Annotated in this window: 122 protein-coding genes, 1 other RNA gene and 1 riboswitch (1 of these 124 running past the window's edge); of the genes, 79 read left to right on the forward strand and 44 right to left on the reverse strand. The window is 37.8% G+C overall.

Features of this window, described 5'->3' with window-relative positions; translation table 11 throughout:
• Window positions 1-271: 271 nt before the first annotated feature.
• The 4 genes from EO112_RS00005 to EO112_RS00020 all read right to left on the reverse strand — a co-directional run bounded on the left by EO112_RS00005 (window position 272) and on the right by EO112_RS00020 (window position 2,544).
• Window positions 272-1,318 carry a hypothetical protein gene (locus EO112_RS00005; RefSeq protein WP_127162289.1) on the reverse strand — a complete coding sequence of 349 codons (1,047 nt, stop codon included), beginning with the start codon at window positions 1,316-1,318 and terminating at the stop codon, window positions 272-274.
• 96 nt (window positions 1,319-1,414) lie between these two features.
• Window positions 1,415-1,837 (reverse strand): helix-turn-helix domain-containing protein, encoded by a 423-nt coding sequence (locus EO112_RS00010; protein ID WP_127162291.1) that lies wholly within the window; start codon window positions 1,835-1,837, stop codon window positions 1,415-1,417.
• A gap of 15 nt (window positions 1,838-1,852) precedes the next feature.
• On the reverse strand, window positions 1,853-2,125 hold the full coding sequence (locus tag EO112_RS00015; RefSeq protein WP_127148173.1) for an ImmA/IrrE family metallo-endopeptidase: 273 nt from the start codon (window positions 2,123-2,125) through the stop codon (window positions 1,853-1,855).
• A 29-nt stretch (window positions 2,126-2,154) separates the two neighbouring features.
• Window positions 2,155-2,544, reverse strand: a complete 390-nt coding sequence (locus tag EO112_RS00020; RefSeq protein ID WP_127148174.1) for a helix-turn-helix transcriptional regulator — start codon at window positions 2,542-2,544, stop codon at window positions 2,155-2,157.
• A 171-nt stretch (window positions 2,545-2,715) separates the two neighbouring features.
• Between EO112_RS00020 and EO112_RS00025 the strand changes: the two genes are divergently transcribed.
• The 49 genes from EO112_RS00025 (at window position 2,716) to EO112_RS00260 (ending at window position 47,060) form a co-directional block, all read left to right on the forward strand.
• Window positions 2,716-2,913: a helix-turn-helix transcriptional regulator gene (locus EO112_RS00025; RefSeq protein ID WP_127148175.1), complete on the forward strand. Its 198-nt coding sequence runs from the start codon at window positions 2,716-2,718 to the stop codon at window positions 2,911-2,913.
• 78 nt (window positions 2,914-2,991) lie between these two features.
• Entirely contained in the window at window positions 2,992-3,198 is a 207-nt protein-coding gene (locus EO112_RS00030) for a hypothetical protein (RefSeq protein WP_127162293.1), read from the forward strand.
• A 442-nt stretch (window positions 3,199-3,640) separates the two neighbouring features.
• A complete protein-coding gene (locus tag EO112_RS08415; protein WP_127060969.1) occupies window positions 3,641-3,823 on the forward strand; it encodes a helix-turn-helix transcriptional regulator in 183 nt (60 codons plus the stop codon).
• Between the two features lie 303 nt (window positions 3,824-4,126).
• Entirely contained in the window at window positions 4,127-4,459 is a 333-nt protein-coding gene (locus EO112_RS00040; protein WP_127162295.1) for a hypothetical protein, read from the forward strand.
• A 155-nt stretch (window positions 4,460-4,614) separates the two neighbouring features.
• A complete protein-coding gene (locus tag EO112_RS00045; protein ID WP_127162297.1) occupies window positions 4,615-4,851 on the forward strand; it encodes a hypothetical protein in 237 nt (78 codons plus the stop codon).
• A gap of 50 nt (window positions 4,852-4,901) precedes the next feature.
• Window positions 4,902-5,279, forward strand: a complete 378-nt coding sequence (locus EO112_RS00050) for a hypothetical protein (RefSeq protein WP_127162299.1) — start codon at window positions 4,902-4,904, stop codon at window positions 5,277-5,279.
• A gap of 107 nt (window positions 5,280-5,386) precedes the next feature.
• Entirely contained in the window at window positions 5,387-5,713 is a 327-nt protein-coding gene (locus tag EO112_RS00055) for a hypothetical protein (RefSeq protein ID WP_127162301.1), read from the forward strand.
• Window positions 5,706-6,068, forward strand: a complete 363-nt coding sequence (locus EO112_RS00060) for an HNH endonuclease (RefSeq protein ID WP_127162303.1) — start codon at window positions 5,706-5,708, stop codon at window positions 6,066-6,068. The genes EO112_RS00055 and EO112_RS00060 overlap by 8 nt, the downstream gene beginning before the upstream one ends.
• Before the next feature lie 210 nt (window positions 6,069-6,278).
• A complete protein-coding gene (locus tag EO112_RS00065) occupies window positions 6,279-7,070 on the forward strand; it encodes a hypothetical protein (protein ID WP_127162305.1) in 792 nt (263 codons plus the stop codon).
• A gap of 11 nt (window positions 7,071-7,081) precedes the next feature.
• Window positions 7,082-7,450, forward strand: a complete 369-nt coding sequence (locus EO112_RS00070; protein WP_164723922.1) for a single-stranded DNA-binding protein — start codon at window positions 7,082-7,084, stop codon at window positions 7,448-7,450.
• A gap of 12 nt (window positions 7,451-7,462) precedes the next feature.
• On the forward strand, window positions 7,463-7,651 hold the full coding sequence (locus tag EO112_RS00075) for a hypothetical protein (protein ID WP_127010655.1): 189 nt from the start codon (window positions 7,463-7,465) through the stop codon (window positions 7,649-7,651).
• 85 nt (window positions 7,652-7,736) lie between these two features.
• Window positions 7,737-8,120 (forward strand): DUF5651 domain-containing protein, encoded by a 384-nt coding sequence (locus EO112_RS00080; protein ID WP_127162310.1) that lies wholly within the window; start codon window positions 7,737-7,739, stop codon window positions 8,118-8,120.
• A gap of 80 nt (window positions 8,121-8,200) precedes the next feature.
• On the forward strand, window positions 8,201-8,851 hold the full coding sequence (gene dut, locus EO112_RS00085) for a dUTP diphosphatase (protein WP_206168558.1): 651 nt from the start codon (window positions 8,201-8,203) through the stop codon (window positions 8,849-8,851).
• Window positions 8,852-8,924: 73 nt separating this feature from the next.
• The gene (locus tag EO112_RS00090; protein WP_127162312.1) at window positions 8,925-9,374 is read left to right on the forward strand and encodes a hypothetical protein; all 450 of its coding nucleotides are present in this window, start codon (window positions 8,925-8,927) and stop codon (window positions 9,372-9,374) included.
• A 29-nt stretch (window positions 9,375-9,403) separates the two neighbouring features.
• Window positions 9,404-9,697 carry a hypothetical protein gene (locus EO112_RS00095; protein ID WP_127010650.1) on the forward strand — a complete coding sequence of 98 codons (294 nt, stop codon included), beginning with the start codon at window positions 9,404-9,406 and terminating at the stop codon, window positions 9,695-9,697.
• Window positions 9,675-9,869, forward strand: coding sequence for a Lar family restriction alleviation protein (locus tag EO112_RS00100; RefSeq protein ID WP_127148189.1), 195 nt, complete (start codon window positions 9,675-9,677; stop codon window positions 9,867-9,869). The genes EO112_RS00095 and EO112_RS00100 overlap by 23 nt, the downstream gene beginning before the upstream one ends.
• A gap of 18 nt (window positions 9,870-9,887) precedes the next feature.
• Window positions 9,888-10,322 (forward strand): hypothetical protein, encoded by a 435-nt coding sequence (locus EO112_RS00105; protein ID WP_127162315.1) that lies wholly within the window; start codon window positions 9,888-9,890, stop codon window positions 10,320-10,322.
• Between the two features lie 174 nt (window positions 10,323-10,496).
• Window positions 10,497-10,901 carry a terminase small subunit gene (locus tag EO112_RS00110; RefSeq protein WP_127162317.1) on the forward strand — a complete coding sequence of 135 codons (405 nt, stop codon included), beginning with the start codon at window positions 10,497-10,499 and terminating at the stop codon, window positions 10,899-10,901.
• Complete coding sequence (locus tag EO112_RS00115) at window positions 10,888-12,231, forward strand: hypothetical protein (protein WP_127162319.1); 1,344 nt, start codon at window positions 10,888-10,890, stop codon at window positions 12,229-12,231. The genes EO112_RS00110 and EO112_RS00115 overlap by 14 nt, the downstream gene beginning before the upstream one ends.
• A gap of 23 nt (window positions 12,232-12,254) precedes the next feature.
• Window positions 12,255-12,464, forward strand: coding sequence for a hypothetical protein (locus EO112_RS00120; RefSeq protein WP_127162321.1), 210 nt, complete (start codon window positions 12,255-12,257; stop codon window positions 12,462-12,464).
• A gap of 9 nt (window positions 12,465-12,473) precedes the next feature.
• Window positions 12,474-14,201: a portal protein gene (locus EO112_RS00125; RefSeq protein WP_127162323.1), complete on the forward strand. Its 1,728-nt coding sequence runs from the start codon at window positions 12,474-12,476 to the stop codon at window positions 14,199-14,201.
• On the forward strand, window positions 14,198-14,554 hold the full coding sequence (locus EO112_RS00130; protein WP_127162325.1) for a hypothetical protein: 357 nt from the start codon (window positions 14,198-14,200) through the stop codon (window positions 14,552-14,554). The genes EO112_RS00125 and EO112_RS00130 overlap by 4 nt, the downstream gene beginning before the upstream one ends.
• The gene (locus EO112_RS00135; RefSeq protein ID WP_127162327.1) at window positions 14,547-15,170 is read left to right on the forward strand and encodes a hypothetical protein; all 624 of its coding nucleotides are present in this window, start codon (window positions 14,547-14,549) and stop codon (window positions 15,168-15,170) included. The genes EO112_RS00130 and EO112_RS00135 overlap by 8 nt, the downstream gene beginning before the upstream one ends.
• A gap of 14 nt (window positions 15,171-15,184) precedes the next feature.
• Window positions 15,185-16,207, forward strand: coding sequence for a major capsid protein (locus EO112_RS00140; protein ID WP_127010632.1), 1,023 nt, complete (start codon window positions 15,185-15,187; stop codon window positions 16,205-16,207).
• A 17-nt stretch (window positions 16,208-16,224) separates the two neighbouring features.
• Complete coding sequence (locus EO112_RS00145) at window positions 16,225-16,647, forward strand: hypothetical protein (RefSeq protein WP_127162329.1); 423 nt, start codon at window positions 16,225-16,227, stop codon at window positions 16,645-16,647.
• Between the two features lie 57 nt (window positions 16,648-16,704).
• Window positions 16,705-17,328 (forward strand): hypothetical protein, encoded by a 624-nt coding sequence (locus EO112_RS00150; RefSeq protein WP_127010628.1) that lies wholly within the window; start codon window positions 16,705-16,707, stop codon window positions 17,326-17,328.
• Window positions 17,325-19,679, forward strand: coding sequence for a hypothetical protein (locus EO112_RS00155; protein ID WP_127162331.1), 2,355 nt, complete (start codon window positions 17,325-17,327; stop codon window positions 19,677-19,679). The genes EO112_RS00150 and EO112_RS00155 overlap by 4 nt, the downstream gene beginning before the upstream one ends.
• Window positions 19,648-20,151, forward strand: coding sequence for a phage protein Gp13 family protein (locus EO112_RS00160; RefSeq protein ID WP_164723923.1), 504 nt, complete (start codon window positions 19,648-19,650; stop codon window positions 20,149-20,151). The genes EO112_RS00155 and EO112_RS00160 overlap by 32 nt, the downstream gene beginning before the upstream one ends.
• A 1-nt stretch (window position 20,152) precedes the next feature.
• Window positions 20,153-20,872: a hypothetical protein gene (locus EO112_RS00165; RefSeq protein ID WP_127162335.1), complete on the forward strand. Its 720-nt coding sequence runs from the start codon at window positions 20,153-20,155 to the stop codon at window positions 20,870-20,872.
• A 2-nt stretch (window positions 20,873-20,874) separates the two neighbouring features.
• Window positions 20,875-23,037, forward strand: a complete 2,163-nt coding sequence (locus EO112_RS00170) for a lytic transglycosylase domain-containing protein (RefSeq protein WP_127162337.1) — start codon at window positions 20,875-20,877, stop codon at window positions 23,035-23,037.
• Window positions 23,037-30,977: a hypothetical protein gene (locus tag EO112_RS00175; RefSeq protein ID WP_127162339.1), complete on the forward strand. Its 7,941-nt coding sequence runs from the start codon at window positions 23,037-23,039 to the stop codon at window positions 30,975-30,977. Before EO112_RS00170 ends, EO112_RS00175 begins: the two co-directional genes overlap by 1 nt.
• Before the next feature lie 67 nt (window positions 30,978-31,044).
• Entirely contained in the window at window positions 31,045-33,324 is a 2,280-nt protein-coding gene (locus EO112_RS00180; protein ID WP_127162341.1) for a pyocin knob domain-containing protein, read from the forward strand.
• A gap of 11 nt (window positions 33,325-33,335) precedes the next feature.
• Window positions 33,336-33,737: a hypothetical protein gene (locus EO112_RS00185; RefSeq protein ID WP_127162343.1), complete on the forward strand. Its 402-nt coding sequence runs from the start codon at window positions 33,336-33,338 to the stop codon at window positions 33,735-33,737.
• A complete protein-coding gene (locus EO112_RS08250) occupies window positions 33,738-33,884 on the forward strand; it encodes a hypothetical protein (RefSeq protein ID WP_164723729.1) in 147 nt (48 codons plus the stop codon). It abuts the gene before it with no gap.
• Between the two features lie 96 nt (window positions 33,885-33,980).
• Window positions 33,981-34,517, forward strand: a complete 537-nt coding sequence (locus EO112_RS00190; protein ID WP_240629043.1) for a hypothetical protein — start codon at window positions 33,981-33,983, stop codon at window positions 34,515-34,517.
• A 10-nt stretch (window positions 34,518-34,527) separates the two neighbouring features.
• A complete protein-coding gene (locus tag EO112_RS00195; RefSeq protein ID WP_127010610.1) occupies window positions 34,528-34,911 on the forward strand; it encodes a D-Ala-D-Ala carboxypeptidase family metallohydrolase in 384 nt (127 codons plus the stop codon).
• A 9-nt stretch (window positions 34,912-34,920) separates the two neighbouring features.
• Complete coding sequence (locus tag EO112_RS00200; RefSeq protein WP_127010608.1) at window positions 34,921-35,340, forward strand: hypothetical protein; 420 nt, start codon at window positions 34,921-34,923, stop codon at window positions 35,338-35,340.
• Window positions 35,341-35,616: 276 nt separating this feature from the next.
• Window positions 35,617-35,725: riboswitch (TPP riboswitch) on the forward strand.
• A gap of 76 nt (window positions 35,726-35,801) precedes the next feature.
• Complete coding sequence (gene thiC, locus EO112_RS00205) at window positions 35,802-37,106, forward strand: phosphomethylpyrimidine synthase ThiC (protein ID WP_127162345.1); 1,305 nt, start codon at window positions 35,802-35,804, stop codon at window positions 37,104-37,106.
• Between the two features lie 182 nt (window positions 37,107-37,288).
• Complete coding sequence (gene rpsB, locus EO112_RS00210) at window positions 37,289-38,014, forward strand: 30S ribosomal protein S2 (protein ID WP_127162347.1); 726 nt, start codon at window positions 37,289-37,291, stop codon at window positions 38,012-38,014.
• A gap of 121 nt (window positions 38,015-38,135) precedes the next feature.
• A complete protein-coding gene (gene tsf, locus EO112_RS00215; RefSeq protein WP_009352758.1) occupies window positions 38,136-38,819 on the forward strand; it encodes a translation elongation factor Ts in 684 nt (227 codons plus the stop codon).
• A gap of 76 nt (window positions 38,820-38,895) precedes the next feature.
• Entirely contained in the window at window positions 38,896-39,615 is a 720-nt protein-coding gene (gene pyrH / locus EO112_RS00220; RefSeq protein ID WP_127010600.1) for a UMP kinase, read from the forward strand.
• 12 nt (window positions 39,616-39,627) lie between these two features.
• Window positions 39,628-40,188 carry a ribosome recycling factor gene (frr, locus tag EO112_RS00225; protein WP_009352764.1) on the forward strand — a complete coding sequence of 187 codons (561 nt, stop codon included), beginning with the start codon at window positions 39,628-39,630 and terminating at the stop codon, window positions 40,186-40,188.
• Complete coding sequence (locus EO112_RS00230; protein ID WP_009352768.1) at window positions 40,188-40,445, forward strand: hypothetical protein; 258 nt, start codon at window positions 40,188-40,190, stop codon at window positions 40,443-40,445. Before frr ends, EO112_RS00230 begins: the two co-directional genes overlap by 1 nt.
• Window positions 40,417-41,184: an isoprenyl transferase gene (locus EO112_RS00235; protein WP_127162349.1), complete on the forward strand. Its 768-nt coding sequence runs from the start codon at window positions 40,417-40,419 to the stop codon at window positions 41,182-41,184. Before EO112_RS00230 ends, EO112_RS00235 begins: the two co-directional genes overlap by 29 nt.
• A 1-nt stretch (window position 41,185) precedes the next feature.
• A complete protein-coding gene (locus EO112_RS00240; protein WP_127162351.1) occupies window positions 41,186-42,004 on the forward strand; it encodes a phosphatidate cytidylyltransferase in 819 nt (272 codons plus the stop codon).
• 24 nt (window positions 42,005-42,028) lie between these two features.
• A complete protein-coding gene (locus EO112_RS00245) occupies window positions 42,029-43,189 on the forward strand; it encodes a 1-deoxy-D-xylulose-5-phosphate reductoisomerase (protein ID WP_127162353.1) in 1,161 nt (386 codons plus the stop codon).
• Complete coding sequence (gene rseP, locus EO112_RS00250; protein WP_127010593.1) at window positions 43,183-44,202, forward strand: RIP metalloprotease RseP; 1,020 nt, start codon at window positions 43,183-43,185, stop codon at window positions 44,200-44,202. The genes EO112_RS00245 and rseP overlap by 7 nt, the downstream gene beginning before the upstream one ends.
• A gap of 9 nt (window positions 44,203-44,211) precedes the next feature.
• On the forward strand, window positions 44,212-45,288 hold the full coding sequence (gene ispG / locus EO112_RS00255; RefSeq protein WP_127162355.1) for a flavodoxin-dependent (E)-4-hydroxy-3-methylbut-2-enyl-diphosphate synthase: 1,077 nt from the start codon (window positions 44,212-44,214) through the stop codon (window positions 45,286-45,288).
• 35 nt (window positions 45,289-45,323) lie between these two features.
• Complete coding sequence (locus EO112_RS00260) at window positions 45,324-47,060, forward strand: proline--tRNA ligase (RefSeq protein ID WP_127162357.1); 1,737 nt, start codon at window positions 45,324-45,326, stop codon at window positions 47,058-47,060.
• Between the two features lie 147 nt (window positions 47,061-47,207).
• On the opposite strand, the gene ssrA is transcribed toward EO112_RS00260, so the two are convergent.
• Window positions 47,208-47,549: a transfer-messenger RNA gene (ssrA, locus tag EO112_RS00265) on the reverse strand.
• A gap of 128 nt (window positions 47,550-47,677) precedes the next feature.
• On the opposite strand from ssrA, the gene sigH reads away from it, so the two are divergent.
• The 16 genes from sigH (at window position 47,678) to EO112_RS00345 (ending at window position 67,114) form a co-directional block, all read left to right on the forward strand.
• On the forward strand, window positions 47,678-48,322 hold the full coding sequence (sigH, locus tag EO112_RS00270) for an RNA polymerase sporulation sigma factor SigH (protein ID WP_127162359.1): 645 nt from the start codon (window positions 47,678-47,680) through the stop codon (window positions 48,320-48,322).
• Window positions 48,323-48,341: 19 nt separating this feature from the next.
• On the forward strand, window positions 48,342-48,578 hold the full coding sequence (gene secG, locus EO112_RS00275; protein ID WP_038144301.1) for a preprotein translocase subunit SecG: 237 nt from the start codon (window positions 48,342-48,344) through the stop codon (window positions 48,576-48,578).
• Between the two features lie 55 nt (window positions 48,579-48,633).
• Window positions 48,634-51,006 carry a ribonuclease R gene (gene rnr / locus EO112_RS00280; RefSeq protein WP_127162361.1) on the forward strand — a complete coding sequence of 791 codons (2,373 nt, stop codon included), beginning with the start codon at window positions 48,634-48,636 and terminating at the stop codon, window positions 51,004-51,006.
• On the forward strand, window positions 51,006-51,470 hold the full coding sequence (gene smpB, locus EO112_RS00285; RefSeq protein WP_009352740.1) for an SsrA-binding protein SmpB: 465 nt from the start codon (window positions 51,006-51,008) through the stop codon (window positions 51,468-51,470). Before rnr ends, smpB begins: the two co-directional genes overlap by 1 nt.
• 13 nt (window positions 51,471-51,483) lie before the next feature.
• Window positions 51,484-52,311 (forward strand): PHP domain-containing protein, encoded by an 828-nt coding sequence (locus EO112_RS00290; protein WP_127162363.1) that lies wholly within the window; start codon window positions 51,484-51,486, stop codon window positions 52,309-52,311.
• Window positions 52,312-52,320: 9 nt separating this feature from the next.
• Window positions 52,321-53,178 carry a hypothetical protein gene (locus EO112_RS00295; RefSeq protein ID WP_009352777.1) on the forward strand — a complete coding sequence of 286 codons (858 nt, stop codon included), beginning with the start codon at window positions 52,321-52,323 and terminating at the stop codon, window positions 53,176-53,178.
• Between the two features lies 1 nt (window position 53,179).
• Window positions 53,180-54,490, forward strand: a complete 1,311-nt coding sequence (miaB, locus tag EO112_RS00300) for a tRNA (N6-isopentenyl adenosine(37)-C2)-methylthiotransferase MiaB (protein WP_127162365.1) — start codon at window positions 53,180-53,182, stop codon at window positions 54,488-54,490.
• Between the two features lie 15 nt (window positions 54,491-54,505).
• Window positions 54,506-57,106 carry a DNA mismatch repair protein MutS gene (gene mutS, locus EO112_RS00305; protein WP_127162368.1) on the forward strand — a complete coding sequence of 867 codons (2,601 nt, stop codon included), beginning with the start codon at window positions 54,506-54,508 and terminating at the stop codon, window positions 57,104-57,106.
• Entirely contained in the window at window positions 57,106-59,124 is a 2,019-nt protein-coding gene (mutL, locus tag EO112_RS00310; RefSeq protein ID WP_127162370.1) for a DNA mismatch repair endonuclease MutL, read from the forward strand. The genes mutS and mutL overlap by 1 nt, the downstream gene beginning before the upstream one ends.
• 1 nt (window position 59,125) lies before the next feature.
• A complete protein-coding gene (locus tag EO112_RS00315) occupies window positions 59,126-59,905 on the forward strand; it encodes a class I SAM-dependent methyltransferase (protein WP_127162372.1) in 780 nt (259 codons plus the stop codon).
• 1 nt (window position 59,906) lies between these two features.
• Window positions 59,907-60,854, forward strand: coding sequence for a tRNA (adenosine(37)-N6)-dimethylallyltransferase MiaA (gene miaA / locus EO112_RS00320; RefSeq protein ID WP_127162374.1), 948 nt, complete (start codon window positions 59,907-59,909; stop codon window positions 60,852-60,854).
• A gap of 1 nt (window position 60,855) precedes the next feature.
• Window positions 60,856-62,097 (forward strand): methionine gamma-lyase family protein, encoded by a 1,242-nt coding sequence (locus EO112_RS00325; RefSeq protein WP_127162376.1) that lies wholly within the window; start codon window positions 60,856-60,858, stop codon window positions 62,095-62,097.
• Window positions 62,098-62,450: 353 nt separating this feature from the next.
• On the forward strand, window positions 62,451-63,512 hold the full coding sequence (mnmA, locus tag EO112_RS00330) for a tRNA 2-thiouridine(34) synthase MnmA (protein WP_062402723.1): 1,062 nt from the start codon (window positions 62,451-62,453) through the stop codon (window positions 63,510-63,512).
• 11 nt (window positions 63,513-63,523) lie between these two features.
• A complete protein-coding gene (gene lepA, locus EO112_RS00335) occupies window positions 63,524-65,323 on the forward strand; it encodes a translation elongation factor 4 (protein WP_062403449.1) in 1,800 nt (599 codons plus the stop codon).
• A complete protein-coding gene (gene hemW, locus EO112_RS00340; protein ID WP_164723924.1) occupies window positions 65,323-66,483 on the forward strand; it encodes a radical SAM family heme chaperone HemW in 1,161 nt (386 codons plus the stop codon). The genes lepA and hemW overlap by 1 nt, the downstream gene beginning before the upstream one ends.
• Before the next feature lie 40 nt (window positions 66,484-66,523).
• Window positions 66,524-67,114: a nitrite reductase gene (locus EO112_RS00345; protein WP_127162378.1), complete on the forward strand. Its 591-nt coding sequence runs from the start codon at window positions 66,524-66,526 to the stop codon at window positions 67,112-67,114.
• 481 nt (window positions 67,115-67,595) lie between these two features.
• On the opposite strand, the gene EO112_RS00350 is transcribed toward EO112_RS00345, so the two are convergent.
• Both EO112_RS00350 and EO112_RS00355 read right to left on the reverse strand, forming a co-directional pair.
• On the reverse strand, window positions 67,596-68,549 hold the full coding sequence (locus EO112_RS00350; RefSeq protein ID WP_127162380.1) for an Abi family protein: 954 nt from the start codon (window positions 68,547-68,549) through the stop codon (window positions 67,596-67,598).
• A 194-nt stretch (window positions 68,550-68,743) separates the two neighbouring features.
• On the reverse strand, window positions 68,744-69,103 hold the full coding sequence (locus tag EO112_RS00355) for a hypothetical protein (protein ID WP_127060842.1): 360 nt from the start codon (window positions 69,101-69,103) through the stop codon (window positions 68,744-68,746).
• A 468-nt stretch (window positions 69,104-69,571) separates the two neighbouring features.
• On the opposite strand from EO112_RS00355, the gene hrcA reads away from it, so the two are divergent.
• The 10 genes from hrcA (at window position 69,572) to EO112_RS00405 (ending at window position 80,325) form a co-directional block, all read left to right on the forward strand.
• On the forward strand, window positions 69,572-70,585 hold the full coding sequence (gene hrcA / locus EO112_RS00360; protein WP_127162382.1) for a heat-inducible transcriptional repressor HrcA: 1,014 nt from the start codon (window positions 69,572-69,574) through the stop codon (window positions 70,583-70,585).
• A gap of 11 nt (window positions 70,586-70,596) precedes the next feature.
• The gene (grpE, locus tag EO112_RS00365; RefSeq protein WP_062402738.1) at window positions 70,597-71,100 is read left to right on the forward strand and encodes a nucleotide exchange factor GrpE; all 504 of its coding nucleotides are present in this window, start codon (window positions 70,597-70,599) and stop codon (window positions 71,098-71,100) included.
• A gap of 50 nt (window positions 71,101-71,150) precedes the next feature.
• Complete coding sequence (gene dnaK / locus EO112_RS00370; RefSeq protein WP_127162384.1) at window positions 71,151-72,977, forward strand: molecular chaperone DnaK; 1,827 nt, start codon at window positions 71,151-71,153, stop codon at window positions 72,975-72,977.
• A gap of 18 nt (window positions 72,978-72,995) precedes the next feature.
• A complete protein-coding gene (dnaJ, locus tag EO112_RS00375) occupies window positions 72,996-74,183 on the forward strand; it encodes a molecular chaperone DnaJ (protein WP_127060833.1) in 1,188 nt (395 codons plus the stop codon).
• 24 nt (window positions 74,184-74,207) lie between these two features.
• Window positions 74,208-75,089 carry a 50S ribosomal protein L11 methyltransferase gene (locus EO112_RS00380; protein ID WP_127162386.1) on the forward strand — a complete coding sequence of 294 codons (882 nt, stop codon included), beginning with the start codon at window positions 74,208-74,210 and terminating at the stop codon, window positions 75,087-75,089.
• A gap of 12 nt (window positions 75,090-75,101) precedes the next feature.
• Complete coding sequence (locus EO112_RS00385; protein ID WP_127162388.1) at window positions 75,102-75,842, forward strand: 16S rRNA (uracil(1498)-N(3))-methyltransferase; 741 nt, start codon at window positions 75,102-75,104, stop codon at window positions 75,840-75,842.
• A 7-nt stretch (window positions 75,843-75,849) separates the two neighbouring features.
• Window positions 75,850-77,151, forward strand: a complete 1,302-nt coding sequence (mtaB, locus tag EO112_RS00390; protein ID WP_127162390.1) for a tRNA (N(6)-L-threonylcarbamoyladenosine(37)-C(2))-methylthiotransferase MtaB — start codon at window positions 75,850-75,852, stop codon at window positions 77,149-77,151.
• Window positions 77,152-77,319: 168 nt separating this feature from the next.
• Complete coding sequence (locus EO112_RS00395) at window positions 77,320-77,670, forward strand: histidine triad nucleotide-binding protein (RefSeq protein ID WP_009352788.1); 351 nt, start codon at window positions 77,320-77,322, stop codon at window positions 77,668-77,670.
• Between the two features lie 14 nt (window positions 77,671-77,684).
• The gene (gene pepD, locus EO112_RS00400) at window positions 77,685-79,196 is read left to right on the forward strand and encodes a beta-Ala-His dipeptidase (protein WP_127162392.1); all 1,512 of its coding nucleotides are present in this window, start codon (window positions 77,685-77,687) and stop codon (window positions 79,194-79,196) included.
• Between the two features lie 133 nt (window positions 79,197-79,329).
• A complete protein-coding gene (locus EO112_RS00405) occupies window positions 79,330-80,325 on the forward strand; it encodes a site-specific integrase (RefSeq protein WP_127162394.1) in 996 nt (331 codons plus the stop codon).
• Between the two features lie 237 nt (window positions 80,326-80,562).
• On the opposite strand, the gene EO112_RS00410 is transcribed toward EO112_RS00405, so the two are convergent.
• Window positions 80,563-80,880: a LysM peptidoglycan-binding domain-containing protein gene (locus tag EO112_RS00410; protein WP_127162396.1), complete on the reverse strand. Its 318-nt coding sequence runs from the start codon at window positions 80,878-80,880 to the stop codon at window positions 80,563-80,565.
• Between the two features lie 197 nt (window positions 80,881-81,077).
• Between EO112_RS00410 and lexA the strand changes: the two genes are divergently transcribed.
• Window positions 81,078-81,758, forward strand: a complete 681-nt coding sequence (lexA, locus tag EO112_RS00415; RefSeq protein WP_062402761.1) for a transcriptional repressor LexA — start codon at window positions 81,078-81,080, stop codon at window positions 81,756-81,758.
• Between the two features lie 65 nt (window positions 81,759-81,823).
• On the opposite strand, the gene dapA is transcribed toward lexA, so the two are convergent.
• The 25 genes from dapA to cobU form a co-directional block, all read right to left on the reverse strand.
• On the reverse strand, window positions 81,824-82,708 hold the full coding sequence (dapA, locus tag EO112_RS00420) for a 4-hydroxy-tetrahydrodipicolinate synthase (RefSeq protein WP_127162398.1): 885 nt from the start codon (window positions 82,706-82,708) through the stop codon (window positions 81,824-81,826).
• A 24-nt stretch (window positions 82,709-82,732) separates the two neighbouring features.
• Entirely contained in the window at window positions 82,733-83,764 is a 1,032-nt protein-coding gene (locus tag EO112_RS00425; protein WP_126940306.1) for an aspartate-semialdehyde dehydrogenase, read from the reverse strand.
• A gap of 91 nt (window positions 83,765-83,855) precedes the next feature.
• Entirely contained in the window at window positions 83,856-84,650 is a 795-nt protein-coding gene (gene dapB, locus EO112_RS00430; protein ID WP_126940305.1) for a 4-hydroxy-tetrahydrodipicolinate reductase, read from the reverse strand.
• An 8-nt stretch (window positions 84,651-84,658) separates the two neighbouring features.
• Window positions 84,659-86,335: a DNA repair protein RecN gene (recN, locus tag EO112_RS00435; RefSeq protein WP_127162400.1), complete on the reverse strand. Its 1,677-nt coding sequence runs from the start codon at window positions 86,333-86,335 to the stop codon at window positions 84,659-84,661.
• A gap of 1 nt (window position 86,336) precedes the next feature.
• Window positions 86,337-86,792 carry an arginine repressor gene (gene argR / locus EO112_RS00440; RefSeq protein WP_009353250.1) on the reverse strand — a complete coding sequence of 152 codons (456 nt, stop codon included), beginning with the start codon at window positions 86,790-86,792 and terminating at the stop codon, window positions 86,337-86,339.
• Window positions 86,792-87,367, reverse strand: coding sequence for a class I SAM-dependent methyltransferase (locus EO112_RS00445; RefSeq protein WP_127135328.1), 576 nt, complete (start codon window positions 87,365-87,367; stop codon window positions 86,792-86,794). Before EO112_RS00445 ends, argR begins: the two co-directional genes overlap by 1 nt.
• On the reverse strand, window positions 87,364-88,242 hold the full coding sequence (locus EO112_RS00450) for an NAD(+)/NADH kinase (RefSeq protein WP_126940302.1): 879 nt from the start codon (window positions 88,240-88,242) through the stop codon (window positions 87,364-87,366). Before EO112_RS00450 ends, EO112_RS00445 begins: the two co-directional genes overlap by 4 nt.
• Window positions 88,243-88,250: 8 nt before the next feature.
• Window positions 88,251-89,054: a TlyA family RNA methyltransferase gene (locus tag EO112_RS00455; RefSeq protein WP_126940301.1), complete on the reverse strand. Its 804-nt coding sequence runs from the start codon at window positions 89,052-89,054 to the stop codon at window positions 88,251-88,253.
• Window positions 89,055-89,063: 9 nt separating this feature from the next.
• Entirely contained in the window at window positions 89,064-89,942 is an 879-nt protein-coding gene (locus EO112_RS00460) for a polyprenyl synthetase family protein (protein ID WP_127060802.1), read from the reverse strand.
• A gap of 82 nt (window positions 89,943-90,024) precedes the next feature.
• A complete protein-coding gene (gene xseB, locus EO112_RS00465) occupies window positions 90,025-90,234 on the reverse strand; it encodes an exodeoxyribonuclease VII small subunit (RefSeq protein WP_126940299.1) in 210 nt (69 codons plus the stop codon).
• Window positions 90,227-91,432: an exodeoxyribonuclease VII large subunit gene (gene xseA / locus EO112_RS00470; protein WP_127010438.1), complete on the reverse strand. Its 1,206-nt coding sequence runs from the start codon at window positions 91,430-91,432 to the stop codon at window positions 90,227-90,229. Before xseA ends, xseB begins: the two co-directional genes overlap by 8 nt.
• 1 nt (window position 91,433) lies before the next feature.
• Window positions 91,434-92,426: a metallohydrolase gene (locus tag EO112_RS00475; protein ID WP_126940297.1), complete on the reverse strand. Its 993-nt coding sequence runs from the start codon at window positions 92,424-92,426 to the stop codon at window positions 91,434-91,436.
• Window position 92,427: 1 nt separating this feature from the next.
• Complete coding sequence (gene nusB / locus EO112_RS00480; protein ID WP_126940296.1) at window positions 92,428-92,826, reverse strand: transcription antitermination factor NusB; 399 nt, start codon at window positions 92,824-92,826, stop codon at window positions 92,428-92,430.
• Window positions 92,813-93,193: an Asp23/Gls24 family envelope stress response protein gene (locus EO112_RS00485; RefSeq protein ID WP_126940295.1), complete on the reverse strand. Its 381-nt coding sequence runs from the start codon at window positions 93,191-93,193 to the stop codon at window positions 92,813-92,815. Before EO112_RS00485 ends, nusB begins: the two co-directional genes overlap by 14 nt.
• A 9-nt stretch (window positions 93,194-93,202) precedes the next feature.
• A complete protein-coding gene (locus tag EO112_RS00490) occupies window positions 93,203-93,565 on the reverse strand; it encodes an Asp23/Gls24 family envelope stress response protein (RefSeq protein WP_126940294.1) in 363 nt (120 codons plus the stop codon).
• Window positions 93,566-93,660: 95 nt separating this feature from the next.
• On the reverse strand, window positions 93,661-94,218 hold the full coding sequence (gene efp / locus EO112_RS00495; RefSeq protein WP_126940293.1) for an elongation factor P: 558 nt from the start codon (window positions 94,216-94,218) through the stop codon (window positions 93,661-93,663).
• Between the two features lie 14 nt (window positions 94,219-94,232).
• Window positions 94,233-95,303, reverse strand: coding sequence for a Xaa-Pro peptidase family protein (locus EO112_RS00500; protein WP_126940312.1), 1,071 nt, complete (start codon window positions 95,301-95,303; stop codon window positions 94,233-94,235).
• Window positions 95,304-95,377: 74 nt separating this feature from the next.
• The gene (locus tag EO112_RS00505) at window positions 95,378-96,103 is read right to left on the reverse strand and encodes a pseudouridine synthase (protein WP_127162402.1); all 726 of its coding nucleotides are present in this window, start codon (window positions 96,101-96,103) and stop codon (window positions 95,378-95,380) included.
• The gene (locus EO112_RS00510) at window positions 96,093-96,737 is read right to left on the reverse strand and encodes a histidine phosphatase family protein (protein WP_127162404.1); all 645 of its coding nucleotides are present in this window, start codon (window positions 96,735-96,737) and stop codon (window positions 96,093-96,095) included. The genes EO112_RS00505 and EO112_RS00510 overlap by 11 nt, the downstream gene beginning before the upstream one ends.
• 11 nt (window positions 96,738-96,748) lie before the next feature.
• Window positions 96,749-97,843: a threonine-phosphate decarboxylase CobD gene (cobD, locus tag EO112_RS00515; protein WP_127162406.1), complete on the reverse strand. Its 1,095-nt coding sequence runs from the start codon at window positions 97,841-97,843 to the stop codon at window positions 96,749-96,751.
• 11 nt (window positions 97,844-97,854) lie between these two features.
• Window positions 97,855-98,733 (reverse strand): GHMP kinase, encoded by an 879-nt coding sequence (locus EO112_RS00520; protein WP_127162408.1) that lies wholly within the window; start codon window positions 98,731-98,733, stop codon window positions 97,855-97,857.
• Window positions 98,734-98,752: 19 nt separating this feature from the next.
• On the reverse strand, window positions 98,753-99,490 hold the full coding sequence (gene cobS / locus EO112_RS00525; protein ID WP_127162410.1) for an adenosylcobinamide-GDP ribazoletransferase: 738 nt from the start codon (window positions 99,488-99,490) through the stop codon (window positions 98,753-98,755).
• A gap of 7 nt (window positions 99,491-99,497) precedes the next feature.
• Window positions 99,498-100,475: an adenosylcobinamide-phosphate synthase CbiB gene (gene cbiB, locus EO112_RS00530; RefSeq protein WP_240629321.1), complete on the reverse strand. Its 978-nt coding sequence runs from the start codon at window positions 100,473-100,475 to the stop codon at window positions 99,498-99,500.
• Entirely contained in the window at window positions 100,475-101,995 is a 1,521-nt protein-coding gene (locus EO112_RS00535) for a cobyric acid synthase (RefSeq protein WP_127162414.1), read from the reverse strand. Before EO112_RS00535 ends, cbiB begins: the two co-directional genes overlap by 1 nt.
• Window positions 101,988-102,575, reverse strand: coding sequence for a bifunctional adenosylcobinamide kinase/adenosylcobinamide-phosphate guanylyltransferase (gene cobU, locus EO112_RS00540; RefSeq protein ID WP_127162416.1), 588 nt, complete (start codon window positions 102,573-102,575; stop codon window positions 101,988-101,990). Before cobU ends, EO112_RS00535 begins: the two co-directional genes overlap by 8 nt.
• A 72-nt stretch (window positions 102,576-102,647) precedes the next feature.
• On the opposite strand from cobU, the gene EO112_RS00545 reads away from it, so the two are divergent.
• Window positions 102,648-102,998, forward strand: a complete 351-nt coding sequence (locus tag EO112_RS00545) for a hypothetical protein (protein ID WP_127162418.1) — start codon at window positions 102,648-102,650, stop codon at window positions 102,996-102,998.
• Between the two features lie 114 nt (window positions 102,999-103,112).
• Here EO112_RS00545 and EO112_RS00550 read toward each other — a convergent pair whose 3' ends face one another.
• The 10 genes from EO112_RS00550 to EO112_RS00595 all read right to left on the reverse strand — a co-directional run bounded on the left by EO112_RS00550 (window position 103,113) and on the right by EO112_RS00595 (window position 113,530).
• Entirely contained in the window at window positions 103,113-103,616 is a 504-nt protein-coding gene (locus EO112_RS00550) for a cob(I)yrinic acid a,c-diamide adenosyltransferase (protein ID WP_127162421.1), read from the reverse strand.
• 64 nt (window positions 103,617-103,680) lie between these two features.
• The gene (gene htpX / locus EO112_RS00555) at window positions 103,681-104,544 is read right to left on the reverse strand and encodes a zinc metalloprotease HtpX (RefSeq protein WP_127162423.1); all 864 of its coding nucleotides are present in this window, start codon (window positions 104,542-104,544) and stop codon (window positions 103,681-103,683) included.
• 80 nt (window positions 104,545-104,624) lie between these two features.
• A complete protein-coding gene (gene thrB, locus EO112_RS00560) occupies window positions 104,625-105,554 on the reverse strand; it encodes a homoserine kinase (protein ID WP_127162425.1) in 930 nt (309 codons plus the stop codon).
• 10 nt (window positions 105,555-105,564) lie between these two features.
• The gene (locus EO112_RS00565) at window positions 105,565-106,857 is read right to left on the reverse strand and encodes a homoserine dehydrogenase (RefSeq protein ID WP_127162427.1); all 1,293 of its coding nucleotides are present in this window, start codon (window positions 106,855-106,857) and stop codon (window positions 105,565-105,567) included.
• A gap of 18 nt (window positions 106,858-106,875) precedes the next feature.
• Window positions 106,876-107,328, reverse strand: a complete 453-nt coding sequence (locus EO112_RS00570; protein ID WP_062402832.1) for an ACT domain-containing protein — start codon at window positions 107,326-107,328, stop codon at window positions 106,876-106,878.
• A gap of 2 nt (window positions 107,329-107,330) precedes the next feature.
• Window positions 107,331-108,329 carry a lysylphosphatidylglycerol synthase transmembrane domain-containing protein gene (locus EO112_RS00575; RefSeq protein ID WP_127162429.1) on the reverse strand — a complete coding sequence of 333 codons (999 nt, stop codon included), beginning with the start codon at window positions 108,327-108,329 and terminating at the stop codon, window positions 107,331-107,333.
• Window positions 108,326-109,192 carry a ChbG/HpnK family deacetylase gene (locus EO112_RS00580; RefSeq protein WP_127162431.1) on the reverse strand — a complete coding sequence of 289 codons (867 nt, stop codon included), beginning with the start codon at window positions 109,190-109,192 and terminating at the stop codon, window positions 108,326-108,328. Before EO112_RS00580 ends, EO112_RS00575 begins: the two co-directional genes overlap by 4 nt.
• A gap of 59 nt (window positions 109,193-109,251) precedes the next feature.
• The gene (locus EO112_RS00585; RefSeq protein ID WP_062402838.1) at window positions 109,252-110,058 is read right to left on the reverse strand and encodes an RNA methyltransferase; all 807 of its coding nucleotides are present in this window, start codon (window positions 110,056-110,058) and stop codon (window positions 109,252-109,254) included.
• Between the two features lie 12 nt (window positions 110,059-110,070).
• A complete protein-coding gene (locus tag EO112_RS00590; RefSeq protein ID WP_127162433.1) occupies window positions 110,071-111,804 on the reverse strand; it encodes an ABC transporter ATP-binding protein in 1,734 nt (577 codons plus the stop codon).
• Window positions 111,794-113,530 carry an ABC transporter ATP-binding protein gene (locus EO112_RS00595; RefSeq protein WP_126940279.1) on the reverse strand — a complete coding sequence of 579 codons (1,737 nt, stop codon included), beginning with the start codon at window positions 113,528-113,530 and terminating at the stop codon, window positions 111,794-111,796. Before EO112_RS00595 ends, EO112_RS00590 begins: the two co-directional genes overlap by 11 nt.
• Before the next feature lie 124 nt (window positions 113,531-113,654).
• Here EO112_RS00595 and tpx point away from each other — a divergent pair, with 124 nt between their 5' ends.
• Together tpx and EO112_RS00605 are read left to right on the forward strand one after the other, a co-directional pair.
• On the forward strand, window positions 113,655-114,170 hold the full coding sequence (gene tpx / locus EO112_RS00600) for a thiol peroxidase (protein WP_009353127.1): 516 nt from the start codon (window positions 113,655-113,657) through the stop codon (window positions 114,168-114,170).
• A gap of 55 nt (window positions 114,171-114,225) precedes the next feature.
• The gene (locus EO112_RS00605) at window positions 114,226-114,537 is read left to right on the forward strand and encodes a phosphate-starvation-inducible PsiE family protein (RefSeq protein WP_127162435.1); all 312 of its coding nucleotides are present in this window, start codon (window positions 114,226-114,228) and stop codon (window positions 114,535-114,537) included.
• 63 nt (window positions 114,538-114,600) lie between these two features.
• On the opposite strand, the gene EO112_RS00610 is transcribed toward EO112_RS00605, so the two are convergent.
• Window positions 114,601-115,343: the 3' end of a glutamine synthetase gene (locus EO112_RS00610; RefSeq protein WP_127162437.1), read on the reverse strand. It continues 1,153 nt past the right edge of the window; 743 of the gene's 1,896 nt are visible here — the last part of the coding sequence; its start codon lies beyond the right edge, outside the window; it ends in the stop codon at window positions 114,601-114,603.

Raw genomic sequence — 115,343 nt, forward strand, 5'->3', positions numbered from 1 at the left:
TTAGAAAACTACGGTATTATTTTCCTATAGATTGTATTGTAAATATAAGGTTTGGAGTGATAAAGGTGAACAAGTTATATCAGTTAGAATATATTCTTAGAATGCTTATAAACTGTATCATAACAATTATGTTACTCGTGCCATGTGTATATTTTACAGAACTTAATATATACATTCACGAAGTTTATATCAGTCCTTTTATAGCATTGGCAATAGCTACATATATTCAATACAAGTTCATAGAAATTTCCTGTATTCAAAGAGACTATTATTAGTCTCTTTTTTCTGTTGGAGTTTGGACTTCTAAGGTATTAATTGCATTTGCAATTTCCTTTAAAATATCTAGAGCTTTGGGGTCTTCTTTGATTTTCTTTTCAAGCTCATCATAGGATATATTAGAAGGGGGATTAAATTTTTGCTTTAAGGATAGTCCTTTTAGACCTATAGAAATATCAACTTCTCCGCCTTGTTTCATTGCCCTTTCAGTAGAACGATAGCATTGAACTAGGAAAAGTATGAAAAGAATAATACCTAATCCACTGTAAGAGCAAATATATTCAATAGGCCCTGGAGATTGTACGTTAATTTTTAGCTCCATACCTTTTAGGTCTTTAATAATATCAGCAGGAAAATCTGCTTGTTCTGCAATGTCAGAAAATCCATATAATAAAGGCTTAAGGTCTTGTGCGTGTATTGCATTTGTGGTTCTAACATTAAATGTAATGTAAGCTTTATTATTTTTAACATACAAATTAGATAGAGATCTATTTATAAAATGAGATGCTTCAGTAACGTCGGTAATCATATGGTGGGAATAGATAGCTTTGAATAAATAGGGGTCAAGGTTCTCTTTTTTTATAGTTTTAATCCAACGTACTTTTCTACGTTTTGTGTAGCTGCATGCATCATCATCAATAAGAGATTCATCAATAACTTCAACATCGCTAGTAATTTCACCAAAAGAGATATATTGAGAGTTTTCGCTAGGAATTAAAACAATATCACCAATAGACATTTCAATCATAAATCTTTTTAGCTGGTTAATTATTAATCCAGGCTTAATAATTTTATCAGTACCGTCTGTTAACATTGCCTTAATTTTTTCATAGAGAGCTCTTTTATAAGAAGGGTCAGATTCTGCTTTTGTAATAAATTCAGTATCTTTGAACTCATTTAGACCAACAGCAATAAATCCTTCATTAAAATACTCAGTATAATATTCACCGCTGTTAGTTCTAACAAACCAGTATTTTCTATCTGAAAATTCATCAATAGTAAAATAAATATTATCTGAAAGAAAAAGATGTGAAGTTGACATGTTTACTCCTTTATATAAAAATTATAATATTGAATCATTAAATTAAGTATGAGAGAGGTCAAGGATAAGATCCTAGGCTTCTCTTTTTATAAAGATTTAAGAAGATTTAGAAAGCTTAAGGAAGTTAATATAGTCAAATAGCTTATCATATTGTTCCTCAGTAAATGAAGCGGTCTCAGCAAGTAGAGTTTGTTGTTGAGGGGAGTATGTGATTGGCTTCAGTTCTATATGATTAGGCTCACCTATATAGCCAGGAGATAGAGAAGAGGTAGAATAATTATTTTGTGGACGTACGGATTCCATAGGAACATCATAGCCCATGAGCCATGCTTCATTTACATTAAGTGCTTTTGCAAGAAGATATATATTATCTTGTTTTGCTTTCCAACGACCTGATAGATACGAACTGATAGCGCCCCTAGATATACCTGATAGTTGAGCGAGTTCTATAGCCTTAATATTTTTTAGTTTTAAACTTTCCTTTAGACGTTCACTGAAAGTTGTTACGATTTTAGACATATACAACGCCTCTCTCTAGTAGTCTACGACATGCCAATAAAAATTTATATCTTGATAATCTTCAAAAGCAGATGAGGAGTTGTGGTTTATTATTTCAATATCTTGCACATTGATATGAGAAAAGAGGTCACCCTGAATGATATGTCTCAGTTCATGGAGGACCTCTTTTTTTTGTCTTGCTTCAGATAAAGAGTTATTAACAAGAATCGTGTAGACATCAAAATCATTGGAACTTACAAGTACTGCATTAGCATTTCTTAAATTACAACTAACGATATGAACGATCATTAAGACCAACTCCTTAAAATAATTTTAAATTATTGATATTTTGATTTTAAAAATTCAACATATTTTATGACGTCTTGCATATCTTCTTTTTTTAAATCTTTTGAAGCAGAAAATAACACTCTGATTTCTGGATTAGTTCTAGCTTGTTCAGCAAATGCAGCAGCTTCTGGATCTGTATAATATCCATCGGTTGAAATATCTTTTTCTAAAAAGTAACTTTTTCCTACTTCAAAGTAATCAGCCAGCTTTTGAATTATCCCCATTCGGGGGATTGATTTCATTAGTAACCATTTACCAACAGTAGATTCTGTAACATTTAAAATTTTAGATAGTTCAACTTGATTTATATTATGTTTCTGCATGAGCTGAGATAACCTTTGGCTAAATAGCTTTCTGATTTCTTCATTAGATAATGGCATAATATAAACTCCTAGTTTCTTTTATAATATACTTCATATGCATATAATAGAATATTTTTCTGAAAAAAGCAACAATAAAACTATAAAACTAGAAAATAAATCTTGACAATAGAATTATATTCTAGTACAATTCAGTTATAAAATAAAAGATTGAATGAGAGGAGGTTAATTATGCATATTCAAATTAGCTTAAGAGCTGCTAGAGTAAATGCAAATTTAACGATTATGGAGGCATCTAGGCTTATTGGAATCGGTAAAGATAGATTATTAAAATGGGAAAAAGCCCCACATCTCGTGAATGCACTTTATCAAAAGAAGATTTCCGAAACCTATGAAATACCAATTGATTATATTTTTTTTGGCATATAACTAGAATTAAATTCTAGTTATATAACTAGAATTAGGTAATAACTAAATAAATGAAGCAAAACTTTACCAGGAGGGAATATGTTACCAGGATTAACAGAAAAACAAAACGAATACTTGGAGGCATTACACATCAAGGCGCTCGATGATGCACTAGAACTCTATAGAAAGCATGGAAAGACAAGAAATCGCAGATATTTTGAAATGGGTGAAGCTGAATTAGCAAAAGCTAGAGCCTATCTAAAATTAGGTGACTTTGATCCCGATCCAAGACTTTGTGAGATGTAAGGCTGTGACAAATGGATAAAGAAAAAGAGTAAAAGAAATGAAAAACAGCCAAGAGCATTAAATACTCTTAGCTGCTTAACCAATATAGTTTTGGGTTTTCAAGTCAAAACTATATTGCCAATAGGGGTTTGCCTACCTCTTGCATTGCGGTCACCGCATGAAATAGACGATATATACTAGACGCTGCGATCTATTAGAGCTGTGACAAACAAACGGTTGAAAAGACCGTTGCTATGGGAGTTAATCTTCCTTAGGCCGCTAGGACGACCGCTTTTAAGCCAAAGCGAGCTCGGATATTAAAAGGCACAGGCAATCATCAAAAATTGGCTCATAAGAACCACTTCCTTTCGTGTTAGAAAAAAAGTTTTGAGATTAATTTGATTATAAAATATACGGTTTTGAAAGTCAATGAATGTATTCAGCATAAAGAGGTAGGGAGACCATGAAAATTTATGAAAACATTAAGAAGAAGTGCAAGGAGAAAGGCGTCAGCATTGCCAAGCTGGAGCGCTCTGTAAAACTTTCCGTAGGGAGCATATCCCATTGGAGAACATCGAATCCAAAATTAAGTAATGTAAAGGCAGTAGCTGATTACCTTCAATGTACTATAGATGAGTTGCTATAGGGAGGTAGAAACTATATGGCAAGAAAAATAATAAGTACCAGACAGATGGAAACTGGATAGGAAGTATTAGATTTAAAAGTCAAATAGAAGAAAAAGAATTTGAATCAACTAGCTTATGTCCTAAAAATATATTGCATAAGGAGAAACTAAAAAAGAACACTCCTCTTCGGTATGAATTGGAGTGTTCAGAAATAGTAAAAGGTCCTATAAAAATCACATTAGAGATTTTCTAGGTTTCGTCTTAATAATGCAGCTATAACTGAATAGATACAGAAAAATATAGTTAGAAGAAAGGAGTACATCATGGATGAATTAATGACTAGGTTAAAAGCTTTAGACAATGTAATGGATCGTGTAGAGTTATTACCAGATATTGCGCCACTCGATGTGGCAGCGGTTGCCTTAGGGTATACGAAAGCAAGATTGATGGCTGGTGGTAAATCAGGGGATTTACCGTATGTAGAGGTAATCCACAATCGTGAAACAAACACACATACATACTCAGTCATTAAACCACGGCTATTAGCATATTTACGTGGAGATGACATTGGACGTGAACGTACGATTGTCCTAGTTACACCAGATGGAATTATGCCATCGCAATCGTATCTGAAACGGTTACTTGGCAATGATTAAAAAAAGAAAAAAGGCTATATGTACTATATGCGATGAAAGGGATAAACAAACTAGAGCCTATGTGCATTGTAGCCAGGTGGATAACATTATATGTATGGAGCATTGTGAAAGATGTCGTTATCTAAAAACATCTATGGGGCAATGGAGGTGTACCTATGAGAAATCATGAGATATATGCTGATGAAGTTACTGACTCAAAAACATTTATAAGTGCTGAAAGAGTGACTATAACAAAGTTAACGTATGTAGAAAATAATAATCCCCTCTTCCCTAATAGAACTATCGTTGAGTATTGGGAAGAAGGGAGAATGGTTTACAAGGTTGATCCGTTAGATGACTTGCGAGATATCATTTCTTTGGCAGAAAGTATGGAAAGCTCCATTAGCAATTAATGAGTAAGTGATTCTATTTAATTGAGTATATCACAGAAAGGAAAACAAACATGGAATCTATTAAGGAAGTATTGAAATGGATTGGAAAGCAGTTCCTTTGGTTAGCAGATATAAGAGATAATACATTATTAAAAATAACATTGCTAATAGCAGGCAGTTCTCCTGTTATGTGTTGGTTGTTAGAGCCTACTAATAAACAGTATATCTTTATGTCCTTATTGATGTGGAGTGTCATAGCTGTAGCATTAACATACATGCGTATAGCAGAACACTACGAGGAACGAGAAGCTGTACTATTGCAAGGGATTAAGGTTGTCCATATTGTGGCGGAAGAGATTCGTATCGAAAAACGGTACCCTGTTAAAAATCAATATTACGAAGCTATTACAAAAGAGGTGGCAGAACATGAAGAAAATGAAATGCATTAAGTGCGGTTTGGATATCACCAACAATGGTGGGTTATATATTCGTGAGGATGGAAAAGTTATTAAAGTATGTAAAGATTGTCATCAAAAACATCTTAAGGAGCGAGCACATGCAAGATTTAATGCAAGAGTTACAGCAATTACGAAGTGAATTGAATACGGCATTAGCTTTATTGAAAGAACGAGGTATCAAGTTAGCAGAAACAGAACGTGCCTATAAGTTGGCCAAGGCGAGAAAAATCGAAGAAGAACGAGATAAAAAGACAGCCGTTTCATTGATTCGTGAATTAGTCATTGGGGATGTGTCTGTTAGTCAGTTACGAATGGAACGAGATAAGGCAAGAGTCATGTATCGTTCCGTAGATGAGGCTATCAATATTAAAAAGCTAGAGTTACGCATCGTAGAATCACAGATAGGACGGGAATGGCATGCTTAAACGAACACCACTACAGAGAAAAACACCATTACGAGCAAAGACTGGTTTATCTAGGGGAACATCACAATTAAAAAGAACTCCACTAAAGGCACGAAGTAAAAAGCGAAATCAATATGAGTATGAATTAAACAAGATGAGAGATGTAGTAAAAGCAAGGGATCATCACAGCTGTATTATCTGTGGAGCTCCAGCACAAGAGATTCATCATATAGAACCTCGTTCAAATGGTGGAACGAATGACATAGATAATTTATGTTGTGTATGTTGGTATTGCCATCATGCAGTAGTGCATGGTCCAGAGTCCAAAGCCATCAAGAAAGTATTAAAGAAAAAAGTAGCAGAACGCAGCGCATAAAAAAAGACCACTTAGCGGGAACTAAGTGGTCTCATATATCCATATGTAGATACAACCTTATTTATAGTATACCACATATGGTAGAAGAAATATAGAGCAATAGTATATTTTCAGAGAAAAATGATATAGATATTAGAAATAAAATAAAAGGCTGTAAGGCCTTGTATTGACTAGATATGTATATTATTTTTTCGACCATATGAGGTACGGATGAGATATCGAAAAAAAGTATACGGAAAAACAATGTGTGAAGTGACAGACTACCATACAGGACGAACGTATAAGAAACAAAGTGCACGACAAAAGAAAGAAAAGATTACACCACTGCAAATGGCATTGCAGAATCAAAAGAATGCAGAAGCACAGTTGCGTATGTTAATAGATATCAATTTTCATGAAGAAGATTTTTATATTACTCTCACCTATGAAATAGAACCCACTTTGGAGCAAGCAAAAAAAGATATTACATTGTTCATCAAAAAGCTGCGTAGAAGGTATACAAAGCTAGGACAACCGTTGAAGTATATCTACACTTGTGAAGGAGAACGTAGGATACACTTTCATATGCTAGTGAATCGAATACAAGATATGACGGTGAAAGAGTTAAAAGGGTTATGGCCTCACGGATATTCTAAAAAAGAAGCTTATCAAGGTGAGTGGCGTGATGCGGTTCGGATTGCAAGCTATTTTGTTAAGGAAAGTGATCGTAAGTTAGAGGCTACTGGTTTTAAACGTAAATGGGTATCTAGCCAAAACTTGGAGAAACCAAAAGTAAAAAAAGAGCGATTACATTCGAACACTTGGGCGGAAGCCATTACTCCACCGAAAGGATACTACGTAGAGACAGATAGTATTGTAGAGGGAGTAAGTTTAGCTGGATATCCCTATCGATTTTATCGTCTCATAAAGATTGAGGAACCGAAGAGTAATCAAAAGTGGTGGAAAACAAAAGAGTTGAATACACCAAGAAATAGAGTTCATATAGAACGATGTTGTACATAAAGGAGGTTAGTATGGAAAACAATCAAATCGTACTTGTAGGCTATGCAGTGAAAGATGCAGAACTACGATACACGAAAACAGGTAAGGCAGTGTGTTTATTTTCGATAGCTACGAATAAGCGTATTTCAGAGGATAAGGAGATTAGTTCCTTTCATAATGTCGTGGCATGGACCTATGCAGAAGAAGTAGGGACTATACAAAAAGGGCAGCCTCTGATTGTGGTAGGTAGTGTACAAACGAGATCCTATGAAAAGAATGGTGAGAAACGATACATCACAGAGGTAATAGCAGATCGAGTAGGAATACAATTAAAAAAACAAAAAGATGTAGGCAGCCACTATGATGCTTTTACTAAAAATGATGAGGAAATTCCGTTTTAGAAAGGAGTCAGCATGGGAAGACCCAAGGAGTATAAGAAAGCGAGAACATGTAAGCATGCCAATATCGTTACTAAAACTGGTGGAGTATTTACTACACGTGAATGTCCAGAGCGAAATATAAATTTATATATAGAGGGAAAGGGGTACATTGTGAATGCTAATCGGTGCACAAAATGTAAAGCCTATAAAGCAAGAACCTAAGATAAATCCTAATGCAGGCACACTAAGATATTTTAATGCTAAAAACAAGCAGAACTTTACCACCGTAGCATTTATAAGTAGGGTTATGAGAGATATCATAGAGCCACTGCATTTAGAAAAAGAAAACAAAAAAATGGCGAATATGTGTGCCACCCTAGCGCATAAGTTGATGATTAATTTAGTTGATGGATTAGATGAAGATGCAAAACGAGAAATCGTAAGGGCTATAGGACGGTACGACATAGAAATTGTTCAGAAAGGGACTATTGATGATGCGGAAATCCGAGAGCAAGAGGGGTACCTAAGTACCTTAGCAGAACATGCCCTACAAGGTAGTTGCCTATCCTGCACAAAGGAAGGGGACGATATAGAGAATTGTGAGCTACGGGTAGCTATGATTTATGTGGAGGTACCTGTGTTCGATGAGACGTGTCCTAGTGGGCGATGTCCTTATAAAGTAGAGTGCTAAGAGGAGGGGACGCTATGGATACAAGTTAAAGTTACCGTGGTACTTTTAAATTACTATTGTTATGGACAAGGAGATTAATCATGGAATTAGAAAATACAGTGCAACCAGGTGTAGAAGAAAATAAAGTGGAAGAAACCCATACAGAAGAGACACATGCAGAAGAACATAAAGCGGAGGAAGTAGGCAATGTACAACCACCGACAGTAGAACCACCACCTACTGTAGAAGCGGATACTTCACCGCAACCTGTGGCAAACACAGAACATACAGAATCAGTGGGTACTGCTAATGGAATGATTATGAAGGTAAAACGTATGCATAAGGATGCCATATTACCTACCTATGGAACGGAAGGAAGTGGTGCATTAGATTTCTATGCAGCAGAAGATGTCACTGTGTGGGAAGAGCGTACGTATAGAATTGGCTTAGGCGTAGCATTAGAGGTGCCAGTAGGATATGTATTGCAATTAGTACCACGTAGTTCTATGGGGGTAGATACACCATTGCGTATGCCAAATTCGATAGGAGTTATTGATTCAGATTATCGTGGAGAAGTAGCAGCTATTTATGTCAATGATGAAACTAAGGGCATGATCCCTTATCAAATCAATAAAGGTGATAGAATTGCGCAAGGCTATTTAGTACCAACACCAAAAATTAACCTAGTTGAAGTGGAAGAATTATCTGAAACAGATCGAGGAGATAAAGGGTTTGGATCCACAGGGAAATAAATGTAGAAAACCATTATCGCATAAGATTAGTAAGAATATGCTGAAATACACTAGGTTATGAGGAGGTGATGTTATGCTTATTCGTAAAATAGCTGTTATTGGTAGTACAAAAACATTTGATTATGTAAAAGAAAATGATACAGGTGGAAAGTCTGTATACTCTATGACGGCACGAGAAGATGGACGAGAGTCATTTTATAACGCTTGGAAAGCATTGGTAAGCATTGTAAATAGTCATATGAGATCAGAACGAGGAGACTATATATTTCTTGGTGTCATGTTGATTGTAAAACGTCTAGAAATCAAATATATGGAAGCGGTTGTTGGTGGAAAAATAACTCAAATACCAAGTGATGTTAGATTTAGCGGAACTGCAATTACAAAAGAATCTAGCCTTAAATATGTTACCGACTGGATAGAACTTGATGAAAAGGAGCTTACACTAGTGAACAAAATGCTCAATGAAACCAAATCATATATACAGGGCAGAAGGGCACAAGAGCAACTCTTTGAAAGCAAATAATCATTGAATAGCGAAAGGGATATGCTAGGATGATAAAACGATGTAAGCGCTGTGAAAAACTCTTTGATGGTTCTGCTAGACAAATCTATTGTACAAACTGTGCTAAGACGAATCGTGCCGTGAAGGAAAGGGCAAGTAGAGTATCGCAACAAAGGGCGTCTGCCTATAATTTACTAAGTGAGGAGCCTTGTGTAGATGTTTATCATGGGCGTATGTCAGAGGAAGAAAGACTTTGCATGCTAGAAAAACAAAAGAAATTTCGTGAAGCAAGGCTTAAGAGTGAATCACCTAGGAGAACCTATGAAGAAAAAGGCAAACTATAAAAATGGGTTGGCACCATGTCCATTTTGTCGGAACCCAGAGGTGCGCACAGTGATTGGCGTAGGCACGGGAGTACGACATAATATGGTGGTATGTGATGTTTGTGGTGCTACCGTATCCTTTGAAGATAAGCCACAGTATTTAGCTACGGCAAAGGCTTGGAATAGTAGATAACAATAAGGTGGTGATTCAATGCATATAAAACTAAAAAAGCAAGTAGAGTGGTATTTGTATCACTACCAAGATATAAAACGAGCTGTTTTACAAGCTAGGTTAGATCCAGTAAAAAAGAAAACTGGAGGTGGATTGATACAAGACCCTACAGGGCAAGAAGCGGTATCAAATATAACTCCTTTGCGAGAGGTATGTATTGTTGATGGCAAAGCAAGAATACATATTGACTATCCAGAACGATTAATAGAAGCGGTTGAGTCTTGTGAATGTGAGTTGAATGTAGTTCTAAGAGAGCTATGTGAACGTAAGTATTATGGGAAACAGCGGTCTATTAACTGTATGATTGCAATGGGTCTAACAAGAGATGTCTACTATGCAGCGATTAATGAACTGTTACAAATTATGTCGTTGTATATGGTAGAACATCGAGTTTTAAAAATATCAAAAAAGTAGGCGACAAAATCGAAAAAAAGTGTGATATATTAATAGTATGTGATGGGCATAACCTACATAAGGCGGTCATTACATAATCATAGATACACATCAAACCAAGACTTTTAGCACATAGTCTTTAAAGAATGTGCTTTTTTCATGCCAAAATATTTCAAATCTAGGAGGTGAGGAACTATGTTAACTGAGCAACGGAAACGATTTGTAAAAGAATATATGGCATTAAAATGCAAGAATATGAGACAGGCAGCAATTAATGCAGGGTATAGTGAAAAATCAGCTCAGCAACAAGCCTCTAATCTTATGAAGGATAATGAAGTGTTGGCATACTTACAAGCCTGTAAGGATGATATGGATAGAGAGTTACGGGAAGCCTTTGTATTTGAAGCCAAAGAAGCCTTTCGTGTCATGTGTAATATCCTAAAAGATCCTAAGACAAAACCACGAGAAAGAATTACAGTGGCAAAAGACTTTTTAGACAGAGCTGGGTATAAACCTGTGGATAAAACAGAACTGACAGGAAAAGATGGTGGCGCTTTACAATTAGCCATTGGATGGGAGGGACAAGGTGAAGAGGATTAACATAACAATTCCATACACACCAAGACCCTTGTGGAGAGATTTCATACATCCAGCTATAGAAACACATCGTTTTAATGTGATTGTCGCACATCGAAGGTTTGGAAAAACGGTAGCTACCATTAACCATGTGATAAAAATGGCGATACAAAATAATTTGCCATCACCGCAATATGCATATGTGGCGCCATTACGAACGCAAGCTAAGCTAATTGCTTGGTCGTATTTGAAGTTTTATACCAGTGTCATACCAGGTATACGGGTGAATGAAAGTGAATTATATGTAGAGTTACCAACCAAACATAGGAGCCGTGCAGGACCGAGAATTTATATCCGAGGGGCAGATAACCCAGATAGTTTACGTGGGTTGTATTTAGATGGTGTAGTACTAGATGAATACGCTCAAATGAAACCTGAAGTGTTCGATGAAATTATTCGTCCAGCCTTATCTGATAGAACGGGATGGGCTATATTCATAGGAACTCCTAAAGGGCAAAATCGGTTCTATGAACTCTTTTTAAAAGCACAGAAATTACAAGAAGATTCTAATTCGGGGTGGTATACATGTATATATACAGTTGATGATAGCCAGATCATACCGAAAGAAGAATTACAGGCAATGATGGTCGAGATGACAGAAAATGCCATTCGACAGGAGCTATATTGTGATTTCACAGCTAGTGCAGAAAATGTATTGGTTAGTATTGATGATATTAATATGGCCATGAAGCGGACAGTAGCACCACGAGATATTCAATATAGTCCGCTTGTGTTAGGTGTAGATATTGCACGTTTTGGTGACGATGCAACCACAATTGCAATACGCAAGGGATTAGTTGCCTATAAGCCACTGCGGTACAAGGGACTAGATAACATGCAAATTGCTAATATTGTGGCTGGGCTTATCCAAGAGAATAAGCCTAGAGCAGTCTTTATAGATGCTGGTCGAGGTGAAGGAGTAATAGACCGTCTACGGCAGATGGGTTACCGTCATATTATCGAAGTACCATTTGGAAGCCAAGCATCGAAATCGGAACGATTTGTTAATAAACGTGCTGAAATGTGGTATGAAATGGCCCAATGGATCAAACAAGGAGGAAGTTTGCCAGATGATGGCTCACTGCGAGCTGACCTAGCAACTCCAACCTATAGCTTTGACACCAGGGGACGTATCGTACTGGAGAGTAAGGACAAAATTAAAGAGCGACTAGGGCACTCACCAGATAAAGGGGATGCCTTGGCTCTAACATTTGCATATACAGTTCCCCAAGAGGATATGTATGCGCAAGCAGTACCACAAATGGCCAATACAAAATATAATCCATTTGGTTAACAACAAAGAAAGGAGTGGATACTATGTGTGGTGGATTCGTAGGAAAATTATTAGGAGTTAAACAGCCAGAGGTGCCAGAGATTAAACCTCCAGCACCATCACCTACGGTAGAGAATAATGAGGTAGATGATGATACGATGTCGAAAGAAGCGCAACGTAAAAAACGTGGATTCTCCTCAACTCGTACAACAGATACATTGTTGTCTAATGCAGGACGTAATAAGTTAGGATAAGGTGATTCTATGAGTTTATTGGCTAGAGCCCCTACAGGTGCTAAATTTAAAGAACTAGGCAATACAAAAGAAGTCAGTCAAAAGGTAGAGCGCTTATTCGATGCACAGCAGTCACATCTAAAAGTATGGCGTGAGATTAAGAAGTACCAGTTACCTTTCATAGGTAAACTGAATGACACAAATGGAAAAGCCATTGATTATGATACGAGTCATCTATTGGATAGCTATGCATCGCATTGTAATGATATTTTTGCTAGTGGAGTCATGAGTGGGTTAACACCGCCAAGCAGACAATGGTTTAAACTTACGCTGGCTAATAGTGGATTACAGGCTAATCATGAAATGTCAGCTGTCCTAGATCAACGACATGAGATTATGCAGGCTATTTTTGGGAAGAGTAATTTCTATATAGGATGTTACCAAGCTTACCAAGAATTAGCCTATGGACAAGCTGCCATGGGCATATTTAGAGATACTCGTACAGGTATTCGTGTAGAACAGTTTACGATTGGCACCTATGCGATGAGTGTAGGGAGTAATGGTATCGTAGATACATTTACTGTGAAGCGGTCTATGACCTTAATGCAGATTGCAGAGCAGTTTAGCGTAGAATCTATGCCATCTGGAATGCAAGACTTACTTCGTAATCATACCTATAGTGCAGATACATACACTGTATATTGGTTAGTAGAACCTAATAGGGACTATGTAAACGGTAAAATCGGTAAACGGCATATGAAATATCGGAGTTACTATTGGCTAGAAGGGGAAGAAACCTTTTTAGAAGTAGGTGGATTCAATACCTTTCCTGTATGTGTGGCAAGGTATCAAGTGGTAGGAAATGAAACCTACGCTGTTGGTGCTGGGTGGTATGCCAATGATGATGTAAAGATGTTACAAACATTGATGAGTGATAGATTGCGAGCGGTAGAGTTAATGGTAAAACCGCCCATGCAAGTATCCTCTTCTCTAGCGTATAATGTGAACCTTATTCCAGGGGGAATTACAACCACAGATAACCCTAATGATGTGGTAAAACCCTTGTTTGACGTTAACATGCAATTAGGCCCATTAGGGGAAGTTGTCATGGAAACACGTGAGAATATTAAGCGCTGTTATAATGCAGACCTATTCTTGATGTTAGAACAACTAGATAGTGGTCAAATGACGGCACGGGAGGTCATGGAACGTACACAGGAAAAGTTACAACAACTAGGCCCTGTAGTAGAACGATTGCAATATGAGTTCCTAAATAATGTCATTGAAAGAACGTATGCTATTCTATCTGATGCGAAAATATTTCCACCAATACCAGAAGAACTTAGGGAAACGTTATCAGATAAAGAAATTAAAGTAGACTTTACTTCGCCATTAGCACAAGCACAAAAATTGGCAGGTTTAACAACCATCGAACAAGCATTTGGTTTTGCCATGAATATGATGCAGGTATATCCAGAGGTGAAAGCTAAAATTAACCCAATTGGACTTGTCAATGAATACTTCAAGTATTTAGGCGCACCTGCTGCGATGTCTTTTAGTGATGAAGAGACACAAGCTAAGCTAGAGCAAGAACAGCAAGCTATGATGGCACAACAAGAACAAATGCAACAACAGCAGATGTTAGAACAAGCCCCTAATCTAGCGAAAGCGACAAAGGATATGGCGGAAGCGGCGAATACTAATCAATCAGCAGTAGGAAATTGGCTAGGCATGCCAGGATTAGGTGGTGAAGAATGATAGAGTATGGTGTAAAGAAGAAAGACGAACTCATTCGAGAGATTCGGCAGATGGAAATTCAGAATCGGGATCGCAAGGGGCTAGAAGCCGTATTAAGCACCGAAGAGGGGCGTTGGTTTCTCATGCGTTTACTAGATACATGCTGTATCATGCAGACCACTTTTACAGGCAATTCCCAATCATTCTTTAATGAAGGAAGACGGTCTGTAGGCATAGATATAGTAAAGAATATTGCTACATTACTTGGTGTAAAAGGTATAGAGCAAAAGCAATTAGCGGAGCTAGAATACATTCAACATCAAGAGCGTATTAATGAATTGATAACAAGAAAGGTGGGAGAGTCAAATGGATAATGAATCCACAAATACAGTGACACAAGAACCAAATACAGAGGTACAAGATACTCATGATAACACAAATAGTACAACGGATACCTCAACACATTCTGCGGACACTGCTAATACGACAGAACAAACTACAGGAGCACCTGATAGATATGACTTTACCAGTTTATTAGGTGAAGGGGAAAGTATTGATGAGCAGAATGCGGAGGCCTTTGGTGAAATTCTTCGTAACATTGGTGTATCTCAAGAAGGTGCGGAGCAAATCGCTAAGTTTGGTATGGGCTATCTACAAACTATGGGAGATGCCTTGCTGAATCATATTGATGGATTACAAGAGGCACAAGCAGAAAGTTGGAAAGAAGAAACTGTAAAGGAATTAGGTTCCAATTTTGATACCACCATTGCTAAAGCAGGAGCGGGTATTGAATACCTAGAAAAAGATATTCCCAATCTGCGAGAGGTGCTCATGGTGAATGGCATTGGGAATAATGTAGCCCTAGTAAAGGCATTTGCTACGATTGGCGATCTAGTAGCAGAAGATGCAGGCCGTTTAAGTGGATATGGCAGCGGATCTGGAGTAGAGTTTTATGACAATACTAATTTTGATGCATATAAGAATAAATAAAGGAGTGATGAATTATGCCAACATTTGGTACAGAAGCATTAACGTTAATGGATTTACATAAACGGTATAAAGGTTCAAAAGATGGAATTGATAGTATTATTGAGGTGTTAAACCAAGCTAATCCTATCATGCAAGATTTACGTTTCAAAGAGGGTAACTTACCTACTGGTAACTTAACAACACAACGCACAGCATTGCCAAACCCTCACGTACGTGCGATTAACCGTGGTGTGCCAAACACCAAATCTAGCACTAGACAAGTAACAGATACGGCCGCAATGCTTGAAGACCGTTCTAGTGTAGATGTAAAGTTGCTTATGTTATCTAATGACCCAATGCGTTTTCGACAAACAGAAGATGCAGCACACATTGAAGGCTTTGGTCAAACCGTGGCAAGTATGTTGTTCTACGGCGATACAGATATCAATGTGGGCGAGTTTAATGGGTTAGCTAAACGATATAATGTGTTATCTACAGATAAGACACACTATGGATACCAAAATGTTAATATGGGTGGTACTGTAGCTGGTAAGTGTGGCTCCGTTTGGATTGTATGTCATGGTGATGATGGTGTCATGGGGATTTATCCTAGAGGATCTAAAGCAGGATTAACTAAAAAAGATTTAGGTGAAACTGATGCGGTTGATTTTGAAGGAAATAAATTCCGAGTAGTAGAAACGTTATTTAGTTGGGATGTAGGGCTTACGGTAGCAGACCCACGCCGTGTAGCGGCTATCCGTAATATTGATGTTAGTCAATTGGCTAGTGCTACAGCATCTCAACGTCAAAAATTTATTGAATCCTTTATTTATGCGAAGGGTCGTCTTCGTAATTTAGATAGTGGACGTATTAAACCAGTGGCATATGTACCACAGGAGATTAAAACAGCATTAGAAATAGCATTAACGGATAAAAACAATATTCATGTAACACGTCAAGAGGTTATGGGTGAAATGCCAAAAATTTATGTAGCAGGTATTGAAGTAAAATCTTGTGATGTACTTCGTACAGATGAAGACCCAATCGCCAATGTATAGGTCAAGGAGGTATTACAATGATTACAGATTTTGAAAACACATTTTTCCCTGGTGAAGAAAGTTATAACTCAACGGGAACTACCATTTATTCTGATGTAGTAGATACTGTGAAAGAAGGTGATGCCTACAATCAGTTATATTTGGCAATGAATAATTTAAAGGGTACCTCTGGGCAATTAACAGTTGAATTACAAACGAGTGATTCTGCATCCTCTACGTTGTTAAAGAAACGTGTGGCAGGTCAACAACCGCCGAATGTAACGATTACGAGCCCAACGGTATTAGGAACGTATAAATTAGATGCCAAAAAGGGATCTAAATTAACGGTCTTATTGCCATACGGATTGAAGCGGTATGTACAATTAAAGGTAACAGCTAGTGCAAGTATCAATTCCAATGTATTATTTGCTGCCTTAACACCAGATATTGATTTACGATAAGATGAACTACAGGGCTACCTTCGGGTAGTCCTTTTCATATATAGAAAGAGGTACAATATGACGGAAACAGACCTCTGTAATATGGCTCTTTCACATATAGGAGAGGGCCTAATTACGAGTTTAGATGATGACAATGAAACAGCACGTATCTGCAATCAATACTATCATCATGCTAGAAGATTAGTTTTGTCTCAATATGTGTGGGGATTTGCAAGACGTGTGGAGCCATTAGCAAACATACAGGTAGAAACTTATACAGGTGGATATAGACACACATATTTATATCCAGAGCACGCTTTACGAATTTATCGAATTATACAAGATACTGAAATACGGAATGGACTGTATACGAGTTACAGTGTAAAAGATATACCTAATTACGAAGTGTTTAACCTAGATAGCAGTACAAAGGCGATTGGAACTAATATGACAAAAGCCTATGTAGATTATATATTTGATGTAAATGATCCCGATATATTTCCACCTATCTTTGTTGAAGCACTTACACGATTCTTGGCAGCAAGTTTAGCACAATCTCTTGTTGGTAATATGGAAATGTATAGATCGCAGTTCCAAATTTATCAAGGGGCCTTACTAGAAGCTAAGAACATAGTTGCATCTGAACGTCAATTTGATTTAGAACTGCCAGTAGGATATATCGAGTCAAGGAGAGCAACATGAGTACAGGCAATATGTATGTAGTACAGCACTCTTTTACAACAGGAGAAATATCACCAGAGATAGAAAACCGAAGTGATTTAGATAAATATAGAAGTGCTGTATTGATGGCAAAAAACTGCATCATACGCCCTTACGGTAGTATTTGCAAACGGAATGGAACAAGATTTATGGGAGAAGCAAAGTATCCAAATCGAAAAGTAAGGCTCGTACGCTTTGTATATCCTGAACCTATCTTTTTAGAAGTAGGCCATTTGTACATTCGTATATGGAAAAACGATAGATATACAGGCATAGAACTAACGACACCTTATGAAGAGTCGATATTGAATGAGTTAGATTTTAATCAGTCAGCAGATACATTCTTTATTTGCAGTGGTTTGCATCCTATTCATATTTTGCAAAGAATTGGTAATCAATGGGAGTTTAAACTATTTGATTTGGTGGCACCACCATTTGACGATATAAATACGGATAGATCTCACAAAATAAAATATATACGTTCTAGTAACAAGGTTATATCTACTAAGTCTATATTTAAAGAAGGCATGCTAGGACAAGTTATCAAGATTAAGCATCGAATGCCAGCTGAAATACAAAAGATGACAGGTAGAGCAGAGTATATTAGTGATCCAGATGACTTTAGACATAGTGATTATGAAGAAACTGGATATGAATCTATGGACATCGGTAGTTATGCTGACGATACAGATAAAGAGTGGAAAATAGTAACTCATGGTACCTGGTATGGAACTATTACGATACAAAAAAAGGATAGTACAGAGACTACAGCATGGGAAAACTATCGCCAATATAGTTCCAATGGTGATTACAATGTGACTGAAACGGGTAGCTTTAATAGAGGCACGCAATTACGAATACAAAGTGAAATTACTAGTGGTGATGTTTCCATTGATTTCACAATAAAACCGTATGACCAATATGGCATGGTAGTTATTAGTCGATTTATTTCACCTACAGAGGTCGAGGTGAAAGTATTGAAACCTGTAGGGAAAGAAACGGAAACATCAGAATGGCAGCTTTCATCTTGGGGAAAAGAAGTAGGCTATCCTAGAATGAGCACATTTTTCCAAGATAGGCTAGTATTAGGCGGCTCGAAATCAAATCCCTATAAGTTGTGGTTTAGTCGTACAGGTGATTACCCTAATTTTGAAGTGGAAAAAGCAGATGGAAATGTAACAGATGATAGTGCTATTACATTAGGACTCATAAGTCGTGCTGCGTTTAATATTGTACATATGATATCAGCACAAGATTTAATTGTACTAACTGATGGTAACGAATGGATTATCAGTGGCTCAGAAGCCATCAAACCATCCAAGGTAGTACCACGTTCACAGACTCAACATGGGGCATCAAACTGTGACCCACAATATATAGGGAATCGACTAATTTATGTGCAAAAGAGGTCTTCTTCTGTACGTGATATGGGATATACTTATGAATCAGATAACTATAACGGAATTGATTTAACATTATTGTCCAAACATTTAGTAAATCAGCATAGTTTATTAGATAGTACGTTTGCACAACAACCAGATAGTATTTTGTATTATGTACGTGACGATGGAAAGCTAATTGCTTTGACAATCATTAGAGAGCAAGATGTCACTGGGTGGGCTCACCATGAAACGAAAGATGGAGTCTTTGAAACGATTTGTTCTGTAGCAAATGGTAATGAAGATAGTGTGTATGCAGTAGTGAAGCGGACTGTATTAGGGCAAGAAAGACGATACATTGAACGATTAGATAGTCCAGTAGATAGTAAGGATGTATCTAGTTATACTACGTTAGATTGCTCTATTGCTATTACGGACAATACTCAAACCAGTATACGAATAGAACACCTCAAAGGAATGGATGTAGTGCTATTACTCAATCATTCTGATGTACACCAGGTGCAAGTAGGTCAAGACGGCACGGTGATACTGCCTTACGTAGCGAAAGATATTGTTATCGGTATTTCGATCGAATGTAAAATTGTATTACCACAGGTGTATATGGACATGAAAGACGGAACACTCCAATCTCGGACAGTACGAAGTAATAGTATGATATTACGACTTCGAAATAGCCGTGGAGGAAAAGTAGGCGTTACTTTTAATAGAGGAATGGATTTAATCGGTGATGCCAGTCTTATACAAAATGGTAGTACTATGTATACGGGGGATGTAAACATTAATATTCCAACACAAGGAAAAGGCTTTGCTACAGATGCAACTGTATGTATATTACACGATGATCCATTTCCATTTAATCTATTATCTGTAGTACGAGATGTTTCCATCGGAGGAGGTACGCTTGCAAGGTACAATAATAAAATGCAGTGGTAAGGCGAATGATAAGAGACTCTTAGGAGACTTGGTAGAGTTAGCGAAACGTCTACGAACAATTGATGTTATAGAATGCATGGCTATGGGAGCAGATGATGCCACCCATGGCCTTTTATTATCCACAGCATGCAGTGCGCAATGGTGGATAGAATATGAATGTATAGATGGAGTAGAGTCGCCTATATGGGCCTATGGAATAGGAGATGAATACCATACAGGGTTAGGATACTGCATATGGTTTTTAGGGAGCCATCGATTACAGGAAAGTAAATATTGTCAACGCTATTTTCTAGAGGAAAGCAAACGAATTATTAATGAATGGCAACAGCAAGGCTCCTTATGGAATTGTATATCTAAGGATAATAAAGCATCTATACGTTGGTTACGATGGTTAGGCGCTACATTTATAGAGGGCGTTAATTTACCAGAAGGATTCCTATTGTTTACATTGCCAAAGAAAGGGAGTGAATAATATGTGCATGCATCCATTAGCGATGCTTGGGATACAAGCGATTAGTGGCATGATGGGGGCTAAAGCAGAAACAAAAGCACAAGTAGCTATGTATAATAACCAAGCAAAATTAGCGGATTACAATGCCAGGATGAGTGAGCGAAAAGCAGAACAAATAGCAGATAATGCAGGACGTGAACAAAAGAAACTAACTGAGAAAATGCGGTTAGCATTAGGTCAAAATAGAAATGAAGCGGGTGCATCGAGTCTCATGTCTACGGGATCCGTAAAGGATGTGATGGATAGTAGCCATGATTCGTATGTAGCGGATAGTTTACAACTTTTACAGAACCAAAGAAACGATGTAGATACACAAGCATTACAAACATGGAATTATAGGAATCAAGCTGCTAATGCGTATGCTAGAATACAGAGTGCTAAGCAAGCAGGAAGAATGAAAATGCTAGGAACTCTATTGAGTACTGCTGCCTCGGTACAATCGTATTTAGGCGATTATGGAAAGGTAGAGAGCCCAACAAGCACGTCCTATTTGAGTCCTACAAGAACATTTAGCCCAGGGGCAAGTGGCAATGCAAATCCTTATGGTTTTACATCTGCTGATAGTATGTTTAGTAACTTTACTACACCGAAAGGAATTATAAGTAATAAGGCGGTAGGTATGGGAGCAGTTAAGCCTAACTACTTAGAACATATCTCAAGCGTTAAGAATTGGTGGAGATAACTATGAGATTAGAATCATATAATGAGCAAGTTAAACCGAATACAGGTCCTAGTGGTGGACTGCAAGGAAGCGGAAGTATAGAAGCTTATGGTGGACAAATCGCTAGTGGTCTACAAGCCTTTCAAAAAGGGGTGAACGACCTTTATAATGTGCAGTTAAAAAAGATAGATACTGAAATGAAACTGCAACAAATGAATGCGGAAACCGATTATAACAACCGCATTGCTGACCTTATGTACAACGACAAAACAGGACTTGCCTATACGACATTACAAGATGCATCTAATTCCGCAGAGAGATTTCGCCAAGAAGAAGCAAAAATACGTGAGGACATATCTTCAAAGTTACAGTTTAAACGTTCACAGCAAGGCTTTTTACAACATGCAGACCAATCGTGGTTACAGAATAATACAAAAATGGAGAGTCATGAGCGTGAACAAGGTGATAAGTATAGAGATGTATCTGTAGCAAACTTTATTACTAGTTCAGCAAAAGTGGCACAGTTAGGATATACCAAGATGGATATTGTTAAAAGCCAATTAGATAACGTTTATAAAAAGATTGATGAGATATATGGTTATGAAGGTGAAGAAGCTGTTCGTGCTAGAAAAGATAAAGCTACGGAAGAGCTGTTACAAGGCGTATTACATGTAGCGGGCACTGAAAAGAATAATCAAGCAATCGATGGAATTATTGATGTAGCAAAAGATGTGGGAATGATGCCAGAAAAGTATAAAAAGTTTGAAGAAGCAGCGAAAGAGTTTAAGGTGAATGCTGTATTAGAAGATGAAGTTAAGTTAAGGGACGTTCTTGCAAAAAATGGTAATGATGCTAAAAAAGCAGCTTTGTATATGCTTGAAAAAGAAAACCCATTGAGAACAGGTAATATGAGTTTAGATTCATTTTTAAATGCGGTACAAGGTCAAGAAAGTGGAGGAGATCCCACAGCAGTTAATAAGAGTTCTGGTGCATATGGCTTATTTCAAATTATGCCAGAGAATTGGCCAGAATGGTCAAAACAGGCAGGAGTTGGAGATAAAGCAATTACAGACCAAGATGCTTATATGAAAGTGGTACGTCATGTATTAGGTGGATATTTTAATAAATATGGTGCTGAAGGCGCGTTGGTGGCATGGTTCGCAGGAGAACAGAATGCCATACGATGGGTGAATGGAGAACCAGATGCCATCGATGGCAATGGAAATCACTACTCTTGGGATAAAGAGGATAATGGTGGAGGCACATCAATTCGAAATTATGTAAAATCTACACTATCTAGAATTACAAATAGTCACACCATGACAGATGGTGAAAAAGCGGATTTTCTAGCAAAAGCAGAGCAAAGGTTTACACAAATACAAGCTAAAATAAAACGAGAACATGAAGAAGCGGTACGTAAAAAGGTTAAAGAGTTAAGATTAATGGCGCATGAAATGGAAAAAAATGGTAACTCACCAGGTGAGATAGCGAATGCGCTTGAGTCACAAACTAATGATTCACCTGATGTTAAAGTTGCATTGATAAGTACTATAGAAGGCTATAGTAACGAACAAAAAAGAAGAGATGCAGCTGCATTAAGTGCTGGACCAGCTAATGAAGCTATGATAATGGAGGCAATAGATAGAGGTGAAAGTTCTGAATACGTGATGAATTTAATGAAAAACTCAGGGCTATCTTTTAGCAATACTTTTTATAATAAAGTGTATTCTTCATTAGAAGATCGTTCGAAAGGGACAGGAAGATTTAGTGCAGCCGTAGGACAATATAAGTCCGTAGTTCAAGATAGGCTAGGATATTCAAAAAAAGATATGAATGCTTTATGGATAGGGGCTTCTGAAGAAGGAGCTGCATATAGAACACAATATTATTCTGAACACGGAGATTATCCATCAGACTCGGAAATGGTCAGCTTTTTAGTAGAGGCTGTACGAAAAAAAGAATATACATATGTAAGAAACTGGGCGCCAGATGTTCATGTCAATATTAGTAGAACTCAAGTAAGAGCCTATAATGGTGATGATCATGAATTAGTTAAAGGTGATGATGGTGGATATTATGTAAACATATTAAAAGATGGAGAAATTATTAGATCTATTGATGTTGACACATGGAAACGAGAACATGATGACGGTGGAGAGTCTAATAGCTATGAGGGAGACGAATAATGGCAGATAACCAACGTATAACAGCTGAAGATGTCAGAAAAGGTGGGTTCAAAACATATGATAACCCCAAATATGTAAAAGATTTTGGTCATGTAGATGATGCAAAAGAAAGAAATATGTCTTTCGGGGATCGTCTAGATAGTTTGTTTGAAAACTCTAATAGCACCTTATCTAAGGCATATAGAAAGATAGCCTATAATGATGCGGACTGGTCACAAGATGCCATAGAGATAGGTAAAACATTGGACATCTCACCGAATGTGCTTATTAATGGTGGACATGATGTCATTGAAAGAGCTCGGGAGATGAGTATTAGAAAAAACACATTACAAGATATGGAAGCGTTTAAAACTGAGTATCCAGAATTTTCTAATATTCAATACAGCAGTGAAGCAGAAGCCATAGAGCTATTAAAGAATACAGAAAATGTTCGTCAAACACGAGGCATATGGGATTCTATCCAACAAGGCATATGGAGTGGTAATGACCAATTATTACTAGCCAAACAAGGTAGAGATTTGGCTTACGAGACAGATCCTAATAAGATTGTAGAAATTAATCATGAGATCGAGCGTTTGCAAAACAACCTTAGTCAATATAGAACAGAAGGAAGTAATTGGATAGAATCCATTACAGGTGCTACAGCGCAACAAGGTGTAATTATGGGGCGACAAATTGCGTCTGCTGCCATGATAGAGGGGACAGCAGGTGCTATATTAGGAGCTAAAGCAGGTGTTATGGCTGGTGGAGCGGGAGCTATTCCAGGGGCTATTAGTGGATTTGGTACTGGGGTTACTTTGGGACTGGGTAGTGAAATTCAAAAAATGTCATTTAGTCAGAAATATTTAGATTTAATCGATAAAAAAGATGCTAATGGTAATCGAATTTATAGTAATGAGGAAGCTAAGATTCGTGCATCGGCATTTTCTCTTCCTGATGCAGCGATTGAAATGGTAGGACTAGGATTGGCTGTAAAAGCAATCAAAGCAGTTAAGCCTGGTGTATCTGTATTGACTAAGATGATAGAAAACCAAAGTAAAACTGCCATTATGAAAGAGGGAGCTATCTCTACAGCTAAAGAATCTTTCAAAGCTGGATTAAAATCTAGTGGTAGTGAGTTACTAGAAGAAGGCTTACAGGATATCAATGATAAGGTACAGACTAATCTGTGGGGCAAACAAGGAGATGTGCATTATAGTTTAGCAGATATCGGTATAGGGTCTATTAATGCCATGATAGATGCAGTGCCAGCCGTTGTTGGTCTTGGTGTATTAGGTGGACTTGGTGGTACAGCACACACCATACATCAGTTTAGAGCCTTTCATAGGTTGAGCCCTGAGCAACAAGATATGGTCGTACAGTCTGATATTAATCAGAGAGGTAATCAAGTAGTCAGTGCGCTAATTAAAGAAAGTCAAGTGAACCCATTGGCACAAAAGAACCCTGAGTTATTTGCTAAAACTATTCAAGCCACAGCAGATAAGCAAGGCATTGGGACTGTATATATTAATGCTCATGAATTAGTAGATACCCAACAGGGGCAAGAAGCGATTCAAAGTTTAATTAACTCTGGCATTGTGACACGAGAAGAAGCTACAAAAGCCATTGAACATGAAGCAGCTTTACCAGTGCCTATTAGCCAATTTGCACAGCTTAATACAGAAATAACAGAGGATACTGTTAAAGCGTTGGAAAAGGCTACTTTTTATACGGAAGGTGGCATGTCTGTAGCAAGTATAAAACAAGCGGTCAAAGGGGCAAAAGCCTATCAAGAACATTTTGCGGGTGAATATGCTAAAAAGATGGAAGCCGTTAAGGAAGATATCATGAAGGAGTTCTCAAATCATAGTGATAGAGAAAAAAACCTAGCTGAAATGGTTGTATCAAGTGATCCGTACCATATTAAACAGGTCTTTAATGATATGTATAACCAAATGGAAGAAACCTATCGAGAGACTTATCACGATGAGCATAAGGCATTGGAGTATGATAAGGAAGGTCCTAAACCTAAGTGGTATGATGACCATGTAGCTATGCACCATCGAGCACCTAGCTATAAGGACCGTAGACGGATTGCCTTTGAGCATGGTAAGAAACAACTATCCCAAGAGTATGCTGATGTTATGAGTGATAGTGCTATGAAAACGGCTATGAGTCGATATAACGAAATGGAAGAGGCACTACAAGATTTAGAGGCTATGGATAGTATCAAAGATACTTTGTTCCAAATTGCAGATAGTGATGTCCATGTTCGCTCTAACTTATCTGACGAAGGATACCAAATCTATAAAGACTTAGTAGGAGAATTAAAAAAAGGCAACCCTGCTGTTGCTAGTCAAGCAAAAGAGGGTGCCTTAGTGATGGCAATGCATGCAGATGTCATGGCCAATATTATGAAGAAAGCTGGATACGGTCACTTTACAGCCAAAGATTACATGGAACGTGTTCAAATAGAAGCTAATGCTAAAGAAGTAGCAGGAAGTGGATACGCACAACCTATGAATAAGGATGTGGATGTAGACACTCCAATTAGAATTATCGATGTTACTCCACTCTTTAATAAAAATAATTTGAACCTCGATAAAAAGAGTATCATAGAGCAACTAAAAAATACGTTTAAAGAGGGGAAATTAAGCGCAGATAATAAAGCTGTATTAGGGATCCCTAATAGTCTCAAACGTCGCCATTTAGTGTGGAATCAAATCAAAGGAAATCAAATGAAAAAAGCATTTGATATAAGTTTACTTACACTTGATGAACTCGTAAAAAGCAGTATTCTAATAGAATCTGTTAAGAATCAAAAAAAGGATAAAAACACAGAAAAAGGAAAGGTAGAAAACTATCATTATTTTTATGTACCTATGAGAGTTGGTAATTATGTATATACCATGAAAATTGTTGGGGAAGAACAACAAAATGAAATTACACTTAATCCTACTAAGATAGACTTATATTCGATTATACCAACAAAAAAAGAGAGCACCCCTCACTTGCACGATGGCAAGATAAATGGAGCGAGCTCTCTTTTTAATACATTAACTATACGAGATATGCTGAAAGATGTCAAGGATTATGAGGATAATAACTATATTGATGAGGACGGTAATCCTAACTACTATGCACAAAAGACAGATGATACTATGGGTGCTCTTAAGGATAGCCGACCTGAATGGGAAGTAAAACTAGAGCAAGATAGTATTGCCTGGAACTCCGTAATGGATCGCTATAAAGATGGGAATATACCAAACAGAGACGTTAGGCTCATGAGTACACCGATTGTGTTACAAATGTTAGGCTTTTCAGCGCATGATATAGAAATAACACCTTCTGTATTAGCGAAGGTGTTAAAAGGGAAGCATGCAGATTCTATTGATACGGAAGTGTTAAAAGATTTACCTAGAGCCATTGCTAATCCTGTGGCAATTTTTAGAAACTATGATGGAGAAAAACGAGAATACATTGATAATCAAGTTGTTATTGTAGTTGCATTAGAAGATAAAAAAGGGAATAGTATTCAAATTCCATTAATCTTTGACACCTATAAAAATAAGAATAAAGTTCATAGAATCAAATCTATTTTTGGTAGAGAATCTATTGATTGGTATATAACAAATTTAAGAAAGAATGCTCTATTATATTATGATAAAAAAAGACCAACTTATCGGGCAACGGGGCAATATGGGGCCCCAACCAGGACAAGTTGGTCTATTTATGACTCAAGTGTACAACAGGATACAGAAAATAGCAAGGGAAATTTTGAAGATTATGAACAAAAAAAGACCAATCTATCGGACAACGGGGCAAGATACGCCCCAATCTCGTTAGATTGGTCTAATATAGTCCTTATTATAGAACAACATTTACAAAAAAGCAATGAAAAAGTGTTGACTAGTGAAGATTTAGATAAGGCACGTGCAGCGCAACAAGATAGATATTATCAAGCTGAGGAAAGTTCGAAATACAGAGGATTAACCACAGTGTATCCAGAAGAACTTGGTAGTAAAAGGCTCATACAATTATTCGATGCCGCTAATTTTTCTACCTTTATTCATGAAAGTGGTCATCTCTTTTTAGAAGACTTGCGTATGCTTGCTACAATGGATGGTGCTCCTAAACAAGTGGTAGAAGATTGGAATACCATTAAAGAGTGGAGTGGCTGGTCAGATACAGAAGGCGCTAATAATACGGCTGCACATGAGAAGTTTGCTACAGGATTTGAGGCCTATGTTCGTGAAGGAAAAGCACCAACCAAAGTATTGGAACGTATATTCCGTCGTTTTAAAGAATGGCTCAGTGCTTTATATAAAAGTGTAACACTTCTAGGAGGATTACCACCTAAAGAGGTGCAAGATGTCATGGCACGTATGCTTGCAACGGAAGAGGATATCAATTCCTATATCACACAGCAGGGATTAGATAGCTTTGAAAGAACGGGGCTATATCAATCTTTCACAGAAGAAAAGCAAGTAGAATGGCAAGAAAAACTCGATCGCATTCGAGAAAAAGCAAAAGAAAAAGTGCTTACTACGTATATGAAAGAATTGTCCGATACAAAACTAGAAGAGTTTGAAGCATCTATTCCAGAACTAGAAGAAATGTTGCAGCGACAATTAGTAGAACAATATCCAGTGTATCAAGCAAGAGTACGTTTTGATGCATTTGGTGTAGCTGGATTAGAAGGGACACCTTACCATAGCAAACAGGATCTTATAGACGGGGAAGTTAACGATGGTATAGGATCTATGAAGGAAGTGGTGGCCAAGGAGATACAATCTAAGCGTGATGAAGTAGAGAGATTTACACATGATTATGAAGCGGTTAAAAGGATTGCAGAAGAGTATTTGCTTACCACAGAGGGAATGCAACGAATTACTACCTATGAAGCGGAAGCCATTCGTAAAGATACAAATAAAGCAGTAGCAAAACATTTTGAGCTTATTAGCGCTTTAGGAGATATCGATGTCAATGATCCATCATCTATTGAACGTGTAGCATCTGCTATAGAAGATGATAAAGTACAAAAGAAAGTTCGGAAATTACAAGAAAAAGATTCAGCACAGCAGAGTAAAGAAATAAAAAAACTGCAAGAAGAATTACAAACAGGGATTAGTAATATGCGAGCTTTGCGAGGGTTATCCTTATGGAGTACAGAAGATATGATGGAGAAAGCCCATAATGCCTTGCGAACTATGACAATCCCACAGGCTACTTCATTTAAAACGTATCAAAATAAAAGTGCTAGCTCCGCAAGAAAGGCAGATATTGCTATTTCAAAGGGGCAAATGGATGAAGCCTTTCATCATAAGCAACAGCAGTTATATTATCAAGCTATGGCACGTGCAGCCTATGATAATTTACGTGAAGTGGAAACGTTAGAAAGGGATTTAAAGAAAAAGTACCAAAGTATTTCACGACCTAAATCACCGAAACGGATTCACTCTTCTGCTAGATACTTTATTCAACATATGATGTATCAATTAAATTTAGTCAATCGTGATGGCATAGAACCATCTAAAGGGTTTACTATTGGAGACGTGCTATTGTTGCTAGATCCTGATGCGGAGTTCCAGGATAAAGCAGAAACCAAGATGACATTAGACCCATGGATTATGGAGCTATTAGAAAAGCCAAAATCATGGAAACAGTTAACGTTTGACCAATTACTAGATATGGGGCAATTACTAAAAGCAGTTTACACACAAGGTGCACAACAGTATGAAGGTGTAAGTATCCTAAATGAACAAGGCGAAAGTATCTCTTTTGAAGATGCAGGAGCAGAACTCATCATTGAAGGTAGTAAGCGATTACAATCAAATACTAAGGATTTACTAACGCAAGCCAATCAACAAGGATTTTTTGGACGGTTACAAGATACATTCTCTGGATATATGTTAAGCCTAGTGAAAGTAGAAACTATACTTCGTCGGTACGATGATGATAAGGCTGGTGTATGGAATCGATATATCTATGAACCAATTAATAGAGCCACTGTAAAAGGTAAGGAAATGCTAGAAGAGGCCACTCGGAATCTACAACAAGTAATGAAGGTGTACAAGAAAAAAGAACTATTTCATATTAGAACAGAACGTATGTATAACATTGGTACCGTGTATAGCATGACCAAAGAGCAGGTATTAGCCCTGGCTTTAAACTGGGGGACAAAAAATAATCGGCAACGTGTCATTGAAACGGTAGGTTTAAGTGACCAGGAGGAAGCAGAAGTTCTAATAGATAAAGCATTCAGTGAGTACTTGGAGGATAAAGACTGGGATTTTGTGGAGAAAACATGGGAACTTATTAACTCTTATTATGCAGAACGTAGCGCCGTTCAAGAGCGATTATATGGTTCACCTATGCACAAAGAAAGAGGTGTGACTTTCACTATTAATGGACGGAAGATTCGTGGACAATATTATCCTATCGTATATGATCCGACTGTAGATGGTGCTGCTAAGGATTATGAAGTAGAAGATATTATAAAATCGCAAATGTCATCTAGCGCTGTATGGGGTATGGGTATGAGTGCCACCAAAAGTCGTGTACAGTTAGTGAAAGGGAAAAAGCTACTACTATCCTTTGATGTGATTCCACGTGCTATTGATGAAGCGATTAACCATATTAGCATGCGTGAAGCGGCTACGGATGTGAATCGGCTATTAAATAATCGGGCACTCAGTGACTATATTGTTCGTACTACGGGTGTAGAAACATTACAAATGTTGAAGACCTGGGTACGAGATAATTGGCAGAGTGAGATTAGTAAATCCTCACGGTTAGATAGAGTATTGCAAGATTTAAGACGAAATACATCTATGGCTATTATGTCCTATAGGACGAGTACAGCATTACTTAATGTATTGAATGTGATTCCGATGACCAAAGAAATTGGCTTACTGAATACTGTACGAGCCATTACAGAGTTTATGGGATATCCTTTATCCGATAGGTATGTATCAAACCGAAAATTCGTTATGGAACGAAGTATCTTTTTACGTGAGCGTATACATACGCTAGATCATGATTTACATGAAGGATTAAGCATTGGCGGTAAAGGTATGACCTTCTTTCCTAATAGTGATATTGGGCGAAGAATATCTGAAACCAAGCACATGACAAAAGAGGTACGAGATACGATTAGTCGGTATGGATATGTATTTATCACGGAAACAGATTTAATGCTGTCTATGCCGTTATGGAAATTTGCTTATGAACAGAAAGTAGCAGAGTTATTGCCTAAGGGTCTAGATCAAGAATATATTGAAGCAGAAGCTATATCAGCGGCGGATAGACAAGTTCGTAGAGTGTTTGGTTCAGGGGATACGAAAGACTCTGTAGAGTTGCAACGAAAGAAAAACAGTCTAGTAGCTTTATTTACACCATTTTATACGTATGCCAATACAGTTTTGAATGCATTGGTAGAAGGTGGTTATGCAGTCGTAGATAAACAAGATTATATGAAACTCTTTAACCACATCTTATTCTGGGTAGTATTACAGAATATGTCAGAGGCTTTATTGCGGTCCACCTGGTCTGGTGATGACGATGATGTAGAAAGCCTTTTGAAAAAAATGTTATCGTCAGTGATTACAGGATCGTTTGTAGGGTTACCAATACTTAGAGATGGAGTTTCCTTAGCTATGGATATGGCTATGGGTAAACCTAGTATGAGTAAGGGAAATGAAACTGTTGCCCTTAGTCTAATGCCAAAATTATTAGAGTTGTATAGAAACGTGAAAAGCAGTAAAAAATCTTGGATTGATGTGATGCGGTCAACAAGCCAGGTGAGCAATCGTCTCACAGGATTTAGTGATACCTTTACTGATGGTTTTTGGACACTAGCAAAATGGTCATTTTCTAATACAGAAGCTACACTAAGGGATTTAATCACTGCCATTGCATTTGATAAGAATCTTCGAAGTCGTGAGGAAAAAAGAAAATAGTAATTAGGAGCTATCTATCGTGGATAGCTCCTTTTATATTCAAAGGTACAGTAGAAAGGAGACACATATGGTTAATGATGAAAGAGTGAGTATTATGTACGAAGGGGATGGTCAGAATAAGACCTTTGCATACCCGTATTCGTTCACAAGGAAAGAGGACATTGTAGGTTACGTCATCAGCAATGGGAAAACAAAACGAATTTCTACAAATTTTGAGTTTAATCCTACTACTAAGCAATACACGTATCCAAAGAATGGTACTCCACTTGCAAGGAATGAAAGTGTATTGCTTACTAGGGAAACTCCACGGAACAATACATTACAGTTGCCTAATGAACCAATTTATACAGCATTACAAGGGCAATTAGATAAGATTGTTCGTATGATACAGGAATTAGGTAGTCATCATAAAGGTATACCACTACAAGTGTTATCAGAACAGTTTGATACTGTGATTCCGACACAAATAGGAAACGCCTATTTACGTATCAACCGTGAAAGAAATGCCATAGAACTTGTAGAAAATCCATTTGATGGAGTGGAACGTATTACAAGTGAAGTCACCTCTACTAAAGCTAATATTGATAGAATTAAAGCGCAAATAGATGGAATCCATACAGAATCACTGACAATGTATGGGGAAATTAAAGAAAAGCTTAGTCGAGTAGATAGAGATACTGAAACATTGAAGGAAAGAGCCAAGCAAGAAATACGATCTACACAGCAGACCGTGTTACAAAGCTTAGAGCAAGTAGAAAGTGATATTACAAGACGATTAAAAAATAGTGATATCTTACAAAGTGTAGGAGCTGTAGAAACTAAAGCACGAGAAATAAAGGGTTATGTCGGAACTATGGAAAACTCCATAGCAGAATTACGTAATATACAATCCTCTACTATAGCTACTAAAGAAGAGATTAATCAATTAAAAGCAAGTGTTATTGAAAAGGCAAGCGCTGCTGAAGGTCATGCACACAATTTGGAACAAGCTATAGAAGAAGTAAAGGGTATATCTAATGGGATTCAAAGCATGCAACAATCGATTCTAGATAAGAATAGAGAAGCTGAATCAATGAGAGATACTGTGAATCAGCTATTACTGGAATATAAAAGTTATGCTGCCACTATTGTAAGAGATATGCAAGGATATGTGTCTAGTGCTACATCAGAGGTGCAGAAAGCCAAGGAATGGGCCAACAAAGCTGGAGCCGCCAAAACTGGTAACTGGGTAACGCAAGAAGATCTACAAAGTAAAATTAATAATTGGGTAACAAAAGAAGAATTTCAAAGTAAAATTGGAAATTGTGTAACACAAACAGATCTACAAAGCAAAATAACTAACTGGGTGACAAAAGGTGAGCTACAAACGATTCAAACGAATATAAAAAATGATATAAATCGTGAATTGATTGCACCCTTAAAAGGAACTATTAAAAACGATATTGGGCGTGAGTTAATTTCTCCATTACAAACATCTATTGAAGAAGAGAAGAGAAAGGTGAGTGATATAAATAATTCTATTGCCACTAAAATTAGTGAACATAATATAGACTCCACTTCACATAATCTTAACAAATACATGAGTATGAAGCCTATGCCTACTAGTATCAATGATTGGAATAATCTCACAGATACTGGTATGTATGAAGCAACCGCAAGCATGTGGGGGTGGAGAAATGCACCGAGTACTACACGAGTATACTATTACGGTGTAGTACAGGTTATTAAAAGTGATACTAATAAGATTACGCAAGTATTCTACTCCTATGGTGCGAATAACAAGCCCTGCAATATCTGCTATAGAACATTCTATAATGCGTGGGGTGCGTGGCATTATCATGGAGATTATGATGCAACCATTACAGATATAACAAAACATAATGAGGGGTTAACCATTACCAAAGGCGATACAGCCACATTATTAAAATTATTTACTACAAATAAGGAAGATACGAATACAAGCCTTGTTCCTACACTAGCAGTTGTAAAAGAATTGTTAAGTGGTCTAGGAGGAGGCACAGGGCAAGCGTTGAATGTACAAGTAAAAGAAACTTCGGATAATGAAGCATATATCTTAATTGGTCAAGGGGAAAATATAGTAATCATACAGTTTGGATATATACACATAACACATTCAACGGGAGAAGCACAATATACAGCAACCTTCCCAATTGCATTTAGAAAAAAATGCTTTGGAATATTTTATAGCCACATTAATCCACGTTCCGATAAGTGGTTAGCAAGTGTTCAAACAAAAAAGCTAGATATAACATCAGTCACAATTTCTGAAGTCATTGGAACACAAAATTCACGGCGTGCTGTTCGATATATGGTGATAGGTGTTTAAAGGAGGTTTATATGGAGACTAAATATATTTTTGTCTTAGACACAAAGGGGATACGAGTAACCTCTTTTTTAATTGGACTACATGCAGATACCGAGGAATCATGCATACAGTTAGCACAAACACTATACCCTAATCACACGTACTTAGCGGGTACACAAGAAATGCAAAACGAGTTCGTAGCAAATAATAAATGTTACATCAATGGCAAATTCATTGATTATGTAGAAGAGCCGAAAGTACTTTCAAAAGCAGAACGTATTGCAGAGATTAAAGCCTACTATGACAAACGTTTTGAAACATTAGAACAGACACTAGCAAGACGTACATTGAGCGGTACTAGTGTAGTAGATTTACAAGAACAATATAAGAAACTCACACAAGAAATGATTGCAAAGATTAAGGAGGTAAAGTAAATGGATAACTACGAAGTACACTCAGATATTCCCGTAATGCATTTTTGTGAATGGTGTTATGCTACACTCAATCAAGATGGTACTTGTCCTACTGAGGGATGTATCCACAATGATTTAATGAATATGGAAGACAAAAAAGAGGAATAATGTTGTTTCAAAAGAGATGGTAGGAGTGATTATGAACAGAGCTAGAGATAAACCAGATCTGATAAGTTTTATTGTTTAGGTGTATTAAAAGGTAAAATGGTATTCGATATGGGATTTTTAGAATCTCTACGAGATATTCTAGTAGAGTCGTGGATTATAAAGGTGGGACTATCCCTTATAGGTAGTGCTGCTATATGGCTAATGAATTTAAAGCACGTTCAAGTACTGGGCGTGTTTATTTTATTAGTTTTATTTGATTTGCTGACTAGATGGGGAGCGATTGCCTATCAGATGTTAGTAGAAGCGGGAGCAGACAAAGAAAGTATATCTGCTTGGGATAAGTATATAGCAATCATTCCTGCGTTTGAAAAGGGATTAATTTCATCTAAACATATGAGAAAACCCTTTGTGACAAAGGTAATGACATATGTATTTGCTACAGCCATAGGTTGGTGCTTTGATTTTATGGCAGGGAAAGAAGCCTTTGTAGTTAATTTAGTTTGGTTATATTTAGCCTCAGCAGAATTTTTGAGTGTACTAGAAAATATGCGTGATGGTGGAAATGTAATGATGGGAAAGTTTTTAGATACCATCAGAGATATGATTGAAAGTAAGTTCAAATTTAAGTTATAAGGAGACATATATGAAAATTGGAAATTATTTTGAGGATTATGAGTTTGCCTGCAAATGTCATCGACATAATGTAGTAGATGGGAAAAATGTGTTGGATCATATTATTGACAAACGTTTAGTAGATGTATTGGATAAAATCCGAGAACGTGTAGGACGACCAGTATATATCGAAAGTGGATACCGTTGTGAAGACCACAATCGTGAGGTAGGTGGAGTGCCTAACTCTCAACATGTATTAGGAACAGCTGCTGACATTACAGTGGACGATATTAGTGTTGATGAATTAGCAGATATTGCAAAAGAGTGTGGTGCAGATGGTGTTGGCAGATATTATGGACTACAATTTGTACACATTGATGTCCGAGGTTATGATGCGGAATGGGAGCAATATTAGGAGGTTGAAATGTATGGAACTATTCTTTCATGGATTAAGAAACACACGATTATGCTTGCTATTGGCTTTGGTACTATTATCTGTGCCCTGCTATATATTTGCGGAACAGGGAGTGACATTAACACAAAGCGAATACAAGATGCTCAGCAAGAACTTAGACGAGCTCAATACAATCAACAAGAAGCAAGCAAACTCAATCGAGAGGTTAGAGATGCAGTTGAACGTAGCGAAGTTATCAACGAACGAATCGAAAGTAGCATTACTAGAAGCGAAGCAGCTACTAGAAGAACAGAGGGAGCAGTTGAGAGCATCCAAGGAGAAATTAAATCTACAAGAGCAGAAATTGACAGAGCAGCAAATCTCATTGGAGAAAGCCAATCTATACTTAGAAGAGCAGAAGGAAGAAATAAAGAAGTACAAGAAAAATAGTCAAAAGCACCGATTCATTGAGGTGCTTTTATTAGGTGGATTAGCCTATAAAATGTTTCGATAACGTATAAAAAATAAATTATAACATTATCAATAAAAACTATTTTTGGGAACGGTTGCACAACCGTTGCACAACCTTTTTTTAAAGAATGGCTTAATACCAAAGGTTTATAGCAATATGTGCGTTATGTGTATCATAATGCCATCATGGATGAGGAAGAATAATTTTCTATAAAATTCCACCATTCCATGATATACTATAAGTAAGTAAATATTTTAGATTTGCAAGGGAGCCTATGTAATAGGCTGAGAAAGGACTATGAAGTACCTGACCTTTTGACCTGATCGGGATCATGCCCGCGTAGGAAGCACGCTGACATATGTGGGTATCGATGTAATGTCGATACCTTTTTGTGTATAGAGTACCTCAATAGGCTCCTTTGTAATGAAAGGAGCTTTTTATGTTTTACACACAAATGCAAGCAGCCCAAAAAGGCATTGTTACCGACGCAATGAAAGTGGTAGCAGAAAAAGAAAACATGGATGTTGAAGTATTACGAGAGTTAGTGGCAAAAGGACATGTAACAATTCCGTGCAACAAGCATCATATATCTTTACAACCAGAAGGAATTGGTCAAAAGTTACGTACGAAAATCAACGTGAACTTAGGTACGTCCAAAGATTGTACAGACTACGAAGAAGAGATGAAAAAAGTTCATCATGCAGTGGCATTAGGGGCTGAATCTATTATGGACTTGTCTACACATGGTGATACAAAAGTATTCCGCCGTCTGCTCACAAAAGAATGTCCCGTTATGATTGGCACCGTACCTATCTACGATAGTGTTATCCATCATCAAAAGGATTTAGGTGAATTGACTGCAGAAGACTTTATTTCTACTATCCGCCTTCACGCAGAAGATGGGGTGGACTTTGTTACATTGCACTGTGGGATTACGCAACATACGGTAGAGCAAATTAAACGTCACAAACGAAAATTAAATATCGTCAGCCGTGGTGGCAGTTTAGTCTTTGCTTGGATGTCTATGACTGGTCAAGAAAATCCTTTCTATGAATACTATGATGAAATCTTGGACATTTGTGCAGAATATGATATGACTATTTCCCTTGGCGATGCATGCCGTCCTGGTTGCTTGGCAGATGCTACAGATATCTGTCAAATCGAAGAACTTGTTCGACTTGGAGAGTTAACAAAACGAGCTCGTGAACGTGGTGTGCAAGTCTTGGTGGAAGGTCCTGGTCATGTGCCGTTGAATCAAGTACAAGCCAACATGGAAGTGCAACAAACAATCTGCGATGGAGCACCGTTCTATGTATTAGGACCATTGGTGACAGACATTGCACCAGGTTATGACCATATTACAGCGGCCATTGGCGGTGCCGTGGCAGCTATGCATGGCGCAGCATTTCTTTGCTATGTAACACCGGCAGAACACTTAGCCTTACCTGACGAAAATGATGTGAAAGAAGGCATTATGGCTTTCAAAATCGCAGCCCATGCCGCAGACATTGCAAAAGGCATTCCGAATGCGCGGGAACGTGATGACCGCATGGCAGAAGCGCGCCAAAAACTAGATTGGGAAGCACAATATGCAGTGGCACTAGACCCTGAAAAAGCACGTCGCATCCGTGAAAGTCGTGCCCCAGAAGAGGGACATAAAGAAGCTTGTAGTATGTGCGGAAAATTCTGCGCCGTACGGAGCATCAACAAAGCCTTAGAGGGAGAGAAGATTGATATATTATAAATAAGAAACAAAGCAGCCAACTCTTTTTTTGAGTTGATTGTTTTGCACTTGCTTTCACCTCACATTTTGTGCTATACTAAACAAATATGAATACACACGCAACTAGACTATCAGTTCTGTGCGCAATTTCGCGTTTGCTGAGGGATGAGAGTTGCGGAGGTTTTTTAACAGGAGGTGCCAACATGGCAGTAGTATCACTTAAACAATTATTAGAAGCTGGTGTTCACTTTGGACATCAAACAAGAAGATGGAATCCTAAAATGGCTAAATTCATCTTCACTGAACGTAATGGTATTTATATCATTGACCTTCAAAAAACTGTAAAAAAAGTAGAAGAAGCATATGACTTCTTACGTGAAGTAGCTCAAGCAGGCAAAACAATCCTTTTTGTAGGTACTAAAAAACAAGCTCAAGAAGCTGTAAAAGAAGAAGCTCTTCGTGCTAATATGTATTTCGTTAACGAACGTTGGTTAGGCGGTATGTTGACTAACTTCAAAACTATCGAAGCTCGTATTAAACGCTTAAAACAATTAGAAAAAATGGCTGAAGATGGAACATTCGAAGTTCTTCCTAAAAAAGAAGTAATTCGTCTTCGTCATGAATGGGAAAAGTTAGAAAAATATCTTGGCGGTATTAAAGATATGCCAGAAATGCCAGGTGCACTTTTCGTAATTGACCCTAAAAAAGAAAAAATCGCTATCGCAGAAGCTAAAAAATTAGGTATTCCTGTAGTAGCTACTGTGGACACTAACTGTGATCCAGACGAAGTTGATTTCCCTATCCCAGCAAATGATGACGCAATTCGCGCAGTTAAATTATTAGCTGGTAAAATGGCTGATGCTATTTTAGAAGGTCGTCAAGGTGAACAAGACGCTTTCGGTACAGAAACTGCTTCCGAAGAAGCTTAAGAATCTGTAAGATTATTTAACAATATATACAGACATAGTCTTAATTGATAAATAAGTAATAACGATGTAAAATTAAGGTAAGGCTAAGGTCTTACCTTAATTATTTATAGGAGGAAAAATCATGGCTCAAATTACAGCAGCTTTAGTAAAAGAATTACGCGACATGACTGGCGCAGGTATGATGGATGCTAAAAAAGCATTGGTAGAAGTTGATGGCGATATCCAAAAAGCAGTTGACTTCCTTCGTGAAAAAGGCTTAGCAGCGGCAGCTAAAAAAGCTGGTCGTATTGCAGCTGAAGGTGTAGTAGCATCTTACATTCATGGTGGTGGACGTATCGGCGTATTAGTAGAAGTAAACTGTGAAACAGACTTCGTTGCTAAAACTGATGATTTCCAAGCTCTTTGTAAAGATGTAGCAATGCAAATTGCAGCAGCTAACCCAACATACTTAAAACGTGAAGATGTTCCAGCTAATATAATCGAACACGAAAAAGCTGTATTGATGGAACAAGCTAAAGTAGAAGCTGAAGAAGACGTTAAAGCTGGCCGTAAACCAAAACCAGAAGCAGTTCTTGAAAAAATGGTAGCTGGCCGCGTTGAAAAATTCTATAAAGAAAACTGCCTATTAGAACAAGTTTTCATTAAAGACGGTGAAAAAACTGTACAAGCTATGATCAATGAAGCAATCGCTAAAATCGGTGAAAACATTAACGTACGTCGTTATGTTCGCTATGCTTTAGGCGAAGGTATCGAAAAGAAACAAGACGATTTCGTTGCAGAAGTTATGGCTACTGTAGGTAAATAAGTACGGAGATAAGAGAACACCGCAAGTGTTCTCTTATTTTTGAATTATTTGTTAGAAACGTCATAAGGAGAAGGACATGAGTGAACGTAAATTTAAACGTATCGTATTAAAACTTAGCGGTGAAGCCTTAGCAGGTGATCAAGGATTTGGCATTAACCCACAAGTGGTAGAACCATTGGCACAAGAGATTGCATCACTTTCCAAAGAAAGTGGTATTGAAATTGCTATCGTTGTAGGTGGTGGAAATATTTGGCGTGGTCTATCCGGTAGTGCTAAAGGTATGGATCGTGCATCTGCTGATTATATGGGTATGATTGCAACAGTGATGAATGCTATTGCATTACAAGATGCTCTTGAAAATGCAGGCGTAGCAACTCGTGTTCAAACAGCGATTGAAATGCAAGAAGTAGCAGAACCATACATTCGTCGTCGTGCTATTCGTCACTTAGAAAAAGGTCGTATTGTTATCTTTGCAGCAGGTACGGGTAATCCATACTTCTCTACAGATACAACAGCTGCTTTGCGTGCTGCTGAAATCGAAGCAGATGCTATTTTAATGGCGAAAAAATTTGCTGATGGCGTATACGATTCCGACCCTAAAACAAATCCAAATGCTGTAAAATTCGATGAATTAACATACATGGATGTAATCAGCAAAGAATTGAAAGTAATGGATGCTACATCAACTACATTATGTAAAGATAATCATATTCCTATCGTTGTATTTAGCATGGATATTCCTGGTAACATCACACGTGCTGCTAAGGGAGAAGCCATCGGTACTATCGTAAAATAAAAGGTGAACACTATGGAAATTAAAGAAATTATTAGCCGCGAAGAAGCGCGCATGGATAAAACAATTGAATCCTTAAAACATGAATTTGCTAATGTACGCACAGGTCGTGCACATACATCTTTATTGGATTCCGTTATGGTAGATTACTATGGTGCACCAACACCTGTTAATCAAGTGGCAAACGTATCTGCTCCAGATCCTCGCATGATTTTAATCGCTCCATGGGATAAAACTATGATTGGTGCTATTGAAAAAGCTATTTTAACATCTGATTTAGGATTAAACCCTAATAATGATGGTGAGGCTATTCGTTTGGCTATCCCTCAATTGACAGAAGAACGTCGTAAAGAATTAGTAAAAGTAGTAAGCAAAAAAGCAGAAGATGCTAAAGTTGCAGTCCGTAACATTCGTCGTGATGCTAATGATGCAATCAAAAAAGAAGAAAAAGCGAAAACAATTACTGAAGATGTGTCAAAAGATGGACAAGAACAAGTTCAAAAATTGACTGACAAAAAAATTAAATTAATTGATGAACTTCGCGATATAAAAGAAAAGGATGTTATGTCTGTCTAATGGAGCATACATCTATTTTGGGATTTCCATGGCAGCTTGCACAGTCTCTTTTGCAGGCTGCCTCTATCCCTTTTACTACAAAAATAGAAAAGAACTATAATCGGTTCTTTTCCATTTCTTCCGAAGAATGTTATGTAGGCCGTGTCATAGTAAAAGAAGGCGCATGGGAGATAGTTCTCTTTCATCCTATGGTAGCCAGTCATGTGGCGCAGTCGAATGAGGTACAATATGCTAAAAAACTTATGGAAGAAAAGTAAACATCAAGAGAGACCGACTATAGATCCAACGAATATTCCAGAACATATTGCCATTATCATGGACGGTAACGGTAGATGGGCAAAGCGTAAAGGCATGCCACGGAGTATGGGTCATCGCGCAGGTGCGGAAGTATTAAAGGATATTGTGAAAGCAGCCCAAGGATTTGGTGTGAAAGCATTGACTGTCTATGGTTTTTCCACTGAAAACTGGAAACGACCAGAAGAAGAAGTCAGCCTGTTAATGGGTCTTATTAAAGAGTATTTACTTTCAAATGTAAAACGTATGCATGCGGAAGGTGTGCGCATTCGTTTTGTGGGAGATATAACCAAGTTATCTGAAGAGTTACAAGGAATCATCAAAGAATCTGAGGAATTAACACAAGATAATAAGGGAATCACACTGCAATTAGCAATCAACTATGGGGGACGTGACGAACTTACAAGAGCTACAAAACAGATTGTCCAAGATGTGGCAAAGGGCGTTATCAATGAGGAAGATATTACAGAAACATTGATTTCTTCCTACTTAGATACAAAAGAATTTGACCGTGTGGATTTACTGATTCGACCAAGTAATGATGCACGAATTAGTAATTTCTTGTTATGGCAAATTGCTTATGCAGAGTTCTGGTTTACCCCTTTACATTGGCCAGATTTTACGCCACAAGTGTTGGAAGAAGCCATCTTGGCATACCAACAACGTGAGCGTAGATTTGGTGGTTTAAAAGAGGAGAAATAATATGTTAAAAACCCGTCTCATCACAGCTTTGATTGGCGTTGTCTTGCTGGCGGTTGCCATCACCTATGGGGGCCTATTTTTTAATCTTGTGATGTCCGTGTTAGCTGTCATCGGTTGGGTAGAATGTGTTAGCTTATTTCGTCATATGAAACGGCGTCTATTACCACAGTGGGGTCTGCTTTATATAGCCCTTGTATGCGGTTCCTTGGTGTTTGGTAGCTACCCATTAGCTTTATTCTTAGGAATTTTGGTGATGTTAGCTATGGTCATTGAATACACCTTCTGCAACGGGAAAAGAACTCTTTCAACAGTGCAATCTACTATTAGTAGTTTGTTATATGTTACCAGTGGCTTTATTGCATTGATGGTGTTGCGTGATAATAGAATCTATGAAAATACCAGCTATTATGCAGGACAAGAAGGATTCGGTACGGCTGTTATTTGGCTTCTGTTGATAGCTATTTGGGCTAGTGATACATTTGCTTATTTTGTAGGCCGTTCTTTTGGAAAACGAAACATCGTACCAACTATTAGTCCTAATAAAACGTTAGAAGGTTTTATTGGTGGTTTCATCGGCTGTATTTTAACAGGGTGGATTGGATCTCTTTCCTTAGGATTACCGCTGAATTTTGGTGTTGGCATAGGTATCATTGTTGGGATATTGGCACCGCTAGGAGATTTATTTGAATCAAAATTAAAACGTGAGGCAAATAAAAAAGATTCTGGTACATTATTACCTGGTCACGGTGGCGTATTAGATCGTTTTGATAGTCTATTGTTTGCTGCACCATTAGTATTGGCATACATTCTTATGCTGTAATGATTTAATTGTAGGGAGACCTTTATGAAAGCTATAAGTATCTTAGGCTCCACGGGGTCTATAGGAACACAAACTTTAGATGTGATTCGTCAACATCCAGATCAATTCCAAGCAGTAGCGTTAGTAACACATGGAAATATTGATTTACTAGAGCAACAAATTGCCGAATTTAAGCCAATTATGGCTGGTGTTGTAGATGAAAAGGCATATATACAATTAAGAGAACGCTATGATGGACCCACAGAAATTATTGGTGGTAAAGAAGCCTTATCTGTAGCGGCAACTTTACCAGAAGCTATGATGGTAGTCACTGCCGTAGTTGGTGCTGCAGGCATTGAACCTACCATGGCTGCGATTCGTGCACGAAAAACGATTGGCCTTGCTAATAAAGAAACTTTAGTGGCTTGTGGATCTTTAATTACAAAAGCTGCCCAAGACAATGGTGTTTCAATTTTACCAATTGATAGTGAACATAGTGCTATCTTTCAATGTTTGGAAGGGCAAAATAGAAGTAATGTAGAAAAATTAATCATCACAGCTTCAGGTGGTGCCTTACGTCACTGGAAGTCAGACGATTTATATGGGGCAACAGCAAAAGATTGTTTAGCGCACCCAACATGGAATATGGGAAATAAAATTACTATTGATTCCGCTACTTTATTTAATAAAGGCCTAGAGGTTATTGAAGCCCATTGGCTTTTTGACTTTGATTACAATCATATTGATGTAGTGGTACATCCACAAAGTATTGTACACTCTATGATTCAAATGAAAGATGGTGCTATTTTGGCACAATTAGGGAATCCAGATATGCGTGAGCCTATCCAATATGCGATGACCTATCCGAAACGATATCCATTACAAATGGAGCATTTAGATTTTACCAAAGGTTTAGATCTTCAGTTCATGGCACCTCGGTGGGATGATTTTCCTGCCTTACGACTAGCTTTCATGGTGGGAAAAGAAGGCGGTTATGCACCTGCTGTATTTAATGCAGCCAATGAAATGGCCGTGTATGCCTTACTGGATGAACGAATTACCTATGGACATATATATGAAGTAGTTTCTACCGTTCTTGGACGCATGATAAATGGCGTGCCTACTTCCATAGAAGAAGTACTTGCTATGGATGCCTGGGCTAGACAAGAAGCTACCAAAGAAATACAAAGGAGAAGTGCATGTTAATTACAATTTTAGGAGCTGTCTTCGTATTCGGCGTTATAGTAATGATTCACGAATTGGGGCACTTTCTAACTGCGAAAGCCTGTGGCATGCGTGTTGATGAATTTGCTATCGGTATTGGCCCTAATGTCGTTCAAAAGCAAAAAGGAGAAACACTATACTCCTTGCGTTTATTACCACTAGGTGGATTCAACAAAATTGCTGGTATGGATCCATCGGAAGATGCTGGCGAACGTGGTTTTAATAGTAAACCTGTATGGCAACGATTTATCGTTATCGCTGCAGGTGCTACATTTAACTTTTTATTGGCTATTGTGATATACTTTTTTGTATTTGCGTTCCATGGAACCACAATACCATCTCAGGAACCGATTATTGGAGATATATTAGCAGGAAATCCAGCGGCTACGGCTGGTATCCAAAAGGGAGACAAAATTGTATCCATTAATGGTCAATCCATTAAAGAATGGAAAGATATTACAGAGTCTCTAAAAGGTCATAGCAATCATGTAGTGTCAGTTACCTTAGATAGAAATGGTGAGACTATATCTACGACAGTGATTCCTCGTGAATCTGGTGATAGAGCTGTTATCGGAATCAATCCAGTATTGGAAGTAAAAGAGTATAGTATTGGCGAATCTGCGGTCCATGCTGTATCCCACACTGGATCTACCCTTGCTGATATGGTACAAGGATTGTGGAATATTGTAACAGGGCATAGTAAAGGCGATGTAGCGGGTCCTATCGGTGTAGCACAAATGGCAGGGCAAGTAGCACAACATGGTTTTATCAGTTTGCTACTATTTACTGCATTATTGAGCTTAAACCTTGGAGTTATCAACCTATTGCCAATTCCCGTCTTAGATGGTGGCCACTTGGTGTTATTAATTCTAGAAGGAATTACGGGCCGTAAACTACCAGAGAAGGCATTACAATACATCCAAATGACTGGTGTAGGCCTATTATTATTAGTGTTTGTATATTCTACATTCCAAGATATTCTACGATTATTTTAGAGGTATCCTATGATAGAACGTAAACCGACAAAAGGTATTCAAGTGGGTACCGTTCATATTGGTGATAACGCACCTGTCAGTATCCAATCTATGATTACTACAAATCCTGTGAAAGTAGAACAATCTATTGAGGAAATCAATCGCCTAGCTACTGCTGGTTGTGAATTGGTTCGTTTAGCTGTTCCTGATATGGCTGCAGCAAAAGCAATTAAAGATATCAAAGAGCGTGCGATGATTCCATTAATTGCGGATATCCATTTTGACTATCGGTTAGCACTGCAAGCTATTGACAGTGGGATTGATGGGCTTCGCATTAATCCAGGAAATATTGGTAGTATCGATAATGTTATAAAAGTTGTGGAAAAAGCGAAGCCAAAATTGATTCCTATTCGTATTGGTGTAAATGCTGGTTCTTTACCACAGCATGTATTAGATGCTCATGGTGGGCATCCTACAGCAGATGGTATGGTGGAAACCGCATTAGAACATATTCGTATTTTAGAATCTTTAGAATATGACCAAATGAAAGTTTCTATTAAAGCTACAGATGTACCTTTAATGATTGAAGCATACCGCAAATTATCTAGTAAAATACCATATCCATTGCATTTAGGCGTAACGGAAGCTGGCACTATCAAACAAGGAACGATTAAATCGGCTATCGGTATTGGAACACTCTTAGCAGATGGTATCGGTGATACCATTCGTGTGTCCTTAACGGGCGATCCAATCCACGAGGTAGAGGTAGCAAAAACTATTTTAAGTTCTTTGGAACTTCGTACTTTTGGAGCGACTATGATTTCTTGTCCTACCTGTGGCAGATGTCAAGTCAATTTATTCAATATGGCAGACATTGTTGAAGAACGATTGAAGGCTATAAAAGCCCCAATCCGTGTAGCTGTTATGGGATGTGTAGTAAATGGACCTGGAGAAGCACGAGAAGCTGATTTTGGTATTGCAGGAGGTAAAGGACAAGGTATTATTTTCCGTAAAGGAAAAGTATTAAAAACTGTACCAGAACAAGAGTTGGTAGATACCTTATTTGCTGAAATCGATCAATATCTTTTAACGTTAGAAGATAATTAAGAGTATGAATCATATAGAATATAAAGGAGTATGTTATGTTAGCAAGTCGCTTATATGCACCGACATTACGTGAAATGCCTTCCGATGCTGATGTAATCAGCCAACAGTTAATGTTGCGTGCAGGTTTTGTTCGTAAAGTAGCAGGTGGATTATATACTTATTTACCATTGGCTTGGCGCAGTATTCATAAAATTAATGAAATCATTCGTGAAGAAATGGAAGCTATCAATAGCCAAGAAATCATGATGCCAATCTTACAACCTAGTGAACTATGGGAAGAATCTGGTCGTTGGGCTGCGTATGGCGCAGAAATGATGCGCATTTCTGATCGTCATGGCCGTGAATATTGCTTAGGACCAACTCATGAAGAAATGGTAACTAATCTAGTTCGAGGAGAAGTCAATTCCTATCGTCAATTACCTTTAAGTTTATATCAAATTCAAAATAAATATCGCGATGAACGTCGTCCACGCTATGGATTGATGCGTAGCCGTGAGTTTATCATGAAAGATGCCTATTCCTTTGACATCGATGAAGAAGGTATGAGCAAGTCTTTTTGGGATATGTATGAGGCATATAGTAAAATTTTCAAACGTTGTGGCTTAACATGTAAACCAGTAGAAGCAGATAATGGTGCTATTGGTGGTTCCGGTAGCTTTGAGTTCATGGCTTTGGCGGAATCCGGCGAGGCAGATGTTATCCACTGCACAAAATGTGATTATGCTGCAAATATTGAAATTGGCCAACCAAAAGCATTGGAAGTGGATACAGAAGAAGCTAAGGCATTGGAAACAGTATCTACACCAGATGCTAAGTCAATTCAAGCGGTAGCCGATATGTTACAATTGCCATTGGAAAAAACAATTAAAGCAGTAGTCTACAACATTGAAGGTAAAGTTATTCTTGCCATTGTTCGTGGTGACCATGAAGTGAATGAAATCGCTGTACAACGAGCTGTAGAAGGTGGCATTGAGCCAGAAATGGCAACCCCAGAAGACTTAGCACGTGTAGGATTAACAGCTGGATTCATTAGCCCAGTGGGACTTTCACAATCAGAAGAGTTTGCCATTGTAGTGGATGAAACAGTGATGAACTTACATAATGTATGTGGTGGTGCTAATACAGCAGATGCGCATTATATCAATATCAATCCTAACCGTGATTTCAATGTAGATGATATCATTGTGGCACCAATTCGTTTGATTACTCTCGATGATCCATGCCCTAAATGCAGTGGTCAACTTCGCATCGATAAAGGTATCGAAGTAGGTCAAGTATTTAAATTGGGTACGAAGTACTCTGAATCTATGAATGCCACAGTATTGAACCAAGGTGGCCGTCCAACTCCATTCCAAATGGGTTGCTATGGTATCGGTGTAGGACGTACATTGGCAGCTGCTATTGAACAAAGTTATGATGAAAATGGTATCATCTGGCCAGTAGCAATTGCTCCATTCGAGGTTGTTATCGTTCCAATTAATGCGAAAGATGAGGCTTTGATGGAAGTGAGCGAACGCTTGTATAAAGAGATGAAACAAGCTGGTGTTGATGTACTATTGGATGATCGTAAGGACCGTGCAGGTGTTAAATTTAAAGATGCAGATTTGATTGGCTATCCTGTACGCATCACGGTAAGTAAAAATACTATCGAATCTGGCGAAGTAGAATTACGTGTTCGTAAAGATGGTTCTACAAGCACTGTTAAAATTGATGAAGTAAGTACCTCTGTACAAGGATTACTTCGTCTGTTGAAAGATGGATATAGCATTTAATTGCACACATTGAACTACATAGAATTAGAGAGAACGACTCATCGAGGATACCTTGATGAGTCGTTTTAATTACAAAAAACCGCTTACTCATACGTTCGCAAACACTTACGAACACTTATGAATAAGCGGTTATCTTGTTTTGTATTGTGGTGGAGACGAGGGGAGTCGAACCCCTGTCCAAACATGTTGCCCCCTAGACCTCTCCGAGCGCAGTTGATGTTTTAAACTTCGAATAGTGTTTGGACATCAACAACCTAAGCTATTCTAGCTCATGAGATTTAACTAGCTCTAATTGAGCGGATAGAACTAGCTAGCCCGTAGTTTGACGCCACATCCCTCTCCACGGGCGAGAGAAGGTGTGACGTAGCTTATGCAGCTAATGCAAAATTTTCTTCTGCGTTTAATTTAAGTTCCACTGTTTTATGGTCAAGTGAGACACCAGCTCGCTTTCTAAGATACATCCATACCTGTCGAAACCTTTACGTCCCCATATGTAATTATTGTCTTATAATTATATAGATATATCTTGTGAAAGTCAAATGTAATATGTACTTTTTTTTAAAGATAGTGTATACTATTAAATATCATTCCTAGTACAGAGTCACAGGAGGAATCCTATGTCATATGAAACAGAAACAGTAGCTGAGTTTGAAAGGTTTTCATCATTATCTGATGAAGAGATTGTTGATATCTATCAACGTGAAAACAATCATTTTGCTACTGATTATATTGTTCAACGATATAAAAATTTTGTACGCTCTAAATCTAGGTCCTATTTTTTAATGGGTGCTGATAAAGAAGATATTATTCAAGAAGGTATGATTGGTTTGTATAAAGCGACAAGAGACTATAATCGAGACCGTGAGGTCAGTTTTAAATCATTTGCTGAATTATGTATTACAAGACAAATCATTTCTGCTATCAAAGGGGCTAGTCGTCAAAAGCACATTCCTTTGAATTCCTATATCTCTTTAAATAAACCAGCCTATGATGATTCAGAGCGAACTTTAATAGAAGTACTGGAAACAGAAAAAAATTTAGACCCAGAGGAAGTAGTTATTAATAGAGAGCAATACGCTCTTATTAAAGAAGTGATGGAGGCTGTTCTGAGCCCTCTAGAATGGGATGTATTACGTGGATATATGGATGCCAAATCCTACCAAGAAATGGCAGAAGAACATCATCGTTCTATAAAATCTATTGATAATGCATTGCAACGAGTAAAGAAAAAAATGGAAGTTTACTTCGGGCATAACCGTTAATACAGAAAGGAAGAGATTCATGAGAGATTTTCTAATGGTTGTTGAAATTATTATTTCTATTCTTTTAATTGTGGTAGTAGTAGCACAGACCGGTAAAAGTGCAGGTATGGGTGGTGCTGTTTCTGGCGCAGCTGATTCCGTATTCGGTGGGAAAGAACGTGGTGTAGATGGATTCTTATCACGGTGTACAGTTGTGTTAGCGACACTATTCATTTTAGTTAGCTTAGCATTAGATTTAGTGTTAAGTTCTTATTAATACACAAAAAACCCTACCCTATGGTAGGTTTTTTTTATAGATATATTGAGGTACTATGAGAGACGAAATCTTACAATTTTTTAGAGATATATGGCCTGAATCTTATCATATAGAAGATGTTCCTTTCATCTTGGGCTATAAAGATGAGGAAATTAAAGCATATTTTTCTATTTTACATGATTTAGAAACTGCAGGCTCTATTTGCATTAAAGATGGTGAATATGCAACCTATCAAAAAACAGAAAATAGGAAATTACTAGGTATCTATAAAGCTAGTAAAAAAGGGTTTGGATTTGTTATACCTACAGAGGGACACTTACCAGATGTATTCATTCCCAATGGTTGTTCAGGCACAGCCATGCATGATGATGAAGTAGAATATATAATCAAACGGAAAGGAACTAGTGAGCGAAAAGCAGAAGGTATTATCCATCGTATTGTGACTCGAAATACGAATCGTGTAGTAGGTGTTTTTGAGCGTCTAAAAACAAGTGGATTTGTTACACCTCATAATGAACGATTAGGTGATGATATTTATATTCCTTTAGAAGCTACTTTAGATGCTAGAAGTGGTGCTACCGTAGTGGTAGAATTAACTGCTTGGCCAGAAGAAAATCGTAAAGCAGAAGGAAAAATTGTAGAAATTGTAGGGGATAGTTCTACACCAGATTTAGATGTCTTGTCAGTGATGGCTACCTTTAATTTGCCAAAAGAGTTTCCAAAAGATGTGCAAGAAGAGGCCCGGAAGATTTCTTTCACAGTTACTGATGATGCAGACCGTTTAGATTTACGACACCAAGAAATGATCACCATCGATGGAGAAGATGCAAAGGATTTAGATGATGCTGTGCATGCGAAAGTATTGGATAATGGCAATATTGAATTGGGGGTTCATATTGCAGACGTCAGCCACTACGTGCCAGCTGGATCAATCATTGACCAAGAGGCATACCGCCGTGGCACTAGTGTGTATTTGGTGGATCGTGTGATCCCTATGTTACCAGTGGAACTATCAAACGGTATTTGTTCCTTACAAGCCAAGGAAGATCGCTATGCCATGTCCTGTATTATGGAAGTAAGTCCTCAAGGTAAAGTGTTGCGCTATTCCATAAAGCCATCCATTATTCATATCACTCGTCGTTGTAGCTATAAGGAAATCTATTTAGCTTTAGAAGAAAACATCATTCCTGATGATTTGGCACCACTCATGGCAATGGTGCGGACCCTAGAAACATTGGCATACCAATTAATGAAGATGCGTCAACAAGCAGGAGCCATAAGTTTTGAATTCCCAGAATATAAGGTTCTTTTAGATGCTACAGGCATACCGCAACGAATCGTACGAAAAGATAGAACCATTGCAGAAAAATTAATCGAACAATGTATGTTATTAGCCAATGAAACGGTAGCTACATTTCTTAGTGAACGGTTAGATACTTCTGTGTATCGTATTCATGAAGAACCAAAAGATACGAAGTTAGAACAACTTATTACGGTATTACACCATGCAGGATATCCTGTAAAACTGCCGACTAAGGTTGAGCCTAAGCATATTGAGGAGTTATTACAATCTGTGGCTGGTACAGAGATTGAACCTGTGGTACAAATCATGGTCCTTCGTTCTATGCAACAAGCAAAATACAGTTCGGAGAATATGGGACACTTTGGTCTGGCCTCTTCTACGTACACCCATTTTACATCACCTATCCGTCGCTATCCAGATTTGATGATTCATCGACTATTGCGCTATGTCCTAGAAGGCAAACCAAAACGACTCGCGCCGATTGCTGATGAGTCCTATTTAACACATAGTGCCAGTCATTGCTCAGAGCGTGAACAAATCGCTACAGAAGCAGAACGGGAAACTTTAGATATGAAAAAGGTTCAGTATATGGCGCAATATGTTGGTGAAAGTTTCGAGGGACATGTAAGTTCAATTACTGCCTTTGGTTTATTTATTGAACTTAATAATGGGGTAGATGGTTTAGTACCATATAATTTAATGGATGATGACCATTATGTCTTTGACGAGCCACATTATATGGCCTATGGTAGACGAAGTGGAAAGGAATATCACTTAGGTACACCGGTGACAGTAACATTGATTAAAGCTGATACAGAGCTTCGCCAAATCGATTTTGTCATTGGTGAAGTGGAATCCATTGATGGATACTTACGGCGAGGGCAAGGTCGTGAAGACTCACTTTCAAAACCGAAACGGGGAAATAGAAAATCCTATAAGAAGCAAAAAGAAGAGAAACGAAAACGTCGAGATAGACAAACTCATGATATAATAGAAACGACAGGTACCACGAAAGCGGTAGAGCAAATGCTACGCAAGTTGGATACAAAAAAGAAGACAGCGTTTTATGAAACGATACACAAAAAAAGTAATCATAAAAAAGGAAAGAAACAGAGGAAACGGTAATGGCGAAAGATAACAATGCATTAATTGTAGATAATCGCAAAGCTAGGCATGACTTTCACATTCATGAAACCTATGAAGCAGGGATTGCCCTTACGGGAACGGAAGTGAAATCCATTCGAGCTGGTCGCATCAATTTAAAAGATAGTTTTTGCCGCATTGAACATGGTGAACTTTTCTTATACCAAGTACATATCAGTAAATACGAGCAAGGCAATCAATTTAATCATGAGCCAGAACGGACACGTAAATTGCTTATGCATAAACGGGAGATTCATAAATTATTAGGGCAAGTAAAAGAAAAAGGTTACTCTTTGATCCCCTTGAACTTTCACTATAGTCATGGATATGTTAAAGTCACTATTGGCCTTGTAACAGGTAAGAAAAATTATGATAAACGACAAGATATGGCGGAACGTGATGCAAAACGAGATATTCAGCGCCGTATGAAAGAACAAAATCGTTAAGAAAGGAAAGTCTATGTTAGTCGATTTCCACATGCATACGAATGTATCAGATGGTACATATATGCCAAGAGATTTGGTGGCATTAGCAAAGGAAAAACATTTACAAGCTATTTCTATTACAGATCACGATGAAGTAGGGGCCTATGCGCAATTAACGACAAATGATAGAGCAGGGATTCAAATCTTTCATGGTTGCGAGTTTAGTACCTATTACCATGAAAAAGAAGTTCATGTGTTGGGATATCAGTTTTCCTTAGAGCATCCAGAACTACAGGATTATATTTCTCATTTTAAAGAAGTACGACGCTCTAGAATTCATAAAATGGTAGATAAATGTGCGGACGTAGGCTATGATATTTCCTACGAGGAATTAGTAAATACATTCACTGATGCAGTGTCCTTTGGACGCCCTCATATTGCGCAACTACTTATTGCTCATGGGTATGTGGAAACCGTAGGAGAAGCTTTTGATACGATGTTAAACCCAAATGGTCCTTGTTTTGTGCCGAAGGAAAAGTATGAGCCACAACAGGCTATTGATTTGATTCATCGTGCTGGTGGTATCGCTGTCTTAGCCCATCCTAAATTAGTGGAAAATGACACCTATGTACATGAATTATTAGAATTGCCTTTTGATGGTGTCGAGGTGTATCATTCTAGTCATTCCACCAAGGATAGTACTAAATATCGCAAGATTGCAGAGACTCGTGGATTGTTAATATCTGGTGGATCCGACTTTCATGGCATTCAAGATCGTTTCCCTGAAAGTATCGGTCTTGGAGAATACGAAATACAACATGAGTGGGTAGCTAATTTTATGAAAGCCTTACAAGGCGCATAGAGGTGTAGTATGGATGTAATCGCATTTATTGGCCCTAGCGGAACAGGTAAAAGTCATAGAGCATTGGTGGTGGCACATGAACATCACGCATCTTGTATCATTGATGATGGAATTTTAATTCATAATAATCGTATTGTAGGTGGTTTTTCTGCAAAAAAAGAAGAAAATCGCATTAAAGCAGTTCGACGTGCTATCTTTCAGGATAAAAAACAGGTAGAAAGTGTAAGAAAAGCGCTAGATGAAATTCAACCAGAACGCCTTATGATATTAGGTACGTCGGAAAATATGATTGGAAAAATCACGAAAGCCCTCGGCATCCCTGGGCCGTCCTATTATATCCATATTGAAGATGTAGCCACCCCGAAAGATATTGAAAAAGCACAACATGCTAGATTAAAAGAAGGGAAGCATATTATACCCGTTCCAACTGTTGAATTGAAGCCTCATTTTAAAGGCTTTTTAATCGACCCTATTAAATCTTTCTGGAGAAGAACTAGATTATCTTCGAAACAAGATGAAGGATGGGAAAAATCTGTTATCCGTCCAGCTTTTAGCTATTATGGAAAACTAGTTTTTGAAGATGCAGTGATTCAAGCACTCATCAGGAATAGCATTGAAAAATCTCCAGGTGTGACAGATGTACGCAGTATGGACATTAAGAAAAGTAAAGAAGTCACTAATGGTTTAATCTTACAAATTGACGTTACTGTTATGTTAGGATTCGTGGTAAAGGAAATCATGGATACCTTGCAAAAAACGATACGTCAAGAAATTGAATATATTACAGGCATGTCTATTGAGCGACTTGCCATTAAGGTAGGTGGCACCATTGAGCCATCAAAAGTAAAATACAAGCATAAGGAGTAATATGAAGTCATACTATATTTATACATATGGTTGCCAAATGAATGAAAGTGATTCAGAACGATTGGCACATCAATTAGAGTCTGTTGGATATGTACCTACAGAAGATGTAGATTCTTCGGATTTGATTATTTTAAATACTTGTTGCGTTCGTGAAACAGCGGAAAATAAAATTTATGGCCGTATTGGCGAGTTAAAGCATTTGAAAGAAAAAAATAAAAACTTAATTATTGCCATCACTGGCTGTATGGCACAGAAGAACCAAGCGGATATGTTCAAACGAGCACCTCATATTGATATTGTATTGGGTACGCATAATATCCAACATATCAATGAAATGGTAAAAGAAGTGCAACGTACGAAAAAACGCCAAGTCAATGTAGAAATGGATAACACTGTATTACCGGAACTAGCAGCAAAACCAAATGGTACTTTTTTTGCGTGGGTACCAATTATGAATGGTTGTAATAAGTTCTGTACCTACTGTATCGTACCTCATGTGCGGGGCCGTGAAATTAGCCGTCCTGTAGAGGCCATAGTGAAAGATGTGCGTGAACTAGGTGAAAAGGGCTTTAAAGAAATCACTTTGTTGGGCCAAAACGTAAACTCTTATGGTTTGGATTTTAAAGATGGTACAGACTTTGGTACTTTAGTAGATGCCTTAGATGGTATTCCAGGTATCGAACGTATTCGTTATATGACAAGTCATCCCCAAGATATGACGAAAGGCATGGTAGATGCCTTAGGTCGTTCTTCTAATATTGTGACGCAGTTGCATTTACCAGTGCAGTCTGGATCTGACAATATTTTGAAACGCATGAATCGTCATTATTCTGTGGAACAATATAAAGATTTGTTGCAATATTGCCGTAAAAAAATCGATGGAGTTACTATCACTACAGATATTATTGTGGGTTTCCCTGGAGAAACAGAGGAAGATTTCCAACAAACATTGCAATTATTGAAAGACGTACGCTATGATATGGCATTTACTTTCATTTATTCCAAACGCTCTGGTACACCAGCAGCGGAGTTTGAAGAACAAGTGCCTGAGGAAGTGAAACGTGTTCGTTTACAAGCCTTAATGGACGTGCAAAACGAGATTTCCCTCGAGTTGAACCAAGCCATGGAAGGTAAGGTGTACGATATTATTGTAGAAGGACCTAGTCGTACCGATGAAAACATGTGGTTTGGTCGTACATCGGGCAATAAAATGGTCCTATTCCCTAAACAAGAGACACTAAACATTGGGGATACCATCGATGTACGCATTGATAAAGGACAGACTTGGGTATTGTACGGCACTGTATTATAGAAAGGAGTTAGCAGAATGGGCAAGAAACAAACGCCTATGATGGAGCAGTATTTTAGTATTAAAGCTCGCTATGAAAAGGAACTATTATTTTTTCGGTTAGGTGACTTTTATGAGCTTTTTTACGACGATGCTATCACCGCATCACGAGAATTGAATATAACCTTAACAGGTCGCAATGCTGGTGAAGAAGATAAAGCTCCTATGTGTGGCGTTCCCTTCCATTCTGCGGAATCCTATATTGAAAAACTCATCAGTAAAGGCTACAAGGTAGCCATTTGTGAACAAGTGGAAGATCCTAAAGAAGCAAAAGGCATTGTAAAACGTGATGTCATCCGTGTCATCACACCAGGTACAGTACTCAGTGAAAATGGTACGAAAGATGGAGAAAATAACTTTTTAGCCTTGACCTATGAAACAGGGGGGCAGCGCATTGTGTTGTTCACAGATATCACTACTGGTGAAGTGATTTGGGAACGCATGGATTGCGGTAGTGAAAGTTCTTTATTTGATGCTTTCACCATGTACCAACCAAAAGAGCTTATCCTAGCTGGTAATAGTGAATTACCTACTAGTATCCAAGATTTTTTGACACGTCAAATGTCAGGCATAGCCTTGTCTCCGTTCACGCCTACAGAAACTATAGACAGTATTCGTCTAAAAGGTCGTGAACATTTTTCTGACGCCGGCTTGCTAGAAGAAGATGTATTAGAAGCCTTAGGTTATGTCATTCTCTATTTACAAGAAATTATTAAAACAGATACGTCTCACATTAATTATGTGCACCAACTATCTGTGGGAGACCGCATGATATTGGACACATCTTGTTTGCGCCATTTGGAGATTACAAGAAATGTTCGAGATGGATCTAAAAAAGGTACGCTCCTAGATGTACTAGATAAAACATTAACCCCTATGGGGGCTCGCATGTTGAAACAGTGGATTGAACATCCTTTAATGGATATCCATCGCATCGTGCGCCGTCAAATGGGCATAGGTGAATCTATTGATAATCCAACCATGCGCAGTCAACTGCGTTCTTTACTGACATCAGTTTATGATTTTGAACGTATTCTAAGCCGTGTAGAAACGGGGAGTGTGTCTCCTAGAGATTTTGCCTCCTTGCGAGAATCTTTGCGGGTCTTACCGATGATTCAAGAGGTAATACAACATTGTACCTCTAATATTCTGCAAGACTGTCATAGTATGATTCACACCCATAATGACCTATGTGACCTCTTAACACGTGCTATCGTGGATCAGCCGTCGTTGGCGTTGAAAGATAGTCATGTCATCCGTGATGGATACAGTGCAGAATTAGATGAATTACGTTCTTTGGCTACCAATAGTCAAGAGTGGCTACATCGCTTAGAAGAAGAGGCGAAACAAGCTACAGGAATTCGTCTTAAAACAGGCTATAATAAAGTATTCGGATACTATTTTGAAGTATCCCAAGGGCAAGTGGGGCTCGTGCCAGATTATTTCATTCGTAAGCAAACCTTAACCAATGCGGAGCGCTATATTACGCCAGAGCTAAAAGAGTTTGAAATAAAAATGCTCAATGCAAAAGAACAGATTCAAAAGTTGGAATATTCCTTGTACCAAGACTTGCGTTTGATTGCTAAAGCACATATTAAAGAGATTCAAGAAACGGCTCGTGGCATTGCACAGTTAGACGTGATTTTGAGCTTAGGGGAAGTGGCCTTTACTAATAAATATGTATGTCCTACTATTGTTACAAATGGGGCGATTTCCATCAAAGACGGTCGCCATCCAGTGATTGAAACCTTGCTGAAACAGGAATTGTTCATTCCTAATGATGTGGTGTTGAACCATTCCGAAGAAGAGTTTATCCTCATCACAGGTCCTAACATGGCAGGTAAATCTACCTATATGCGTCAAGTGGCTTTGCTCATGATTATGGCGCAAATTGGCTCATTTATCCCTGCTAGAGAGGCCACCATTGCTCCTGTGGACAGAATTTTTACCCGCGTCGGTGCCAGCGATGATATTTCCACAGGCCAAAGTACGTTCATGGTGGAAATGAAAGAAGTATCCTATATCCTAGAACATGCAACGTGCAACAGTCTAGTCATCCTCGATGAAATAGGCCGTGGTACGTCTACCTTTGATGGTCTTAGTATTGCTCGTGCCGTGGTGGAGCACATTTGTGAAACCATTCACTGTAAAAGTTTGTTCGCTACTCACTATCACGAATTGATTGAACTGGAAGACCAATATAGTAAACTGAAAAACTATACGGTGGCAGTTAAGGATAAAGGCAATGATGTGCTATTTTTGCGCCGCATTGTAAAAGGTGGTGCAGACCGCAGTTATGGTATCCATGTAGCTAAATTAGCAGGTCTTCCTAAGGCTGTTCTAGATCGAGCTAACACAATTCTATCTCATTTGGAAGATGGAAAAGTGGTATCGGAAGCAGTGCCTAAGAAAAAAGAAAAACAAAGTGTTACAGGCCCTCTATTCGGGAGTGGTGATTTATTTACACAACCTGTTCTAGATCAGTTATTAAAACTAGACATAATGAGTATGACACCTATAGAGGCCATCAGTGAATTATATCGTTTACAGGAAGAGGCGAAACAAGGAGGTGGCAAGTAATGCCAACCATTCATGTCCTAGATGAAACGACTATTAATCAGATAGCAGCCGGTGAAGTAGTAGAACGCCCTGCCTCTGTTATCAAAGAGTTAGTAGAAAATGCTATCGATGCAGGGGCTACTTCCATTGAAGTAGAAATTGCAGAAGGTGGCATCGAATACATGCGTATCACCGACAATGGGTTCGGTATGTCCGAAGTAGATGCACGGCTAGCCGTATTGCGTCACGCTACTAGTAAAATTCGCAGTGCCGACGATTTATATGACATTGCCTCTTTAGGTTTCCGTGGTGAAGCGATTGCCAGCATTGCCTCGGTATCTAAGTTTACCTTACGGACTCGTCAGGAAACGGATACTATGGGTACACGGATTTATATCGAAGGTGGTCATATGGTAGATTGCGATCCATGTGGCACATCGGTGGGCACCTCCATTGAGGTGAAAGATTTATTTTATAACACCCCTGCTCGTAGAAAGTTTTTAAAATCTACTCGTACAGAAGCGAATAAGATTCAAGATATGATTGGCAAACTGGCACTGAGCCACACCCATATTGCTTTCAAATGTATTGTTGATACACGAGTTACCATCATGACACCAGGGAATCATAAGATGGTGGATACTATCGCCGCTCTCTATGGATTTAAAGTCAGTGAAGACGTATTTCCCATTGCTTATGAGGCGGAAGGTATTTATGTGGAAGGTGTGGTCAGCAAGCCAACGGTACTAAAAAGTAGCCGTCAATGGCAGACGACCATCGTAAACCAACGTGTCATTGCCGACAAAGCTATCTATAAGGCTATCGATACGGCGTACCATGCCCTCTTACCAAAAGGTGGCTATCCCTTGGTGGTTTTACAAATCGTAGTACCTCCAGGGACCGTAGATATCAATGTACACCCAAGAAAAAGTGAAGTAAAATTTTCTGACGATAAGCCGGTATTTAAAGCAGTGTATAACAGTATTTTACAAGCCTTAGAACATCCGACTCATCACACGACTAGCCAGCAAGAAGAAACCATTGCTACAGCTATCGACTACGATAAAGTATTCACTGGACGTTCCCAAGGATTTACGGTGATGCGTGAAAAGACAGAGGCTCTCGTGGATACGATTCGTCAAAAGGGATATACAGTGCCACAGCGCACTGTGTATGAGCAAGGTAACTTTAACAAAACCCTAGATGTAAATGAAAACTTTGTGCCTAAAAGTTATACCCAAGAGGATAAAGATCGGTTCAGAGCAATCCGTGAATCACGGCCTAATTTAGTACCAAGTTCTGTAGAGCCATATATAAACCATAGTGGAAATGAATTCGTACCGAGATATTTAAGTGCAGCACAAGGTCTAGCAGATAATGCACGTACTGGGGATGCTCTTGGTATAAATAGCTCCTATGATGCTGATCATGGTAATTCATATAATACTAATGCTAGTAAAACAGTAGCTAATCACGGATTACTTCCTATGGGCCAAGTAGCCTCTTGCTATATTTTGGCGAAAAAAGGCGATGATTTATTCATTATCGACCAACATGCAGCGCACGAACGTGTGCGGTATGATAAACTATGCAAATCATCCGAGTCCATTCCTATGCAGGAATTATTAATGCCTATGTACATGGATGGTAGCGAGGAAGAATTAACATTGGCGGAAGAACAGAGAGATGCATTGTTAGACTTAGGATTCCAAGTAGACCAAGGAGGACCCACTTCCTTACGTATTGATGGTCATCCTGTGGATATTATTGAAAGTAAAGTTCCAGAGATTTTACAATACGTATTTTCCTATATGCATGATCATCAAAGCCCAAGTGCGGCGCAATTACGTCATGAAATGTTGGCCTATGCTTCCTGTCGTGGCGCCATTAAAGCAGGGCATAATCTAAACCTGGTACAAATTGATGCTTTATTACAAGATCTATTTAGCACAGAAAAGCCTTATGTGTGTCCTCACGGACGACCTACGATCATTAAATTTACACCAGAGGAATTAGGAAAATTATTTTTACGGAGTTAATATGTATCTCATTAGCACAAGTTCAAAGACAAATGCATATCTCATTGAACAGGCTAAGGAGCTAAGTCAACTCCTGCAAATGCCCTATGTGCCACGAAAGCATCAGTCCGTTGAAGAATTGCTAGATACAAATCACTGCAGTGGTGCCTTGGTAGTGACCAAGGAAGGTCCTTCTTTTGTAACAAAAGAGGGAATACCTCATCAATTTCATCTGTCTATGGCACATTTGCGCTTGTTAGAAATCGACCGTGGACATACAGACCATCTTCTGCGAGCTATCGGCTATGAAACGGTCACATCTGTTTTAGATTGTACTGCCGGCTTAGGCTCCGATAGTGCTATTATCAGCTATGGTTGTCCACAGTTAACACGTCATACGGCTATTGAAGGACATCCTATCTTGGGGTATATCACCAATTATGGATTTCGACACTTTCAACATAAGAATCCAAGTGTATCAGAGGCATTGCGCCGTATTCAACTAGTCATTTGCAATTATCAGGATTTTTTAAAACACATAGAACCTAATCGGTATGATGTTATCTATTTGGACCCTATGTTTGAAAATCCTGTTTATGAAAGTCCTCAATTTCAGCAGTGGCGTGGTCATTTACTAGAATCTAAGATACATCCAGATATTGTAGAACTCGGCTTGGAAAAATCGAAACGTTTGGTCATTAAAGAGCGCAAAGGCAGTCGTCTATTCAAAGACATACCACCTATAGAAATGGTAGGTGGTAAATATAGTTCCATTGCCTATGGTATCTATGAAAGGAGGTAAGATGAATCAGTTAATCACTATTTTGGGGCCTACCGCAGTAGGGAAAACAGCCCTTACCTTGCGGATGGCTGAAACCTTACAATCTCCCGTACTATCTGGAGATGCGTACCAAATCTATAAAGGGTTGACTATTGGCACTGCTAAACCTACCCTTGAAGAATTGAATAGAGTGCCTCATTATTTCATCGATACCCATGAGCCTAATGACTCGTATAGTGTGGCAGAGTTCAATACACAAGCTAACACTGTCATAGATGCTGTTAACAAAAATGGTAAGATCCCCATTTTATCCGGTGGGACAGGGCTGTATGTGCAATCCTTGCTCGAAGGATATGACTTTTTAGATGTGCCTCGCAATGAAAGTTTACGCCTTGAATTAGATAACATTTTTGATACCTCTGGATTAGAAGGTTTGCAAGCCTATGCTAATGAATTGGCTGAAAAAGAAGGTCTTACCTTACCATTTCAAGATAAACATCGCCTATACCGTGCGATCGAGTGTGTCTTAGCTGGTGAGGGACATGCCTTATTAACGCCATCAAAAGAAGGATTAGTCTTTCATGGTCCTGTCATCGGCTTAGAACGGTCCAGGGAAGAACTATACGAACGGATTAATCTTCGAGTAGAGTATATGGTTCGAGATGGCTTATTCGAGGAAGTAGAACACCTATTGGAATCTGGTGTGAAACCAGATTCACAGGCTTTTAAAGGCATTGGATATAAAGAGATTATTCCTTACTTTCACGGGGAATATTCAAAAGAACGGGCTATTGAATTAGTCCAACAACATACACGACAATTTGCAAAGCGGCAAATTACGTGGTATAAAAGGATGCCATATATTCAGTGGATTTCTATCACTCCGAATCGCAGTGAAGAAAGCATTTATGAGGAAGCTATGGAACTGGTTCAAGCTAGTTTTGAGTTTTCTATACATAGAAAGGAATAGAATGACTGTAGAAGAAATCCGTCAACAGGCTCTTGAGTTAGCTGAAAAAGAGTTCAAAAAATTTGAGCCTGTGGCGTTATATAATACAAAAAAAGTACTGGAAGCATTTAAAGAGTGTCAACTTTCAGATTATCATTTTAATGGCACCAGTGGCTATGGTTACAATGATGTGGGGCGTGAGAAACTAGACGAAGTATTTGCTCACGTATTTAAAGGAGAGCGTGCCATCGTGCGTCCTCATTTCGTGTCCGGTACTCATGCATTAGCCACAACCTTGCAAGCCATCTTGGGCAATGGATCGAAAGGGAAAGAGTTCGTCTATGCCGTAGGACAACCATACGATACGATGCAATCCGTCATTGGTGCATCACGCCATGTGCCAGGATCATTAACAGAGCAAGGTTTCATCTATAAAGAAGTTCCTTTGGTGAATAATACCTACGATTTAGAGGGCATTCACCAAGCTGTTACAAAAGACACTCGAGTAGTGGTCATCCAACGGTCTAGAGGGTATAGCACACGAGAACCTTTATCTGTAGAAGACATTGGTATCATTGTGAAAGCTGTAAAAGAAGTAAATCCTGCAACTATAACCTTTGTGGATAATTGTTATGGTGAATTTACAGAAACTAGAGAGCCTCTAGAAGTAGGAGCCGATATTATGGCAGGCTCTCTCATTAAAAATGCTGGTGGCGGTATTGCGCCTACCGGTGGCTACGTGGTAGGTCGAGATGACCTAGTGGAACAAGTGGGGTATCAGTTAACAGCTCCAGGCTTAGGAGACCATATGGGATCCTACGCACCGGGATATCGCTTATTCTTCCAAGGACTATTCTTAGCACCACATGTAGTATTACAAGCTTTAAAAGGGGCGGTCTATACAGCAGCGGTGGGAACCTTATTGGGATATGAAGTATTTCCAAAAGTCGATGCACCACGCTTTGACTTAATCCAAGCTATCAATCTACATGGACCAGAAGAAATGGAATACTTCTGCCGTGGCATGCAAGCCTATAGCCCTGTAGATGCCCATGTTCACCCCATCCCAGGAGATATGCCTGGATATGAAGATAAAATCATCATGGCAGGTGGAACCTTTGTACAAGGATCCTCCATCGAACTCAGCGCAGATGGACCAGTGCGACCACCGTATACCATCTTTATGCAAGGCGGACTCGTATTTGAACACTCCATGCTAGGTATCTTGGGGGCTGCTGAAGAGATATTAAAACATAGAGGGTAGAATATTTACTTTCTATATGATTAGTAGAAGTCTTTACTACATAGTGATACTTTTGATATAATATTTAAAAGAACTTCTCGAGGTAGAAAATTTGTGGCCTCTACACAACTAGAAATAGGATTGAGATGTGGGGTAAGCGACACCCACCGAGAAGTATCAAAACCACCTGCATAAGTAGGTGGTTTTTTATTATGAGAAACGGATAATTAAGCCAATTATGGGTTTAAATTATTGTCATTATCCCCTAAAATACGGTATAATATAGTGATATGTATAAGTATAATTTTTGTTCAATTATACATCTTCAGACTTTCAATCTGTTTTGATGTATCAATTTGATGGTAGGAGATAATATGGACAAAGTATATGCAGTAGCTATGAGCGGTGGCGTAGATAGTTCTTTAACCGCTTCAATGTTATTAGAACAAGGGTATAAAGTATTTGGTATTACCTTGCGTTTATGGGTAAGCGATACGGAGGAAGACGAAATTCCGCAAGCTGTGGTGGATGCGAAGAAGATGTGCGATTTTCTTGGCATTGAACATCATGTGGTAGATGCGAAAGATATTTTCAAAGATAATGTAGTAGATTACTTTATCACGGAATATTCCAATGGTCGTACACCGAATCCATGCGTGTTCTGTAATCGCAATATTAAATTCGATTTGTTATTACAACGTGCTTTATCCTTAGGGGCTACACACATGGTGACAGGTCATTATGCACAGGTTATGTACAATGAGGCAGCACAGCGGTATGAATTACATAAAGGTGACGATCCAACGAAGGATCAAAGTTATGTATTGTACACGTTAACCCAAGATATTTTAAAACATTTAGTCTTTCCTTTGGGGAATCAACCAAAAACGAAAACTCGCGAAATGGCTCATGAAAAAGAATTGCCTGTATGGGATAAACCAGATAGCTTAGATATCTGTTTCTTGCCGAATCATAATTACCAAGGGTTCATCGAAAAAACATCGAAATCGAAACCTAAATCAGGACGCATTGTCCATGAAAATGGTGAAGTGTTAGGTACGCATAATGGATTATACAACTATACAATTGGACAACGTAAGGGCTTGGGCATTGCTTATGCATACCCTCTCTATGTTGTGAAATTAGATGGCGAAACAAATGAGGTTATCGTAGGTCCTAATGAAAGTTTATTCTCTCGCACGATGTTGTGTAAAAACTATAACTTCCTAGATGGAGTTGTACCCACATCATTACAAGCAGAAGGTAAGATTCGGTATGCCGCGAAACCATCACCATGTACTGTTACTTTTACAGAGGACGGTACTATGAAAGTTGAATTTACGGAACCACAACGCGCCATTACACCGGGGCAATCCGTCGTATTCTACGAAGGAAGTCGAGTTCTCGGTGGTGGTGTAATAGATATTGTTTGTTAGAAAGGGAAGTCATGAGTACATCACATATTCGTAATTTTTGTATCATTGCTCATATTGACCATGGTAAGTCCACGCTAGCGGATCGTTTAATCGAAGAAACTGGGTCTTTGACAAAACGAGAAATGCAAGCCCAAGTCTTAGACTCCATGGACTTAGAACGGGAACGGGGTATTACAATTAAAGCCCAATCCGTTCGTTTATTGCACACTGCAAAAGATGGACAAGAATATACATTAAATTTAATCGACACACCGGGTCACGTGGACTTCAGCTATGAAGTATCCCGTTCCTTGGCAGCTTGCGAAGGAGCCTTGTTGGTGGTTGATGCTGCACAAGGTGTAGAGGCGCAAACTTTGGCCAATGTCTATTTAGCATTGGAACATGATTTGGAAATCATTCCTGTCATTAATAAAATTGATTTGCCAAGTGCAGATCCTGAACGTGTGAAACGTGAAATCGAAGACGTTATCGGCTTAGATGCATCTGACGCAATTTTAGCCAGTGCTAAGTCTGGCATTGGTATTCAGGATATCTTAGAAGCGATTGTAGAGAAAATTCCTGCACCACCAGATCATTCTGATAAACCAGCACGTGCTTTAATTTTCGACTCTCGCTTTGACTCCTACAAAGGTGCCATTGCTTACGTACGTGTGCAAGAAGGGTCTTTGAAAGTAAAAGATACCATCCGTATGATGCACAGTTCTAAGGATTTTGAGGTCACTGAGTTAGGCGTATTTACACCGCATTTATTACCAGTGCAAGAGCTACCATGTGGCTCTGTAGGCTGTGTAGCGGCAAGTATTAAAAACGTTCGTGACTGTCGTGTAGGGGATACTATCACAAAAGCAGATAATCCAGCAGAAGAACCATTACCAGGATACCGTAAAGCCGTGTCCATGGTGTATTGTGGTCTATACCCAACAGATTCTAAGGATTATGAAAACTTACGAGATGCCTTAGAAAAATTAAATTTAAACGATGCTGCTTTAGAATACGAAGCAGAAACATCCTTAGCACTAGGCTTTGGATTCCGTTGCGGTTTCCTTGGGCTATTACACATGGATGTCATCCAAGAACGATTGGAACGAGAATATAATCTATCCTTGATTACGACCGCTCCAAGTGTAAACTATAAGGTATACAAAACAAATGGGGAAGTCATCGAAGTGGATAACCCTGCTAAATTACCACCACCAACTGAAATTGACTATGTAGAAGAGCCATATGTAAAGGCAACCACTATCGTCCCTAAAGATTATGTAGGGGCTATTATGGAACTTTCACAGGACAAACGTGGGGAATACATCAGCATGGAATACATTGATGAAAGCCGTGTATCCATCGTGTATCATTTGCCACTAGGGGAAATCATTTACGATTATTTCGATAAATTGAAATCTGCTACGAAAGGCTACGCATCCTTGGACTATGAATTGATTGGCTACCAACAATCTCCAATGGTGAAAATGGATATCTTGCTAAATGGAGATCCTGTCGATGCCTTGAGTATTATCGTTCACAAAGATCGCGCTCAATTACGTGGCCGTGCTCTCGCTGAGAAATTAAAAGAATTGATTCCACGTCAAAACTTTGAAATTCCAATCCAAGCGGCAGTAGGCACAAAAATTGTAGCACGTGAAACGGTAAAAGCATGGCGCAAAGACGTATTGGCAAAATGTTACGGTGGCGATATTTCCCGTAAACGTAAATTGCTAGAAAAACAAAAAGAAGGTAAAAAACGTATGAAAGCCGTAGGATCTGTAGAGATTCCACAAGAGGCATTCATGGCGATTTTGAAAGTAGAAAACTAATGAATACAACTCGTATTCCAGTAGGTCATAGGGGAATGTATATCCACATTCCCTTTTGCCGTCAAAAGTGTACCTACTGTGATTTCCCTTCGTACCAAGGATTAGAAGACTATTTTGATGTGTACGCCTATGCGTTGCGACAAGAGATTGAATCTAGTCAATCCCTGTTGGGGACAAAGCCCTTCGATACGATTTACTTTGGCGGTGGAACACCGACTGTATTGTCCATTAAGGAATTGAATCGTATATTAGAGACAGTGTACAAACAGTACACCATCAACAGCGATGTGGAAATTACCATAGAGGCAAATCCAGGTGAAGTGGACGCACAATACTTACGGCAATTATATGAGCTTGGCATCAACCGCATTAGTTTCGGTGTGCAAACATTTCGTGATGACCATTTGCGTGTATTGCACCGAACCCATACGGCAAAGATGACACAACAAGCTGTTCTAGAGGCCTATGAGGTAGGGTTCCACAATATTAGTATTGATCAAATTTATGGATTGCCCCGACAAACATTGGAAGACATTTCTTATAATCTAGAGGTCATTCAGTCTTTGCCGATTAATCATATCTCTATCTATGGCCTGCAAGTGGAACCTTGTACCTTATTGCATCGCCAAGTTATGGATCATTCGGTTATATTACCGTCTGAAGATATATGCGAACAGATGTACGACTGCCTTGTAGAAGGGTTAAAAAAACAGATGTTCGATAGATATGAAATTGCTAGTTTTGGTAAAGATGGCGCTTTCAGTCGTCATAATATCAAATACTGGCATGGCGCTGATTACATCGGCTTTGGTGCCGGTGCCCATTCTTTTGTGGGGAATCGGCGCTTTCAGAATACCCCTTACGTGGTGCCTTACATCCATAAGATTGAAATGGGTGAAAGTCCTTGCATTGAGGAAGAAATTATCACGAGTCCTCGTGACTATGAAGATTTTTGCTTTCTTGCATTGCGCACAAAGTGGGGGTTAGTACCTAGTTTATTTGAAAGTCGATTTAATCTAGACTTTCATAATATATATGGATCTGTCATTGCAGATCTAATGCGTAAACAATTGCTTGTTTATGAAGATGATGCATATCGTCTCACTAAGGAAGGGGCCAAGCACGGCAATTATGTGTTTAGTCAGTTCCTTACGTCCTAAGTAGGAATGTACGCCCATACAGTTAATTTAGGAGAGTTTTATGAAAACAGCAGTTATTTTACACGCCTTATTCAGTGAGTTCACATACGAACAAATGGAGGCAATTTTTGGCCTAGCGAAAGAACATAATGGAAAGTTCCGTATCGTTCCTACAGGCATTCAAATTTATGACATTACAAAAGAACAAAAGGAATCCATCTTGGAACACTTACCAGATGGAGTGGTGCAAGTACAACATAAATCGGTGAACTCCATCGTGGCATGCCGAGGTACAGATGGATGTAGCCATGCCTTTATGGAAACCATTCCGATGGCGACCATGGTAGACCAAAAACACTACGGCAAAGATATGCCGAACAAAATTCGCATCGGCATCAGTGGTTGCCCTCGTTGCTGTGCAGAGTCTATGATTAAAGATATCGGCCTAGTGGGAAAACCAAATGGCTTTACCTTAGTAGCAGGTGGCACAAGCGGTGCCTTGCCTCGAAAAGCAATTACCTTGCTAGAAGGATTATCCCCAGAAGAAGCAGAACAGAAAATCTCAGAGCTATTAGAATGGTATAGCACTAATGCAAATCCAAAAGAGAAGTTTGAGCATGTATTACAACGATTGGGGAATCCCTTCAAATAGTCACTTGTGATGCTATGCAATCTTGTGGCTAGTGATTAACTAAGCAAAGGGAAGAGCGCGACATATTCCGACCCGAACTGATACAGTGGTTAGGGTCGTTACTTGTTCTGTTATGCAATCTTGTGGCATAAGTTAATTAGCAAAGGGAAACGAGCAACATATTCCTCCGGAAACTGATACAGTGGTTAGGTTTCCTCCGGAACATGTTGCTCGTTTCTTATATTTGTATAATTTAGGTAATAAGGAGTGCCACAAGGTATGCTACGCATAATCGCGTGCCTCTGTGGGAAAGGACGTATTTTTTGTTCGGAACATGTGGCGCGCTTCTTATGTTACTATGATTTAGGTAGTAAGGAGAGCCACAAGATATGCTGTGCATAATGGCGTTCTTTTGAGGGATATGAGTACGATAACACATAAAAAGACCAGTACGAGTTACATGCTTGATGTCTTGTACTGGTCTTATTAATGAATATAGATATTATTTTGTTGTTATTTTAGGTGTATTATGATGCCAATCATTTGGAAAACCTAATCGTTTTGAGATATCATTAATGCTTATAGATGTAAGTCGTTTTTCTAGGATGTTAAATTGTTTTCTTATAGTATTTTGAAGAGTTGCATATTCATGATGGCTTAAGAAACAGTGTAAAGATATCATTACAGAATATGGTGAGTTTCTCAATTGATTGTGCTTAATGTTAAAGGTTTTATGCAAAGGAGCCCAATATTTAGAATCTCGTTTACATTTTGAATCAAGTAAACGATTTGTATGCGCACAAATATTTCTAATATCATTTATATTTTCAACAAATGATATCATAACCTCAGGAGGAAATGGTGCGGTGGTAGAAATATGCTCTTCAATAAAAGTGAATAAGTCTTTAGAGATTATATTTTGGAGTTTTTTAGTACTATTTATTAGAATATGTTTCAAACAACCAAAATCTAAAAAATTTATTAGTACCCAGATAGGAACATCGTTGTAAGTGTTAATATAATGAGCAATGCTATTATTAGGTTTAGTTTTATACTTAGAAATTACATGAGATATTCTAGAAATACTTTTAATAGATTCAAGGGAGCGAGTTTTGTCGTAGCAATTTATATCTAAATATGCATAAGGAATTGTAGAATATAGTTGGGAAAATCTATGTGATAAAATTGCCTTTAAATGAGTTTCCATAGCTATTATAGCTTCAAAAAATGCATGTTTTATTTCCCGTTCGAATACAAAAAGATGTGTAATTTCATCGAATGTTGAGCCATTGGTATATTGTTCTTTATTCCTCGGAAAAAACTTACCGTGTCCATTAATAATGTTATAGTAGTTTTGGGTTAATAAGTATTTTTTTGCATGCTCTATATCTTTTATTAGTAAACCTCTATCCTTTAATAGTTTTATCTGTTGATCGATTGATAGAAATGGTTTCAAAAAAATAACCCCCTCTATATAATAGAGGAGGTTACTTTCCGCACAGGTCCCCGTAGGGATTGTTGCACTAATCTTGCCTCTATTATACTGAATGAAGAAATAAATGTCAATTTTAATTAGTACTAATTCTTATAAATGGAAACATAGAGATTATTTATTATATTAAATACGATATCTTAGTTAATGAGAGTAAATTAACCAATAGTCTTATAGTACACCACAGCTTTTGGGTTCGTAATACGCAGTTTAAGTGGTTCTTCATCTTGTATGATGTATAATGTATCTTCTTTTAATCCAGTCCACTCAAGTGTAACTGAAGTTTCACCTGTAGTGATACCAAGTGCTTCCAATGGTGGGACATACAGCAGTCGTAGTCCTTTAGGTAGGAGTGTACTACTTTTTTTTATGAACTGTAATTGTTCTCCGTGTTTTGCATAGTCCAATATGTGTGCTAATTCGTTATGATGATCTTCGTTTATTAAATCATGAACCTGTGCATGCTCAATATGTATAAAATTTTCAATGTCATCACGTTGTAATACAATAAATTTCATATACTACCTTTCCTTTACAGAAATCATTAATCTAAAACAAGATTAAGCTAAGTCCTAGCATCTTACAAAGCCTAATATCTTAATAGTTTCCAATATTTAATCTTAATATCATTATACTATCATTTCAATGACGATACAATTTAAAACGCCCCCCAAGTGGATGCGTTGGTGAGGTATGTCAAGTTAATATACTAATTGATGATAACCCTAAAAGAGCAGGGCATGTTCCGGAGCAAACCTACCGTAGGATCAGTTTGTGGAGGAATGTGCCGTGCTCTTCCCTTTGCCCGAATCAGACCATGAAATACCTCACCAAACTAGACAATTAAAAAGTTTGTTTTTTTGACTAATACGGTATTTACTGAACTTTCACCAATTTTTCACTTGACATATGTTGTAAATATGATACTATATATCTTGTAGTTAGCACTCAACCTTAGTGAGTGCTAATAATAACGAGGTGATACTATGGATGAAAGGAAAGAGCGCATTCTGCGTGCTATCATTCAAGATTACATTAAAACAGCGGAACCGGTTGGTTCTCGTACGATCGCAAAGAATTATGATCTAGGCATCAGTCCTGCGACGGTACGAAATGAAATGGCTGATTTAGAAGATCTTGGCTTTCTTGAACAACCTCATACATCAGCAGGTCGGATTCCTTCGGCAAAAGGCTACCAGTACTATGTAGACACATTACAGGGGTTTGAAGACGATGCTGCTGAAGATATTCCTGTAATTCAAGAGTTATGGCAGGCTCATCAACAAGAACTAGATGATTTTTTTGTAGAAATAGCAAAACTTATTTCTCGTATTAGTCATAATGTGAGTATGTTTTTAGCTCCAGCCCATGATTCATCTACTATAACCTATATCCATGTTCTTCCTATCGATGAGCATAGAGCGGTCATGGTGGTGGTAACGAATACAGGTGCTTTGGATAATGAGCCAATTTATTTTACGGAACCTATTAATAAAGAAGAATTAGCTATACATGCACATCGCTTTAATAGTGTGCTCCATGACGTATCCATCCAGGATATTACGCAAGAAAACTTAGATAAAATGCGGGTAACTTTAGATTTACAAGATACAACGTATGTAGTTTTTTGTGACACATTATATCGAGCCATTGCTAAGCGAAAACTCTTCTATACAATAGGAACTACATCCTTATTAGAACAACCAGAGTTTAACGATATTAAACGGGCCCAATCACTGTTAGCCTTATTAGAACAACAAGATGAGTTAACCCAATTATTAACGCCAAACTCTAGTAGTCCTATCGATGTAAAAATAGGTCACTCCAACGAACTGGTGAAAGATATCAGTGTTATCCAAGCAAGTTTCAATGTTCCTCATCAAGTAGGTACCCTCGCTATTGTAGGTCCTACACGAATGGAATATGGCCGTATTATGGGTATCCTAGCCTATATTAATAAGTGCATGGAAGAATTACAAGAACAGAAAAAGAAGCTGTAAAGAGGTGAAGCATGGAAGAAAATAAACAAGAAGAAACAGTCACTCCTGAAGTGGAAGTTTTGGAAGAAGAAGCTCCTGAAGCAGTAGACCCTACGAAAGAATGGGAGCAACGATACATGCGTTTGCAAGCAGATTTTGAAAACTTCAGACGTCGTACGAACCAAGAAAAAGAACAATTAGGGGTATTTGTTAAATCTCATGTTATTGAAGATTTACTCCCAGTATTAGATAATTTTGAAAGAGCACTTTCAGCACCTGAAACGCCAGAAACGAAGGCTTTCATGGAAGGATTTGTAATGATTCAACAAAGCTTGATGGCAAGCCTATCAAAACAAGGTTTAGCAGTCATTGAAGCTGTGGGACAACCATTTGATCCAAATTTCCATCAAGCTATCATGCGTGTTCCAGCTGAAGATATGGAAGATGACACTGTGTGTGAAGTATTACAAACAGGCTATACTGTAGAAGGCCGTGTGGTACGTCCAGCCATGGTGAAAGTAGTCCATAACGGATAATTAATTATTATAATTAACATATTAGAAGAAGTATTAGGAGGTCATGTTAAATGGCAAAAGTAATTGGTATTGACTTAGGTACAACAAATTCTTGTTTCGCAGTAATGGAAGGCGGCGAACCAACTGTTATTACAAACCAAGAGGGAGCTAGAACGACTCCTTCCGTAGTAGGTTTTGCAAAAAATGGCGAACGTTTAGTAGGTCAATTGGCTAAACGTCAAGCAGTTTCTAACCCTGAAAACACAATCATTTCTATTAAACGTCATATGGGTACAGATTACAAAGTGAATGTAGAAGGTAAATCCTATACACCACAAGAAATCTCTGCTATGATTTTACAAAAAATTAAAGCTGATGCAGAAGCTCATTTAGGGGAACCTGTAAAACAAGCAGTTATCACTGTTCCTGCATACTTCACTGACTCTCAACGTCAAGCTACAAAAGACGCTGGTACAGTAGCAGGCTTAGAAGTATTACGTATCATCAACGAACCTACAGCAGCTGCTTTGGCATACGGTGTAGATAAAGGTGAAGACGGTAAAATCCTTGTATTCGACCTTGGTGGTGGTACATTCGACGTATCTATTCTTGAATTGGGTGAAGGCGTGTTCGAAGTATTGGCAACATCTGGTAACAACCATTTAGGTGGTGACGACTTTGACCAACGCATTATGGATTATTTAATCAGCGAATTCAAAAAAGAGACTGGTATCGATTTATCCAATGACAAATTAGCTGACCAACGCTTAAAAGAAGCTGCTGAAAAAGCTAAAATTGAGTTGTCTGGCGTAGCTAGCACACAAATCAACTTGCCATTCATCACAGCGGATGCAACAGGTCCTAAACATTTAGACGTAACATTGACTCGTGCTAAATTCGATGAATTGACTCGTGACCTTGTAGAAGCAACTATCGAACCTACTCGTAAAGCTATGAAAGATGCTGGTTTGTCTGCATCCGACATCGATAAAGTATTATTAGTTGGTGGTTCCACTCGTATTCCAGCAGTACAAGAAGCTATTAAACGAGAATTAGGTAAAGAACCAACTAAAAACATCAACCCTGACGAATGTGTAGCTATCGGTGCTGCGATTCAAGGTGGTGTATTAGTAGGTGAAGTAAAAGACGTATTGTTACTTGACGTAACTCCATTGTCTTTAGGTATCGAAACTATGGGTGGTATTTTCACTCGTATTATCGACCGCAATACAACAATCCCTACATCTAAATCTCAAGTATTCTCCACAGCAGCAGATAACCAACCTTCCGTTGATATCCATGTATTACAAGGGGAACGCGACATGGCAGCAGCTAACAAAACATTGGGCCGTTTCGAATTGTCCGGTATCCCAGCAGCTCCTCGTGGAGTACCTAAAATCGAAGTTACATTCAACATCGATGCTAACGGTATCGTTAATGTAAAAGCAAAAGATCTTGGTACTGGTAAAGAGCAAGCAATCACAATTACATCGTCTTCCGGTTTAAGCGATGAAGAAATCGACCGCATGGTAAAAGAAGCTGAAACACATGCAGCTGAAGATAAAGCTAAAAAAGAAGAAGTAGAAGTGAAAAACAATGCTGATAACTTGGTATACCAAGCTGAAAAAGCAGTGAAAGACTTTGAAGGTAAAGCTGATGCAGCACAATTAGAAGCTGTTAAAAAAGCGACAGAAACGTTAAAAGCATCTATTGAGTCTGGCGATATTGAAAAAATTAAAGCTGATAGCGAAGCATTGACAGCTCCTTTATACGAATTGTCCTCTAAAATGTACGAACAAGCGCAAGCTCAAGGCGAACAAGGTGGACAAGAAGCTCCTAAACAAGATGATAATGTAGTAGACGCTGACTACACAGTAGTTGACGAAGACAAAAAATAATAAGAAGGGACATAGATAATGGCTCGTGATTATTATGACGTCCTTGGCGTCAACAAAAATGCATCCCAAGATGAAATTAAGAAAGCATTTCGTAAGAAAGCACGTCAATACCATCCAGACGTAAACCGTGATAATCCTGAAGAGGCAGAAAAGAACTTTAAAGAAGTGAATGAAGCCTACGAAGTATTATCTGATGACACTAAAAAAGCACAATATGACCAATACGGTCATGATGCCTTTACTGCTGGCGGAGGTAACTCCGCTGGCGGTTTTGGCGGTGGTTTTGGTGGCGGCGGATTTGGCGGTTTCGGCGGTGGCAGCGGATTTGAAGATATTTTTGGTAATATCTTTGACATGTTCGGCGGCGGTGGTGGCCGTGGTCAACGTGGTCCAGAGCGTGGTGCCGATTTACGCCAAGATGTACGCATTTCTTTCCGTGATGCTGTATTTGGAACAACGATGAAAGTCAATGTACAGCGCCATGAAGAGTGTGATCATTGTCATGGTACAGGTGGTGAGCCTGGTTCTAAAGTAGAAACATGTCCAAACTGTCATGGTTCCGGTCAAGAAGCTGTCATTCAAAATACCCCATTTGGACGTATGCAAACGGTTCGCACATGTTCACGTTGTGGAGGACAAGGTAAAATTATTGAAAAACCTTGTAAAGTATGTCGTGGACAAGGACAAGCTATCAAACGTCGTGATATAGAAATCAAAATACCAGCTGGTGTCGACGATGGTGCACGCCTTCGTGTATCCGGAGAAGGGGAACCTGGTACATTAGGTGGTCCTAAGGGTGATTTATATGTGTATATCTCTGTAGCTCGTGACAAAGAGTTTGAACGCAGTGGCAATGATGTTGTGTTACGTCAAACTATCTCTTTCTCACAAGCTGCACTAGGTGCTACTATACAAGTTCCTACTTTAGAAGGTAAAGTAGAATTAAAAATCCCTGAAGGTACACAAACTGGTACTGCTTTCAGAATTAAAGGACAAGGTGTTCCGTATTTACGTCAACCAAGCCAACGTGGTGATCAACACGTAGTTGTCACTGTGGAAACACCTAAAAAATTGACAGATAAACAACGTCAATTATTAGTTGAGTTTGCTGCAGAAAACAAAGAAGATGTAAATACTTTGAAAGTGAATAAAAGCATATTAGAAAATTTAAGTGATAAGGTGAAACAGTTATTTTGCCAAGATTAAACCTTGGTAAGTAAGGAGTCATCTATGAAATGGATAGAAATATCCATTACTGTAGAAGTGGCAGTCATTGATGAAATGGCTGCCATTTTTAATGATATAGAGAGTAATGGATACATAGAAGAAACAATAGAAAATAACCCCAACTTAAGCCGTGTGACCATCTATTTAAGCATAGACAAAGATGAGAAGCAATGGAAACAGCTCATAGAAACAGCATTACAAGATGCTAATATTTCCTTTGAAGATATGGAATGTAAAACTGTAGACGATGAGCAATGGTATCATAGTTGGCAACAATATATTATGCCTACGAGATTGTTACCAGACTTGGTGATCTGTCCCTCTTGGCAAAGCTATGATGCCACTACAGATCCACTCGCTACAGAACAAGATGTGGTAATGACCATGGATACAAAGCTATCCTTTGGTACGGGAGATCATGAGACTACTAGGAACTGTGCCACTTTATTAGGCAAATATATACACCGTATTCCCACAGATTTGAGCCAACAGGTTTGCCTAGATATTGGTACTGGTACAGGTATTTTATTACTAGCAGCCCATCATTTAGGGATACCTAACCTAGTGGGCATCGACCTAGAAGAAGAGGCAGCTATACAGGCCAAGGAAAACTGTGAAAATAATGGTATTGAGGCAACCATCATTCATGGCAATTTAAGCGATGACTTTCACGGTAAAGCTCATCTTATACTAGCGAATTTAACAGTAGATCCTCTAAAAATTTTATTGCCTATGATTAGGGAAAAACTACACGATAATGGTATACTAATAATAAGTGGTATTGTGGACGATCGGTATGATGAAATTATGCCGTATATTACTAACCACTGGACTATTATCGAAGAAATGGTAGAGGGTCCTTGGCATACCTTTGCCTTGGCATAAGATAGGAAGTATATGAAAAAAATATTTATTGATGGCATTATAGATGAAAGTATCCAGTTACCTGCAGATACAGCACATCATCTCTTTCATGTATTGCGCCATTCTAAAGAGGAACCGTTTATTGTGAGCAATCATGAAGGGCATACAGGTGAATTTATGCTAATATCTGAGGAATCAGATATATATATGGCGAAACGATTACGTACCATTGACGTGCCTACATCAGCTACGAAAGTAGTGTTAATTCAATCCTTTTTGAAAGGCGATAAGTTCGAGTTTTTATTGCAAAAGGCTACGGAATTAAATGTTCATCACATCTACGGTGTATCTTCAGTCCATTGTGTAGCTAAATATGATGCTAAAAAATTAAACGCCAAGAAAAGTAGATGGGAAAAAATTATCATAGAAGCAAGCCAACAATGTGGTCGCCCTGATGTACCTACATTAACAGTAGAACAGTCACTTTCAGAGGTACTGCAAACCTTACAATCTGATGAGGGAGTTCTCTTGTTAGGTGCCTATGAACGAGAAGATGACAAGACGATCAAAGATATTTTACAAACACAGTTACATACTAATTCATACCATACCATAGCCATTTGCATTGGTCCTGAAGGTGGTTATAGCCCTACTGAAATAGAACTATTGGAATCCTGTGGAGGCCATAAGGTTAGCCTAGGAGCCACTATATTGCGTGCTGAAACAGCGGCATTAAGTGCTGTGAGTATGATTCAATATGAATTACTAGATTAGGAGTCTCATGAAGACAGTTGCATTTACTACCTTAGGGTGTCGTGTCAATCAATATGATACGGATGCCATGAAAGGTTTATTTATAAAAGCAGGATATACTCCTGTTGGTTTCGATGAAGAAGCCTCTATTTACGTGATTAATACTTGTTCTGTAACAAATATGGGAGAGAAAAAATCACGCCAATTAATCCGACAAGCAAAGCGCCGTAATCCAGAAGCCTTTATTGTAGTCACAGGCTGTTATGCCCAATTGGCACCAGAAGTGATTTCTGCTATCGATGGGGTTAACCTTGTCATCGGTACAGCGAATCGAAATAAAATTGTAGAATTAGTAGAAAACATTCCATCTACAGAAGAACAGATTTCCATCGTTCGTAATGTGATGGAAGAGTCTACCTTTGAAGAAATGCCTTTATTTGGCAATGAAATCGAAAAATGTCGGGCTTTCATGAAGATACAAGAAGGATGTAATAATTTCTGCTCCTTCTGTATCATTCCTTATACACGAGGAAAATTAAAGTCTAGAAAAATTGAAGACATTGTGGAAGAAGCAAAACGTCTTGTTGCCTATGGATATAAAGAAGTAGTACTCACAGGGATACATCTCGGTAACTATGGTATTGAACTACCTGAGCGACCAACCTTAGGCCGTGTTGTGCGTGAATTATTGACCATTGATGGCTTAGAACGCATTCGCTTTGGTTCTATTGAATCTGTAGAAGTATCGGAAGAATTAATCGAGTTAATGGCAACGAACCCTCGTGTATGCCCTAACCTACATTTGCCATTACAAGCAGGATCTGATCCAGTATTAAAAGCGATGAACCGTCACTATAATTTGCAACAATACAAAGATTTAGTGAAGTATTTACGTAGCCGCATTCCGAATCTATCCATTACAACAGATATTATCGCCGGATTCCCAGGGGAAACAGACGAATTATTTGAGGAAACCATGCGCACTGTCAAAGAAGTTGGTTTTACGCATATCCATGCCTTCCCATATTCTATTCGAGAAGGTACGCCAGCTGCTAAGATGGAAGACCAAGTTCCAGAAGCCGTAAAAAAGACACGAGTAGCCTTATTAAATCAACTTGGCAAGGAAGGCTTTAAAGCCTATGCTAACCGTTTCCTTAACCAACCTGTGAAGGTTCTCATCGAACAATGCGATGACTTTTACTATTATGGCTTAACCAATGAATACGTACATAGTAAAATACCTAAACAAGATCACCAATTCATTGTAGGGGATATTGTAAATGGTAAAGTGACAGAAGTACATAGCGATGTGGTGCTGATGGAGATTTAGAACTAATTTGTTACGAGGTTCATCATCTAATGGAAAGAATTTTTTGAAGACATTTAATGATGAATTGATCGTATTTAAGAAATAAATAATAGACTATATAGAATATTTTTGATATAGTTAATATCATAGTATGTAAGTATCATACAGTAGATAAGAGAGGGGATTCCCATGAAAGAAGATTGCCTATTTTGTAAAATTATTAATAAAGAAATTCCAGCTAAGGTTGTATTAGAAAATGACAAGTTCTTGGCATTCCATGATATTGCTCCAGTAGCACCTGTGCATGTGTTGATCATTCCTAAGAACCATGTATCTAATATTGCTCATTTAAATGAAAATAATGAAGCCTATGTGGAAGGTATCTTGCCATTCGCTAAATTGGTAGCAAAAGAATTAGGTCTGGCCGCTGATGGATACCGTTTAACATTAAATACTGGCGCTAAAGCAGGTCAAACTGTATTCCATTTACATGCACATTTGTTGGGCGGTAAAGAATTAGGTTGGCCAAATATTGACTAATCTAGGAGGAACAAGTGTCAATAGAACAAACTATTATAAATCAATATAATGTGGATAACATTCTGCATTACTTTCAAGAAATTGCTAATATTCCTAGAAAATCTGGGCATGAACAAGCTATTTCCAATTATATTAAAGACTGGGCTCTAAACTTGGGCTTAGATGTGTTCCAGGATGAACAGTACAATCTAGTCATTAAAAAAGCCGGCACAGAGGGATATGAATCACATGAACCAGTGATTCTACAAGGTCATATGGACATGGTTTGCACGAAACTAGAGTCTGTGGAGCATGACTTTATTAACAGCCCTATCGCTTTGCATGTAGAGGATAGTATCTTACATGCCAATGGAACTACGTTAGGGGCAGATGATGGCTTTGCAGTAGTCTATGGCATGGCTATCTTAGCATCTACAATGATTCCACATCCTCCGTTAGAGGTAGTATTCACTGTAGAAGAAGAAACTACTTTCAAAGGTGTAAAAACATTAGATTACAGTCATTTACAAGGCAAACGTCTCATCAATATGGATGGAGAACGTATGAATGAAGTGACCATCGGCAGTGCTGGCGGCCATGGTTCTACCGTAACATTGCCTATTGCACAAGTATCTGTGAATAATGAAATGACAAAGCGCAGAATTACCATTGAAGGTTTGAAAGGTGGTCACTCTGGTTGTGATATCCATTTAGGGCGAGGTAATGCCATTTATATCCTATCTAAGGTATTAGAACGTATCACAGGGGAACATAACATTCGCATCACTGAAGTAAGCGGTGGCAGTGCGCCTAATGCAATTCCATTACGTGCTTATGCTGATGTGTATCTACATTTACAGGATGTGCCGTATGTACAAGTTCTTTTACAAGAAGAACAAGATAAGTGGAATGCTCACTATGCATCGGCTGGTGAAAGTATGACAATATCTTTATCTGTTGTCCCTAAAATAAATCGTGAAGATTTAGTGGAATTAGATTTAGATGCTATCACCATGGAACGAGCTTTCAGCGGTGACACTGTACAAAAACTATGTACTCTTATTCAAGGAATTGAACAAGGCGTATTACAACATGCTCCTGACAATCCGGATGAAGTATGGTACTCTAATAATATTGGTGTTTTGGGTATGGCGGATGATGCTGTTTACCTTAAAATGCAAGTACGCAGTACAGATACGAAGAACCTAGTGACTCATTATAAAGGCTTAGTGCAATTGGCAGAAACTCATGGTGCTACGACATCCCTTGAAAGCCCGTATCCAGGCTGGCTACCAACATTTGATAGTCCATTACAACAAGCCTATCAAAAGGCATATGAATCTGTGACAGGCGCTAAAGACTTACAGTTCAATGTGATCCATGCAGGTCTTGAAGTTGGCTACATGTTAGATAATTTACAAGGCCCTGTAGATGCTATTAACATTGGGCCAAACATTCATGACTTACATGCACCTACAGAACGTATGGAGTTAGAAAGTTTTGTTACTACTTGGAATGTATTGAAAGAGTTCTTAAAAAGCTTATAAAACAACATATTTGCCATTTATTTTGGCTTATGATATAATTACTTCCGATAACGATATATTATCGGAAGTAATTTTTTAGTTTAAAATAGCTATATAGGTAGCAACAGCTCTATATAGTACATTTGAGGTGCTTATGAGTCAATCTAATACACACTTCTATTTACGCAATTATAAAGAGATTATGAACAACTCCAAGCTTAGCGATAAGGCTAAGTCTAGTATTCTATTATCTAAAGCAGAAAATACTGTAGATGCCTACGAATCTGATTGGATGGATTTTGTGGATTGGTGTCAACATAAACAAGAATCTTTTTTTCCAAGCTCACCAGAAATCATCGTCAATTATATCAATGATTTAGCTGATTATGCTAAAGCTAATACTATATCACGTCGCATTAGCGCCTTATCGGAAAACTTTAATGCTTCTGGTATTGAAAGTAACCCTTGTAGCGCTCCTATCGTTAAACAAGCGATGCGAGGTATACGTCGGTCTTTAGGCACTTACCAGCAAGGTAAAACGCCTGTACTACTGGATGATCTTATGGATATAATAGACTATATGGAAACTGCCGATATAGCACCTATACAAAAACTACGTGATAAAGCTATATTATTATTAGGTTTTATGGGAGCCTTTCGACGTAGCGAATTATCGGCATTAACCGTAGAATCTTTAAAGTTTTTGCCACAAGGATTAGAAATCTTCGTATCCAGTTCAAAAGCCGACCAAGAAGGGCAAGGTGCTATCGTAGCCATACCATATATCGAAAATGACTCATTATGCGCTGTAAAGGCTGTCAAAGCATGGCTAAGATATGTTCCTATTACTACAGGTCCAGTTTTTAGAGGTTTTACGAAAAGTATGGGGATACGAAAAACTGCTATCAGCGATAAAAGCATTGCTGATATTGTAAAATACTATATGGCAGCTATTGGTGAAGATCCATCCTTATATGGAGCTCACAGTCTACGTCATGGCTTTGCTACTACCGCAGCTCATCATGGCGTGGAAGAACGTAATATTATGAAACAAACTCGACACCATAGTGTCAATATGGTACGGCGATATATTAATGAAGCCAATAAATTTGTAGATAATCCTGTATCTTCTATATTCAAGCCTAAATAATACCATATTAACTACATATTACTTGAGTTAGATGATGTATATTGAATCTCTATATAGGCGTACATAGACTATATAATACAGAAAATAATCAGATACAATTCTGTCTCCAAAACATGAGAAAGAACAGACAAAAAAGACTGCATACCCCTATGAATAATACATAGGATATACAGTCTTTTTATTCTATCATTCAATATATATATTTTAATATTTTACCGAACATACACATGCTATAATTTAATTATTTGCCCAAGCTGTAATAAAACCGAACATAGTTTTTTCTTTCAGTGTAGGAATCATTAAAGTTTCTCCAGCACGTAATGCCTTACCATGTTGTAAATGATTAATTTCTTCGATCGCTACGATATACTCGCGAATATCAATATCTTCAGTTTGTGCCAATGCCTTTTGAGAGATACTCCATAAGGTGTCCCCAGCATCTACTTGTACAGCTTTAATATTTTGAGTATCCATCTCTAATGTTGTAGTATTCATCATACCATTTACTACAAATACCATAGCTACCATTACTAAAATAGAAAATAATTTATTCATAATATATACCTCTCTCTAATAATATCGAACAAAATAAATAGTACATCTGTTTGTTTATGTTCATATTCTAACACACATACAAATGTTCGGTCAAGCATAATTTTTTAGAACGCATATTTGACAATTTTCGATATTAAATTTATAATAGGTATATATGAATTAAGTTCCATAATACTGTAGAATGAGAGGTTATTCCCTTGAGACGTCCTGCCACTGATATAAATAGCAAACAACAAAGAATATTAGATTTTATTATTGAAAGCTTACAACAGCGCTATCGCTGCCCAAGTGTTCGTGAAATTGGCGATCATATGGGGTTAAGCTCCACTTCTACTGTTCAAAGTCATTTAAATACATTAGAAAAATTTGGCTATATTACTCGTGATGCGAATAAGAATCGCTCTATTACCGTTGTAAATATGCCTGATGTACCTGCTTTAGAAATGGATGAAGAAACTCACGAAGTTACGTCAAGCCCTGAATTTAATTTTTTAGAGGCTGGCCTTCGTCGTGTCCCTTTGATTGGAACTGTACAAGCAGGTCTTCCTGTAACAGCTATTGAAAACCGTGAAGATGAGTTCGTATTACCTACTGCTCTATTAGGTAGCTCTGAATGCTTCTTATTACGTGTTCGTGGCGAATCCATGCGAGATATCGGTATGTATGAAGGTGATTTGCTTATCGTTCGCAATCAATCCACTGCCAACAATGGGGATATCGTAGTTGCTCGAATTGATGATGAAGCCACTGTGAAACGCTTTTATAAAGAGTCTGACCATATTCGTTTAATGCCAGAAAACGAAGAGTTTCAGCCTATCATCACACGTAATTGTGTGATTGAAGGTCGAGTGATTGGGCTCATTCGTGACCATATTTAATCTAATATACTAAAAAAAAAGATAGTAGTCTTTAATAAGACTACTATCTTTTTCTTTTTAAATTTTTATTGTTTATATGATTCTATAGCTGCATCGATGATCTGCGCTTCTTCTACAGATGGATCACATAACGGTAATAGTAATGGCCCTGTTGTAAATCCTAATTGCTTCATCGCATATTTTACAGGAATAGGATTTGTGGTAATAAACATAGCTTTTAAGATAGGTACCAAGGATAGCTCAATAGCTCTTGCTTCTTTTACCTTTCCTTGTCTGAATAATCCTATCATCTCTTGCATTTCATTTCCTACAATATGTGCGGCCACAGAAATAACTCCGGCTCCTCCATTTTGTATCACATCTAATGTTAATGCATCATCACCAGAATAAATCATGAAATCATCACTTGGTAGTAATGCACGAATTTGTTGAGTAATACTAATATCACCTGTAGCTTCTTTAATAGATGTAATATTAGGGCATTCATTAGCTAATCTAGCTACTGTTTGTGGTTCTATGCGACCACCTGTTCGACCCGGTACATTATATAGCATAACGGGTAAATCAGTACTGTCTGCAACTGCTTTAAAATGTAAATAACAACCTTCTTGATTGGGTCTGTTATAATATGGTACCACAGCCATCACGCCATGAACACCAGTATGGCTAGCAGCCTTCGTTAAAGCGATCGATTTTTTAGTAGAATTACTACCTGTATTCGCAATAATGGTAGCACGATGACCATACTCTTTAGCGATTAATGTAAATAGCTCAAGTTTATCACGATCATCAATATTTGGGCCTTCACCAGTAGTGCCACATACAATTAAGCCATCAGAACCATTGTCCAACAAGTATCCGGCTAGACGTAGTGCTTCTTGAAAATTTACATGACCATCGTCAGTAAAAGGAGTGATCATTGCTGTTAAGATATTTCCAAATGTTGTCATCTTAGCACCCCCTGAAATATATAATTAGAAAGATTGATGTTCTACCAAGTATTCTGCAATTTGTAATGCATTTAATGCAGCACCCTTACGAATTTGATCTCCTACAATCCAAAAATTCATAGCATGCTCGTTAAATAAATCTTTACGAATGCGGCCGATTTCACAATCATTTTGATTCGATGTATATAAAGGCATTGGATATTCTTGTGCTGCTGGATTATCGTTCACACGTAAACCAGGGAATTTTTCACAAGCAGCTTTGAAATCTTCTACAGATACTGGAGACTCTGTCTTTACTAATACAGATTCAGAATGAGAGCGATATACTGGTACACGTACTGTAGTCGGTACTACAGCAATAGTGTCATCATGGAAAATCTTTTGTGTTTCCAATACCATTTTCATTTCTTCTTTAGAGTATCCATTTTCCATGAATACATCAATTTGCGGAATTAAATTAAAAGCGATTGGATAATGTTTGTCCATAGAGCCTGTAGGTAATAAATTAGCTACCATATCTTCCCCTGCAACATGTTGAGCTACTTGGGAATCTAATTCTTCAATCCCCTCTTTGCCAGCGCCAGATACAGCTTGGTATGTGCTGACAACAACACGTTTAATAGGAGATAAGTCATGCAATGGCTTTAATCCTAAAGCCATGATAATAGTAGAACAATTAGGATTAGCAATAATACCTTTATGTGTATCAATATCCTCTGGGTTTACTTCAGGTACTACTAATGGAACGTCTGGATCCATACGGAAAGCGCTGGAGTTATCGATAACAATAGCACCACGTTTAGCAGCTTCTGGAGCCAATGTTTTAGAAATAGAACCTCCTGCAAATAAAGCAATATCTACACCTTCAAAAGATTCTGGTTTTGCCTCTTCCACCACATACTCTTTTCCATCTACTGTCAATACTTTACCCGCAGAACGAGCAGATGCTAACAACTTAATGCTTTCATAAGGAAATTTACGTTCTTCAATTAATGTAATAAACTCTTGTCCTACTGCACCAGTAGCACCTAATATGGCTAAATGAGGTTTTCTCATAGTGACTCCTTAATATTAATAACTTAATGTATAGTTATATGTATTATACTATTTAAGTTTTTCTTTAGCAAGAATTATATAGAATATAGAATTATAAATAATGTTCTAATCCATAAGTTAAGCCTGCAAAATCTTTGATTTTTTTACAAGCTAATACCACACCAGGCATAAAGGATAAGCGACTTAATGAATCATGACGAATCACCAATGTTTCATCATATCCACCAAAAATAACTTCTTGATGTGCCACATAACCTGGCAAACGGACACTGTGAATTGTCACATCATCCACCTTAGCACCTCGAGCACCTGGTAGACTCTCACGAGTTAAATCTTCAGCCGCTTTCACATTTGCTTTTTGTTTTGCATCATTGATCAATTTAGCCGTTAATACAGCTGTACCAGAAGGTGCATCATATTTATGATTATGATGTAATTCAATAATCTCCACATCTGGAAAATACGGAGCTAGTTCCGCTGCCGTTTTCATCATCATCACCGCACCTAATGAGAAGTTAGGAGCTACCAAACAATTCGCATTATGTGCTCTACCAATGGAATCTAATTCTTGGCGCTGTGCTTCTGTAAGACCAGTTGTACCAATCACAACGTGAATTCCTTTTGTTAGCATAAGTTTTGCATTTTCAAAAATAATGGCTGGCGTTGTAAAGTCCACAATCACATCTGGATGTACGGCTTCAATAGCTTCCTCTAATTGACTGTAGATTTTACAGTCTAAAGGACTAGTGCCCATAAATTCACTAACATCTTTACCTCCATGGCTAGGATCTACCCCCCCCACTAAGGTTAACTCTGTATCATTATGAACAGCTTTTAGAACCTCACGGCCCATTTTGCCAGCTGCTCCATTTACTAAAACTTTCATTGTTCCTCCTAGAGTAATTCCTGTTGAAAGTATTGAATCATTTCTTTTGCTGTTTCTAAGGCTGTATCTGAGAAAGATTGGCCTGACATCATACGGGCAATTTGTGCAACATGTTCCTCTTCTGAAAGGATGGTAACTTTAGAAATAGTTCGACCTTCTTCTTCTACCTTGTGTAGATGATAATGTTGTTTTGCCACGCTTGCTGTTTGTGGTAAGTGAGTAATACAGAATACCTGATTACCAGAACTTAACTGTAGAATTTGTTTAGCCACTTGTAAGGCTATATCACCGCTAATACCTACATCAATTTCGTCAAATACTAATGTCTTACGAGTTGCTTTATTAAATACGGATTTAAAAGCTAAGGCGATACGCGCTAATTCACCGCCAGAGGCAACTTTATGTAGTGGTAATAAAGCTTCCCCTGCATTGGCAGAAAACAATAGCTCTATCCGGCTCGCTCCCAAAGGAGATAAAATCTCAGTACCTTCTATGACAAATTCTAACTTTGCCTTTGGCATACCTAATTGAGTTAAGTTTTGCTGTAAGGCATCAGTAATCTCTTTATGATGAGCATAACGTATTTTTGTAAGCCTTTCTAAAGCTTGTACCGCTTGTGTTTGTAAGGTTTCCACGCGTTCCACTAACTGCGATTCTTCACTTTCCTCTGATTCTAGTAATTCTAATCGCGTTTGTGCCATTTCTTCAAAGGCTAAAATTTTTTCAATAGTATCTCCATATTTACGTTTTAAATTGTATATAAGCGTATCTCTCTCTTGTAAGTAATAATAGCGTTCTTCGTCATAGCTAATGGAATCACGGTATCTATCTAAAGCTTGTCCAGCTTCTTCTAATTGATAATACGCAGATCGCAATAACTCAGCTATTTCTTCCATATCCTTATCATATTTTACAAGATCAGTCACTTCATTAGTTATACTATTCAAGCCATCAATAAGCGGAGTTCTACCCCCATAGATACCATCATAACAACTAGAAATTGTAGATTGAAGATGCTCATAGTTATCTAATTTCTCTAATTCTTCAGATACAGCTGTATCTTCATTAGTTTGTAATTGGGCTTCTTCAATTTCATCAATCTGAAAGCGCAACATATCTAATTCACGAATTCTTTGTGCCGACTCTTCACGCAATGTTTCTAATTGTCGCTTTGCACTGGCATAGTCAGTATAGGCTACTACGTAATTTTCATAAGCCTTCGTGGCATTATCATCATACGTATCTAAATAGATATGATGTGTATCCGGTAATAAGAGCTGTTGGTTACTATATTGACCATGAATATCTGCTAAATAGGTGCCAATTTCACGTAATGCCTTCAATGGAATCACTTGGTCATTAGCTAAAATTTGTGATTTACCATTTCGATTAAAAGTTCTAGATAAAATTAAAGTATCTTCTTCTACTAAAATATTTTTATTTACTAATAGCTCTTGTAATGCTGTATCTCCTGCAATATCAAAAGCGCCTTCAATCAGGAATGAATCCTTCTCATGACGAATAAATTCACTACTAGCTCTTTCTCCTAATAGAATAGAAAACGCATCCATCAATATAGATTTACCAGAACCTGTTTCTCCAGTAAAAATTGTGATGCCCTTGGCAAACTCTAGCTGCATATGTTCGATGAGGGCAAAATTTTTAATCCCCATGCGTACTAGCATATTAATCCCTCATTAAGTCTTGAATACGGTCCAATACCATTTCTACACTTTCTACAGAATTACATATCAATAAAATTGTATCATCTCCAGCAATCGTACCTATAACTTCATGCCATTTTGCATGGTCAATAGCAAAGGCTACTGACTGCGCAGAACCAGGTAATGTATGTAATACGACTTGATTCAACACGTGGTCAATACGCAAAATAGAATCTTGGAACAAGCGATTGATGCGTGTTCTAGATAACATAATATTTTCTTCTGGAGATAAGGCATATCTATATCGTCCATCACCTGTAGGAACTTTAATTAACATCAATTCCTTAATATCACGTGATACTGTTGCTTGTGTAACGGTAATCCCTTCTTCTACCAAAGCTTGCGCTAACTCTTCTTGTGTTTCAATAGCCTTAGTTTGAATAATTTCTTTTATCTTATTATAACGAAAACGTTTCATTATTTCCTCCGACGAATAATATATAAAATAGGCGGTTGATTCGCTTGATTTAATGGTCGCCATGTACTGCAGTGAAAATCTTTTTGACTAATAGAAGCTATATAGTCTTCTAAATCTTCTGCCTCTTTACGACCAGTTTCTGTCCCAGGATACGCTACAATAGTACATAATCCATGTACTGAAAGTTTTTCTAATCCTTTTGATAAAGCTTTAATTGTTGATACAGATTGTGTCATAATTTGATGGTCTGCATTCGGTAAATACCCTAAATTAGCTACCATTAAATCGATAGTAGATACAGGAAGTGTTTCCAGTGCACTATCATGTGACCCCAATATGAAATCCACTTGTTTTATAGCCTGTGGAAGCTCTTTCAAAAGCTTTTCTTTCGTCCTTGTTAGCGCTACTTCTTGTATATCAATAGCATATACATGAGAATTTTCATGACAATGTGACAATAGATATACTGTGTCATGTCCATTGCCACAAGTAATATCTACAATAGTTCTAGCTGTAACTAGGGCGTCCAACCATAAGTGATGCTGAAATTCTACACTATGGTGTAGAGGAATCATAGAACCTCCTTAGATCGTGCGGTCAACTTTTTAAACAAGGTAGCAAAGAATTTTTGATCTTTAAATCGCACATATTTACAATATTGTGGATGTGCTTCAATATGTAAAGAGTCAGTATTACTAAATTCGTAATCAAAAGTGCCATCTACAGAGATATGTAGATTTTTCTGACGCTCTGGCATAGTAATATCAATCTTTGCACTTTCTTTTAGCACCAAAGATACGCCCTGCAATAAATGAGGGGCAATCGGTGTTACTATAAGAGAGCGATTATCTGGCGCCATAATAGGACCTCCAGCAGATAAGTTATACCCTGTAGACCCAGTGGAACATGCTACAATTAAACCGTCAGCAGGATACATTTGAGTATGTCCACCGTTAATCGACAAATTAATGCGAGCCATTTTACCCGGTTCTGAGCGGGATACAACAATATCATTAATAGCAGGACGCAGCACGCGTTCTCCTTCTGGAGTATGCAAAGTTCCCACTAAATGAATGCGATCTTCCACATAAAAATCGCCTTTACTAATTCTTTCAATGGCCATCTCTAAGTTTTCAAGCTCTATTTGATTTAGGAAACCTAATTCCCCTAAATTAATGCCACAAATTGGTACATTATATGGGTAAATTTGACGGGCTAATTGAATAATTGTACCATCACCACCAAAGCTAAATGCCATATCCAAATGTTCAAATATGTCTGGTCGTGATAATAAGTGAGATTTCTCTATCCCCAACGCATATACATCATGATGTTCTAATTCTTTAGGCATATAGACTTCTATACCATATGTATGGCAATAGGTAATTGCTTGTGATAATATATCTCGAATATTCTCTTTTTTCATATTAGGAAAGAAACCGATTCTCATAGATCCTCCTATAATCGATGAGCCTCCTCTACCGTGGCTGTAATAAGCCCTTCAGTAATGTCTAAGGAACCCTCTGCTTGTTTTGTAAAATATCCTAAAAATTCAATATTTCCTTCCATTCCTTTAATGGGAGAATAGGTTAGTCCATGTAAATATAACCCACAATCTTTAGCAATGTGCAAGATACGATCTAACACCAATCTATGTGTGGATTTCTCACGTACTATTCCACCTTTACCGACTAGTTCTTTACCAGCCTCAAACTGAGGCTTGATTAAAGCTACTAAAGAACCAGTATCTTTAAGTAAAGTAGTCGCTACAGGTAACACTTTATCCAAAGAGATAAATGCTACATCTATGGAAATAAAATCGCTAAGTTCCCCTAATTGTACTGGAGTAACGGTGCGAATATTTTGTTTTTCCATATTAATGACTCTAGGATCTTGTCGTAACTTCCAGGCTAGTTGATTATACCCTACATCAATGGCGAACACTTTGGCTGCTCCATGCTGTAAGGCACAGTCTGTAAACCCTCCTGTGGAAGCACCAATATCTACCATTACGGCATTCGTTAGATCGATAGGATATAACTCGATGGCTTTTTCCAACTTTAAGCCACCACGGCTTACATATGGTAAGGTATTACCTTTTACCTCCAAATGTGTATCTACTGAAACTTTAGTACCAGCTTTATCCAATCTCTGTGTACCAGAAAAGATAAGCCCCGCCATAATAGCAGCCTTGGCTTTTTCTCTACTTTCAAATACACCACGTTGCACCAGTAGTATATCAAGACGTTCTTTTTGACTCATACGTGTCTCCTACTGTGTGCGATCCATTAAATATTGGACTAGACCTTCAAGAACAGGTGATGTGCAGTTGGAATCATGTAACGCTGTTAATGCTAGATTAGCCACCTCTTGAGCTCGTTCTTTAGCAGTATCTAATCCTAAAATAGATACATAGGTTGCTTTATGCTGACGTTCATCACTGCCAGGAGTTTTACCTAATTCTTCTTGTGTGCCTACTACATCTAAAATATCATCGGTAATTTGGAATAATAAACCTAAATGATCAGCATATCGTAGGTAGGCCTCTCTTACGGATGTTGTGGCCTCCATAATAATCAGACCAATTTCAACAGCTGCACTAAATAATGCTCCTGTTTTACCTTTGTGAAGAACTACTAATTCATCCAATGGTAGGAATTTTCCTTCTGATTGTAGGTCAAAAGCTTGTCCACCTACCATTCCGCTAGGCCCTGCACCTTTGGCTAAGACATGAATAATTTGCACTACTTGTTCTGCAGATAATGTTGTGTGTTTGCTAACTAATTCAAAGGCATAGGTTAATAATCCATCTCCTGCTAAAATAGCCATACCATCGCCATATACACGATGATTGGTTAGTTTTCCTCTACGATAATCATCATTATCCATAGCTGGTAAATCATCATGAATTAAAGAATAGGTATGAATCAATTCTATAGCACACACTACATCTTTATAAGCATCCCAAGATCCACCTAAAGATTCAATGACAGCTTTTGTAATAATAGGCCGAATTCTTTTACCACCCATCAATAAGCTATAATTCATGCTATCGTATAAACGAGCATATTCCGTATTAGGTGATTCTAATACAGAGGATAAATAACTTTCAATGTCTGCTTTGCTTTGTTGCAAGTACTCTTTTAACATAATATCCTCAATTCTTTGAAAGATAATAATTTTTGTATAAATATTCTAATTCTATTATACCTAAAAAAACGTACTTTGTCTCCTAATTCGTATCTACTTGTACAGTTTCAATTATTTGTTCAATTTCTTCTTCTACAAGTTGCAATAAATCAGAACATTCTTTGACTAATGTTAATCCTTCTTTATAGGTTTTTAACAATTCATGCATAGATAAGCTTTCGTCATCTAATTTTTTTACTACTTCTTCTAAGGCTGTATATTTCTTTTCATAATTTTTTATAGATTTAGCCACGATGTGTTACCTCCTGTACAGTCGCTTTCACAGATCCATCTTGAATATGTATATCTAATGTATCGCCAATTTGTACACTTTGAATCGTTTGTAATGGAGTACCATTAAGATCAACTTTTGCAAATCCCTTAATGACCTTAGCTAAAGGATTTTTGTTATCTAATTGAGTCGCTAATATAGCTAATTTACGTGATTCATCTTGGGATTTCTTTTGTATTGCACTATGTAATAGGTGTTCAAAACGTTGTAATATATTTCTCTGTTGATGCACCAAGTTCATGGCAGGTACAATAATCTTGCGGTTGGCAATAGAAAATAACTGTTGCTTTTCTTTTTGAATACGATACTGCACAGTATTGTGAATAAAGTCTAATTTCTGCTGTACTTCTTCTTGTAAGTCCAACAGTGGATAGATAGATAATTCTGCAGCATGACTTGGGGTTGCCCCTCTTACATCTGCGACAAAATCACATAGTGTATAATCTACTTCGTGACCTACTGCAGACACAACCGGTGTTGTACATTGGAATATAGCTTCTATTAAAGCTCTATCATTGAAGCACCATAAATCTTCCATAGAGCCACCACCACGACCAACAATAATTACATCTACATCTGGGTCAGCATCTGCCATAGCTACACCACGAGCAATAACAGGGCCCGCTGTAGGTCCTTGTACAGGTACATTAAATACTTTAAATGTTACTAATGGATTGCGATGGGATGCTACATGTAAAATATCGTGAATAACTGCTCCTGATGCAGAAGTAACAACACCAATACAACTCGGTACAGGTGGCAAAGGTTGTTTGTGCCGTTCGTCAAAATACCCTAACGCATATAGCTCTTGTTTTAATTTCTCATAAGCAATTTGATAGTCACTTTTGGCACCAATACGAATATCTTCGCAAATAAAACTTAAACGACCAGTTTTTTCGTAAAAACTAATGTTTCCTCGTACTTGTACTAACAAACCGTTTTCAAGGGCACCTTCCAAGCCACGTTGTTGCACTTTAGAACGCCACATAGCCATATCAATGGAGCCTGTATCATCGATGAGAGAAAAATAATAATGTCCTGTACTATGACGTTTTACATTAGAGATAACACCTTCAACAATACAGTTCTTTAAGAGAAATTCTCCCTCTACGGTTTGCTTAATAATTTTATTTAATTCTCCAACGGAGTAAGCATCCATTCTATTCTCCTTCAACAACCTTTGCTCCATAGGCATTACCTGAGGCATTATCTGCACTATATTTAGAGGATACACATAACACATCTAAATCATGATGGTGTCCCCAATGAACTAAACGATCTTGTAAGTAGGTATTAGCCATGACACCACCGGCAGTAATTAAGGTTGTAATATTATGTTTTGTTAAAATATGAGATAAGGCTTTCTCTAGGGAATTTCCAATACAATGGAACACAGAGGCTGCCAAGATTTGTGCATTTTTTTCTGTACTAAATGATTCCCTATCAGTCCAATCTATAGGCCCATGTTGTAAAGATTCCCACCAGCGTTGTCCAGCGCTATATGGCCCACCAAAGCTAATGGTAGATTCTTTTACTGATACAGGGAGCACCGAGTCTACATTGTATTTAATACGCCTTCCTAATGTTTCCATGCTTGGGCCCGCTGGAAACTTTAAGCCCATTAAAACACCTAATCGGTCTACTAACTGGCCTCCTGCTATATCATCAGAGCCACCTACTATTTGCACTTTAAAACCACTTTTATAAATGCGTTCACAAAGAACAAATTCCGTGGTTCCTCCAGAAAGGTGTAAACTTAAAAAGGGACCTTCTGGAATTTCACCAATTTCACGTAAGGCTGCCCATATATGATTCTCTTGATGAGAAAATACATGTACAGGAACTTGTAAACAATGTCCCAGTGATTTTGCTGTATTAAGACCTACTAAGAATGCCGGCATATAGGAATCTTCTTCTCGTCTTGGAAAACCGCTGACACCGATAGCTGAAATGGGTTGATCCAAATGTAAAGACTGAATCAGTTCACCTAAAGCACGAGTATGTTGAAACACCATTTGTGACTGTTGTAATCCTCGTTTCCCCTGCGGTACTTCTAACAGTTTTCTAACTTCCTGTACTAATCTACCTTCCTCATCAACAATTGCACAAGATGTAGTATAACAACTTGTATCTATTCCTAAATAATAGGTCATGTTATTGTCTCGATTTAGCTAAATTATGAAGGATAGCATTAATGTACTTATAGGAAGTCTCTCCACCAAACTCTTTCGCTAATAAAACAGCTTCATTAATAACAATCTTTGCTGGTGTATCCTCTTGTGGATGTAATAGCTCCCACGCTGCCATACGTAAAATAGTAAGTTCTACTTTAGGAAAACGTTCCATTTTACGTTTAGGAGAAAATTCTTGTAAAGCTGCATCTAATTGTTCTTTTTCACTACGCACACCTGCAATTAATTGTTTTGCAAATTGATTGGCTTTTCCTTGCATTTTAGTGGTATCTAAAACTGCCTCCTCAACTATTTCTTCTGAAAATGTATCTGCATAAATAGTTTCAAATGCAAACACTCTTGCTAACCTACGATGATTCATGATTAGGTTCCCTTCTTTCTAGACCGTCAATGTGTACATCTACACGAACACGATATAAGTCTAACATATTTCGTAAATCTTGCCGCACTTGTTGTTGTATTTGTCGTGCCACTTCTAATGGATGAGATCCACAATATAAACGAAGATATAAATTAATTTCTATAAAAGCCTCTCCAAAGCTATCTCGTTTATGTTTAACATTCATTCCAGGCCAACTTTTTTGCCCTAGTTTTTGTGAGATACCATCTACAACACCATCAAAAAATCGTTTGCTCATGGAGTGTATTTCATCGAAAGATGACAATACTCTTGCAGTGACATCTAAAATAACGGCATCTGTAATTTCAATTTCTAAATGATCTGACATACAAATCCTCTATAATATGGTACTTTCAAAAATTATATCTTGCACATAAATATCCACACTATTCACAGTAGCATCTGCCATAGAAACAAGAGCACTTTTTACTCGCTCTTGTAAACGCAAGGCTATATCTGGGACGCGATATCCATAATACACTGCAATATGTAGAGATACTTGCAATGATCCATCTTCTAAAACTTGTACTTTTACACCTTCCATGGCATTTTTTCTGCCAAATATGCTACTGACCGTATCTCCAAATGTTGTACTCATACCCGCAACACCTTTAGTTTCCAATGCTGTCATGGTAGCAATCATTTCATAAACAGAATGGTCGAACTGTATCAGTCCTTCAAAAAAGCGATTATCTTCCATATATTTACCAAAAAAGCATTTGTCGTCCTACCACAGGCCAACAAATGCTTTTAATTACAATACTATACTAGTTGTTAAAAGATCAAATCTGTGGTTTAAGCACGTTCAATATATTGTCCAGTACGTGTATCTACACGCAATACATCGTCTACTTCGATGAATAAAGGTACTTTTACAACATAACCTGTTTCTAATGTAGCAGGTTTATTACCACCAGTTGCAGTATCACCACGGATACCAGGATCAGTTTCAACTACACGTAACTCAACAGCTACTGGTAAATCGATACCGATTACGATACCTTGGAAGAACATAATGGATACTTCCATATTTTCTAACAAGAAGTTTTTAGCATCCCCTAATTGATCTACTGTTAATTCAGTTTGGTCATATGTTTCATTATCCATGAAAGTATATGCTCCATCAGATTCATATAGGTATTGCATGCGACGACGGTCAACATGAGCTTTTGGCACTTTTTCACCAGCATTGAAAGTACGCTCTACCACAGCACCTGTTTGTAGGTTTTTCAATTTAGCACGTACGAAAGCTGCTCCTTTACCTGGTTTAACATGTTGAAAGTCAACTACTTGCCATACATTACCATCTAATTCGACAGTTACGCCTGGACGAAAATCATTACTGGAAATCATTATAAATCCCTCCATTACACATCTAGTTCTATTAAATCTTTAGGAGTTTTTGTGAGAACTTCACAACCCTCCTTAGTAACTATAACTGTATCTTCAATACGTAATCCCATATGCCCTGATAGATATATACCTGGCTCTACTGTGACTACCATATTGGATCTTAATATATCTTTTGATTTTGGTGATACCACTGGTAATTCATGAATATCTAAACCTACCCCATGACCTGTGCCATGACGAAAGTTTGACCCATATCCTTGTTCTTTGATATAGTCTCTACAAATTGAATCTATCTCTAAAGCAGTTACACCTTCTTTTATAGATGCAACACCACGTTGTTGTGCTTCTAACACAATAGAGTACAACTCTTTTTGTTCATCACTAGCCTTACCTAATACGATAGTGCGTGTCATATCTGAATGATATCCTTTATACATAGCACCAAAGTCAAAGGTAATAAAATCGCCTAGCTCCATCACTTTATCACTAGCGACCCCATGAGGCATACTAGAACGATAACCAGAAGCAACAATAGTTGCAAACGATGGCTCTTTAGATCCACGTCGTAACATTTCTGTTTCTAGAATAATACGTGCCTCGTTTTCAGTCATCCCCACTTTTAGCTGTGGTAACATAGCTGCAAATGATTCATCTGCAATATTAAACGCTTGCCGTAAATATTTCAGTTCATCTTCTCGTTTCACTATACGAAGGCTAGCAAAATCGAAGGATAAAAATTCTGTTTCATTCAATGTATCACAAACTTGCTGAAATACATCGACACTCATATAGTTTCCTTCAAAGCAACATGTAGTTAAACCAATACTTGAACGTTTTAGTAAGTCCCTAATTGTTTCATATACATCACCTGTATATTCTACTACTTCGTATCCTTCACATTGTTCTTTTGCCTGTTCTGTATAACGACTATCCGTTATCATATACGCTTTGTTAGGCGTTACAAGGGCAACCCCTGTAGTTCCTGTAAAGCCAGCAAAATAATGCAGATTAATAGGACTAATAAGAATAGCGCCCCCGTATGATTCTTCTTGTAGGAATCCTTGTAAAGTTGCTAATCCATTCATCATCTCGCCTCCTTAAAAAGCATCAACTAATGATACCATATAATGCATAGATATGACAAATTGAATAGATTCGATTAAACAATTTCTTTTTCTTCTTCTGTTAAATCTATGAATGTGCCCACTTCTTCAATAGAATCAAGGGTAATTCTACCGATAGCAATGCGTTGTAAGTACGTTACCGTCCCACCACAGGCACCGATCATACGTTTCACTTGATGATATTTCCCTTCGTAAATAGTCAATTCACAGGAGTGAATGATTTCACCAGACTCATGCATCACTCCTTCATCATTGTGAAGCGATAGTTCTGCCGGCTTACACTCTGTACCATCCCCTAAAACTATACCAGCTTGTATACGTTGTATGCCTTCATCTGATAAAGCCCCACTATATTCTACATAGTAAGTTTTACCAATATTTTTTTTGCCATGAATAATTTTATGAGCCCAAGGACCATCATTGGTTAATAATAACAACCCTTCTGTATCTTTATCAAGTCGTCCCACAGGGAATACCTTCAAAGTTTGAAACTCTTCAGGAAGTAACTCCATGATAGTAGGATCTGTAGAATCTTCTACAGCTGTTACATATCCAGCTGGTTTGTGAAATTTAATATAATATTCTAATTGTGCTTGTACAACTTGATCTTGAACCGTAACCACATCTACATCAGGATTGATATGCATGTCTTTTTTCTTAACAATACTATCATTTACCTTTACAAGACCCTGTTTGATTAAATCATGCACTTCTTTTCTTGTACCAAAAGCCTTATGGGCTAGAAATTTATCAATCCTCACCGTAACCACCTTCTCTCACATGAGTATGAGATGTATCATTTAATATACAAATACGATTATAAGGGGATTTATCACCCCAAAAATCTACTACACTAACAGCTGTATTACCTTGTGCTAAACGCCATAAACAATTTAATGGAATGCCTGTTAATGCACATAATAATGTGCGTATAGTTCCGCCGTGACAAACTACTAATAATCGCTCTCCATCTTCCATACGCGCTAACTCTTCTAATAAACGAGTATAGGCACGTTCTTGCACCATTTCTACTGTCTCCCCATTAGGAATTGGTTTCTCTGATGGATCTTCATAAATGGCTTCGATTTGGCCCGGCCAGCGTTCATTAATTTCAGAATATGTTAAGCTTTCCCAGTCGCCAAAGTTAATTTCTCTTAATCCTTCTGTGAAAGTAGTAGGAATATATCGGCCTTTTAAAATTTCTTCAGCCGTAACCCTAGCTCGTACTAGGTCTGAAACAATAGCTCTATCAAAATGAACATCTCGTAAAGCATTCCCCACATCCACAGCTTGAGCCATGCCCTTTTCATTTAATGGTATATCGCTGAATCCTTGATGCTTTCCAAGATGATTCCAATCCGTTTCACCATGGCGAACAAAATAAATTTGTATCATTATATCTCCTATTATAATCTAAAATATGCTTGTAAAGCCTGTATTAGTTGCTGATTTTGCTTTCTTGTTTTGACAGCTACCCGAAACCAATTAGGCCCTAGCCCAGTATACTGAGAGCAGTCTCTAAGTAAGATAGATTGATGACATAAATTCTGAATCATATCTTCTAATGAATACTGCTCATGTAGGTGGCAAAGAATATAATTCACAGATGGTTCAATGCACTGTAAGGAGTCCATCTGCATAAGCTCCTTATATAGCCATTCTTTTTCTGTTTTTAGTGCTGTACGAGTCCTTTTTATATAATCTACATCTTGTAGAGCCTCTTCGCTGTATATTTGAGCTATATGGTTTACAGACCAAGCAGGAATATGATCTTTGATAAATTGTGTAATCATAGGGTTTGCCATCATCGCCCCAATCCGTAAACCAGGGACTGCGTAAAACTTAGTTAAAGAATGTACAACAATCACATTGTCATACTCTTTTACATAGTTACGCATAGAATATGCATCCCCTAAAAAATCAATAAATGACTCATCAAACACAAGATAATGACCATTATTTTTACATACTTCAAACAATTCATGACTTTCCTGGTTCCACAAAGTACCACATGGATTATTGGGATTTCCAATAAATACTAACTCGTGTTTGCTCTGCTGTAGGTCTTGTAACATAGTATTCAAATCGTAGGAAAAGCTAAATATATGCTCATCAAATTCTAAGGGGTATTCTACAATGGGCAAACCACAAGACTTAGCGCCATGACTGTATTCGGAAAATCCTGGAGCTGGCACATAAATACCTTCGATCTGAGGCAATCGACAGATAGCATAAATTAACTCTGCCGCTCCATTGCCAAAAACGATACATTCCTTTGGGATATTCCACAATTCAGAAGTGATGGAATAAAGATGAGTCATATCTGGATCTGGATAATGAATGACATCCTGCAATGCATCCTTCACGGCATCCAAGCCCTTACTACTCATCCCTAATGGGTTAATATTGGCACTAAAATCTAAAATCTGATCTAAGGAAGTATGTAATAGTCGGCTCGCTTTATGCACATTGCCACCATGTACATTCGTTGTTTTTACCATGATAACCTCCTTTATCGTTCCATGAAAGTAATTCCCTCATTCGTAGTTTCCACTATATCCATGAAGGTAAGATTTGGCAATTCCTGTTTTACTCGTTGCAAGCAGTGTACAACACTTGGTGAATCTGGAGGGAATAGCAAACCCAGCACGGTTCCACTATGGGCAATAATCGTTCCGATAGCATTACACTCTATACCAATTTGATGCAAAGCATATAAATTTGGCTTCTGCAATATACGTTGATTACCGAAAGAACTAATGGTAGAGGCTTCACCGATAAGTTTAACATTATGCTTATGTATACCTTCTTTAAATTTTGCTAAAGCTTCTACCATCAACTCTTCTTTTTCATCAATTAACACATCTAAATTTTGTTGATGATTAAATTGTACTGTATCAATAGTACCGCCTTCATCGAACATAACGATGCGGATCGGTGGACATGTGCCTAATAATTCACAACATGTACCATTGAGATAATCAAATTGAACAATACCCGGGTAAAAGGGGGCGTCAGTAGGCTCAATTGATAAACAGATAGAGGCCAATTGCTCCATAGATAAATTATGGCCATGGCTTTTTGCTGTAGCCATAGCCACCACACTAATATCGGCGCTACTAGAGGCCAATCCTTTTCCTTGTAAAATATCAGAATGTAAATACACGGGCTTCGCTATTGCTCTATTGATACCCAATGTATCCAATACTGTGATGTACGCTTGATAAGCTTTTGACTGTAAGGAAATCGATGAAAGAGGAAGTGGGAATTGTACATCGCCAATAGCATAGGAATAACGATTAATAGGACAAGTTACTAAAAATCGTTGTCCCTTTATGGAGCCTTGAATAAATTCTCCACAAGTCCCTGGCGTTCTTACATAAAATGCCAACTCTACTTCCTCCTTTCATTTATATAACACTGACAATAATTGCACCTAAAATAATAAAAACTTCTGATAATTCACATACGAATCCGTACGTATCCCCTGTAGTTCCGCCTAAATGCTTTGTTACATAAGAATTAATGATAAGATTCACAGCTAAAGCAATAACAAATAGATACGCATAAAACCATTCATAGAAGAACACTGGTAATAATGCCAATACCGTTGCTACCGATGTGGCATACTTAGGGGCATTAGCAGCAAAAAATTTACCTATACCTTCTGGTCTTGCATAGGGAAACTTCTGAATACTAATGACCATCGTATAGCGGCTCAATATGGGCATACTCACCAAAACTATAGGAACCACTATAGTTGGTAGATTTACTAATAATTGCCATTTTAAGAGCGTTAAAAATACAAATCCTACTACCCCATTACTCCCTACTCGGCTATCTTTCATAATCTCTAATTTACGTTCCCGATCACGTCCTGAAAATAAACCGTCACAAGTATCCATAAAACCATCTGCATGAAGCCCACCAGTAAATAGAAATTCAAAGATAACTAATATAAGCATCAGTAAGGACACCGGAATATAAGGATTTGCTAAGCTATACAGGGCCCACATAAAGGCACCGATGACAAGACCTACTAATGGAAAATAGGAAACCGATGCGCCAAAGTCTTCTACTTTCCATTCTGTTTGATTCACAATTTTTAATCGTGTTAAAAATTGAAGACCTACAAAAAATCCTTTCATATTCCACCTACCATTGATTAATTACATATGTACTGACCATTGTCAACACAACTCCGAGAATAGAAACAGTATACATCAAATATATAGTTTGATAAATATGTTTCCCTACCATAGATGTTATAGGATCTCCCATATAAGCCCGGAAGGTAACTTTATCATGATACACATTTTGCCCGCCTAACCGAATATGTAATGCCCCAGCTACTGGAGCCTCTGCATACCCTCCATTAGGACTAGGATGTTTAGCTGCATCACGAGCTGCTATACGGAAGGCTTGTTTCCAGTCCTTGCCACATAGAAATGCGGCTATTACAAATAACACAAAGGTAAGACGAGCTGGAATATAATTAACAACATCATCTAATTTAGCAGCAAATCGACCAAAGTATAAATAGCGCTCATTTTTATAGCCTAACATAGAATCCATAGTATTAATCGCTCGGTATCCAATAGCGCCCCAGGGGCCTAATAGGACAAACCAAAATAGGGGAGAAATAATACCATCTACTGTATTTTCTGCTACTGTTTCAATGGTGGCGCGAGTAATTTCACTTTCATCTAGATCGCTAGTTTTACGACCTACAATCCAACCTACTTTACGGCGTGCTTCTATTATATCTTTTTTGCGTAATAAATTGGCAATTTCTATACCTGACTCGGCTAAGCACCGTGGGCTAATGGCGATATATAGGCACAACAAAGAAATGATAAAATAGCCAATTGGATGAATAGTACCACCGATGAACAATAGGCCCGTAACGATGATCATAACAGTAATCATGACCAATAAAACGGTAGAGATACCTAGCAAAATTTGATGTTTTGGAGTGGTATTTTTTTTGTACAAAATATTTTCATAGAAAGAAATACAATTACCAATTAAAACAACAGGATGGTATTTACTTCTAGGGTCACCCACTAAAGTATCTAACAAAAGTGCCCCTAAAGGAATAAAATAAAGAAGATGGTGTATAAACCATTCCATTATTCTTGCTCCCATAATGATTGAATATAATCCATATCTAAATGTTCTTCTACAATCTTAGCTAATCGATTATAGGCAGCTTCTTTATGTTCAAAGTAGCGGAATACAACATCCAATGGCTCTAATCCTTTTTTTGTACGCAATGCATTCAGAATAGAGCGACGTAAACCATCATTATCTAAAATACCGTGAATATATGTGCCCATCACTTGACCATTACTAGTGACAAATCCATCAATTACATCTACCTTAGCATCACTACGCTTTTGAATATGGAAACAACGTTCTCCTGGTCCTACTGGTTGAGTATCTCCCATATGGATTTCATAGCCTACAAGATTTTCACTACTATAGTTAGTACCTAAAAAAGATAAATTCTTTACATCAAAACAAACTTGATGTGTTAATTTTTCCGTTTTCATAGTAGTTGCTGTTGGAAGTAAACCTAAACCTTTTAATTCAGGAATATCCCCTTCAATCCCTTCCGGATCATAAAGCATTTCCCCTAACATTTGGTTGCCACCACAAATGCCTAGCACTGGCACGCCAGCTTCTGCTAAGGCATGAATATCCTTGTCATAACCATGTTCTTGTAAGTACGTTAAGTCAGCTAACGTATTTTTTGATCCCGGCAAGATAACCATATCAGGTTGCCCGATAGGTTCCCCTTGTTTTACAAAACGTACAGATACATCTGGTTCATAGGCAAGAGCATCAAAGTCTGTAAAATTAGAGATTTTAGGAGTTTGCATAACAGCAATGGTAATCTCTTTTGATACACCTCTATATTTACTTTCTAAAGCCACAGAGTCTTCTTCGTCAATATCAAGATTTTCAATAGCCGGCACTACACCTACCACTTTTTTACCTGTTTTTTCTTCAATAAAATCCAAAGCAGGTTGTAATAATGTGACATCACCTCTGAATTTATTGATGATAATGCCTTTTACTAAATCTCTTTCATCTGGTTCTAATAATTCTAAGGTTCCCACCACAGAGGCAATGGCTCCGCCACGATCAATATCTGCAATCAGCATAACAGGAGCCTTTGCCAATTTAGCAACCCGCATGTTAACAATATCATTAGCTTTTAAATTGACTTCCGCAGGGCTACCAGCACCTTCAATGACAATCATATCGAAATGATCATCAAGATATTGTAAACTTTCTTTTACTTTATCTAAAGCTGTTAAGGAATATTTTGTATGGTATTCTCTAGCACTATACACGCCGACTGGTTTACCCATTAACACGACTTGAGAAGATTGATTTCCTGTAGGTTTTAATAGGACAGGATTCATTTGTACAATAGGCTCTAAACCTGCTGCTTCCGCTTGCGCTACTTGGGCACGACCAATTTCATCCCCTGCTTTTGTAACATAAGAATTTAAAGCCATATTTTGTGCTTTAAAAGGTACTGTTTTATATCCCTTATTGTGTAAAATACGACACATTGCTGTAGCTAAAATACTTTTACCTACATTAGAACTGGTACCTTGAAACATAATCTTTTTAGCCATGGTGATTTACCTCCAATGCTTTTATATCTATTGTTATACCACTAATTGTCATATACGCTTCATCAGCCTCTGCTGCTACCATTCGATTGACACGTCCCATAATATCTCTAAAAATACGAGCTAATTTATTCTCTGGCACGATACCTAAGCCAATCTCATTGGTAACAAAAATAATTGTTTTTTCATCGTCTCCCCTGTAAGATCGAATGGCATCGAGTACAGCCTGTACTTCTGAAAGTATAAATCTTTCACGATTATTTATATCTTCCTGAGATGTAAATTCTCCATCTTGTAATACTAGATTAGTAGTCCACATCGTCAAGCAATCTACTAATACCACGGAGCATTCATCTAGTATTTTTTGAATTTCAGCACTCATAGCATAGGGAATTTCATAATTGTTCCAAATCTGTTTACGCCGTTCTTGATGCAAATGAATTCGATGTTTCATTTCTTCATCATAGGCTTGACCTGTAGCAATATATCCTTTTTGTCCTTCTTTTGATAATGCCAGTGTTTCCGCAAATTCACTTTTTCCACTGCGGGCACCACCTGTACAAAATATGATACGATTTTTCATAGTATACCTATACAAAGTTGCCCTTTATCAGTTATCATATGTACTATACGTTCATTAATAAAGGAGACAACTATGGAATTATTAAACTTAGACATCCAATTAATGGCCACTCTATGGGAAAATACATACCGTGCAGCCATCAAAGATCAAAATGGAAATTATGTAGCTTCTGTACGCATCATCGTGAATGTTCCACTTTCACCAGATCGTTTACCACCGAATGCCCCAAAAGCAGATCCACAATTATTTATATTGGTAGAAGATGCTGTGATGGAATCAGAAGACATCATTCAGTTTGAAACATTATTATCTGTACACATCCGTGAGAAATTTAAAAATGAGATCGACCAGATCTATTTCTTCTATCCAAGCCCAGAAGATGTGTTAAACAAAACTGTAGATGTACAAGAAGTACAACATTAATTACAGTAACTACATACATAGTATTATAGCACATCCAAGAAGATTTGATAGAAATAATCTAAGAGATACTAAAAGGAGGTACCCCACATGGAGTACCTCCTTTTATATGGTAAACTATTTCACTTCATCTTCTACGCGAGCCAAGATAAATAGCAAGTCGGATAATCGATTCAAATAGCGAAGATTCGACATATGAATCTCTTCTGTTTCTCCTAATTTCCATAGATCACGTTCTGCACGGCGAACGATGGTCCGACCTAAATGTAAGAAACTAGATGTTTTACTATCGCCAGGTAAAATAAACTTAGATAGTGGCTTTAATTGTTCATCAAATTTGTCGATGATCTGCTCTAAATTAGTCACATGCTCATCTGTAATAGTAGCTTCTTGCCCTAAACTAGAGATATCAGCCATAATCATCCATAGTTCTTTTTCAAGTTGCAATAATGTGTCTTGCACTACCTTTTTATCAGAGTACGCACGAGCTACTCCAAGAAAGGCTTGCGCCTCGTCAATGGTTCCGTACGTACAAACACGTTGAGATGCTTTACTTACACGTTCACCAGTGTATAAACCAGTAGAACCTGCATCGCCTGTTTTCGTGTACACTTTTGCCATAGTATACCTCCTTAACAATTAGAAATCTTACGATTTTTGTAACATAAGATAGATGTCACTACCTTTATATGCGACTCGCTATTTCACGCAAACGTTGAATACGACTTTCTGTAGATGGATGCGTGCTAAATAATTGAGTCATAGTGGAAGAAATTCCACTTAAAGGATTAATGATAAACATGTGTGCTGTAGATGATACACGACTTTCACTTTGACCTGGTAGCACACCAAATTTAGCATAATGCTCAATTTTAGCTAATGCAGATGCTAAAGATAAAGGCTTACGACTCATCATCGCCCCTTCTTCATCTGCTAAATATTCACGAGATCGTGAAATTGCCATTTGAATTAAGCTAGCTGCTAATGGAGCTAAAATGATAGTACCGATTAAGGCTAAAGGATTAGAATTTTCCTCATCATTACGGCCACCAAAAATAGCTGCCCATTGTAACATATTCGCCACCATCGCAATAAATCCTGCCATACTTGCTGCAATAGTGCTAATTAGTGTATCTCTATGTTTCACGTGAGAGAGTTCATGAGCCAGAACGCCTTCAATTTCATCATCGGTTAAAAGATTCATAATACCCGTTGTCACAGCCACTGCTGCATGCTCAGGGTCACGACCTGTAGCAAATGCATTAGGTACTTCTGATTCAATTATATACACCTTTGGCATCGGTAACCCAGCGTTATGAACTAATTTTTTTACAATTTGAAAGATATTAGGATTATTTTGCTCTGTAATTTCTTTTGCATCATAGGCACGTAGTACCATAGACGCACTATTCCAATAAGTATAGAAGTTGATACCTAAGGAAATAATAAACATCAGTATCATTCCAGAGTGACCTCCAACCATTTGACCGATCACCATCAATAATCCTGATAATAATGCCAACAAGGCTGCTGTTTTTATATTGTTCATGTATTCCTCCTACTTAGATATATTTTAGAATATATATACTTAATTATATCATATACAGTTTAAAAGAATCATGAAGAGTTCTACTCATATTTAATTTTCACAACTTTAGCACCTTCACGGTCTGCATGAAGCACAAAGCGACGACAATCAATGTCGTGATTCATAAAGACAGAACTCATAGCATCTGCCACTGTCACTGCATGTTCCGGAGAACAATAGGCAATTAAGGTTGAGCCTGAACCACTAATAGTAGACCCATAGGCACCATGATTCTTAGCTGCAGTAAATACATCATCACAATAAGGAATCAAAGTTTTACGATACGGTACATGTAGATAATCCTGTAATGCTACAGACAAATTATCCATCCTATTTTGTATCATAGAGCCTACAAATAATGTGGCAAATCCTACATTGGCAACAGCTTCTTTATAGCTTAACTCCGTTGGCAATACGCTTCGCGCATACGATGTTTCTACAATCACTTCTGGTACCACTACAGCAAAGGTTAAATTACTTGGTACATCGATATGGGAATGGAATACTGTATCATTCCCACCAACAGCACAGACTAAATTCCCCATAATAGCCGGCGCTACATTATCAGGATGCCCTTCCATATCGTTGGCAATGAGTAATAACTGGTCTTTGTTTAGGGGCTCTTGTAAATAGGCATTTGCCAATAGTAAACCACCTACAATAGCGGTAGAACTACTGCCAAGTCCTCTTGATGGAGGAATTTGTGTATTAGAATGAATACGACCGTATACTGGTGTAGCATTCACCTCTTTAAATACACGCTCCATGGCAATACCCACTAGATTTTGACTATGGTCTTCCTGTTCCAATAAATCTGCCCCAAAACCTTCAAAAGTATACGTATTAGATGTAGCCTCTGTATCAGGTTCAAAGGTAAATAAATTATATAAATTTAATGCTACTCCAAGACAATCAAACCCAGGACCGCAATTAGCACTCGTAGCCGGCACTTGCACCGTAATAGATTTCATGAACACTCCTTTATTCAACCATGATGCGGATGACACTCCCCACTTCTCTAACTACACGTAAATGGTTGAAAGAATCAATTAGATTTTGAATATACGCATGAGGACATTTAGAAGTAATTATCGCTAATGTAGCAGTATCATTATCTGCTTTACGTTGGATAACAGAATGAGCAGAGATGCGTTGTTCTGCTAATTTGGTAGCTACTTTTGCTAATACACCTGTTGAGTTATCCACAGTCATACGAATGTAGTAAGCAGATTCAATTTTACTAGAACTATACATTGTTTTTTGCGGATAATAGAACTGCTTCATTTCCCCTGTTTTTCCTTGTACTACATTACGAGCTACTTCCATCACGTCACTCACGATAGAACTACCTGTTGGTAAGCTACCAGCTCCACGACCGTAGAACATAGCCTCATCAAAACCATTACCACGTAAAAATACAGCATTAAAAGAACCCCGTACAGAGGCTAATGGATGGGTGTTTGCAATGAAGGCAGGATGTACATTTAAGGACAGACCTTTTTTCGTTTCTCTCGCAATACCTAACAACTTAATAGTATAGCCAAACTCTTTGCCAAATTGGATATCACTAGCATCAATTTGCGTAATCCCTTCACAACTTACATCTTCAAAGAAGATACGTTTATTAAAGGCAATAGAACCTAAGATGGCTAATTTACGTGCTGCATCATAGCCTTCCACATCAGATGTAGGATCTGCTTCTGCATAGCCAAGGTCTTGTGCTTCTTTTAGGACTTCTTCATAGCCTAATCCATCTTCACTCATCTTAGACAAAATAAAGTTAGTGGTTCCATTTAAAATACCCATAATTTCTGTAATTTGATTACCGCCGAAGGAATCATATAAGGCGCGGATAATTGGAATCGCCCCTGCCACACTCGCTTCAAAGCGTAAGTCCACATGATGCTTCGTAGCTAGCTCCATTAAATAGGGACCAGCTTCTGCTAATAAATCTTTATTGGCAGTCACCACATGTTTTCCAGCAATAATGGCTTCTTCAATGCAAGTACGGGCAAAGGTAGTCCCTCCCATCACTTCCACTACAATATCTATAGATGAATCCTGTAAAATTTCTTTATAGTCTGTTACAAACGTAGCTGTTGCAGGTAGTGCAACATGACTATATTTATCTGGATTTCTCACATAAATTTTATCTACTATTACTGGTACACTAATACGATTTTGTATGACATCTAAATTTTTAGTCAATAGTTCAACTGTACCCTGTCCAACTGTACCAAAACCCAAGAGGGCAATCTTTACGCCTTGCTTCATTCTAAATCTCCTTAGGCACTAGGCTTGACCAATTAGTTCCACCTTAATAACACCCTCTAATTGTCGTACTTCGTGCAAAACATCTTCTACTGGTAATGTCAATTCCTTCGTTTCAAAGGAAATATTCACATGTGCTACACCTTGTAGCGGTAAATTCTGATTAATTGTTAACACACTGCCATTATAATCTGCAATAATCCGTAAGATATTAGATAACATACCAGACTCATTAGAGATCAGTGCGTTAATTGACACAATTTTACCTTGTGAAAGTTCATAAAATGGAAATACATAATCTTTGTATTTATAATAGGCAGAACGACTTAAATCCATTTTTTCAACAGCTTCATTAATTGTTTTAGCCTCTCCTAGTTGTAAAATAGATTTTACTTTAATTGTTTTTTTAATCGCTTCTGGTAAGATTACTTCATTCACTAAATAAAATTTGTCTTTTTTGCCTTTCACAGCCATAACTACACCTCTTCACTACTAGTGGAAACGGAACTTGCCATGTGTTGTCCATATAGAGTAAATACGGAATACATGCCGATAAAAAATGGAACATATTCTGCAACAATCCGCCACGCCACTGCAACTAGCCCCACCGTTCCAATTGGTACAAAGGAGGCGAATAAATACACAAATAATCCTTCAGCAACTCCTGTTCCACCTGGTGTGGGTGCAAAATATAAAATTAAATTTAATAAAATCATGCGATTTAAAATTTCAACAATGCTAATATCTGAAGTAAACGCATACATCAAAGCTGGCGCTATCGCATATAAGAATAATAAGCTCAATGCAGACTCAATAAAAACGATAAAAGATTGCATAGGGTTTGCATATAATAAACTAAGTCCCCTATTAAATTCATCTAACTTGATGAGCCAACCTTTCGGGTTTCCTTTCTTCATCATCTTACACATCCAAGTTACCAAGCGTTTCATGAGTCGCGTTTGTAGTAAATACATTCCCATAAATGTTGAAATCACAACAAAAATCGATATACCTAATAATTGTGTATTAGTTATATATGGTACTTCGATTGGTTCCGTTACCAATATAATCGGTAACATAACAATTAGAAATAATATGGAAAATACGGTTCGCACTAATACGATCGGAGCGGCAGTGCCAATAGGTACATGATAGGACCGTAAAATTAAAGCCTGTGCCACCGCACCACCACTAGCACCAGGTGTGAGCATGGCCATAAAATAATTACCAAAAATAACTCGTAGAATGGCAATCAAGGATAAATTATATCCACCCATATGTACTAATCGTTGCAGGCGCAATCCATCAAAGTACATACCTAAAGCAAGTGCTACTATGGCCAACAATAAAGATGTAAGATTAAATGTACCTAGCGTAGCCAATGAATCTAAATCAATTGTAAAATAAATTGTTATACCTGACACAATAAGGAGTAAAAATCCAATGAAGATTCCTCGCTTTACCATGGTGCTCATGAACGTTCTCCTTCAGTCCATTGTCCATAATGGATGAGGCTAATATCATGAGTGCTAATATATTCTTTTACTCTAGCCGATGTCATCGCAAATCGTTCTTCATCCCAATGATAGCCCCAATCATACAAGGATCGGAGTGTATGATTATCTTTACCAGGATGTGTCATAATTTCATGGACCCCTTGTTTCTTAGCAACTTTTTTTAAAATTGCTAACAAAGATTCTTCCCTCAATTGACCACCATTCATCATCCCCCAAAAATATAGGGGCGATGAAAATCCAAAATCACGAGATGTAGTGTAGGCTTGTTGTGTGATAACCGTTAGCCCTACTTTACCAATCCAACGACCTAGTGAAGACACACCATTTATTAAAAATGGAGTTTCATCGGGCATACGAATCTTAGTTAAACCATAGCGCTTCATTTGTTCTGCCACTATAGGCAACACTTGTGGTAGTACATGCATATGTTGATGTCCATCTACATGTGTTATAGGTAATCCTGTAGACATTACTTTTTGAAATTGTGCTTCAATTTCTTTTCGTAATTCAGAACCTTTTATACGTCCGGTATACAGCCGTTTTATAAATTCTGTGTGTGTCATAGGAAATTTACCATCTATCAGTAGACTTGGAACTTCTTTAGGATCACAGACTGGTGAAAGCCCACCGACCAAGCAAACATGTAATCCCACGCCTAGTGTGGGCATTGTCTTAGCTAATGATAAGGCATCCTCAAAATACTTTCCAGATGCCAATAAAGACGTACTTGTTACTATTCCTTGTTGATGACTTTCTAAGATTCCTTCATTAATAAGAGGATGTAAACCAAAGTCATCTGCATTCACAATTAGACGTTTCATAGTTACCTTCCTGTACGCACTAAATGGATAATTGTATTCTTATTCTACCAAAATTATTGCTATTTGGATAGACAAAGTTTTCTTTCTTGTACTTTATACATGCACAAAGCTCCAGCTATGGCAACATTCAGAGATTCCATGGGACCATACATGGGGATAGAAATTCTCTGTGTAACCAACTGTAATATATCCTCTGAAATACCATTTGCTTCATTTCCTAGAGCAATCATAGTGGCCCCTGCATAACTTGGTTCTCCATAGTTAACACTATCTTCTAAAACAGTTCCATACAATTTGATTCCTTGCTCTTCTATAAGCTTTACTACACTATCTTTTGTGACATTTGTATAAATCGGTAATTTACACAATCCACTCATAGTACTACGCACTGTTTTTTCATTGTATATATCTACCGTATTAGATGTTAAAAACATAGCCCTTACACCAGCACCAACAGCAGTTCGTATTAAAGTTCCTAAATTGCCTGGATCTTGTACTCCATCAATGAGTACATATAGACCATTCTCTTTTACACGAAAATCTTCTAGTCGATGTACTTTTTGACATACTACAGCAATTATACCTTGTCCATGAACGGTTGTTTCAATCCCTTTCCATAAGTTATCTGAAATGGAAAATATCTGTACGTCATAGATACCACATAAGGATAGCAATGGATCTAACTGTTCCTGTTTTATGGATTCTATGTTGACAATGACATACCGTACTGTACCAGTAGGCAGCATATCTATGACTGTACGATATCCTTCAGCTACAAATTCCTGATGCGTAGTACGATATTTTCGTTTATATAATTGTACAATGTGCTTAATTTTTTTATTATCTCGTGAAATAATATCTTCCATAATACCCTTTCTTTATGCATTCCATAATTGATAAAACAAACCTTTTTGACCTAGCACTTTCTCTAAGGTACCTTGTTCTACAATTTCACCATCGGATATGACAATAATTTTTGTAGCATCACGTAACGTTGACAAACGATGTGCTATGGCAATCATCGTTTTATCACCTTTCATATCTGCAATAGATTGTTGCAATAATTCTTCTGTGTGACTATCTATATTGGAAGTAGCCTCATCAAATACTAATAATGATTTATTCTGTACCAAGGTTCTAGCCAAAGACAATAATTGGCGTTGCCCCTGTGAAAGTAAAGATCCTAAATATCCCACAGGCGTCTTATATCCCTCTTCCAAACGCTGTACAGAGCTATCTAAATGAGCCCGTTTAGCAGCTTCTTTTATCATTTCTTCTGTAATAGAACTATCAAACAAAGAAATATTCTCTTCAATAGAACCTTTAAACAAATGGGAGTCTTGGAATACATAGCCCATTGATTGGCGTATGATCCTTGCGTCTAATGAGCTCAAATCATGTCCATTTATACGAATACATCCTTTCGTAGGCTGTTCAAAACCAAGTAATAATTGCATCATCGTGGACTTACCCCCACCGGATGGACCTGCTATTCCTAAGAATTCCCCCTCCTGTAAGGACCAATTAATATCTTTCAATACGTAATTTTCTGTTCCATCATAAGAAAAATAGACATGATCAAACTCGATAGAATGAATAGAAGAAAATTCTTTTGGTATCACAATATTCTTTTGTACCTGCTTAGTTTCACTTTCCAACATAGGTAAAATACGTTCTGCTCCTGCTAAGGCAGACTGTAAATTACCATATTTTTCAGCAATTTCTTTGATAGGTTCAAAAATCCGATTAATATATTGTAAAAATGCAAAAACAGTGCCTGCCTCCGTAATAGAATCAAAATATCCAGTCACAGTAAAAATAGCAATAAGAGCTACAAAAAATAATCCATCTACAATTGGCCTAAAAATAGCAAATGTTTTTACCTCAAATAGGCCTGCCTCTAGAAACTCTCGACTTACCTTATCGTAGCTTTTTTCCATGATAATTTCACCTACATAGGTCTTAATCATCAAAATAGCATTTAACATTTCTTGTACGGATGCATTGGATGCAGCCACTTTACTACGAACGCCTCTGAAAGCTTTTCTAGCATACTTACGATAGATAAAAATAACCCCAGCAAATACAGGCACTAATAGTAATACTATGGTAGCCAATGTAGTGTCTATAAGGAACATAAACGCTAAAATACCAATAATCTGAAAGATACTACTACTTATTTTTACGAGCACCTCTGTATATAAGGTGCGAATCGACTCTGTATCATTGGTAACTCTTGTCACTAAATTTCCTACAGGATACGCCGTAAACTCTCTAGGACTCATAGTTAATATATTTTCAAAAATTTTATTTCTAATATCATAGATGATACGTTGTCCAAAACTTTGCAAAGCATAGTTTTCAACACCTAATGCAATCATTCCAAATAAAATTAATCCAATATAAGCGACTGCATAATTCGTTATGAGACCCATATCTTTAGTCGCCACGCCTACATCGATAAATTCTTTCATAATAACTGGTCGTACTAATTGCACTCCTAGCACTAGAAGTAACATAGAAACACCAAGACACATATAGGCCATATACGGTTTTATAAATGTGCACAAATGTAATAGCACATGATAATCTGTTTTTTGTTTAGTTCTCATGGCTATCTCCTCGCTTTTGCAACATCACCAACTGATGATACATACCTTTTTGTTGTAATAATTCTGAATGCGTACCAGATTCAACGATATGACCTTCGTGGAACACATAAATACAATCTGCACCTTCTAAGGCCTCTAAGCGCTGTGAAATGCATATAATAGTTTGTTCTGTATTAGATCGCAATGTGTCTAAGATATGACATAAACTATGAGCATCTAAAGCAGAGAAAGCATCATCTAAAAGCAAGTAAGGAGCATCTTTAAAGAATGCACGAGCCAAAGAAATTCGTTGTCGTTGTCCTCCAGATACATCGGTACCACCTTCTTCTAAGTGATCATACTTACGATTCCCTTCAATACGTTCCTCTAAATCTCTAAACAAACCCGCCCGTTGAGCAGCTTCTTCAATAGTCATTGACAAATCTTTTCCCTTTGTATAACCAAATTGAATATTCTCTCTAATGGATACACTTAGTAAAGAAGGCGTGGATGATGCATAGGCGATACTATGACGTAATGTACTAAGCGGAATATCTTGAATATCGGTAGAACCAAAATAGATACTATGTTTAGGGGCATGCTGAATATCCAATAATAATTTAAATAAAGTAGACTTTCCCGATCCAGGCCCACCAACGATACCAATAAAAGCTCCTTTTGGAATATGCATAGATACATCTTTTAAAATTGGTTCCTTGCTAGTAGCATAGGCAAAGTTTAATCCTTCTATATGTATATCTTCTAGTGGTAAGTGCCCTACTTGTTCTTGAATTTCTTCCTGAGGAAGTTCAAAGAACTCTTCCATTCGTTCCAAGGAGGCCAAGCCTTTTTGCAATACAGATGTTAAAGAGCCAATCGCCATGATTGGTCCTATAACAAGCATGACATACCCATTAAGTGCCACAAATTCGCCTACTGTTAGTTCTCCATTGATGATAGCTTGACCACACACATACATATTAAGTGCATAACAAACAAAGGGTGCCATATACGTTAATGGAGTCAGTAAGGAATCAATACGCACCACATCTAGATTATTTTCATAGTTCTTTTCATTCACTTTTATAAACCGTTTCCAGCTCGTATACTCCTTGTTGAATGCACGAATGACTGCCATGCCTAAAAATAACTCTTGAGCATATTCTGTCACATCACTGTAGGAACTTTGTGCTTTCTTTTGACGACTTCGTAAATGTTTTGAAAGCTTCAACATGCCATACACAATAAATGGCATCGGCAATATAGTCACCACTGCTAACCATAGGGACATCTTTTGAACAAGGATACAAAACGCAATGACCCCAAAGAATAAGGCATCTACAAATAACATAACTCCTAATCCCAGAGACACACGTAGAGAGGTTACATCATTTGTCATCAAAGCCATAACTTTTCCTGGACCATGTTCATCATAATAAGATGTAGGAATGCGTAAGGCATGACGAAATAACTCTCGACGCAAATAAAACTCAAAATTGCGGATAGAACCTAGAAGCATATGACGAGAGATAAATTTTAACACAGTAATAACAATGCCTAATACGATAAACCACCATACATACTGCCAGATTCCATCTTTGCCAACATATAATGTATTGATAGCTTCCCCCATCCAAGAAGGAACCAGTAAGAATAGCCCATTTATGGTAAGTAGTAATATGATTCCAATAATATATTTATACGAATGATCTTTGAAAAAGTATCGGAATAAATGAAAACCTTTCATAAGTACCCCCATTCTATAATAATTTCGATTTTTTTCGATAAAGTTTATTTACTAATTTTATTGTACCATGTTATAATGTCATTATACAAAAGATAATATTCCGTATTTTAAGGAGGAACATACAATGGAAAAACGTACAGGTGTAGTAACATTTGCAGGTAACCCAATCGCTTTATTAGGTAAAGAAGTAAAAGTAGGTGATAAAGCTCCTGCATTCACACTATTAGACAATGGCTTAGGTGAAAAAACATTAGCTGATTATGCTGGTAAAGTTAAAGTTATTTCTGTAGTACCATCTTTGGATACTGGCGTATGTGATGCGCAAACTCGTTGGTTTAATCAAAACGTTTCTAAATTAGGTGAAAACGTTGTTGTATTGACAGTATCTGTAGACTTACCATTCGCTCAAAAACGTTGGTGTGGTGCTGCTGGTATCGACAAAGTTGAAACTTTATCTGACCACCGCGACCTTTCTTTCGGTGAAAATTATGGTTTCATTCTTGAAGGCTTACGCTTATTATCTCGTGGTATCGTTGTCATCGACAAAGACGACGTAATTCGTTATGTAGAATACGTACCAGAGGTAACTTCTGCTGTAAACTTTGATGCAGCTGAAGCGGCTACTAAAGCGTTAGTATAATTGTTACTTACAAAGTATATAAGGGTGCAGTGATTCGTCACTCCACCCTTTTTTATTGGAAGTAACGCTCATACCAGGTTTATTCACAACCGAAGTGGCATATATTACATTTTTAGAAGAAATTATTAATTTCTTTCTATTTTTTGAATTCTTATCCTTAGTGGTAAAATATTTTAAAAACAACTTCCACTTCCCTCTTCGTTACTTTATCTACATCGGCATTACTGCCATCATTCGACTGATTATTGTATCTCATGAATCTGCTATAGATTTATTTCTTTGGTCTTCTGCTATCTTGGCCTTAGTCATCAGTTTAGTATTAGTCGTTCGATATGGTAAAGAGCCTAATACTGGAGAAAGATTATAGATTATCATAACAAAAGGACTGAACACAATGTTGTGGTCAGTCCTTTTTTATACTAAGTACCTATTATAGAATATTACGAGTATATTCTGCATATAACGCTTCTAATTCAAGCACTTTTTCATTCATTTCAACTTGCAATGTAGATGCTGTATCATAATCACCTTTTGCTAATGCATCAGTGATGCGCGTGAATAAAGATTTGCTATCTACACTATCTTTTGCCAAGTATAAACGTAATGTATTGACTTTATTCCAGTTTGCACTATCAAATGCATCTGCTGTATCATGAACAGCTTGTAAAGAACGCACTAATTGAATATTAGCTGGCACAATGCGGTTTGCTAGTTCCAATGTCCAACGTTTTAAAATACCCGCCATAAAGGAATCCATTAAATCTTGTTCAAAAGCACCACCCAATGTTAAAGATGCTACTTTTTCTGGATTGTTTGTATAGCCTTGGATATTTTCCCATACAGTAGCAGGGGCCTTACCAAATTTACGATCACGCTCTTCTGCTGTGAAATCATCAAATACGTCCACTTCTGAGCGATATTCACGGGATGTTTCTAGATAGTCAGCTACTTCCCCTTCTTTTTTGGATAATTCCGCCAAAATCGCTTCTGGTGCTTTACCCGATGTAATAACATATTTCATGCCATCGAAAGCAGATAAATAAATCAATGCTAATGCAGTGTATGTATTCGTATATGGGTTTGGTGAACGCAATTCAAAACGAGTTGCCATCGGTGTATCCACATCGCGAATCAAGCCACAAAGGATCGTACGATTACGACTTGGCAATGCAG

The sequence above is a fragment of the Veillonella sp. VA141 genome (assembly GCF_003992175.1).
Classification (GTDB): domain Bacteria; phylum Bacillota; class Negativicutes; order Veillonellales; family Veillonellaceae; genus F0422.

Excerpts from the sequence above, each read along its gene's own strand:
- EO112_RS00005 (WP_127162289.1), bottom strand. The coding sequence starts at position 1,318 with ATGTCAACTTCACATCTTTTTCTTTCAGATAATATTTATTTTACTATT.
- EO112_RS00010 (WP_127162291.1), bottom strand. The coding sequence starts at position 1,837 with ATGTCTAAAATCGTAACAACTTTCAGTGAACGTCTAAAGGAAAGTTTA.
- EO112_RS00015 (WP_127148173.1), bottom strand. The coding sequence starts at position 2,125 with ATGATCGTTCATATCGTTAGTTGTAATTTAAGAAATGCTAATGCAGTA.
- EO112_RS00020 (WP_127148174.1), bottom strand. The coding sequence starts at position 2,544 with ATGCCATTATCTAATGAAGAAATCAGAAAGCTATTTAGCCAAAGGTTA.
- EO112_RS00025 (WP_127148175.1), top strand. The coding sequence starts at position 2,716 with ATGCATATTCAAATTAGCTTAAGAGCTGCTAGAGTAAATGCAAATTTA.
- EO112_RS00030 (WP_127162293.1), top strand. The coding sequence starts at position 2,992 with ATGTTACCAGGATTAACAGAAAAACAAAACGAATACTTGGAGGCATTA.
- EO112_RS08415 (WP_127060969.1), top strand. The coding sequence starts at position 3,641 with ATGAAAATTTATGAAAACATTAAGAAGAAGTGCAAGGAGAAAGGCGTC.
- EO112_RS00040 (WP_127162295.1), top strand. The coding sequence starts at position 4,127 with ATGGATGAATTAATGACTAGGTTAAAAGCTTTAGACAATGTAATGGAT.
- EO112_RS00045 (WP_127162297.1), top strand. The coding sequence starts at position 4,615 with ATGAGAAATCATGAGATATATGCTGATGAAGTTACTGACTCAAAAACA.
- EO112_RS00050 (WP_127162299.1), top strand. The coding sequence starts at position 4,902 with ATGGAATCTATTAAGGAAGTATTGAAATGGATTGGAAAGCAGTTCCTT.
- EO112_RS00055 (WP_127162301.1), top strand. The coding sequence starts at position 5,387 with ATGCAAGATTTAATGCAAGAGTTACAGCAATTACGAAGTGAATTGAAT.
- EO112_RS00060 (WP_127162303.1), top strand. The coding sequence starts at position 5,706 with ATGCTTAAACGAACACCACTACAGAGAAAAACACCATTACGAGCAAAG.
- EO112_RS00065 (WP_127162305.1), top strand. The coding sequence starts at position 6,279 with ATGAGATATCGAAAAAAAGTATACGGAAAAACAATGTGTGAAGTGACA.
- EO112_RS00070 (WP_164723922.1), top strand. The coding sequence starts at position 7,082 with ATGGAAAACAATCAAATCGTACTTGTAGGCTATGCAGTGAAAGATGCA.
- EO112_RS00075 (WP_127010655.1), top strand. The coding sequence starts at position 7,463 with ATGGGAAGACCCAAGGAGTATAAGAAAGCGAGAACATGTAAGCATGCC.
- EO112_RS00080 (WP_127162310.1), top strand. The coding sequence starts at position 7,737 with ATGAGAGATATCATAGAGCCACTGCATTTAGAAAAAGAAAACAAAAAA.
- dut (WP_206168558.1), top strand. The coding sequence starts at position 8,201 with ATGGAATTAGAAAATACAGTGCAACCAGGTGTAGAAGAAAATAAAGTG.
- EO112_RS00090 (WP_127162312.1), top strand. The coding sequence starts at position 8,925 with ATGCTTATTCGTAAAATAGCTGTTATTGGTAGTACAAAAACATTTGAT.
- EO112_RS00095 (WP_127010650.1), top strand. The coding sequence starts at position 9,404 with ATGATAAAACGATGTAAGCGCTGTGAAAAACTCTTTGATGGTTCTGCT.
- EO112_RS00100 (WP_127148189.1), top strand. The coding sequence starts at position 9,675 with ATGAAGAAAAAGGCAAACTATAAAAATGGGTTGGCACCATGTCCATTT.
- EO112_RS00105 (WP_127162315.1), top strand. The coding sequence starts at position 9,888 with ATGCATATAAAACTAAAAAAGCAAGTAGAGTGGTATTTGTATCACTAC.
- EO112_RS00110 (WP_127162317.1), top strand. The coding sequence starts at position 10,497 with ATGTTAACTGAGCAACGGAAACGATTTGTAAAAGAATATATGGCATTA.
- EO112_RS00120 (WP_127162321.1), top strand. The coding sequence starts at position 12,255 with ATGTGTGGTGGATTCGTAGGAAAATTATTAGGAGTTAAACAGCCAGAG.
- EO112_RS00125 (WP_127162323.1), top strand. The coding sequence starts at position 12,474 with ATGAGTTTATTGGCTAGAGCCCCTACAGGTGCTAAATTTAAAGAACTA.
- EO112_RS00130 (WP_127162325.1), top strand. The coding sequence starts at position 14,198 with ATGATAGAGTATGGTGTAAAGAAGAAAGACGAACTCATTCGAGAGATT.
- EO112_RS00135 (WP_127162327.1), top strand. The coding sequence starts at position 14,547 with ATGGATAATGAATCCACAAATACAGTGACACAAGAACCAAATACAGAG.
- EO112_RS00140 (WP_127010632.1), top strand. The coding sequence starts at position 15,185 with ATGCCAACATTTGGTACAGAAGCATTAACGTTAATGGATTTACATAAA.
- EO112_RS00145 (WP_127162329.1), top strand. The coding sequence starts at position 16,225 with ATGATTACAGATTTTGAAAACACATTTTTCCCTGGTGAAGAAAGTTAT.
- EO112_RS00150 (WP_127010628.1), top strand. The coding sequence starts at position 16,705 with ATGACGGAAACAGACCTCTGTAATATGGCTCTTTCACATATAGGAGAG.
- EO112_RS00155 (WP_127162331.1), top strand. The coding sequence starts at position 17,325 with ATGAGTACAGGCAATATGTATGTAGTACAGCACTCTTTTACAACAGGA.
- EO112_RS00165 (WP_127162335.1), top strand. The coding sequence starts at position 20,153 with ATGTGCATGCATCCATTAGCGATGCTTGGGATACAAGCGATTAGTGGC.
- EO112_RS00170 (WP_127162337.1), top strand. The coding sequence starts at position 20,875 with ATGAGATTAGAATCATATAATGAGCAAGTTAAACCGAATACAGGTCCT.
- EO112_RS00175 (WP_127162339.1), top strand. The coding sequence starts at position 23,037 with ATGGCAGATAACCAACGTATAACAGCTGAAGATGTCAGAAAAGGTGGG.
- EO112_RS00180 (WP_127162341.1), top strand. The coding sequence starts at position 31,045 with ATGGTTAATGATGAAAGAGTGAGTATTATGTACGAAGGGGATGGTCAG.
- EO112_RS00185 (WP_127162343.1), top strand. The coding sequence starts at position 33,336 with ATGGAGACTAAATATATTTTTGTCTTAGACACAAAGGGGATACGAGTA.
- EO112_RS08250 (WP_164723729.1), top strand. The coding sequence starts at position 33,738 with ATGGATAACTACGAAGTACACTCAGATATTCCCGTAATGCATTTTTGT.
- EO112_RS00190 (WP_240629043.1), top strand. The coding sequence starts at position 33,981 with ATGGTATTCGATATGGGATTTTTAGAATCTCTACGAGATATTCTAGTA.
- EO112_RS00195 (WP_127010610.1), top strand. The coding sequence starts at position 34,528 with ATGAAAATTGGAAATTATTTTGAGGATTATGAGTTTGCCTGCAAATGT.
- EO112_RS00200 (WP_127010608.1), top strand. The coding sequence starts at position 34,921 with ATGTATGGAACTATTCTTTCATGGATTAAGAAACACACGATTATGCTT.
- thiC (WP_127162345.1), top strand. The coding sequence starts at position 35,802 with ATGTTTTACACACAAATGCAAGCAGCCCAAAAAGGCATTGTTACCGAC.
- rpsB (WP_127162347.1), top strand. The coding sequence starts at position 37,289 with ATGGCAGTAGTATCACTTAAACAATTATTAGAAGCTGGTGTTCACTTT.
- tsf (WP_009352758.1), top strand. The coding sequence starts at position 38,136 with ATGGCTCAAATTACAGCAGCTTTAGTAAAAGAATTACGCGACATGACT.
- pyrH (WP_127010600.1), top strand. The coding sequence starts at position 38,896 with ATGAGTGAACGTAAATTTAAACGTATCGTATTAAAACTTAGCGGTGAA.
- frr (WP_009352764.1), top strand. The coding sequence starts at position 39,628 with ATGGAAATTAAAGAAATTATTAGCCGCGAAGAAGCGCGCATGGATAAA.
- EO112_RS00230 (WP_009352768.1), top strand. The coding sequence starts at position 40,188 with ATGGAGCATACATCTATTTTGGGATTTCCATGGCAGCTTGCACAGTCT.
- EO112_RS00235 (WP_127162349.1), top strand. The coding sequence starts at position 40,417 with ATGCTAAAAAACTTATGGAAGAAAAGTAAACATCAAGAGAGACCGACT.
- EO112_RS00240 (WP_127162351.1), top strand. The coding sequence starts at position 41,186 with ATGTTAAAAACCCGTCTCATCACAGCTTTGATTGGCGTTGTCTTGCTG.
- EO112_RS00245 (WP_127162353.1), top strand. The coding sequence starts at position 42,029 with ATGAAAGCTATAAGTATCTTAGGCTCCACGGGGTCTATAGGAACACAA.
- rseP (WP_127010593.1), top strand. The coding sequence starts at position 43,183 with ATGTTAATTACAATTTTAGGAGCTGTCTTCGTATTCGGCGTTATAGTA.
- ispG (WP_127162355.1), top strand. The coding sequence starts at position 44,212 with ATGATAGAACGTAAACCGACAAAAGGTATTCAAGTGGGTACCGTTCAT.
- EO112_RS00260 (WP_127162357.1), top strand. The coding sequence starts at position 45,324 with ATGTTAGCAAGTCGCTTATATGCACCGACATTACGTGAAATGCCTTCC.
- sigH (WP_127162359.1), top strand. The coding sequence starts at position 47,678 with ATGTCATATGAAACAGAAACAGTAGCTGAGTTTGAAAGGTTTTCATCA.
- secG (WP_038144301.1), top strand. The coding sequence starts at position 48,342 with ATGAGAGATTTTCTAATGGTTGTTGAAATTATTATTTCTATTCTTTTA.
- rnr (WP_127162361.1), top strand. The coding sequence starts at position 48,634 with ATGAGAGACGAAATCTTACAATTTTTTAGAGATATATGGCCTGAATCT.
- smpB (WP_009352740.1), top strand. The coding sequence starts at position 51,006 with ATGGCGAAAGATAACAATGCATTAATTGTAGATAATCGCAAAGCTAGG.
- EO112_RS00290 (WP_127162363.1), top strand. The coding sequence starts at position 51,484 with ATGTTAGTCGATTTCCACATGCATACGAATGTATCAGATGGTACATAT.
- EO112_RS00295 (WP_009352777.1), top strand. The coding sequence starts at position 52,321 with ATGGATGTAATCGCATTTATTGGCCCTAGCGGAACAGGTAAAAGTCAT.
- miaB (WP_127162365.1), top strand. The coding sequence starts at position 53,180 with ATGAAGTCATACTATATTTATACATATGGTTGCCAAATGAATGAAAGT.
- mutS (WP_127162368.1), top strand. The coding sequence starts at position 54,506 with ATGGGCAAGAAACAAACGCCTATGATGGAGCAGTATTTTAGTATTAAA.
- mutL (WP_127162370.1), top strand. The coding sequence starts at position 57,106 with ATGCCAACCATTCATGTCCTAGATGAAACGACTATTAATCAGATAGCA.
- EO112_RS00315 (WP_127162372.1), top strand. The coding sequence starts at position 59,126 with ATGTATCTCATTAGCACAAGTTCAAAGACAAATGCATATCTCATTGAA.
- miaA (WP_127162374.1), top strand. The coding sequence starts at position 59,907 with ATGAATCAGTTAATCACTATTTTGGGGCCTACCGCAGTAGGGAAAACA.
- EO112_RS00325 (WP_127162376.1), top strand. The coding sequence starts at position 60,856 with ATGACTGTAGAAGAAATCCGTCAACAGGCTCTTGAGTTAGCTGAAAAA.
- mnmA (WP_062402723.1), top strand. The coding sequence starts at position 62,451 with ATGGACAAAGTATATGCAGTAGCTATGAGCGGTGGCGTAGATAGTTCT.
- lepA (WP_062403449.1), top strand. The coding sequence starts at position 63,524 with ATGAGTACATCACATATTCGTAATTTTTGTATCATTGCTCATATTGAC.
- hemW (WP_164723924.1), top strand. The coding sequence starts at position 65,323 with ATGAATACAACTCGTATTCCAGTAGGTCATAGGGGAATGTATATCCAC.
- EO112_RS00345 (WP_127162378.1), top strand. The coding sequence starts at position 66,524 with ATGAAAACAGCAGTTATTTTACACGCCTTATTCAGTGAGTTCACATAC.
- EO112_RS00355 (WP_127060842.1), bottom strand. The coding sequence starts at position 69,103 with ATGAAATTTATTGTATTACAACGTGATGACATTGAAAATTTTATACAT.
- hrcA (WP_127162382.1), top strand. The coding sequence starts at position 69,572 with ATGGATGAAAGGAAAGAGCGCATTCTGCGTGCTATCATTCAAGATTAC.
- grpE (WP_062402738.1), top strand. The coding sequence starts at position 70,597 with ATGGAAGAAAATAAACAAGAAGAAACAGTCACTCCTGAAGTGGAAGTT.
- dnaK (WP_127162384.1), top strand. The coding sequence starts at position 71,151 with ATGGCAAAAGTAATTGGTATTGACTTAGGTACAACAAATTCTTGTTTC.
- dnaJ (WP_127060833.1), top strand. The coding sequence starts at position 72,996 with ATGGCTCGTGATTATTATGACGTCCTTGGCGTCAACAAAAATGCATCC.
- EO112_RS00380 (WP_127162386.1), top strand. The coding sequence starts at position 74,208 with ATGAAATGGATAGAAATATCCATTACTGTAGAAGTGGCAGTCATTGAT.
- EO112_RS00385 (WP_127162388.1), top strand. The coding sequence starts at position 75,102 with ATGAAAAAAATATTTATTGATGGCATTATAGATGAAAGTATCCAGTTA.
- mtaB (WP_127162390.1), top strand. The coding sequence starts at position 75,850 with ATGAAGACAGTTGCATTTACTACCTTAGGGTGTCGTGTCAATCAATAT.
- EO112_RS00395 (WP_009352788.1), top strand. The coding sequence starts at position 77,320 with ATGAAAGAAGATTGCCTATTTTGTAAAATTATTAATAAAGAAATTCCA.
- EO112_RS00405 (WP_127162394.1), top strand. The coding sequence starts at position 79,330 with ATGAGTCAATCTAATACACACTTCTATTTACGCAATTATAAAGAGATT.
- EO112_RS00410 (WP_127162396.1), bottom strand. The coding sequence starts at position 80,880 with ATGAATAAATTATTTTCTATTTTAGTAATGGTAGCTATGGTATTTGTA.
- dapA (WP_127162398.1), bottom strand. The coding sequence starts at position 82,708 with ATGACAACATTTGGAAATATCTTAACAGCAATGATCACTCCTTTTACT.
- EO112_RS00425 (WP_126940306.1), bottom strand. The coding sequence starts at position 83,764 with ATGAGAAAACCTCATTTAGCCATATTAGGTGCTACTGGTGCAGTAGGA.
- dapB (WP_126940305.1), bottom strand. The coding sequence starts at position 84,650 with ATGAAAGTTTTAGTAAATGGAGCAGCTGGCAAAATGGGCCGTGAGGTT.
- recN (WP_127162400.1), bottom strand. The coding sequence starts at position 86,335 with ATGCTAGTACGCATGGGGATTAAAAATTTTGCCCTCATCGAACATATG.
- argR (WP_009353250.1), bottom strand. The coding sequence starts at position 86,792 with ATGAAACGTTTTCGTTATAATAAGATAAAAGAAATTATTCAAACTAAG.
- EO112_RS00445 (WP_127135328.1), bottom strand. The coding sequence starts at position 87,367 with ATGATTCCTCTACACCATAGTGTAGAATTTCAGCATCACTTATGGTTG.
- EO112_RS00450 (WP_126940302.1), bottom strand. The coding sequence starts at position 88,242 with ATGAGAATCGGTTTCTTTCCTAATATGAAAAAAGAGAATATTCGAGAT.
- EO112_RS00455 (WP_126940301.1), bottom strand. The coding sequence starts at position 89,054 with ATGAGTCAAAAAGAACGTCTTGATATACTACTGGTGCAACGTGGTGTA.
- EO112_RS00460 (WP_127060802.1), bottom strand. The coding sequence starts at position 89,942 with ATGTTAAAAGAGTACTTGCAACAAAGCAAAGCAGACATTGAAAGTTAT.
- xseA (WP_127010438.1), bottom strand. The coding sequence starts at position 91,432 with ATGGATGCTTACTCCGTTGGAGAATTAAATAAAATTATTAAGCAAACC.
- EO112_RS00475 (WP_126940297.1), bottom strand. The coding sequence starts at position 92,426 with ATGACCTATTATTTAGGAATAGATACAAGTTGTTATACTACATCTTGT.
- nusB (WP_126940296.1), bottom strand. The coding sequence starts at position 92,826 with ATGAATCATCGTAGGTTAGCAAGAGTGTTTGCATTTGAAACTATTTAT.
- EO112_RS00485 (WP_126940295.1), bottom strand. The coding sequence starts at position 93,193 with ATGTCAGATCATTTAGAAATTGAAATTACAGATGCCGTTATTTTAGAT.
- EO112_RS00490 (WP_126940294.1), bottom strand. The coding sequence starts at position 93,565 with ATGGAAGATAATCGCTTTTTTGAAGGACTGATACAGTTCGACCATTCT.
- efp (WP_126940293.1), bottom strand. The coding sequence starts at position 94,218 with ATGATTTCCAGTAATGATTTTCGTCCAGGCGTAACTGTCGAATTAGAT.
- EO112_RS00500 (WP_126940312.1), bottom strand. The coding sequence starts at position 95,303 with ATGAATGGATTAGCAACTTTACAAGGATTCCTACAAGAAGAATCATAC.
- EO112_RS00510 (WP_127162404.1), bottom strand. The coding sequence starts at position 96,737 with ATGATACAAATTTATTTTGTTCGCCATGGTGAAACGGATTGGAATCAT.
- cobD (WP_127162406.1), bottom strand. The coding sequence starts at position 97,843 with ATGGTAAAAACAACGAATGTACATGGTGGCAATGTGCATAAAGCGAGC.
- cobS (WP_127162410.1), bottom strand. The coding sequence starts at position 99,490 with ATGAAAGGATTTTTTGTAGGTCTTCAATTTTTAACACGATTAAAAATT.
- cbiB (WP_240629321.1), bottom strand. The coding sequence starts at position 100,475 with ATGGAATGGTTTATACACCATCTTCTTTATTTTATTCCTTTAGGGGCA.
- EO112_RS00535 (WP_127162414.1), bottom strand. The coding sequence starts at position 101,995 with ATGGCTAAAAAGATTATGTTTCAAGGTACCAGTTCTAATGTAGGTAAA.
- cobU (WP_127162416.1), bottom strand. The coding sequence starts at position 102,575 with ATGAAAAATCGTATCATATTTTGTACAGGTGGTGCCCGCAGTGGAAAA.
- EO112_RS00545 (WP_127162418.1), top strand. The coding sequence starts at position 102,648 with ATGGAATTATTAAACTTAGACATCCAATTAATGGCCACTCTATGGGAA.
- EO112_RS00550 (WP_127162421.1), bottom strand. The coding sequence starts at position 103,616 with ATGGCAAAAGTGTACACGAAAACAGGCGATGCAGGTTCTACTGGTTTA.
- htpX (WP_127162423.1), bottom strand. The coding sequence starts at position 104,544 with ATGAACAATATAAAAACAGCAGCCTTGTTGGCATTATTATCAGGATTA.
- thrB (WP_127162425.1), bottom strand. The coding sequence starts at position 105,554 with ATGAAATCTATTACGGTGCAAGTGCCGGCTACGAGTGCTAATTGCGGT.
- EO112_RS00565 (WP_127162427.1), bottom strand. The coding sequence starts at position 106,857 with ATGAAGCAAGGCGTAAAGATTGCCCTCTTGGGTTTTGGTACAGTTGGA.
- EO112_RS00570 (WP_062402832.1), bottom strand. The coding sequence starts at position 107,328 with ATGGCTGTGAAAGGCAAAAAAGACAAATTTTATTTAGTGAATGAAGTA.
- EO112_RS00575 (WP_127162429.1), bottom strand. The coding sequence starts at position 108,329 with ATGAGCACCATGGTAAAGCGAGGAATCTTCATTGGATTTTTACTCCTT.
- EO112_RS00580 (WP_127162431.1), bottom strand. The coding sequence starts at position 109,192 with ATGAAACGTCTAATTGTGAATGCAGATGACTTTGGTTTACATCCTCTT.
- EO112_RS00585 (WP_062402838.1), bottom strand. The coding sequence starts at position 110,058 with ATGGAAGATATTATTTCACGAGATAATAAAAAAATTAAGCACATTGTA.
- EO112_RS00590 (WP_127162433.1), bottom strand. The coding sequence starts at position 111,804 with ATGAGAACTAAACAAAAAACAGATTATCATGTGCTATTACATTTGTGC.
- EO112_RS00595 (WP_126940279.1), bottom strand. The coding sequence starts at position 113,530 with ATGAAAGGTTTTCATTTATTCCGATACTTTTTCAAAGATCATTCGTAT.
- tpx (WP_009353127.1), top strand. The coding sequence starts at position 113,655 with ATGGAAAAACGTACAGGTGTAGTAACATTTGCAGGTAACCCAATCGCT.